The 94,903-nt window shown below is 47.8% G+C and carries 89 protein-coding genes, 1 rRNA gene, 3 pseudogenes and 1 riboswitch; of the genes and pseudogenes, 63 read left to right on the top strand and 30 right to left on the bottom strand.

Annotated features, from left to right (window positions below; genetic code table 11):
* Positions 1–20 precede the first annotated feature (20 nt).
* The gene (locus QD47_RS10915; RefSeq protein WP_044646146.1) at positions 21–2,021 is read right to left on the bottom strand and encodes an oxidoreductase; all 2,001 of its coding nucleotides are present in this window, start codon (positions 2,019–2,021) and stop codon (positions 21–23) included.
* 196 nt (positions 2,022–2,217) lie between these two features.
* Between QD47_RS10915 and QD47_RS10910 the strand changes: the two genes are divergently transcribed.
* Positions 2,218–2,811, top strand: a complete 594-nt coding sequence (locus tag QD47_RS10910) for a TetR/AcrR family transcriptional regulator (RefSeq protein WP_044646145.1) — start codon at positions 2,218–2,220, stop codon at positions 2,809–2,811.
* A 129-nt stretch (positions 2,812–2,940) separates the two neighbouring features.
* Positions 2,941–3,705 carry a MerR family transcriptional regulator gene (locus QD47_RS10905; protein ID WP_044646144.1) on the top strand — a complete coding sequence of 255 codons (765 nt, stop codon included), beginning with the start codon at positions 2,941–2,943 and terminating at the stop codon, positions 3,703–3,705.
* A 103-nt stretch (positions 3,706–3,808) separates the two neighbouring features.
* Here the strand turns inward: QD47_RS10905 and QD47_RS10900 are convergent, their stop codons facing one another.
* Positions 3,809–4,288 carry a hypothetical protein gene (locus QD47_RS10900; RefSeq protein ID WP_044646143.1) on the bottom strand — a complete coding sequence of 160 codons (480 nt, stop codon included), beginning with the start codon at positions 4,286–4,288 and terminating at the stop codon, positions 3,809–3,811.
* 89 nt (positions 4,289–4,377) lie between these two features.
* Positions 4,378–4,857: a GAF domain-containing protein gene (locus tag QD47_RS10895; RefSeq protein ID WP_044646142.1), complete on the bottom strand. Its 480-nt coding sequence runs from the start codon at positions 4,855–4,857 to the stop codon at positions 4,378–4,380.
* A gap of 223 nt (positions 4,858–5,080) precedes the next feature.
* Between QD47_RS10895 and QD47_RS33720 the strand changes: the two genes are divergently transcribed.
* The 8 genes and pseudogenes from QD47_RS33720 to QD47_RS10860 all read left to right on the top strand — a co-directional run bounded on the left by QD47_RS33720 (position 5,081) and on the right by QD47_RS10860 (position 14,594).
* On the top strand, positions 5,081–5,215 hold the full coding sequence (locus tag QD47_RS33720) for a hypothetical protein (RefSeq protein ID WP_268794241.1): 135 nt from the start codon (positions 5,081–5,083) through the stop codon (positions 5,213–5,215).
* A 149-nt stretch (positions 5,216–5,364) separates the two neighbouring features.
* On the top strand, positions 5,365–5,961 hold the full coding sequence (locus QD47_RS10890) for a GNAT family N-acetyltransferase (RefSeq protein WP_044646141.1): 597 nt from the start codon (positions 5,365–5,367) through the stop codon (positions 5,959–5,961).
* Complete coding sequence (locus QD47_RS10885) at positions 5,945–6,703, top strand: energy-coupling factor transporter transmembrane component T family protein (RefSeq protein WP_044646140.1); 759 nt, start codon at positions 5,945–5,947, stop codon at positions 6,701–6,703. The genes QD47_RS10890 and QD47_RS10885 overlap by 17 nt, the downstream gene beginning before the upstream one ends.
* A gap of 125 nt (positions 6,704–6,828) precedes the next feature.
* Positions 6,829–7,419 carry an ECF transporter S component gene (locus QD47_RS10880; protein WP_044646139.1) on the top strand — a complete coding sequence of 197 codons (591 nt, stop codon included), beginning with the start codon at positions 6,829–6,831 and terminating at the stop codon, positions 7,417–7,419.
* Positions 7,420–7,459: 40 nt separating this feature from the next.
* Positions 7,460–8,951: pseudogene (locus QD47_RS33910) on the top strand (ABC transporter ATP-binding protein).
* Positions 8,952–9,122: 171 nt separating this feature from the next.
* Positions 9,123–10,637 (top strand): MDR family MFS transporter, encoded by a 1,515-nt coding sequence (locus QD47_RS10870; RefSeq protein WP_044646155.1) that lies wholly within the window; start codon positions 9,123–9,125, stop codon positions 10,635–10,637.
* 708 nt (positions 10,638–11,345) lie between these two features.
* Positions 11,346–12,845: a glycoside hydrolase family 68 protein gene (locus tag QD47_RS10865; RefSeq protein WP_044646138.1), complete on the top strand. Its 1,500-nt coding sequence runs from the start codon at positions 11,346–11,348 to the stop codon at positions 12,843–12,845.
* Between the two features lie 192 nt (positions 12,846–13,037).
* On the top strand, positions 13,038–14,594 hold the full coding sequence (locus tag QD47_RS10860) for a glycoside hydrolase family 32 protein (protein WP_044646137.1): 1,557 nt from the start codon (positions 13,038–13,040) through the stop codon (positions 14,592–14,594).
* 176 nt (positions 14,595–14,770) lie between these two features.
* Here the strand turns inward: QD47_RS10860 and QD47_RS10855 are convergent, their stop codons facing one another.
* Entirely contained in the window at positions 14,771–15,235 is a 465-nt protein-coding gene (locus tag QD47_RS10855; RefSeq protein ID WP_014279758.1) for a MarR family winged helix-turn-helix transcriptional regulator, read from the bottom strand.
* Between the two features lie 278 nt (positions 15,236–15,513).
* Between QD47_RS10855 and QD47_RS10850 the strand changes: the two genes are divergently transcribed.
* From QD47_RS10850 to QD47_RS10820, 8 genes and pseudogenes are all read left to right on the top strand, one after another.
* On the top strand, positions 15,514–15,948 hold the full coding sequence (locus QD47_RS10850; RefSeq protein WP_044646136.1) for a hypothetical protein: 435 nt from the start codon (positions 15,514–15,516) through the stop codon (positions 15,946–15,948).
* A 244-nt stretch (positions 15,949–16,192) separates the two neighbouring features.
* A complete protein-coding gene (locus tag QD47_RS10845) occupies positions 16,193–17,161 on the top strand; it encodes an SIS domain-containing protein (protein ID WP_044646135.1) in 969 nt (322 codons plus the stop codon).
* Between the two features lie 28 nt (positions 17,162–17,189).
* Positions 17,190–18,002: a fructoselysine 6-kinase gene (locus tag QD47_RS10840; protein ID WP_044646134.1), complete on the top strand. Its 813-nt coding sequence runs from the start codon at positions 17,190–17,192 to the stop codon at positions 18,000–18,002.
* A gap of 92 nt (positions 18,003–18,094) precedes the next feature.
* Entirely contained in the window at positions 18,095–18,808 is a 714-nt protein-coding gene (locus QD47_RS10835) for a GntR family transcriptional regulator (protein WP_044646133.1), read from the top strand.
* A gap of 136 nt (positions 18,809–18,944) precedes the next feature.
* Positions 18,945–20,528 carry an amidohydrolase gene (locus tag QD47_RS10830; RefSeq protein ID WP_044646132.1) on the top strand — a complete coding sequence of 528 codons (1,584 nt, stop codon included), beginning with the start codon at positions 18,945–18,947 and terminating at the stop codon, positions 20,526–20,528.
* Between the two features lie 2 nt (positions 20,529–20,530).
* Positions 20,531–21,265 carry a TRAP transporter large permease subunit gene (locus tag QD47_RS33105; protein ID WP_235332242.1) on the top strand — a complete coding sequence of 245 codons (735 nt, stop codon included), beginning with the start codon at positions 20,531–20,533 and terminating at the stop codon, positions 21,263–21,265.
* Positions 21,216–21,850: pseudogene (locus QD47_RS33100) on the top strand (hypothetical protein). Before QD47_RS33105 ends, QD47_RS33100 begins: the two are co-directional and overlap by 50 nt.
* A 112-nt stretch (positions 21,851–21,962) precedes the next feature.
* Positions 21,963–23,633 (top strand): ribonuclease J, encoded by a 1,671-nt coding sequence (locus tag QD47_RS10820; RefSeq protein WP_044646131.1) that lies wholly within the window; start codon positions 21,963–21,965, stop codon positions 23,631–23,633.
* Positions 23,634–23,858: 225 nt separating this feature from the next.
* Here QD47_RS10820 and QD47_RS10815 read toward each other — a convergent pair whose 3' ends face one another.
* Positions 23,859–25,124 carry a BaiN/RdsA family NAD(P)/FAD-dependent oxidoreductase gene (locus tag QD47_RS10815; protein WP_044646130.1) on the bottom strand — a complete coding sequence of 422 codons (1,266 nt, stop codon included), beginning with the start codon at positions 25,122–25,124 and terminating at the stop codon, positions 23,859–23,861.
* Between the two features lie 392 nt (positions 25,125–25,516).
* Between QD47_RS10815 and QD47_RS10810 the strand changes: the two genes are divergently transcribed.
* The 3 genes from QD47_RS10810 (at position 25,517) to nadE (ending at position 28,744) form a co-directional block, all read left to right on the top strand.
* Positions 25,517–27,256 carry a two-component system sensor histidine kinase NtrB gene (locus QD47_RS10810; RefSeq protein ID WP_044646129.1) on the top strand — a complete coding sequence of 580 codons (1,740 nt, stop codon included), beginning with the start codon at positions 25,517–25,519 and terminating at the stop codon, positions 27,254–27,256.
* Positions 27,257–27,398: 142 nt separating this feature from the next.
* The gene (locus QD47_RS10805) at positions 27,399–27,833 is read left to right on the top strand and encodes a BrxA/BrxB family bacilliredoxin (protein ID WP_044646128.1); all 435 of its coding nucleotides are present in this window, start codon (positions 27,399–27,401) and stop codon (positions 27,831–27,833) included.
* 101 nt (positions 27,834–27,934) lie between these two features.
* A complete protein-coding gene (gene nadE / locus QD47_RS10800) occupies positions 27,935–28,744 on the top strand; it encodes an ammonia-dependent NAD(+) synthetase (RefSeq protein WP_044646127.1) in 810 nt (269 codons plus the stop codon).
* Between the two features lie 84 nt (positions 28,745–28,828).
* Here the strand turns inward: nadE and QD47_RS10795 are convergent, their stop codons facing one another.
* On the bottom strand, positions 28,829–29,656 hold the full coding sequence (locus QD47_RS10795) for an alpha/beta hydrolase family protein (RefSeq protein ID WP_044646126.1): 828 nt from the start codon (positions 29,654–29,656) through the stop codon (positions 28,829–28,831).
* 178 nt (positions 29,657–29,834) lie between these two features.
* On the opposite strand from QD47_RS10795, the gene acpS reads away from it, so the two are divergent.
* Positions 29,835–30,239, top strand: coding sequence for a holo-ACP synthase (gene acpS / locus QD47_RS10790; protein WP_044646125.1), 405 nt, complete (start codon positions 29,835–29,837; stop codon positions 30,237–30,239).
* A 4-nt stretch (positions 30,240–30,243) separates the two neighbouring features.
* Positions 30,244–31,479 (top strand): A/G-specific adenine glycosylase, encoded by a 1,236-nt coding sequence (gene mutY / locus QD47_RS10785; RefSeq protein WP_044646124.1) that lies wholly within the window; start codon positions 30,244–30,246, stop codon positions 31,477–31,479.
* A gap of 139 nt (positions 31,480–31,618) precedes the next feature.
* Here mutY and QD47_RS10780 read toward each other — a convergent pair.
* A pseudogene (locus QD47_RS10780) lies at positions 31,619–32,766 on the bottom strand (iron-containing alcohol dehydrogenase).
* A 285-nt stretch (positions 32,767–33,051) separates the two neighbouring features.
* On the opposite strand from QD47_RS10780, the gene QD47_RS10775 reads away from it, so the two are divergent.
* Positions 33,052–33,930, top strand: a complete 879-nt coding sequence (locus tag QD47_RS10775) for an AraC family transcriptional regulator (protein WP_044646123.1) — start codon at positions 33,052–33,054, stop codon at positions 33,928–33,930.
* 100 nt (positions 33,931–34,030) lie between these two features.
* Here QD47_RS10775 and QD47_RS10770 read toward each other — a convergent pair whose 3' ends face one another.
* Entirely contained in the window at positions 34,031–34,522 is a 492-nt protein-coding gene (locus QD47_RS10770; protein WP_044646122.1) for a DinB family protein, read from the bottom strand.
* 208 nt (positions 34,523–34,730) lie between these two features.
* Positions 34,731–35,345 (bottom strand): superoxide dismutase, encoded by a 615-nt coding sequence (locus QD47_RS10765; protein ID WP_044646121.1) that lies wholly within the window; start codon positions 35,343–35,345, stop codon positions 34,731–34,733.
* 526 nt (positions 35,346–35,871) lie between these two features.
* Here QD47_RS10765 and QD47_RS10760 point away from each other — a divergent pair.
* From QD47_RS10760 to QD47_RS10730, 7 genes are all read left to right on the top strand, one after another.
* A complete protein-coding gene (locus tag QD47_RS10760; protein WP_014279774.1) occupies positions 35,872–36,297 on the top strand; it encodes a GNAT family N-acetyltransferase in 426 nt (141 codons plus the stop codon).
* A 130-nt stretch (positions 36,298–36,427) separates the two neighbouring features.
* Positions 36,428–37,012: a signal peptidase I gene (lepB, locus tag QD47_RS10755; RefSeq protein WP_044646120.1), complete on the top strand. Its 585-nt coding sequence runs from the start codon at positions 36,428–36,430 to the stop codon at positions 37,010–37,012.
* Positions 37,013–37,112: 100 nt separating this feature from the next.
* Complete coding sequence (gene rnhA, locus QD47_RS10750; protein ID WP_025681918.1) at positions 37,113–37,550, top strand: ribonuclease HI; 438 nt, start codon at positions 37,113–37,115, stop codon at positions 37,548–37,550.
* A gap of 89 nt (positions 37,551–37,639) precedes the next feature.
* On the top strand, positions 37,640–39,352 hold the full coding sequence (queG, locus tag QD47_RS10745; RefSeq protein WP_044646119.1) for a tRNA epoxyqueuosine(34) reductase QueG: 1,713 nt from the start codon (positions 37,640–37,642) through the stop codon (positions 39,350–39,352).
* 107 nt (positions 39,353–39,459) lie between these two features.
* Positions 39,460–39,714 (top strand): YneF family protein, encoded by a 255-nt coding sequence (locus QD47_RS10740; protein WP_044646118.1) that lies wholly within the window; start codon positions 39,460–39,462, stop codon positions 39,712–39,714.
* A 51-nt stretch (positions 39,715–39,765) separates the two neighbouring features.
* Complete coding sequence (gene folE / locus QD47_RS10735; RefSeq protein WP_044646117.1) at positions 39,766–40,359, top strand: GTP cyclohydrolase I FolE; 594 nt, start codon at positions 39,766–39,768, stop codon at positions 40,357–40,359.
* A 120-nt stretch (positions 40,360–40,479) separates the two neighbouring features.
* Positions 40,480–41,325, top strand: coding sequence for a lipoate--protein ligase family protein (locus tag QD47_RS10730; protein WP_044646116.1), 846 nt, complete (start codon positions 40,480–40,482; stop codon positions 41,323–41,325).
* A 36-nt stretch (positions 41,326–41,361) separates the two neighbouring features.
* On the opposite strand, the gene QD47_RS10725 is transcribed toward QD47_RS10730, so the two are convergent.
* Both QD47_RS10725 and QD47_RS10720 read right to left on the bottom strand, forming a co-directional pair.
* A complete protein-coding gene (locus QD47_RS10725) occupies positions 41,362–42,762 on the bottom strand; it encodes a Fe-Mn family superoxide dismutase (RefSeq protein WP_044646115.1) in 1,401 nt (466 codons plus the stop codon).
* 256 nt (positions 42,763–43,018) lie between these two features.
* Positions 43,019–44,056, bottom strand: a complete 1,038-nt coding sequence (locus tag QD47_RS10720) for an alpha/beta hydrolase (protein WP_044646114.1) — start codon at positions 44,054–44,056, stop codon at positions 43,019–43,021.
* Positions 44,057–44,355: 299 nt separating this feature from the next.
* Here QD47_RS10720 and QD47_RS10715 point away from each other — a divergent pair, with 299 nt between their 5' ends.
* Positions 44,356–45,099, top strand: coding sequence for an IclR family transcriptional regulator (locus QD47_RS10715; protein WP_044646113.1), 744 nt, complete (start codon positions 44,356–44,358; stop codon positions 45,097–45,099).
* A 107-nt stretch (positions 45,100–45,206) separates the two neighbouring features.
* Positions 45,207–45,319: riboswitch (TPP riboswitch) on the top strand.
* 182 nt (positions 45,320–45,501) lie between these two features.
* Positions 45,502–47,289, top strand: coding sequence for a phosphomethylpyrimidine synthase ThiC (thiC, locus tag QD47_RS10710; RefSeq protein ID WP_044646112.1), 1,788 nt, complete (start codon positions 45,502–45,504; stop codon positions 47,287–47,289).
* Positions 47,290–47,406: 117 nt separating this feature from the next.
* Here the strand turns inward: thiC and QD47_RS32495 are convergent, their stop codons facing one another.
* Positions 47,407–47,559: a hypothetical protein gene (locus QD47_RS32495; protein ID WP_200893412.1), complete on the bottom strand. Its 153-nt coding sequence runs from the start codon at positions 47,557–47,559 to the stop codon at positions 47,407–47,409.
* A 509-nt stretch (positions 47,560–48,068) separates the two neighbouring features.
* Here QD47_RS32495 and QD47_RS10705 point away from each other — a divergent pair.
* A complete protein-coding gene (locus QD47_RS10705) occupies positions 48,069–48,905 on the top strand; it encodes a YitT family protein (protein WP_044646111.1) in 837 nt (278 codons plus the stop codon).
* 143 nt (positions 48,906–49,048) lie between these two features.
* On the opposite strand, the gene acnA is transcribed toward QD47_RS10705, so the two are convergent.
* Positions 49,049–51,760: an aconitate hydratase AcnA gene (acnA, locus tag QD47_RS10700; RefSeq protein WP_044646110.1), complete on the bottom strand. Its 2,712-nt coding sequence runs from the start codon at positions 51,758–51,760 to the stop codon at positions 49,049–49,051.
* A gap of 456 nt (positions 51,761–52,216) precedes the next feature.
* On the opposite strand from acnA, the gene QD47_RS10695 reads away from it, so the two are divergent.
* The 8 genes from QD47_RS10695 to QD47_RS10660 all read left to right on the top strand — a co-directional run bounded on the left by QD47_RS10695 (position 52,217) and on the right by QD47_RS10660 (position 60,683).
* Complete coding sequence (locus QD47_RS10695) at positions 52,217–53,212, top strand: amidase domain-containing protein (RefSeq protein WP_044646109.1); 996 nt, start codon at positions 52,217–52,219, stop codon at positions 53,210–53,212.
* 72 nt (positions 53,213–53,284) lie between these two features.
* Positions 53,285–54,373, top strand: coding sequence for a D-alanine--D-alanine ligase (locus QD47_RS10690; RefSeq protein ID WP_044646108.1), 1,089 nt, complete (start codon positions 53,285–53,287; stop codon positions 54,371–54,373).
* A gap of 100 nt (positions 54,374–54,473) precedes the next feature.
* A complete protein-coding gene (locus QD47_RS10685) occupies positions 54,474–54,788 on the top strand; it encodes a hypothetical protein (protein ID WP_044646107.1) in 315 nt (104 codons plus the stop codon).
* A 132-nt stretch (positions 54,789–54,920) separates the two neighbouring features.
* Positions 54,921–55,922, top strand: a complete 1,002-nt coding sequence (gene uvsE, locus QD47_RS10680) for a UV DNA damage repair endonuclease UvsE (protein ID WP_044646106.1) — start codon at positions 54,921–54,923, stop codon at positions 55,920–55,922.
* A 121-nt stretch (positions 55,923–56,043) separates the two neighbouring features.
* Positions 56,044–56,961: an inositol monophosphatase family protein gene (locus QD47_RS10675; protein WP_200893411.1), complete on the top strand. Its 918-nt coding sequence runs from the start codon at positions 56,044–56,046 to the stop codon at positions 56,959–56,961.
* 37 nt (positions 56,962–56,998) lie between these two features.
* Positions 56,999–57,241 (top strand): hypothetical protein, encoded by a 243-nt coding sequence (locus QD47_RS10670; protein ID WP_044646105.1) that lies wholly within the window; start codon positions 56,999–57,001, stop codon positions 57,239–57,241.
* A gap of 174 nt (positions 57,242–57,415) precedes the next feature.
* A complete protein-coding gene (locus QD47_RS10665; protein WP_235332241.1) occupies positions 57,416–59,146 on the top strand; it encodes a sensor histidine kinase in 1,731 nt (576 codons plus the stop codon).
* Positions 59,124–60,683, top strand: a complete 1,560-nt coding sequence (locus QD47_RS10660) for a response regulator transcription factor (RefSeq protein WP_044646103.1) — start codon at positions 59,124–59,126, stop codon at positions 60,681–60,683. The genes QD47_RS10665 and QD47_RS10660 overlap by 23 nt, the downstream gene beginning before the upstream one ends.
* Before the next feature lie 98 nt (positions 60,684–60,781).
* Here the strand turns inward: QD47_RS10660 and QD47_RS10655 are convergent, their stop codons facing one another.
* The 3 genes from QD47_RS10655 to QD47_RS10645 form a co-directional block, all read right to left on the bottom strand.
* Positions 60,782–61,102 (bottom strand): helix-turn-helix domain-containing protein, encoded by a 321-nt coding sequence (locus tag QD47_RS10655; protein ID WP_044646102.1) that lies wholly within the window; start codon positions 61,100–61,102, stop codon positions 60,782–60,784.
* A gap of 98 nt (positions 61,103–61,200) precedes the next feature.
* Positions 61,201–61,479, bottom strand: coding sequence for a type II toxin-antitoxin system RelE/ParE family toxin (locus tag QD47_RS10650; RefSeq protein WP_044646101.1), 279 nt, complete (start codon positions 61,477–61,479; stop codon positions 61,201–61,203).
* 167 nt (positions 61,480–61,646) lie between these two features.
* Positions 61,647–62,276, bottom strand: a complete 630-nt coding sequence (locus QD47_RS10645) for a hypothetical protein (RefSeq protein ID WP_044646100.1) — start codon at positions 62,274–62,276, stop codon at positions 61,647–61,649.
* A 452-nt stretch (positions 62,277–62,728) separates the two neighbouring features.
* On the opposite strand from QD47_RS10645, the gene QD47_RS10640 reads away from it, so the two are divergent.
* The 6 genes from QD47_RS10640 (at position 62,729) to QD47_RS10615 (ending at position 68,799) form a co-directional block, all read left to right on the top strand.
* The gene (locus QD47_RS10640) at positions 62,729–64,021 is read left to right on the top strand and encodes an ABC transporter substrate-binding protein (RefSeq protein WP_044646099.1); all 1,293 of its coding nucleotides are present in this window, start codon (positions 62,729–62,731) and stop codon (positions 64,019–64,021) included.
* Between the two features lie 223 nt (positions 64,022–64,244).
* Positions 64,245–65,153: a carbohydrate ABC transporter permease gene (locus QD47_RS10635; RefSeq protein WP_044646098.1), complete on the top strand. Its 909-nt coding sequence runs from the start codon at positions 64,245–64,247 to the stop codon at positions 65,151–65,153.
* A 5-nt stretch (positions 65,154–65,158) separates the two neighbouring features.
* The gene (locus tag QD47_RS10630; RefSeq protein WP_044646097.1) at positions 65,159–65,998 is read left to right on the top strand and encodes a carbohydrate ABC transporter permease; all 840 of its coding nucleotides are present in this window, start codon (positions 65,159–65,161) and stop codon (positions 65,996–65,998) included.
* Between the two features lie 36 nt (positions 65,999–66,034).
* Entirely contained in the window at positions 66,035–67,162 is a 1,128-nt protein-coding gene (locus tag QD47_RS10625; RefSeq protein ID WP_044646096.1) for a rhamnogalacturonan acetylesterase, read from the top strand.
* 73 nt (positions 67,163–67,235) lie between these two features.
* Positions 67,236–68,270, top strand: coding sequence for a glycoside hydrolase family 88/105 protein (locus tag QD47_RS10620; protein WP_044646153.1), 1,035 nt, complete (start codon positions 67,236–67,238; stop codon positions 68,268–68,270).
* A gap of 124 nt (positions 68,271–68,394) precedes the next feature.
* Entirely contained in the window at positions 68,395–68,799 is a 405-nt protein-coding gene (locus QD47_RS10615; RefSeq protein WP_044646095.1) for a sensory rhodopsin transducer, read from the top strand.
* A gap of 167 nt (positions 68,800–68,966) precedes the next feature.
* Here the strand turns inward: QD47_RS10615 and QD47_RS10610 are convergent, their stop codons facing one another.
* The 3 genes from QD47_RS10610 to QD47_RS10600 all read right to left on the bottom strand — a co-directional run bounded on the left by QD47_RS10610 (position 68,967) and on the right by QD47_RS10600 (position 72,698).
* Positions 68,967–69,926, bottom strand: coding sequence for a DMT family transporter (locus tag QD47_RS10610; RefSeq protein ID WP_044646094.1), 960 nt, complete (start codon positions 69,924–69,926; stop codon positions 68,967–68,969).
* Between the two features lie 250 nt (positions 69,927–70,176).
* Complete coding sequence (locus tag QD47_RS10605; RefSeq protein WP_200893414.1) at positions 70,177–71,493, bottom strand: glutamate-1-semialdehyde 2,1-aminomutase; 1,317 nt, start codon at positions 71,491–71,493, stop codon at positions 70,177–70,179.
* A gap of 83 nt (positions 71,494–71,576) precedes the next feature.
* On the bottom strand, positions 71,577–72,698 hold the full coding sequence (locus tag QD47_RS10600; protein ID WP_044646092.1) for an LCP family protein: 1,122 nt from the start codon (positions 72,696–72,698) through the stop codon (positions 71,577–71,579).
* A gap of 104 nt (positions 72,699–72,802) precedes the next feature.
* Between QD47_RS10600 and QD47_RS10595 the strand changes: the two genes are divergently transcribed.
* From QD47_RS10595 to bcp, 4 genes are read left to right on the top strand one after another with little or no spacing between them, the layout of a single operon-like run.
* Positions 72,803–73,852, top strand: coding sequence for an ABC transporter ATP-binding protein (locus tag QD47_RS10595; protein WP_044646091.1), 1,050 nt, complete (start codon positions 72,803–72,805; stop codon positions 73,850–73,852).
* Positions 73,845–74,639 (top strand): ABC transporter permease, encoded by a 795-nt coding sequence (locus QD47_RS10590; RefSeq protein ID WP_044646090.1) that lies wholly within the window; start codon positions 73,845–73,847, stop codon positions 74,637–74,639. The genes QD47_RS10595 and QD47_RS10590 overlap by 8 nt, the downstream gene beginning before the upstream one ends.
* Positions 74,640–74,643: 4 nt before the next feature.
* Entirely contained in the window at positions 74,644–75,432 is a 789-nt protein-coding gene (locus QD47_RS10585; RefSeq protein WP_082067160.1) for an ABC transporter permease, read from the top strand.
* Between the two features lie 41 nt (positions 75,433–75,473).
* Entirely contained in the window at positions 75,474–75,950 is a 477-nt protein-coding gene (gene bcp / locus QD47_RS10580) for a thioredoxin-dependent thiol peroxidase (protein WP_044646089.1), read from the top strand.
* A gap of 107 nt (positions 75,951–76,057) precedes the next feature.
* Here bcp and QD47_RS10575 read toward each other — a convergent pair whose 3' ends face one another.
* The 4 genes from QD47_RS10575 to QD47_RS10560 form a co-directional block, all read right to left on the bottom strand.
* A complete protein-coding gene (locus tag QD47_RS10575; protein ID WP_052646757.1) occupies positions 76,058–77,155 on the bottom strand; it encodes a GerAB/ArcD/ProY family transporter in 1,098 nt (365 codons plus the stop codon).
* Positions 77,156–77,174: 19 nt separating this feature from the next.
* Complete coding sequence (locus QD47_RS10570) at positions 77,175–77,411, bottom strand: hypothetical protein (protein WP_044646088.1); 237 nt, start codon at positions 77,409–77,411, stop codon at positions 77,175–77,177.
* Positions 77,412–77,476: 65 nt separating this feature from the next.
* Positions 77,477–78,688 carry a Ger(x)C family spore germination protein gene (locus QD47_RS10565; RefSeq protein ID WP_044646087.1) on the bottom strand — a complete coding sequence of 404 codons (1,212 nt, stop codon included), beginning with the start codon at positions 78,686–78,688 and terminating at the stop codon, positions 77,477–77,479.
* 17 nt (positions 78,689–78,705) lie between these two features.
* Complete coding sequence (locus QD47_RS10560; protein ID WP_044646086.1) at positions 78,706–80,226, bottom strand: spore germination protein; 1,521 nt, start codon at positions 80,224–80,226, stop codon at positions 78,706–78,708.
* 156 nt (positions 80,227–80,382) lie between these two features.
* Between QD47_RS10560 and QD47_RS10555 the strand changes: the two genes are divergently transcribed.
* On the top strand, positions 80,383–81,615 hold the full coding sequence (locus QD47_RS10555; RefSeq protein ID WP_044646085.1) for an MFS transporter: 1,233 nt from the start codon (positions 80,383–80,385) through the stop codon (positions 81,613–81,615).
* Here the strand turns inward: QD47_RS10555 and QD47_RS10550 are convergent, their stop codons facing one another.
* Complete coding sequence (locus QD47_RS10550) at positions 81,616–82,272, bottom strand: DedA family protein (RefSeq protein ID WP_044646084.1); 657 nt, start codon at positions 82,270–82,272, stop codon at positions 81,616–81,618. It abuts the gene before it with no gap.
* 144 nt (positions 82,273–82,416) lie between these two features.
* Here QD47_RS10550 and guaA point away from each other — a divergent pair, with 144 nt between their 5' ends.
* Positions 82,417–83,955: a glutamine-hydrolyzing GMP synthase gene (gene guaA, locus QD47_RS10545; RefSeq protein ID WP_044646083.1), complete on the top strand. Its 1,539-nt coding sequence runs from the start codon at positions 82,417–82,419 to the stop codon at positions 83,953–83,955.
* Between the two features lie 465 nt (positions 83,956–84,420).
* Here guaA and murB read toward each other — a convergent pair whose 3' ends face one another.
* From murB to QD47_RS10520, 5 genes are all read right to left on the bottom strand, one after another.
* Complete coding sequence (gene murB / locus QD47_RS10540) at positions 84,421–85,071, bottom strand: UDP-N-acetylmuramate dehydrogenase (RefSeq protein ID WP_161797170.1); 651 nt, start codon at positions 85,069–85,071, stop codon at positions 84,421–84,423.
* 141 nt (positions 85,072–85,212) lie between these two features.
* Positions 85,213–85,497, bottom strand: coding sequence for a HesB/YadR/YfhF family protein (locus QD47_RS10535; protein WP_044646081.1), 285 nt, complete (start codon positions 85,495–85,497; stop codon positions 85,213–85,215).
* A 29-nt stretch (positions 85,498–85,526) separates the two neighbouring features.
* The gene (locus tag QD47_RS10530; protein WP_044646080.1) at positions 85,527–85,883 is read right to left on the bottom strand and encodes a HesB/IscA family protein; all 357 of its coding nucleotides are present in this window, start codon (positions 85,881–85,883) and stop codon (positions 85,527–85,529) included.
* The gene (locus tag QD47_RS10525) at positions 85,867–86,220 is read right to left on the bottom strand and encodes a winged helix-turn-helix transcriptional regulator (RefSeq protein ID WP_052646755.1); all 354 of its coding nucleotides are present in this window, start codon (positions 86,218–86,220) and stop codon (positions 85,867–85,869) included. The genes QD47_RS10530 and QD47_RS10525 overlap by 17 nt, the downstream gene beginning before the upstream one ends.
* Positions 86,221–86,385: 165 nt before the next feature.
* Entirely contained in the window at positions 86,386–87,744 is a 1,359-nt protein-coding gene (locus QD47_RS10520) for an MFS transporter (protein WP_044646079.1), read from the bottom strand.
* 167 nt (positions 87,745–87,911) lie between these two features.
* Between QD47_RS10520 and QD47_RS10515 the strand changes: the two genes are divergently transcribed.
* On the top strand, positions 87,912–88,577 hold the full coding sequence (locus tag QD47_RS10515) for a helix-turn-helix transcriptional regulator (protein WP_044646078.1): 666 nt from the start codon (positions 87,912–87,914) through the stop codon (positions 88,575–88,577).
* 47 nt (positions 88,578–88,624) lie between these two features.
* On the opposite strand, the gene QD47_RS10510 is transcribed toward QD47_RS10515, so the two are convergent.
* Positions 88,625–89,254, bottom strand: coding sequence for a Gfo/Idh/MocA family protein (locus tag QD47_RS10510; RefSeq protein WP_052646754.1), 630 nt, complete (start codon positions 89,252–89,254; stop codon positions 88,625–88,627).
* Between the two features lie 116 nt (positions 89,255–89,370).
* On the opposite strand from QD47_RS10510, the gene QD47_RS33095 reads away from it, so the two are divergent.
* The 8 genes from QD47_RS33095 to QD47_RS10475 all read left to right on the top strand — a co-directional run.
* Entirely contained in the window at positions 89,371–89,538 is a 168-nt protein-coding gene (locus tag QD47_RS33095) for a LysR family transcriptional regulator (RefSeq protein ID WP_412177968.1), read from the top strand.
* On the top strand, positions 89,535–89,906 hold the full coding sequence (locus QD47_RS10505; RefSeq protein ID WP_052646753.1) for a LysR substrate-binding domain-containing protein: 372 nt from the start codon (positions 89,535–89,537) through the stop codon (positions 89,904–89,906). The genes QD47_RS33095 and QD47_RS10505 overlap by 4 nt, the downstream gene beginning before the upstream one ends.
* A gap of 97 nt (positions 89,907–90,003) precedes the next feature.
* Positions 90,004–90,630 (top strand): SGNH/GDSL hydrolase family protein, encoded by a 627-nt coding sequence (locus tag QD47_RS10500; RefSeq protein ID WP_235332240.1) that lies wholly within the window; start codon positions 90,004–90,006, stop codon positions 90,628–90,630.
* Between the two features lie 301 nt (positions 90,631–90,931).
* Positions 90,932–91,297, top strand: a complete 366-nt coding sequence (locus QD47_RS10495) for a MarR family winged helix-turn-helix transcriptional regulator (protein ID WP_235332239.1) — start codon at positions 90,932–90,934, stop codon at positions 91,295–91,297.
* A 22-nt stretch (positions 91,298–91,319) separates the two neighbouring features.
* The gene (locus tag QD47_RS10490; RefSeq protein ID WP_044646077.1) at positions 91,320–92,258 is read left to right on the top strand and encodes an NADP-dependent oxidoreductase; all 939 of its coding nucleotides are present in this window, start codon (positions 91,320–91,322) and stop codon (positions 92,256–92,258) included.
* A 44-nt stretch (positions 92,259–92,302) separates the two neighbouring features.
* Complete coding sequence (locus tag QD47_RS10485; RefSeq protein ID WP_044646147.1) at positions 92,303–92,692, top strand: hypothetical protein; 390 nt, start codon at positions 92,303–92,305, stop codon at positions 92,690–92,692.
* Positions 92,693–92,913: 221 nt separating this feature from the next.
* Positions 92,914–94,284 carry an NCS2 family permease gene (locus QD47_RS10480; RefSeq protein WP_044646076.1) on the top strand — a complete coding sequence of 457 codons (1,371 nt, stop codon included), beginning with the start codon at positions 92,914–92,916 and terminating at the stop codon, positions 94,282–94,284.
* A gap of 520 nt (positions 94,285–94,804) precedes the next feature.
* Positions 94,805–94,903 (top strand): 16S ribosomal RNA (locus QD47_RS10475); the annotation flags it as partial.

Below are 94,903 nucleotides of genomic sequence, written 5' to 3'. Positions count from 1 at the left end.
TCTTCGGAGGGAGCAGGGCACTATATATTTCTGGTAACCTCATACGCATCCCAGACAGCGTACATAATATTTTGTACTTGCTTGGCATCACCGATTAAGTAGGCTTCGGAAACGTCATTTTGGATGTCTTCATAAAGCGATTGTTGAGGAGTATATCCTACAGCTAGAATCGCTGAATCGGCCTTTAGAATCGTTTCTTCACCATCTTTGTTTTTAAGAACAAATTCTTGATCGTTGGCATCGACAATTTTGGCGTTGGTCAGGAGATGGATATCCTTAAATGCAACAAGGTCACGCAGCATATCTTCATTTGCATGGCACAGGGGTCCGCCTACGGTTAAAATATCTTCTTGCATTTCCACCAAGGTTACTTTTTTACCTTGATCAGCAAGCCAGAGTGCAGTTTCGCATCCCACAAGCCCGCCCCCGACAATTACAGTGGAAGCACCGGGATCTTTTTTCCCAAGCAGAACCTCTTCTGCGGAATACACCTTGGTAGATGTACCGATGGAGAAGGTTTTTGGAGAGGAGCCGGTAGCAAAAATAACGGCATCTGCTGCATATTCCTTTACGGTAGTCCGGTTAACCTCGGTGTTCAATCGGACGTCAACTTTTAAATCCTTTAATTCCCCTTCGTACCAGGTCGCAAGTAAATGATCGTCTTCCTTGAAGTCTGGAATTCCGCCCGGGATTAGATTACCTCCCAATCGGTTATTTTTATCAAATAAGGTAACGTGATGTCCCCGAATAGCAGCTACACGGGCAGCTTCACATCCTGCTGGCCCTCCACCAATCACCAAAACTTTTTTGGACTGGTCTGCTTTTCCGAGTGCGTAGTCTTTTTCTCTGCCGCAAGCCGGATTAACAGCACATGAAATTGTTGCAAAAGATGCCAATCGACCCATACAGCCCTCCTGGCAGGAGAGGCAGGGACGAATCTTTTCTATTTTCCCAGCCTTGATTTTATTGGGGATATCAGCATCAGCTAACAATGGTCGACCAAGTGCAATCATATCGGTTTTTCCTTCACGTATAGCCTTGCTGGCCAAGTCTGGATTATCCAATCTGCCAGCAGTAATCACAGGTACCTTTAGAATGGTTTTTAAAATTTTGTTGTAAGGAAGATAAAGTCCTTTTTCCTGATACATGGGTGGATGTGCCCAATACCAAGAGTCGTAAGAACCGACATCGCCATTGAAAGCATCATACCCGGCTTCCTCTAATATTTTGGCAGCTTCAATCCCCTCTTCAATATCCCGTCCCTGCTCCTTAAACTCTTCGCCTGGCAATCCGCCCTGACGCCAATCTTTAATAAAGCTTTTGATGCTGTATCGAAGAGATACCGGGAAATCCTGACCACATTCGGCTTTGATGGCTTGAACGATCTCTATGGCAAATCTTAAGCGATTCCTCAGACTTCCTCCGTATTCGTCTTTCCGATGGTTAAAGAAAGAAATCGCAAATTGATCCAATAAATAGCCTTCATGAACCGCATGGATTTCAATACCGTCAAAGCCTGCCTTTTTGGCAATAGCTGCGGATTCCGCAAATTTTCTGATATAGGTGTGGATTTCGTCAATGGTCAGCTCACGACAAGTTACATCGGGAAGCCAGCGATGAGGAATGGGAGAAGGGGCGACAGCCGTTTTACCAACAATTGAAGGGATACTTACCCGGCCAAATCCTGCGGATAATTGTAGAAATATTTTTGCGCCGTATGCATGAATCCGCTCCGTCATCATTTTACCCGTTTTAACGAAATTCAAGGGATTTAGAGTAGGACAGGGCATGGACGGCAGGGCACATTTCTCAATTTCATTTTCAACCATCGTTACACCTGTAATGAGTAGACCTGTCCCACCTTTTGCCCGTTCAACATAATATTCGACGCCACGTTCATTAAAGGTACCATCAGCATCACAAAGCCCACCAGGACCCATGGGAGCCATGACAAAGCGGTTTTTAATTTCCAGTTTTCCAATTTTCATAGGCTCGTATAAAATTTGATGTTCTTCTTTCATAAGAATACCTCCTAAGTATGGATCATTCGTTTAACTGAATACATTCACCGAATGGATTCAGTATAGAATAGGAGTAGGTATTATTATGTGATTGTTTTCACAATTAAACAAAATAGCATTTCCTATTATAATTAAGTAATATGAACAAGGCACCTGAGAAAGAGAAATACTTACAATAGAGAGGGAGAGTAAGTGAGTGTCAAAAAAACAATTGAATGGACGCAAGCTGCAAAGTTTGCAGACTAAAAAAAATATATATAACAGTACATTAGAGCTAATGCATGAAAAGAGCCTGGAAAAAATTAAAATTGAGGATATCTGTCGGAAGGCTGGCGTGTCAGTAGGGTCATTTTATAATCATTTCAAGACTAAAAGTGATATTTTGGTGGAGATGTATGCACAGGCGGATGGCTACTTTGAATTGAAATTTAAGAATGAACTACCATCAGAAAGTATTATGCAGGATCTTATTCAGTATTTTGAGGTTTATGCGGAATATAATCAGAATGTTGGTTTAGAGACGGTGCAACAGTTATATACAAGTAATAATAAGCTTTTCATTACTAAGGGTCGTGGTATGCAAAATATACTTCAACAGATTATAGAGAGAGGGCAAGCCGTGGGAGAGTTGGATCAAAGCATGACATCCGAAGAGATAACAGACTACTTATTTATTGCAGCTCGTGGGGTTATGTACAATTGGTGTCTTCATGATGGCGACTCGGATTTAATTGTAAATATGCGTGAATATATGAGTCGTCTGATCTCGATCTTTAAACAAAGGAATTGATTTTATCCTAGTCACAGGGACGGTTCACCACACGCTTAACGGGTAAAAGATAATACCAAGGCAATAATGCTGGGTTGACTCTCACGCCACGTGAGGCTGTAGACTGTGTAACAAGGGAGGTGAAGCGGAATGGCTTACACGGTGAAGGAAGTATCCGGTCTGTCGGGAATCAGCGTACGAACATTGCATTATTATGATGAAATCGGATTGCTGAAACCGCACCATGTCGGGGATAACGGGTATCGCTATTACGAACAGGAGCAACTGTTGAGACTACAGCAGATTATGGTATACAGAGAGCTGGAATTACCATTATCCGACATTGGCGACTTGCTGGAGCAGACGAAGGAAAAAACGGCCGAGGTTTTGTTGGAGCATAGAAGCAAGGTGCAGAACAAAGTCTTCCGCTTGCATACTCTCCTACAGACCATCGACGAAACGGTGGCTCATCTGAAAGGAGAACAGACGATGCAACCTGAGCAATTGTACCAAGGGTTTGACCCGGAAAAGCAGGAAATGTATGAACGTGATCTGGCGGAACGTTATGGTCAAGAGGCTGATGAAAAAATTCAGGAGAGCAAAACAGCAGCGAAGAACTGGTCCAAAGAGGATTATTTGGATTCTCAGGCAGAGGCGGATCAGATTCATCGGCAGTTGGCAGAAGCTATGAATAAGGGATTGAAGCATAGCAGTGAAGAAGTACAGGCTTTGATCCGCCGCCATCTCCAATGGGTAAGCAGATTCTATACACCTACAGCAGAGATTTATAGCGGGCTGGGAGACTTGTATGTGGAGCATGAGGACTTCAGAAAAATGTATGAAGGGTATGAACCCGGATTGGCTGAGTATTTGCGAGACGGGATGAAGGTGCTGGCCGAACGTGAATTAAGCTAGCTCAACAACTGGTGGGAAAGGCTGCGAGAAGAAGTATAAAAAGGGATGAACAGCAAGCTAATTTAATGGCTTGCTGTTCATCCCTTTTGCGTGTAAAGCAGCTTTACATGCTGCTGTGTGTCGCTCTCATGCCTTGCTGGCTGTTGTTACCGTAGTGTTGCATGTTACCGCTGCCTGCATAATGCTGCCCGGTTGCACCCATGTGTTGCGGAAAGCTTTGATTCATGTGGCTTCCCATACCATAGGAGGACGGCTGCATACTACGGGAGGCGTAGTTATCGCCAAAGCCGGGTTGAGTCATTTGGCTGCTGGAGCGGATGGTGTTTTCCAATTGACTACACAATTGAATGACTTGCTGGCATTGCTGCACAGCTTGTTGATGGTGCTGGATTGCAGTTTGGATCATTTGGGCTGCATTACGTTCACGTTGCACCAGGTCCTCTAGATTGGATGCATTTTGTTGCTCCTGTTGTAGCAACTGCTGATACATGGCAGTTCCTTGCTGTGTTTGTTGTACCAATTGCTGCATAATTTGTTCACATTGACGAAGCTGCTGTTGTGGAGCCATGGTGTTGTTGTACATTGTCATCAATCTCCTTCACCGGATGGTTTTGGGTTCCAGACCCTTATATATTGTGGCGAAGTAAGACGATGATTATACGCAGATTTTGGTTACAGACTGGCTACCAGAATAGCCGTAAATTCCTCTAGGAATACGCGATCTTCGTGGTCAAAGCGGGCTTTTAGCGGGCTGTCAATGTCCAGCACTCCCAGCAGTTCCCCGTTCTTGATGAGGGGGAGGACGATTTCGCTGTTGGAAGCCGCGTCACAGGCGATATGGCCCGGGAACGCATGGACATCTTCTACGACAAGGGTCCGTCGCTCCACTGCGGCTGTACCGCATACACCGCGTCCCAGCGGAATCCTTATACACGCAGGCTGGCCCTGAAATGGACCGAGTACAAGCTCGGTTCCATCATAGAGATAGAAGCCGCTCCAGTTAATATCCGGCAGAAAATGACCAAGCAACGCAGAAGCGTTCGCCAGATTTGCAATGGTATTGGGTTCATCATGAATGAGTGCTCGGAGTTGCCCGAGAACCGATTCAAATTGTTCGTGACGTGTGCCTTCGTAAGGGATAGCCTGAAACATGTAGTCCACGCTCCTATCAGTGAATTTTTTACCATTATCTGTTGTATATGTGGGCAGAAAAAGGTAATTCTGCAAGCTACTTTTACCATTGGTTAATTAATTTAAGATATAACGATTGTATATATTCAGTCAAGAGGAAAATACATCTGTAACCTTTTCAGCGACCTCCGTACTCTAATCTTTGTACAGCGTAATTTCAGGAGAAGAACAGGAGTTGTCAGGTATGAAAAAGGTACATAGTGCAATCAGCTCAGCGGTGGTGACCAGTCTGATTCTGACGGCAGTCGTACATTTTATGAAAAGTGGATCGCCTTCGCTGCTTGGTTTCTACAATTCAAAAGGGTGGCCACTTACCTGAAAATGAGCGGCTCAAAACATACCCTCCTTTTCTCATGGATGCCGGATCGGCGCATTTGTGGAGCAGGGGGGTGTTTGCGTTTGTTGGAGGGGTATGCTTAAATGTAGCGTATATTTATTGTCACTTTGATACTGGAAGGATGATTGAACATGTGTGCATATGCATGTAAGGGGCATATACCACCGCTGGAAAGCCCGCGTCTTCAGCTGCGAAAGATGGAAACCGGGGATGCGGCCACGATGTTTGCCTGCTGGTCTGACCCGGAGGTTCACCGTTATATGAACCTTACGGGGATGTCCGGGCGTGAGGATGCAGAGGATATGATCGAGCTGTTGAATGAGCTGGCAAAGACGGAGGATGCGTTGCGCTGGGGCATAGAGCTGAAGGAGAACGGGAAGCTGATCGGCAGCTGTGGCTTTAATTATTGGCAGACCGAGGGAGCTTATAAAGCTGAAATCGGCTACGAGTTGGCTAAGCCCTATTGGAGACTGGGCTACATGTCGGAGGCACTACGGCTGGTGCTGTCTTTCGGGTATGACACGATTCGGCTGAATCGGATGGAAGCGCTGGTGGACCCGCGAAATACGGGATCGCAAGCCCTGTTGTCCTCTATGGGCTGGACGCAGGAAGGGCTGTTACGGCAAGTGCAGCATACGTCTACAGGCTTTAAGGATATGCTGATGTACTCCTTGCTGCATGAAGAATGGCTCAGACTGGAGGCGAAGCGAAATGTTGTTTCAGTATAATGGAGGGTCGTCACCGCTGCACAGGCTGGGGCCATTAAGTAAGTTGATCCTGGTGGGATGCTTTAGCCTGCTGTCGATGGCATGGGATTCAACACTGCATGAAGCTGCGCTGCTGGTTGTACTGATCGCTGCGGCTTGGTTTGGGGCAGGCTTAACGTTGGCACGCCAGCTTCGGGCTATGTCATTTCTGATTGGTCTGGGCATTCCGTATTTTATATTGTCTATTCTGGCGATTCGGGAAGGACATATCGTGGCAGCTTGGGGGCCGATCTGGATTACAGCGGAAGGGCTCGATATCGCAGGGGCGTTGACGCTGCGCATTTTTGTGCTGTTTTTGGCCTCGTATATTTATTTATCGACAACAGATCCCCGAGATTTTGTACAGGTTTTGAATCTGCGTTTGCGTGTCCCTTATCGGTTTGCGTTCGGTATTTCGGTGGCACTGACGTTTCTCCCCTTATTGGAAGAGGAAGGACGTACCATAATGGCGGCACGGCGTGTACGTGGACAGGAACCGCCGCGTGGGCTGCGGAATCGGCTATCATGGTGGGGCGGGTATACGGCTGCTGTGCTGGTGAATGCCGTGAGGCGGGTTCAGCAGACGGCGCTGGCGATGGAGGGCAAAGGCTTTGGAGCATATGCAGACCGGACTTATCTTCACATGCTGGATCGTCGTCGTTCCGGCTATGTATGTGCTGTGGTTGCTGTATTAGGTACTGCTGTTTTATGGTGGAGCTTATAGGGAGCAGCCTCTTTTTTTGATCTTATTGTCAACCATATAAATAAATTTAGGTTGACAATAAGAGCTTGTATGAATACATTTAGAATGTGCTAGTTTATATTTGGAGAGGAGATAGGGAATTACATATGAAGGAATCTCGTATTTTTGCAAAGTTTACGACGCTGGATATCGTATTGATGGCGATGCTGGCAACGCTGAATGGAGTCATGACCGTTTATTTGTCGATGATTAACAAAACATTAAACAGTCTGGGAGGGCCTATCGCGACTTCCTCCATTGTCGGGCTGTACATGATATATGGTTTGCTGGCCTATTATATTATTCGTAAGCCGGGTACGGCGGTAATTGCTTATTCATTCGGTGCAGTGGTGCAGTCCTTTATGGGCTCAGTTTACGGAATCGCTTCTATTATCGCGGCTGCGGTCTGCTATATGGTTGTGGCTGAACTGGTATTTGCTTTACTGCGCTATCGACGCTGGAATGCCGTTTCGTTGATGCTGGCAGGCGGGGCTATGGTTCCGTTGTGGTTTATCGTGGCAGCCAATATGTTCGGCTATATGCATTGGGGCTGGAAGGTACTGACGATTACACTGGTCGTGCGCATCCTGAGCGGCATTGTACTGTGCGGTCTGCTGACCAAGATGTTGGGCGATGCGTTGAATCGGACAGGACTGTTAAAACGTTTTGAGTTGGGACGAGCTTCACGTGCGGAATGAACATAGCGATTATGGCTCTGGATGTAAAATAGCCGTGTCCATGAAGGATTTTGGCTATCGGTATGATGATCAGGCGGAACCCGCGATACAGGGCTTGACGCTGGACATTGCGGTGGGTGAGCATGTTGCGATTGTCGGGGCCAGCGGAAGTGGAAAGTCTACGCTGTGCCAGCTTCTCCACGGCGGATTGTCTCGTTCGGGTGAAGGTGAACGGACTGGGGTGCTAACCGTATACGGGATGGACCCGGACACGGCTGATCTGGCGGCTGTCGCCTCCACCGTCGGCGTCGTGCTTCAGGACCCGGATGCCCAACTGGTGCAGGGAATCGTCGAAGACGAGATTGCCTTCGGGCCGGAGAACCTGCGCGTGCCTCCGGCGGAAATAGCGCAGCGCCTGACGGCTGCGCTGGAGGCCGTCGGCCTTGCCCACGAGCGCGGCTCCTTCGTGCGTCGCCTCTCGGGTGGCCAGCGCCAACGCACCGCTATCGCTGCGGTGCTGGCGCTGGAAGCGCCGCTCGTCGTGTTCGACGACGCAGCGGCGCAACTGGACCCGCCGGCCCAAAGCGACTTCGCCCTGCTATGCCGGCGGCTCCATGCCGCAGGCCGGACGGTGGTCACCGTGTCCGGCCGCATGGACGATGCCGCGCGTGCAGCGCAGCGCGTCATCGTGCTGGAGGGCGGGGCCGTGCAACTGCAAGGCCCGCCTGACAAGCTGCTGCGCGAGCATGGTGCGCAGCTGGGCGCCTTGGGGCTGCTGCCCTCTCCCGCAGGGAGGGGAGGCGTGCCCCAAGGGCCGGGGGCGAAGCCCGGCCTGCCGTTGTTGGAGGTGAAGGGGCTGACCTTCACCTATCCCGGCAGTGGCCGGGCAGCACTGGCAGGCGTGAGCCTTGCCCTTGCGCCCGGCGAACGAGCCGTCCTGCTGGGCGAGAACGGCTCCGGCAAAACAACGCTCGGCAAGCTGCTGATGGGCCTCCTGCCTGCACCTAAGGGGTGCATGTGGTGGGAGGGTCAGGATATGGCGAAGCTGCCGATCCATCAACTGGCCGCCGGGATCGGTTATGTGTTCCAGCAGCCGGAGCATCAGTTTGCGGCTGCAACGGTGTGGGACGAATGCTTGTACAACGTCCGCGTCAAGCTTGGATTACGGGCTGGCGAGCCGATTCCTACTGCGTATGAGGAACGGGCGCAGCGATTGCTGACAGCCGCCCGATTGGATCACAGGCTGAATGCCTCTCCGTACCTGCTGAGTGGCGGTGAAAAAAGGCTCTTAAGCGTAGCTGCGCAGTTCATTCTGCCCAAAAAGCTTTACATTTTGGATGAGCCTACTGCCGGAACGGATTATGAAGGAGCGAACATCCTGCTTCGCATGTGCGTTGAACAAGCGGACCAGGGAGCAGCCTTTCTGATCATCACCCACGATATGCAGTTCGCTGAAAGCTTTTCCAGCCATATTCTGTACATGGAAAAGGGGCAGGTTAAGGAAGCGGAGAGTGCCGGGGATTTATCATACGATTACAGTTGACAAAATTTAAGTATGTGTAGACAATAATATATATACATCGTATAAAACAGGCGGCCTATATAGGCCGCCTGTTTACGATTATGCAGTGCGGGTAATACCAATCCTGTGCAGTCGAATTGCACAGGTGCAACCAGTTTACACAAGGAAAGGATTTGTGATTTGCTTGGGAAAAGATAAACCCATGAAGCGCGGGCTCGTGCTGACCGGTGTTCTATTGGCCACCTTTCTGGCCGCGATTGAGGGAACCGTCATCGGTCCTGCCGGACCGACTATTGTTAGTGAACTGGGCAGCGTGAATTTGCTCAGCTGGATTTTTACGGCCTATTTGCTGACGATGGCTGTAACTACACCTATTTTCGGCAAGCTTAGCGATTTATTTGGTCGCAAACCGATTTTTCTGATCGGCTGTTCATTGTTTGTACTCGGTTCTTTGCTTTGTATGCTGGCTGGTAGTATGGAGCAGCTTATTTTGTACCGGGCTATTCAAGGGATTGGAGCGGGCGGCGTGATTCCCGTTACCTTTACCATTATCGGAGATATATACAAAATGGAGGAACGCGGCAAAGTTCAGGGAATGATCAGCTCGGTATGGGGGATTTCTTCCCTGATCGGGCCTTTGCTGGGCGGTTACGTGGTTACTTATTTTGGCTGGGAATGGATTTTTGGTTTTAACGTCCCTTTTGGACTGCTGGCAATGTTCTTCATCGCTCGTTACCTGCGTGAGCAGGTAGCCAAGCGTACCGCACGCATCGACGTGCCGGGAGCCGTTACCTTTACCATCGGAATGACAGCCCTGTTGCTCGTATTGGCGCTGGGCGGACAGTATATCGGCTGGGCTTCTCCTGAATTGCTGGCCTTGGCTGCTGTTGCTATTTTATTCCTGGTTCTGTTTTTGGTGATTGAAAAGCGCGCTCAGGAACCGATGGTACCGCTGAAGCTGTTTCGGATACGGGATATCGCTTTTTCCTGTGCCGCAGCACTGCTGGTCAGTTCTCTGTTGATCGGCCTGACCAGCTACCTGCCGCTTTGGATTCAGGGCGTACACGGTGGAGATGCCGCTTCATCCGGTCTGGCGCTGGCTCCGATGTCAGTAGGATGGCTGTTCGGCTCCATGATCGGGGGACGCATTTTGCTGACTTTGGGTTCGCGTCGAACCTCATTAGTCGGACTGACCCTGATTGTACTGGGTGCTTTCGTGATGACCCTGATGGGCGAAACGGCGCCAATCTGGCTGCTGTTCCTATCCACATTATTGTATGGATTGGGCTTTGGCTTCTCCATGACCGTGTTTACCATTATTGCCCAGTCTTCGGTCGGGTTCCAGTTGCGTGGTGCATCTACAGCATTGAATACGTTCCTGCGAACATTGGGGCAAACGATTGGTGTGGCAGCCTTCGGTTCATGGCTTAATTATCGCATTGCTGCCCAGACAGCAGATGGACAGCTTACACAGCAGGGGGTTACGCAGGAGGATATTAACGGTTTGCTTGCACCTCATGCCTCACAAAGTTTGAGTGACAAGACCGCTGGCTTGCTCCGTTCCGTGCTGGAAAACAGTCTGCATTCCCTGTTCATCATCATGGTTGTTATTGCGGTTATTAGTTGGTTTGTCGTCCTCGGACTTCGGAACCGTCCACCGGGTACGGAAGAAGAAGCAAGCAAGCCTGCAAAGGCGGCACAGGGAGGTACTGCATAGGAATAAAGGAATCGTAGATCGTTTCCTTGTTACATGTGGTGCTTGCCAACAGAATGTTTATTGCTTGTATAGCCGTATGAAAATACAGAATATATAGGAAAATAGCGGTAGCTTGGGACAGGGAAATAGCGTCCAGAGCTACTGCTATTTTTTTAATCGTCATTTCCTGATAGTTTAATAGGTTTAGTTTTTTTCTCACATAGATAAAGCAGAAAGTTCAGTTTATATAGTTGGGCTAATGAGCATCAGAGGTGTATTTTTTATGTCAGAAATACCGTATGTGAATAATTACATAAGTAAATTAATGGTAGAATAGTCTTATTACACATGTATCTAATATTTTTCTCAAAAATTAAAGGGGCCCTAAAGTACCATTTTTCTGAATTCGTTTGCAAATGGATTTTTTTATGAATGTTTTTGAATGATTTTGAAGGAAAATGAAGCGACCTACCTAGCAAAATTGAATATGCAAAAAAAGCAAGGAACGAACTTATTTAAATGTAAATGAAATGAAAGAAATGGTATTTTCAGAAATTAAATAGGAAAATATGAGGATAGAGTTCGACGTGTCTCCTTCTTTTAGCCTTGAATAAAAGGGGATATCTAGTCTATATCAATCGTTAAGCATTAAATATAGAATGGCCCTACCAACCAAAAAGTTGGGTTTCTAATCTAGAAAGCATAATTAGAATAAGGGAGATGGAGTACTTGAAGTTTAACAACTTGTTCAGAAAAGCAGCTACCGTAACAGTAGCAACTACCTTGCTGTTAGGGGGCGGCTTTCAAGCTTTTGCGAAGGAAAAAGACAGTGGTGATCTTGAGGATGACAGCAGATTTACTCAAATCACGCGTCATGATATGCTGAACATTTTCAAACAGCAGGGCAAAGAAAAATTCGAAGTTCCATCCTTTGATGCATCTACCATCAAAAATATCCCTTCGGCAAAAGGCCGCGACGGGTCGGGCAAGCTCATTGATTTTGATGTGTGGGATACTTGGCCGTTACAAAATGCCGATGGCACGATAGCTAATTACAAGGGGTACAATATTGTGTTTGGATTGGCAGGCGATCCTAAAAGAGCAGAGGATACGTTTATTTATCTGTTCTATCAAAAAGCAGGCAACACCTCGCTGGAAGGCTGGAAAAATGCCGGAAGAGTATTTAAGGATAACGATAAAATCCTATCCAATGAAGCGATCCTGAAAAATCAGGCGGAGGAATGGTCCGGTTCTGCTACTTTAACGTCGGATGGAGAAGTGCGTTTATTTTATACCAGCAGACAGCCTTATGAGCCGGAAAACAAACTGTACGGCAAGCAAACCTTGGCTACGGCCCAAGTCAATCTCTCTCAACCCGATGACGAAACCCTGAAAGTGAATGGTATAGAGGACCTCAAATCGATTTACGATGCTGGAGACGGGAAAATTTACCAGAATGTCCTGCAAAGCGTGGGAGTAAACCTGGATAACCACACATTCAGAGACCCCCATTATATTGAGGATCAAGGGAAGAAATACATCATATTTGAAGCGAACACAGGTACAGAGACGGGCTACCAGGGAGAGGATTCCCTTAATAAATCTGCGTATTATGGCGGAAATAACGAATTTTTCACCAAAGAGCTACAAAATCTGCTGCAAAGTCCTAAAAAAAATGGGGCCGAAGTGGCGAACGGTGCTCTGGGAATCGTGGAATTAAATAATGACTATACGTTGAAAAAAGTTATGGACCCGCTAATTGCATCCAATCTGGTAACGGATGAGATTGAGCGGGCGAATGTTTTCAAAATGAATGGTTTGTGGTATTTGTTTACAAGCACCAGAGGTTCCAAAGTTACCGTTGATGCCATTGGAAGTGACGAGATTTACATGCTGGGTTACGTATCGACTTCTTTGACAGGGCCTTATAAACCCTTGAATGGAACCGGTCTCGTTCTTCACCAAAATCTGGATCGTGATGATATTACTTGGACGTATGCCCATTTTGCTATTCCGCAAGGCAAAGGAAATAACGTTGTGGTAACCAGCTATATGACCAACCGTGGACTGTTCCCGGATCACAAATCCACTTTTGCGCCAAGCTTCCTGCTGAACATTAAAGGCTCCAAAACTTCTGTTGTGATGAAAAGAATTCTGGAGCAAGGGCAAATCACGATTGACCCAACGGACGACAAGGAAGTTCCACCCTATGACTATGGGAAGAAGTAAGCAGGTATTCGCTTAAGCGAGAGAGTGCAGCAAAAAAAGAAAGTCCGGTGGGACGATATCGGGGACCGAGATTTGATTTACCGAGCCGTCCCATACCGGACGATACATATCATGCAGTGAGAGGGTGGGAACCGACCGTTTCCGCATGCTCGTCTGACAATCCAGACAAAGAGAGTTGGGAGGATCGTCATGATGAAAAACATAGCTTCTAAGAGCATTTGGATACGATCCATCGTGGTCATCGTGGGCTTAAGTATTTTATTACCGATAGGCTGGAGTCTTTATCACCCGGCTAAAAGTGAAAGTCTAGAAACACAGAAGAGGCCAACCTACCGGGCTTCCTATCATTTTACCGTTCCGGATAAGTGGAAGAATGATCCTCAACGCCCCATTTATTTCGATGGAAAATATCATTATTACTATTTATATAATCGTGACTATCCCAAAAAGAACGGTACAGAATGGCGACATGCCACATCTACCGACCTGGTTCATTGGAAAGATGAAGGGGTGGCGATTCCCAAATATACGAACCCGAATGGAGATCCTTGGTCCGGTTCAGTCGTGATCGACGATAATAACACCGCAGGTTTTGGAAAAGGCACGCTGGTAGCCATTGTGACACAGCCCTCCGCAGATGGAGGAAAGCAGGAACAATTTTTGTGGTACAGTACGGACAAAGGCAAGACGTTTACTTCTTACCGCAACAAGCCTGTGATGTCCAACCCCGGTACAAAGGACTTCAGAGATCCCAAAATCATCCGAGATATTCAACGTAATCAATGGATGATGGTCATGGCGGAAGGAACGAAGATTGGCTTTTACGAGTCTGATAATTTAAAGGATTGGCGTTATACGAGCGGCTTTCAAACGGAAAATATCGGGCTTGTGGAATGTCCTGACCTTTACCAGATGCGGGCGGATGATGGAAGCTATCAATGGATTCTGGGCGTGAGCGCAAATAGCAAATCGACAGGTGGACCCAACACGTATGCCTACTGGACGGGAGATTTTAATGGAGAAGCATTTCTCCCTGATCGCAGTGAGCCTGAGTGGCTGGATTATGGCTTTGACTGGTATGGTGCAGTTACGTTCGAGGATGGGAAAGACAAAGATAAATACAGTCACCGTTATGCTCTGGCCTGGATGAACAATTGGGATTATGCCCATAACACGCCTACCCTGAAGGAAGGCTTTAATGGAATGGATTCGATTGTTCGTCAAATTCGGTTGAAGCATACAGCAGATGCCGGATATCGCTTGGTTTCACAGCCGATAAAAGCTTTGGAGCAATTCCAAACCTCAACGGAATCATTTGGACAGATCAAGGTAGAGGGTGCTCACCCGCTTCCGGTAGCAGGCGATGCCTATCAGTTAGAGGCGGATGTATCTTGGTCAATGATCAAAAATGCGGGATTCAGGCTTCGAGAGTCAGCGGACGGCAAGCGTCATGTGGATGTGGGTGTTTCGGTGGATGGGCAATACTCCTACGTAAATAGAGCCAACACCGGGCAGCCGGATCAGAGTGGAAAATATATAGAGAACAGGGCGCCTTTTGATGCCACTAAGAAAAACGTTCACCTGAAAATTCTCGTCGATAAAACCAGCATTGAAGTCTTTGTAGATGACGGAGAAGTAGCGTATTCCAGTTTAATATTCCCGCGATTAGAGGATCAGGGAATTACTCTTTTTACCGATGGCGGCCCGGCTATTTTTAACAATGTAGTGATCAAGCATTTTAATCGTTAGCGGGTATTGTGAGCTGCTCGTAAGATTGGGCATATTTCGCTCTATTCAGGTATATAAAAAGTCCACCCATGAATATAAGGGTGGACTTTTCTGGTGTAAATCTAATTTTCGTTTAGCACAGCAATAAGATTGTTCGTTTATTCACAAACGATCATTTGCTAAAACTACTATTCATTCTATTTGTGATAGGGTGACAGGTTGTCAGCGCTACGGCCCAGCTTTTTGAGCAAACCGATAAGCTGATCTCTTTCGGTTTCGCTGATTCCGCTAAAAGCACGTTCAATCTGACGTGTATAGTCAGGGTAAATTTCGTCCATGACGCGTTGTCCTTCGTCCGTCAATTCCGCATATATAATCCGGCGATCCTGGTCGCACGGGTGACGGTGCAAATAACCGCGGCTTTCCAGCTTGTCGATAACATAGGTGACATTTCCGCTTTGCAGTAACAGCTTTGCTCCAATTTGCTGGATTGGCTGCGCTCCCTTGTGATACAAAACTTCCATTACGGCGAAGGCCGTTGGGTTGAAGCCCACCGTTTTGATGCCAGCAACCGCATGCTCATTTACACTTTTGAATGACTTGCCAAACACGCTATACAAATGCATGGATTGCTGTGTCACCAGTGTCCGGTAATCTATCATCTTCATTCCGCCTTTATGTATGGATTTGGGCATCCTTTGACCGCTCGGCTTGGATGACCGGGCAACCATACCCTTGTTACTAGCATAAAGGGATTTACGTAATGAGAACATGCGATTTGTCACAGTAGCTGTTTTTTTAACTATTTAATTTCAAAGCTTTAAAGTAAATTTTTGAAAAATAAAGGTTTTGAATGTAAAAATTCCGTCCCAGATGGTTATATTAAAAAATAACATATATTTTGGACCCAAAATAAGATACATCAGAGGAGATGAGGCACATGGAGACGGGCTCTTTCCGTTTTCAATTTCGTGATCCGCAGCAGGCCGTCCGAGCCTGTGAAACATTAAAAGAAATCGGGTACACTGCCAGCACAAACGGTGACACAGGTCTGAGTGTTCATATTGAGAACCAGGATGTACTATCTGCACTGGAGATTTGCCAAGCCTATGAGGGCAGCATGCTTGAGGCTGGGAACCACACTTCCGAATCGGGTACCATTCCTGGCTTGCAAGGAAGTGTGTGGGTGCCAAATCCGGGCTATCGTTCGGAGGATTGGATTATTCCCGCGCACATCATCAACGAAGATTGGAGCGAAGCGTATAAGAACGGTTCCTCCCAAACGAACAGCAAGAAGACAAGGGAGCACAACGTCAGCTCCGATCATCAACCCGAAGACGATGTAGACGGCTTTTCTGGCAGCGTTCACATCTGACTTTACATGAATGAGCGAAATGACCGACCAAGTGGTTGCTTCTGATTTGTTAATTGTGGCTAAAAGTTGAATCCAAAAAGGAGCTCTAATTCCGTGCACAAAAGGATTAGAGCTTTTTTTAATGACAGGTTATAAAAATAATTTTTTTCACAGAATAATTGGGCTTGACACTTTTTATGAAAGCGCTTATATTTATCTCGTAAACAATACGTTATATAACGTTATATAAAAAGGAGAGATAAAAATGAATGTACATCAGACAGTTCAGACGATTTTTGAACAAATGAGTGGAGAGATTTCCGAGGTTTATTTGGTAGCCTGCGGGGGGTCATTAGTCGATATGTATCCCTCAAAATATTTTCTCGATAGTGAAGCAAAGAAGCTGGTTACAGGGATGTATACGGCGAATGAATTTGTGCATGCGCTGCCAAAACGGCTAGGTCAAAACTCAGTAGTCATCGTTTGCTCTCACGGAGGAAATACACCAGAATCGGTAGCGGCTGCTAAATCAGCTAAAGAGAAAGGTGCTTACACGATCGGCTTAACCCACAACAGTGAAGCGACACTGCTCAACTACTCTGATTATGTTTTCCTCTATGAATGGGGAGAAGAGAGTGATGTGAAAAATAACCCGATGGCCATTATTATGGAGCTTACTGTTGAATTGCTTCATATCACTGAAGGCTACGCACATTACCAATCTTTCCAGAACGGACTGGGGGCAATCAACGGGATTATAAACCGGGCCAAAAAGCAAGTTGAACCACGTGCTAGTGTATTTGCCGACAAGTATCGCAAGGAGGAACTCTTCTATATCCTGACCAGCGGAGCTTCTTATGGACATGCCTACGGATTTGCGATCTGCTCTCTGATGGAAATGCAATGGCTTCATGCGGCCTCAATCCACTCCGGTGAGTTTTTCCACGGCCCGTTTGAAGTTACAGATAAGGAAACTCCATTTATTCTGATGATCAATGAAGGACGCACACGGGCGCTGGATGAGCGGGCGCGGACTTTCCTGAACCAATATGCCGAGAAAGTGGAAGTGATCGATGCGAAGGAGCTTGGAATCGGAACCATTCCTGACGAGGTCGTAGAGTTTTTTAATCCGGTTTTATTTTACAGCATTGTATGTGTGTATCGTGAAGCACTCGCTAATGTACGCAATCATCCACTGGAAACTCGCCGTTATATGGGCAAAGTAGCTTACTAAGCGCACTTACCAACAGGAGGAAACCATCATGAAAGTTCTAGGCATTGGCGATAATGTGGTAGATAAATATGTTCATTTGCGCATGATGTACCCTGGCGGCAATGCGCTTAATTTCAGTGTGTTTGCCAAAAGGGCGGGAGTAGATGCTGCCTTTATAGGAGTATTTGGGGACGATAACGAAGGGCGACATGTAGAACACATCCTCCGTGAGCTAGACATTGACATCTCACGGTGCAGGTATCACAGCGGGGAGAACGGTTGTGCACGTGTAACATTGGAAGAGGGAGACAGAGTCTTTCTGGGTAGCAATGAGGGAGGAGTTACCCGCCTCCATCCACTGGAACTGAGCGAAGAGGATAAGGCTTATCTTCGCGGGTTCGATCTTATTCACACCGGCTTGTACAGTCATACGGGACATTTGCTGCCTGAATTGGAGGCGCTGGAAATTCCTCTTTCCTTTGACTTCTCGGATGATTTTACAGATACACAGGTGGAACAATATATTACGCATGCTAATTTTGCTTTTTTCTCATGCAGCCATATGACAGACGAAGAGACACAAAATTATATCCGCTCTAAACGAAAAAAAGAAGGACAAATACTGGTTGCTACACACGGTGGAGACAGATCTATCGCCTATGATGGAACAAGGTTTTATTTCCAAATGCCTGAATCCGTTGACGCAGTGGATACAATGGGGGCAGGGGACTCGTATATTACTGCCTTTTTACTGAGCTTTTTGAAAAACGGCGCCATTCAGGACGCTATGGCCGAAGGCTCAAGGGTTGCCGCTCAGAGCTGTCTGGTAGAAGGCTCTTTCGGATACGGCGTTCGTTATTAATCATTTTCAAATATCTTCACTTGTAAAAATATGTAACATTTGATACTCTTAGTGGGAGTGATATAACGTTATATGACAAGTGAGGGTATCGTATGCTAAATTCAGAACAGGCAGAGCCATTATATATTCAATTACAAAAAGCGGTCAAAACCGCTATTCATAATGGAACATTCACACAGGGAGGTCGTATACCGACCGAAACGGAGCTAAGCGAGACCTATAATGTAAGTCGAATTACCGTAAGAAAGGCAATTGCCGAATTGGTTCATGAAGGTTATCTGACCAAACGTCAAGGGAAAGGCACCTTTGTTAATGTACCCAAGATCGGTCGGAGGATTGAACATGTAATCAGCTTTACGGCTGCCTGCAAATCCAACGGGCTCTCTTCACACAGTGTGGTCACAGAACGTGAAATCCTGGAAGCAGATGAGGAAATTGCACCTCAGTTGCAGCTGCAGCAAGGAGAAAAAGTGCTATATATTCAGCGCAAAAGATACGCTGGTGATCGCCCGCTCATGCTGGAGAATAATTTTTATCCTTATGACCGATTTGCTTTTCTAATGGACGAGCAGTTGGAGGGGTCTGTGTACGAACTACTGCGTAATAAATACAGCATCGATCCCAATCAACCGGGTGAGACGATATTACAAATCTCTTTGGCAGATGAATACCAGGCAAAGCTGCTGGAGACGGCCATCGGGCAAGCATTGTTCTACATGCATACGATTATTTATGATCAGCATGGAAGCCCCGTTCATGTAGGTAAGCAGTACATCATCGGAGACCGTTATCAATTCTCAATATAAATCCGTCGCCTGTAATGCAAGGCTGTTCAGGTACGACGCAGCTTCTGCTTCCACCCAGTGGGGAGAAGCAGAAGCAATAATATAACGTTATATTACGTTATATTATTGCTGAATAAATAATGAAGGTGGTGAAAATATGCAACGGAAGAATGATGCATTGGCGGACAAGGTCCTGCTGTCAAATGCTATTTTTAATGGCTTGGAAGATGAAGCTTCACCTGGGTTTATTGCACTGCGAGGAGACCGGATTGCAGCAGTGGGACGTCCCGAAGAAGCACAAGCTTGGATAGGAGTGGAAACGGTTGTCTATGATTTGGGTGATGCCTTTGTTATGCCAGGAGTTCATGATAACCATGTATTTTTTACCGGATATATATCGATGCATCGGGGCGTGGATCTAACTCATACAGCCTCGATAGAAGAAGCAATAAAGTTAATGCTACAGGAGGCAAGCAACCTTCCGTCAGGAAAAGATGTAAACGCTTACGGATGGAGCGAGGAAAATTGGGGCAGCCTGCCTGAGCAAAGCTTGTTGGACGAGCTGTTTCCCGAGCGGGCGGTCATCGCTATTAATCTAAATAAAAGCTACTGCTGGATGAACCGATTGGCTCAGGATAAATATCAATTTTCGCCGGATCAATGCAGTGCTGAAGCACGCGCTTTGCTGCTCCAGGCTATGATGCAGGACCACAGCCTGGTTAAGCAAGAGTTTATGGAGTTTAGCCGGATGCTAGCCGCAAGGGGAGTTACTTCTATAAAAGATATTGGCTTTGACAGACATAGCGAGTTGCTACCTATTGTCAAAGAACTGCAAGATGAGGATGAACTGCTGCTCAGATTTCATTTTGCGCTTGAACCAGTCGTTGAACCGCTGGATATTTCCACGGGTACCCAATATAAAGCCCTTTATAATGGAGACCACATTCGCTTCCAAGGATACAAGCTGATGCTTGACGGTGTCGTAGCAGATCATACGGGAGACATGCTGGAACCCTACGCAGATATGCCCGGAGTAACGACGCTGAGGCCCGTTGATTACAACAAGATTGAAGAATCTGTGCTGGAAGCCGACAGTCTAGGGATCAAATGCTGCCTGACTGCGGAAGGCGATGCAGCAATTCGTCAAGCGGTATCCATGATTATTAAATGCCGTGACCGACAAGGTAATAACCATATCAGGCATTCTATTAGTGATATGGAATACCCTCATCCAGATGATCTGATCAGAATGGGTGAGCACGAAATTTTTGCTGAAGTCTACGCCCAAATCCTGCTACTGAATCCTACCTATGAAGAGGCTTATATGTCTGTTGTAGCAGGCAAAGGGAATGAATACCGCTTTTATAATTATAAATCCATGCTGGAAGCTAACGTGCCGATAACCATTGGGACTGATCTGCCCTTATTTATCACCAGTGTTCCCGATTCACTGTACTCAGCTTCTCATCGATTATTTCCGGATGGATCACCTGCTGGAGGTTGGTATCCCGATCGGGGGATGCCGCCATCCGAGGTTTTAAAGGCATGGACCATTAATGGAGCCAGACATTGTTATATGGAAGAAGTCACAGGTACGCTGGAGGCTGGGAAATATGCTGACATCGCCGTTTTTGACCGTAACCTCCTGAATGCATCTGCTGGAGATATCAGGGATGCCCAAGTGATACTGACCATTATGGGAGGGAAGGTTACTTATAACCATTCTTGGAATGAGGGATAAACATGAACACCGAGAAAAAGAAATGGAAATTATCCTTGCCCCATAGCTATACATTAATATTTTTGATTATTATCACAGTCGCCGCATTGACATGGATTGTGCCGAGCGGACAATTTGAGCGTCATGAAGTGACAGTGAACGGTGTGACCAAAACGGCGATTGTTTCGGGAACTTATCATACTGTACCCAAAACTGGTGAAAAGGGTGATTTAAGGCAGGGACTCCCACAAATTCTCGCTGCTCCAATCGAGGGGATTATCAATGCCGCCGATGTCGTCTCCTTTGTGCTTATTGTGGGTGGTGCCTTCGGGATTATTTTGCAGACAGGAGCCATTGATCGTGCCTTGACAGTTCTTGCTGGACGGCTGAAACATAAGGGGATACTGCTTATTCCCATTGCCATGGTCATTTTCAGTCTCGGAGGCTCCACCTTTGGGATGAGTGAAGAAATTATTCCGCTGTATGCAATTTTTATTCCATTGATGTTTGCCCTCGGTTTCGATTCTATGACGGCTATCCTTATTCTATTTTTGGGAACGCAGATTGGATATGTCGGTTCGACTGTAAACCCATTTTCAGTTCTGATTGCTCAGGGGATAGCAGGAGTGGATGGTAATCCTCAGCTCTGGCTGAGATTTATTGAATGGCTTGTATTTACTGCGATTTCTATTGCCTTTACGATGTGGTATGCGCACCGGGTTAAGCGAAATCCGGAAAAATCCTGTGTTTCAGAGTGATATTATAAACCGCGAGCAATTTATAAAAGAAAACACAGGTGAGAACGTCGTCTTCACGTTTCGGGACAAATTAATTATAGGCGGATTTATTGTAACGCTTGGAGCAATTGTCTGGGGAATTTTGGCCAAAGGCTGGTATATGACTGAAATCGGCGCCCTTTTCTTTGCACTCGGTATTTTTGTCGGGATAGTTACCAAAATGAGCCAGAAGGAAATAGCTGAGAATTTTGTAAAAGGGTGTGGAGAATTTATCTACGCTGCAGTGATCATAGGTTTATGTTGGTTGCACATAATATTATTACTTTCCTGGTCCCATCTTCTTCGGGGGAAGCTGCACTAACCATGCCTGTACTTGCACCGCTTGGCGATCTTGTAGGCATTAATCGTGAAGCAGTAGTCACAGCGTACCAATTCGGTAACGGGTTAACCAATCTCATTTCACCGACGGGTGGCGTACTGCTGGCAGGATTGGCCATTGCCCGGATCAGCTTTGGACAGTGGCTAAAGGTAATCCTCAAGCTATTCCCGATTCTGTGGCTAGTTGCTGTTATTTTTGCTGCTATTTCGGCAGCGGTGGGTATTTAATAAATCAAGTGTGAGCCCCTGTCTTTTAGAGACAAGGGTTTCTTTTTGTGCATAAGTTTACGTGGAAAATGAATAATATGGATAGCATTTTCCTAAGGAGGAAATAAAATTGATGCATGCTGATAATAGATTACTCATTGCTGCTCTAGGCGGTGTTAATGAAATCGGGAAAAACATGTATTTCATCCAATACGATCAGGATATTGTCGTTATCGATTGTGGCTCCAAGTTTCCTGATGAGAACTTGCCTGGTATTGACCTCATTGTGCCCGATGTCACCTATCTGCTGGAAAATCAGGATAAAGTCAGAGCGCTCATTGTGACTCATGGACATGAGGATCACATCGGAGGTATTCCTTATTTACTGAAGCAGATCAACATTCCCGTTTATGGGACAAAGCTCACCATCGAATTGATTAAGATTAAGTTAAGGGAACACAACCTTTTACGTGATGCTGAGCTTCATCTTATAGATGCGGATTCAACCGTTCAAGCGGGAACGATTCAGGCATCCTTTTTCACCACCGTGCACAGCATCCCTGATTGCTTGGGCATCTTTTTTCAGACACCGGAAGGAAATGTGGTCCATACTGGAGATTTCAAATTCGATATGTCTCCCGTCAGTGGACCTTTCCCCGATCTTCATCGCATGGCCGAAATTGGAAAACAAGGGGTTAAAGTGCTTCTTTCCGAAAGTACAAATGCCGAAAGACCGGGATTTACTCCTTCAGAGCGTTTGGTTGGCGGACATATTCTGGACGCATTCGCCAGAGCCAAACAGCAAGTATTTATTTCTACGTTTGCTTCCAATGTTAACCGTGTCCAGCAAGTCATTGACGCGGCTGTGGAAACAGGCAGGAAACTCGTTTTACTGGGACGCAGCATGATAAATGTGGTGTCAGTGGCTAAGGAGCTGGGTTTCTTGCACATGCCTGAGGACTTGTTGATTGAGGCGGGAGAAACAGAGCGGTTTCCTGCAGAAGAAATTGCTATTTTATGTACAGGAAGTCAGGGTGAGCCGATGGCTGCACTGTCCCGACTAGCCAATTCCTTGCATCCCAGAATCGAAATTTTGCCTGGTGATACTGTAATCATTGCTGCAGGAGCCATACCCGGGAATGAACGGAATCTTTCCCAAGTCATTGATAACCTGTACGTACTGGGCGCCAACGTTATTTATGGATCAGGCAGCACCACAGGGATGCACGTATCCGGTCATGGCAGCCAGGAAGAGTTAAAATTAATGATGACCCTGATGAAACCCGAGTATTTGATTCCCATACACGGTGAATTCAGGATGTTGTATCAGCATCGTCAGCTAGCGGAGTCTGTGGGGATACCGATGGAGAATGTATTTATCGTCCATAACGGTGACACTATTCAAATTGAAGAGGGAAGGGCATCCCTGGGGCCCAAAGTACCAGCCGGCAATAGCTTGGTAGACGGGTTGGTAACAGGTGACGTGGGTAATATTGTACTGCGAGACCGTAAAAAGCTTTCTTCAGACGGAATGCTGATTATTGTGATGACGTTGAGCAAAAACGAGAAGCAAATGCTCGCAACACCAGAGGTCATTTCAAGAGGCTTTGTATATGTTAAGGATTCCGAAGAGCTCATGCGCCAGATCCACGACACGATTATGTCCACAGTGAACGAGTTAACAGAAATCGAAATGAGTCAGTGGGGACTGATTAAGCAGATGTTAAAAGATGATGTTGGTCGGTTTATTTACGGTCAGACGAAGAGAAGACCCATGATTTTACCTATCATTATTGAGGTTTAAGAAAATGGCATAGATTTTGGTCGTTACGCCTTCAATTAAAAAAAGACTTAAATCAGTAATACGAATGATTTAAGTCTTTTTCATTTCCCTTTCCTACCTCCCCAAAAAACGAGGATGCAGTGGCGGTTTGCAGCGTAGCGGAAGATTTGAATCTGGAGAAGCAACAGCGATCGTAAGATCAAAGCCTACGCGTAGCGTCTCCACACTCCTAAAGCAAGCCCGCTCCTACAGCATTTCGTTTAAAGCCGCCTGTGTTCCCGCCGTATGCCCCGTGGTAAACGCCGCCGTAATATTATAGCCGCCCGTGTACCCGTGAATATCCAAAATCTCGCCGCAGAAAAACAATCCCGGCATCAGCTTGGACTCCATCGTTTTCGGATTGATTTCCTTCAAATTTACACCGCCTCCGGTAACGAACGCCTCCTTCAGAGAGAGCGTACCGTTCACCCGAATCGGAAATGCCTTGATTCGATGGGCTAACTCCTGCCATTGCTGCTTTGGAATATGATCGTACGTCAAATCCTCACGCAGCTCGGTTTGCTGGAGCAGCAGCGGAATCAGGCGTTCCGGTAAATAAGGCTTGAGTACGTTTTTAATTGCTTTTTTGGCATCTGCTGCCGCCAGCTCCAGTGTTTCACGGTAGACTTCATCGGCATGCTTATGAGGCTGCAAATCCAGAGTCAGCAGTACCGTGCTAGTCTTATCCTTTTTCATCCCTTTAACGACAAACTGGCTGCATCGCAAGGCGGAGGGACCAGACAGGCCAAAGTGTGTGAAAATCATGTCTCCCTCGTGGGTGATTACCTTCTTTTGCTTCGCATTCCACACGGTCAGGCTGATATTGCGCAAGGATAGCCCCTGTAGCTCCTTCGTCTGAATAAAGGTCTCACCTGATGTCAGCGGTACCTCCGTTGGATACAGCTCGGTAATCGTATGTCCTGCTTGCTCGGCCCATGCGTAGCCGTCACCTTCCGAGCCTGTATGCGGAACAGATTTGCCGCCGACCGCGACAATAACGTTGCGGCTGCGAAGGGTTTCCCCGGAACGCAGTCTTACCCCCGCAGTATGGCCTTCTTTGTATAGAACCTCCTGTACGGGGCAACCCGTCCGAATGTCGACTCCTTGAGAACGAACCTTGTTGACCAAAGCATCGACAACTGTTTTGGCCTTATCCGTCACCGGAAACATACGCCCGTTGTCTTCTTCCTTTAAGGCTATGCCCAGTTGTTCAAAAAAGGCGATGATATCCCGGTTGCCAAAAGCCGCCAGCGCACTGTGCAGAAAACGGCCATTGCCGGGGATATGCCGGATCAGCTCGTCCAGCTCTTTTGCATTCGTGACGTTGCAGCGCCCTCCACCGGAAATACCCAGCTTTCGTCCGAGTTTATTTCCTTTTTCGAGTAAAAGCACCTTGGCGCCCTCACCGCTGGCTGCCGCAGCGGCCATTAATCCGGCTGAGCCGCCTCCAATCACAATAACGTCGTATGTCATGAACCTCTTCCTTTTTGTTGAAAAATTTTTCGAAAACTCAAAATAGGGTACCAGGATTTTCACCATATCGTAATACCGTTACCTTAGATACACATTATCGCTGTATTTCTGTATAAAGATATACCATATCATAATCTTGGGTATCTGATTGCATTTGCTCTAGAGTACAATATATAGATCAACAAAGGTATCTTAGTCCATATATGGATAGTAGAAGTCATCATCTCGATTTTTCCTGAAAATACGTAAAGACGTTATCTGTATATCTATTTGGTGTTTCGCAGATTTTGTCGTTCTATACCGGGATTTTAACACATATATTGTAATATATTGTAGCCTGTGCTTTAATTCAACTAACGGCGTCAAGGAAAGATGATGAGGGGGAGAAGTCCTTGTTAATTGCGTTGAAGGAAAGTGTGCTTCAAGTTCTCCTTGCCGTGATGTCGGCGGGTTTTTTCTCTATATTAACGGATTATGGGGATAAGAAAAAGGTTTGGGGTGGCAATCTGCTTTCCGGATCTAATCAAGGGATCCTTTTTTGGTGTTGCTTGCCAGCCATATTGCTATGTTCGCTCTTTCAATATCAGTCTCCTTATGGCCTACCTTCCAATCTGGGGATTATCCCCCTCGCTGTTGGCATCATGTACGGCAGACGGCGCACCGCATTTATTCTTGCCGCTTCTGCGCTGGTCAGTGTTCTGATTATAGCCCAGTCTACGGCAATGTCGCCAATGTATGTGGGTACGGGTTTTATTCTTTTTCCTTTTATGCTGCTGCACGTCAAGTTCTTTCAAAGAGGTACATTGTTGGACAAAAAACTTCTTATTTCTGCTTATGTTGCGGCTGATATGCTGTTTAAGGCGTTATTCTCGCTACTGTGGAGCAAACAGGATGTTTGGGTATATGTTCCTGATCTCCTTACGACGCTTTGGAACATTGCAGCAGGTGTGCTGGCAAGCTTTTTGGTCGTCAGTCTGATGCAAAATGCCTTCGAGAAGCTGGCGTTGCGGCGGGATGTGACCGAGTTTACGAGCAAATATTTAATTGAAGCCGATAAGCTGCGTCAAGTTATGGATCTGATGCCGTTAGCTCTGGTCACTCTGGACAGCGAAGAACGGGTTATACATATGAACAAAACGATGCTGGAACTCTATCGGGACGTCGATCCGTTTATTACGCTGCCTGAGGTGGTGGGTCGTCCTTTGACATCGCTGTTGGGTTTTAGCACTGCACCAGTGGTCAATGAGCGGGTTGCGAGGGCTCTTGAAGGAGAGGCGGGTGCTGATTTTATAAATGTGCCTCCCAAAGTGTTTTTCTCAAGCTTCCTTCCCATTCGTGATAAACATGTAAGCAAAACGACTGGTGTCATTATCGCCTTGCAGGACATTACAGAGCTGGAGACACTGCGCAGCGAGCTGGGTAATTTCGAGAGGCTTAGTCTGGTCGGACAGATGGCGGCAGGCATTACTCATGAAATACGCAATCCAATGGCGGTTGTGCGCGGATTTTTACAGCTCATGCGCGAAAAGAGTCCCGACTCCCTCGGTCACTACTACCGTATTGTGATGGAGGAGCTGGATCGGGCGAACGGAATTATTAACGATTTTCTGTCACTTGCCCAGAACCGAATTGTCGAGAAGGAACAATGCCATCTACATGATATTATCCGTGAACTCACTCCTCTGCTGTGGGCAGATGCCAATCTGAGAGGACAGACGATCGAGCTGAAGCTGGAGGATCATGTCGCAATGCTGCATTTGAACTCTAAGGAAATGAAGCAATTGCTGCTCAATCTGTCGCGTAATGCGATGGAGGCTATGGGGGATAAAGGTGTGCTGACGATTTCAACGCATGAAGAGGGCGATTTTGTGGAGCTGGAAGTGAAGGACACGGGTCCCGGTATTCCGCAAAATCAGCTTGAAAAGCTGTTCCAGCCTTTTTACACGACCAAAACGAAAGGTACAGGTCTGGGCCTGGCCTTATGCCAAAGTATTGTAGAGCGTCATCACGGTACGATTACCGTAGATTCGGTGGAGGGAATGGGAACGCAGTTTAAAGTTCGATTGCGCAGAACCATTCCAACTCACAGGGATCATTCTGAATCACCTTCCATGAATTCCATACAGAAATAATTGTACAAATATATGTCTGGATTTTTGCAAATTGCGTGAAAAAGATTGTATAATAAAGATTAGACGTCCATGTCTTTAACACGGCAGAGGCTGAAATTAAGCAACGTAATATACATGATTTTTCGAAAAGGAGTGAACGAATATGTCGATGTCTTTTGATCAATATATGAGAGATTCTGTTCAGCCGATGCGCGAAGAACTGACAAGTCTCGGAATTCAGGAGCTGCGTACTCCGGAAGATGTGGAGGCCAAGCTGCCTGATGCCAAAGGTACAGTGCTGGTCGTTGTGAACTCGGTGTGCGGTTGTGCCGCAGGTCAATGCCGTCCGGGTGTAGCCGAAGCGCTGAAGCATGATATTACACCGGATCACCTGTACACGGTTTTTGCTGGTCAGGATAAGGAAGCAACGGCGAAGGCACGCGAATTTTTCGCACCATATCCGCCATCTTCTCCTTCGATCGCGCTGTTGAAAGACGGCGAACTGGTTCACTTCATCGAGCGTCATCAGGTGGAGGATCGTTCGGCAGATCAAATCGCTGCTGATTTGACCAGTGCATTTGACCGTTTTTGCCGGTAAAACAGCTCAAGCTAGGCCCCGCATTTTTCGCTTGCGAAACTTGCCGGGGCTTTTGCATGTTGGCTTGTGAAGGAAATTCCTAAAAAAGAGGTGCTTATCTGATGAGTTTGCAGGAACAGATTATTGCTGAATTGGGAGTACAACCTACCATTAACGTAGAGGCTGAGGTCCGCAAGCGTGTGGATTTCCTCAAGACGTACGTCACGAAAACCGGAAGTAAGGGTCTGCTGATCGCCATCAGCGGCGGGATCGACAGTGCCGTAGCGGCTGCCTTGTGCAAACAGGCTACGGATGAGCTGACGCAGGAGCAGGGCGAAGAGTACAAAACGCTTGGAGTATTTCAGCCGTATGGCAAGCAGGAAGATATCGAGCATAGCTACGCGGTAGCCAAAGCGTTTGACCTGAAATATGCTGGGGAAACGAACATTCAGGAAGCGGTGGACAAGGTTGCCGTGGAAGTAGAGCATTCGTTGAAGGATATCGGTCTTGAGCGTTCCATTACTCCGCAAGTGAGAGGGAATGTGAAGGCGAGAACACGTATGGTGGTTCAGTACGCGCTTGCGAATGAGCTGAATCTGCTCGTTGTGGGTACGGATCATGCCTCGGAAGCCATCACAGGCTTTTATACCAAATGGGGCGATGGTGCCGTTGATATCACGCCGCTCAGCACGCTGAACAAACGTCAGGTGCGTTTGCTGGCGAGTTACCTGGGAGTTCCGCAGGCCATTTTGGACAAAGCCCCTACAGCGGGATTGTGGGAAGGCCAGACGGATGAAAAAGAACTGGGCATCTCTTACGAAGCGAACAGCGACTATCTGGAAGGCAAGGAAATTGATCCGGCGGCACGTGAAAAGCTGGAAAGCTTCTTCACACGCACAGCGCATAAGCGGACAAGCATTCCAGGCATTTAAGCAGCGAACAATTATGGAATTGTAAAATAATAATGCGGCGATCCGCCCGGCGGATCGCCGTTTATTTTGGCAACAGGTTGTAGCTTAATTAGTAATCCATTCAATAAAGCGGCGGGTTTCGGTAATCGCCTGATCCAGCGGAAGGCTGCTTCCCTGGAACGGGTGAACGGTATTGAAGGTATGATTGCCCCCTTGAATTTGCACCCATTCAATATCAGGACGAACCGAGGTAAGCAGGGCAGAGCCTTCACGCAGGCGTTTGGAATCATCGGTACCCTGAATGAGTACGGCAGGCAGTTGGCTGTCTTTAAGCCTGTCCACGATGGCAAAGCGTTGGCGATTTTGCTCCAGATCTTCCAAAATAACAAGATCCAGCGGAAGCTGCTGCCCGGTTCTGGCGTTTGATACGTAGCTGCGCCCCTTGGTCCGCATTTCTTCTTTTTGCGGCAAGGTGAACAGGTCCAGGTCAGTCACGCCATTCCATGAAATGACGCCTGAAACCTCGTCCGGATGATCCAGCGCATATATGAAGCAGCTTCCCGCACCTCGGCTGTGTCCTAACAGAAACAACGGCAGTTCTCTGAACTCGTGGCGTGCTCGCAGATTTGTCAGCAATACGTCCAAATCCTCTTGTTCCCGGCTGTAGGTGTTCCGTGCGAACTTTTCCAGCTCGGTAAAATTCGTTAGATCCTCACCTATGCCGTTATGTGAAAAGTTGAAGGTTACGACATGGTTGTCTGTGCTCAAGGCTTCTGCTATATAGGGGAACATGCCCCAATCCTTGAAGCCCTTATAGCCATGAGCGATGACGAGCAAGCTTTTGGCTGTATTTTTGGCGGGAAACCAGGAAGCCCGGATTACCGCTTCTGTTCCTGCTTCCGTACCTGCTTCAATAACGAGTGATTCTGACATCCTATCCTTCCTTTCTACGGGAATTTTAAATGGGCATATAAGCTAAATCAACATTCGCAAATAGCCTCTCTTATTTTAACATATTTTGGTGTCGCTTTTACGGCTTTGTGACTCGCCATGATGTGGACACGCTGTTACAATAGGGGCAGTAAAGTATAAAAGGACGGGGAATACCCAAATGATCTACGGAATCGGACATGATGTGCTGGAAATAAGCCGGATGGCTGACATATTGGCAGGCAAGTATGCAGACGCTTTTTTAAATCGGGTGTTGACCCCGGCTGAACGCGACCTTGCTGTGGAGCGAAGGGGCAGGCTGGCGGAGTTTGTAGCAGGGCGCTTTGCCGCGAAGGAAGCGATAACGAAAGCCTTTGGCTGCGGAATCGGGCAGATCATCGGGTTCGGCGATATGGATATTTTACCGGAGCCTGGGGGCAAGCCAGCGGTTTATTTGTCTGCTCCTGCGTGGGACAGACTGGGGCTGCCGGGTGCGGGCAGCTCGGATTACAGCATTCACCTGAGTATTACACATCAACCCAACATTGCCTCTGCTTTTGTGATTGTTGATTATAAGGAGACGTGATGTGATGACTACCCATACATTGGAACAAAAACGTTATTTCAGCTTCGAGCTGCTAAATTGGTATACACGAAGCAAGCGGGATTTGCCGTGGCGCCGCCATAGGAATCCTTTTTACATCTGGATCTCGGAAATTATGCTTCAGCAGACGCGTGTGGATACGGTGATTCCGTATTTTAACCGCTTTATTGCACGCTTTCCTACGATTGAGGCGCTGGCGGAAGCACCTGAGGAGGATGTGCTTAAGCTGTGGGAAGGGCTGGGATATTATTCCCGAGCCCGGAATTTGCAAACGGCGGCGAAACAAGTGGTTGAGCTTCACGGCGGAGAGGTGCCGGATGATACGCAAGCTGTCGCCGCTCTGAAAGGCGTAGGTCCATATACGACGGGAGCGATTATGAGCATCGCCTTCAATCGGCCGGAGCCTGCTGTGGACGGTAATGTGATGCGAGTGCTGTCGCGCTATTTCCTGATTGAAGAGGATATTATGAAGGGCAGCACGCGAGCGCATATGGAAAGTCTGGTAAGGGAGTTGATCCCCGAAGGGAGAGCCTCCGACTTCAATCAGGCACTGATGGAGCTGGGTGCGCTGGTCTGCACGCCGAAGTCGCCCCAGTGCCTGACCTGCCCGGTCATGGAGCATTGCTCGGGCCGATTGGCAGGCCGCGAGGAGACGCTGCCGGTCAAGACGAAGGCGAAGCCGCCGCGGCTGGAGCCGCGTTCCGTCGCCCTCATCGAGGGCAGCGGCGCGAATGCAGGCCGCCTGCTCGTGCGTCAGCGCCCGGCCAAGGGCCTGTTGGCCCGCATGTGGGAGCTGCCGCACGAGCTTGTCGGGCCGGAGGGCTACAACGGCCCGGTGCCGGATGAGCCAGCCATGGATCACCTGGCGGCTCATTTGCTGGCGGAGGGCGTGCTCGCCCGTCCGGTGCGGTTCGTACGTGAGGCGGAGCACACGTTCAGTCACATTCACTGGAACCTGCGTGTGTTCCAGTGTGAAGAGGTCGCCAGCCCTGTCGGAGAGGCGGGCGGACAGTCGCTGGCTGCCGAGCAGCGGGCAGGCTACAGCACCGGCGGTGCGAAGCCGGGTGCGTTGCTCGCGCTGGCGGAGCAGGAGGAGCGCACGGCGCCGCCGGCGGGGTACCGCTGGATCAGCGAGGCCGATATGGACACCTTGGCGTTTCCCAAGGTGTTCCTCGATCTGATCACCGAATATTTTGCAAAGCAAAAAGGGACCTTGGTGTAGGTCCCCAAGCTGTCGGGAGAAGTCCCGGCAGCTTTTTTTTTTGTTCTTTTTTTATTAAGCCCGACATCTCATTTAAATAACGATACGTATAGGCAATACCTATCCATAGTCGTAGCTGAGTGCGCAGCGAAGGGTTTATCTACATCGCCTGTTCAAAAATGTCGATCACTTCCTGCTGTGTAGGCTGGATCGGATTGGTTACACCGCAGGCATCTTTGAGTGCGTTGGCGGCGAGAACAGTGAAGTCTTCACGCTTGACGCCGAGTTCTTCCAGCCCGGAAGGGATGTTGACCCGTTTAGCCAGCTTTTCGATAGCGTGCAGGGCGAGGTTGGCACCTTGCTCCGGTGTAACACCATCCGTTTTTTCGCCAAGTGTACGGGCAATGTCGGTGAGTCGTTCGGCGGAAGCCTTGGCATTATAGCGCTCTACATGCGGCAGCAAAATGGCGTTACAGACCCCATGCGGCAGAAGCCACCCAGTTGATGCGCCATGGCGTGAACAAAGCCTAATCCGGCGTTATTGAACGCCATCCCTGCGAGGAACTCGGCGTAGGCCATTTGGCTACGGGCTTCCACATCGTTTCCGTCATCGACGGCTTTGACCAGATGATCCCGAATCAGCTCAATTGCTTTAAGCGCGCAAGCATCTGTGATCGGTGTGGCATTTGTGGAAACATAAGCTTCAATAGAGTGAGTGAGCGCATCCATCCCTGTTGCGGCAGTTAATGACTTGGGCATAGCCATCATCAGATCAGGATCATTGACGGCAATGAGTGGTGTCGTGTGCTTGTCGACAATCGCCATTTTGATATGACGCTCTTCATCCGTAATAATACAAAACATGGTCATTTCACTAGCTGTTCCTGCCGTGGTGTTAATGGCAATCAGTGGGAAGGAAGGCTTCGCGGATTTATCCACGCCTTCGTAGTCGCCGATCTGTCCGCCGTTGGAGGCCAAAAGCGCGATTCCCTTCGCACAGTCATGCGGTGACCCGCCTCCGAGCGAAATAATAAAATCACACCCGGATTGTTTAAGCAGCGCCAAGCCCTCGTTGACATTGGAAACCGTGGGGTTCGGCTGCGTGCCGCTGTATACGACGGATTTTACGTTATGACTGTCCAACATGGTTGTTACTTTTTTCACAATTCCAATATCAACTAAAGGCTTATCGGTTACGATCAATGCATTTTTAAAGCTCAATTTTCCGATTTCTGTACCTGCATCCGCCAGTGCGCCTGAGCCCATAAGACTCATACCCGGCATCATGAATTTGGAAGTTCCCGTCATAAATATGCATCCACCTTTGTTATTATTTTGAGGTAAATCAAGGTATAATGATGGAATTAAAGGATCTTGCAACCATCCTTATATCCTTATCATACTGCCCTATATTGGCGGGAACTAACGCATTTTATTATAAAATATCGTGATTTTTAAAAGGGAGCATTTTGCATAAATCCAGGGAGCGGCCTTCAATCAGCAATATAAAGATCGGAATGATTCTGTCCGTCTATAAATTGTATCCATGAGCGACTGGAATCGAATTATGCAAACTGCTGAAGGGTGAAACGGATGGAACATTCCAAGACTTTAGGCGACTTTAATCGTTATAGCGAACTGCAATATGGATATGAAACCGATCTGATCAGAATTTTGTATTATGATCTCCCGGAAAATTATTACGAGAAATATGCTTCATATGAATGCCCGAAGCTGTGTACGATTTTGGAGGGGAGAAAAGAAGTCAAAATTAATGAAACGGAGCAGTTTGAATACGATTCTCAGGAGATTATCCTGCTTCCTCCACAGTCCAGCGTTGAAATGAAAATCAAAGAACACACCAAGGCACTGGTCTTTGAATTAAGCGATCAGTTGATGGAACGGTTAAGGAACGTGGTAGAGGAGGAATTTCAGGTCCCGGAGAGTTGCCCGACCCATGCGGTGGTTCGCTGCGAGCTGAACGAAAAGGCGGACTCACTTACCGCATCGATGGAGCGGATCAAGCAATATATGACACATCCCGCTGAAAGAAAAAATTTCCTGATTGATCTGAGCGCTCAGGAAATGGCCTATCATCTGCTACAGATGCAGGTGCTTGAGCAGAATCTGCTTACGAATCATCGGCATCCTGTGTTTCGAGCGATCCGGGATATTCAGGAGCAGTTGCCTGGCATTAGGCATGTGAAGGATTTGGCGGATAACTATAATATGTCACATGCGAATTTCACGAATCAGTTTAAAAAAATAACAGGATTAACCCCGCTTGACTATATAACGAATCAAAAAATGCAGCTTGCCAAGCAATGGCTCCAGCACCGGAACGTGACGGAAGTCGCTTTTGATTTAAATTATGAGAGCGTCTCCTATTTTATCGGTCTTTTTAAAAAGAAGTATGGCATTACGCCCAAGCAGTATCAGATGAGTGTGCAGCGGCAAGCAGTTCTTATCTAATGTGAAACATATCCAGAAAGTAAAAGAGTCCGTCCTCAGCAGTTAAAAACTACTGAGGACGGCCCCGTGTTCACATGGATATACATTTACGCCGTTAAAGCTAATCAACACCACGATCACTCTCAATCAGCCCTTTGCCGATTACATTGGCCGAAACCGGAGGCTTGCCGAGCTCCCGGGACCATATGGACAACTGCCCAATATGGTGGATTTGGTGAGCAATGACATGGCGCATCACCTCGCCCCAGGCATAAATCACAATCCTGCCGTCCGGGAGGTGACCTTCAAACCTTTTTCGTTCCAGACCTTCATGCCAGGAGAGCACGAACGGCTCGACATCGACTCGAAACTTCGCATCCAGCTCGCGGACCTTGTCCAGCGTATCATACCGCGAGAAGTCCTCCTGAAAGTCGGGTTTGCCCTGAATCGTTTGAACCCAGCTCCACTCAACATCGACGACATGAAACAACGTATTCAGAATGCCGCCAACCCCGCCGACGCGTTCTTTCAGAAGTTCCTCCTGCGGCACCTCTTCACACCAGCGGTACCATTGTTCCCGAATCATCCAGTTGTAACGAAAAAAAGTCTGCATCCATGAACCTCCAGCGTTGTATTTGAAAATCGTTGTTATCATCTTACCATGGAATGCCAAACCTTTTTCAGCTTCATTCTGGCGGTTCCAGTTAGGCTAAATGGAGGGGCTTTTGTCCATTCTTTTAAATTGAAACAAGGCTGTCTCACTCGTAGAAATTCTACTTTGGAGACAGCCTTTATTATAGGGTAGTGATGTTGTTACCAGCTTATTTTTTCGCTGCTGCGTAACGTTTGTTCACTTCATCCCAGTTGATAACATTGTAGAATGCTGCAATGTAATCCGGGCGTTTGTTTTGATATTTCAGGTAGTAAGCATGCTCCCAAACGTCCAGTCCAAGTACCGGGGTCAGACCTTCGGAGAGTGGGCTGTCTTGGTTAGGAGTGCTGGTGATTGCCAGTTTGCCGTCTTTGCCGACAACCAGCCAAGCCCAACCGCTACCAAAGCGTGTTGTAGCTGCTTTTGTAAAATCTTCTTTGAATTTGTCATAGCCGCCCAGCTCGTTGCTGATTGCTTCAGCAATAGCGCCAGTTGGTTGTCCGCCGCCGTTAGGGCCAATAACTTCCCAGAACAGGCTGTGGTTGTGGTGTCCGCCACCGTTATTGCGAACCGCAGTGCGGATGCTTTCAGGAACGCTGTCCAGATTGGAGATCAGATCCTCCAGGCTTTTGTTTTGCAGTTCAGGAGCGCTTTCCAGAGCTGCGTTCAGGTTTGTTACATATGTGTTATGGTGACGATCATGGTGAATTTCTACTGTCAGCGCATCAATGTGCGGCTCCAGTGCGTCTTTCGCGTAAGGAAGTTCTGGTAATTGAAATGCCATTGTAAAATCCCTCCTGATTATATGGTTTGGGTAAGGTATTCCTATGTAATAATACCCTCTACAGTTATATTAAACCGCATTCAGACTATTTTATCAACATTTTTGTTTGTAAAATAGCAAACTGGGCAATACGACCTAGTAGCTATCATGTCCAAAAACCCGCTTCGAATACATGTGTATAGGTAATAAGAGGAAAATTATGCAGCTCAAAAATGTAAACGTTTCATATACAGCGCTTACATGAGAAAAAGGGATGTATTCCATCTAAAAGTGTGGTTTAATGGTCAAGGAAGCAGAAATTTCGGTTTTTTTGTCGTCTGCTATATCTCGTCATGTCCGCGAATATGACGAATTTGAGGGAATAAACCCTTTTCCTGTTCTTCAATTCATATATAGCAGATCGTATGCATTTTTATCATAATGCCTTGTGATTAACACCGTGCTAAGAACTTTAAGGATTTATGTAAAAAATGATGGTGCTGTCTCAATTTGTTTTATTAAGCTTACGAAAAGGGAGATATTACTTATGCACGTTCGTTCCTTTCAATTGAGTGATGTGAATCCAGTAATGGAACTCATGCAGATTGCCTTGTCTGAGGAGTGCTACAAAGAGACGGTGGGTGCTTTTGCCCGTCAACTTTCGTGGGATTCCGGCTTGATCGTCGTTGCGGAAGAGGATGAAGAGCTGGTTGGCGCTCTAATCGGCACGATTGATCAGAATCATGGTTGTTATTATCGTATTGCTATTCACCCGGACCATCGTCGGATGGGAATTGGCAAATCGCTTGTAGAGTCCATGGAGCAGCGTTTTCAGCAACGTAAGGTTAGCCGCATCTGGGTAGCCGGAGACAAGCATAACAGCGCGGCCATGCCTTTATATGAAGCGATGGGCTACGGGGCAAGTCAGATTTTACAGACTTTTCAGAAGCTCAGCATTTTAGCTCCTCATTAATCGGCAATGGATATAAAGAGAATCGAATATTTTTAAAGCTAATATTTCCATTTAGAGCATATCTGAGTAACCGTTGCAATCGGGTACGGGATATGCTTTTCTATTTATAACAGGGTTGAGGAGGTTTTTTATGGACGCTTTGGCTCCTTCGTCAGGTCCGCTTCCCTCGCCGGAAACGTCCAAACCTGTAGGTCGTGGGGGATATATACGCGATTGGTTGGTGACTCTTCTGATTGCGATGACCGTCTTGCTGCTGCTGAGCCTGTTCGTGTTTAATTTGTCTACGGTCAGGGGACATTCCATGCAGCCGACACTTATGGAAAGCCAGCACTTGTTCGTTAACAAGCTGATTTACAATTTTCATGATCCGGGCAGGGGGGATATCGTGATATTACAAGATCCCGACTCCAAGCCGTCCAGCCCGAGATTTTTAGTGAAAAGAGTAATAGGTACCCCCGGGGATGTAATCCGGGTTGAGCATAATCATCTATATGTGAACGGCGAGCTGCAAAACGAGCCTTACACCGACTCGGAGATTGAGGACGGTGATTACGGTCCTTTTACAGTGGAGCCGGGGCACTTTTTTGTCATGGGTGATAACCGACACGCCGCGGGCAGCAAGGACAGCCGATATTTTGGAAGCATCAAATCTCAGGATTTGCTGGGGCGTGCGGAGCTTGTATTTTGGCCGTTATCCGAGTGGAAGTGGCTGTAGAGTAGCCATAGTCTGTATGCTGAAAATTAATGGGGAACGTGTGCAAATCGTCAGGATCATGACGGAGCAGGCGGTTACCGATCAGGAAAGGAAGAGAAATATGAAAGAAGTGATGGTATATACCGACGGCGCTTGTTCGGGCAATCCCGGACCTGGGGGCTGGGGCGTCGTTTTGCTATATGGAGAGCATCGCAAGGAGTTGTCCGGGGCAGAAAAAATGACGACAAACAATCGCATGGAGATCAAGGCTGTCATTGAAGCGCTTAAGCTGCTCAAGGAGCCTTGCCATGTAAAGGTACACAGTGACTCCGCCTATGTCGTAAACTGCTTCAAACAGGGCTGGATTAAGAATTGGCTTCGTAACGGCTGGCGTAACAGTAAAAATCAGCCAGTTGAAAACAAGGAGTTATGGGAAGAACTGTGGGAACTGATGAGCAAGCATGAGGTAGAGTATGTGAAGGTCAAGGGTCACAGTGACAACGAGCTGAATAATCACTGTGATTTTCTGGCGACCAGCGCTGTTAAAAATTTACGGTAGCATCTGCTGAACTATTCTGTTGAAATTTGAGATATGAGGATTTTGCAAAAATCCTCATATAAGTGATATGAAAGAGAGGTGAGTATCGGATGCAACGCGGACAGACACCAACGGCTGCCGGAACCGCTTTGACTTGGGCCTCGCTCAAGCAGGAGATTATCGAAGCCGCTCCGGGACTGGGCATCGACTCCATCGGGTTCGCATCCGCCGATCCCTTTCTGTCTCTGAAAGCAATATTGGAAGAGCATCGCGTCAAAGGCTATGAATCGGGTTTTGAGGAGCCGGACATTGATAAACGGATCTACCCGGAGCTGTACGGTTCGCAGCCTGCATCCCTGATTGCCATTGCGGTGGCTTATCCTTCCAAAATGAAGGACCCGCCGAAGTCGGACAAAGGCAAGTACCGTGGTATTTTGGCACGTTCCGCCTGGGGTAAGGACTACCACTTGGTGCTGCGCGAGGCAATGGAAAAGCTGGAGGCTTTTATAGGTGAACGGGTTCCCGACGCGATTATGAAAAACATGGTGGATACCGGGGAGCTATCAGATCGGGCTGTTGCGGAACGGGCGGGTATTGGGTTTAGCGGAAAAAACACGATGATGATTTCACCGACACTGGGGTCATGGATTTATCTCGGTGAGCTGCTGACGAATATCCCTTTTCAGCCAGATGAGCCGGTTACGGACGGTTGTGGGGAGTGTACCAAATGCTTGGATGCGTGCCCTACGGGCGCGCTTGTCGGGCCGGGGCAGCTCAATGCCCAGCGGTGTGTGTCCTTTTTGACGCAAACGAAAGGCTTTCTGGATGAGGAATTTATGCTGAAAATCGGGAATCGGTTGTACGGATGTGATACCTGCCAAATCGTATGCCCGAAAAATCGGGGCCTCAACTGGGATCATCATCCTGAGCTTACACCTGATCCTGAGATTGTGAAGCCATTGCTGCTGCCGTTACTGGATTTGAGCAATCGTGAATTCAAAGAGAGATTTGGTCAAAGTGCGGCAGCCTGGCGAGGAAAGAAGCCGATTCAGCGCAATGCGGTTATTGCGCTCGGCAATTTCAAGGATATTAGCGCCGTGCCCAAGCTGACGGAGGTTCTGTTGGATGATCCGCGTCCTGAGCTTCGGGGTACGGCAGCATGGGCTTTGAGCCGAATTGGAGGAAAACACGCAATGACAGCGATCAAGCAAGCATCTGAGAAGGAACAACATGAGCAAGTACGCGAAATGGTCGCGCAGGCGCATTCCAAACTTGAGGAACGAGAACAGGCTGAACAGCAAAAGGTCTCAGAAGGACCGACTACGATTTATTATGATGAAATGGAGACACCCATTGGCATTTTGACGCTGTGTGCGACGGACCTGGGGCTATGCCGGATTGATTTTGGCATTTTTCATGCGAAGGAGGCACTGCTCCAGCAATGGGCCCGTACATGGATCGGGGAATATGTTTATGTGCAGGAGCCGGAAAAGCTGCGCGAGGCTGCGGACCAACTGCGTGAATATTTTGCCGGGAAACGACGTGATTTCACTGTGGCCTATGATTTGAGGGGTACTCCTTTTCAGGAGCAGGTATGGCGTGCGCTGCAAAATATTCCGTATGGTCAAAGCGTGTCCTACAAGGATATCGCGGAGTCAATTGGCAGAGCCAAGGCGGTACGTGCGGTCGGCGGAGCGAACAACAAAAATCCGTTGCCCATTCTGATTCCATGTCACCGGGTATCAGGTGCAAACGGGAGCTTGGTCGGGTATGCCGGGGGCCTGCCAACCAAGATGAAGCTGCTGGATTTGGAGAAGCAATGAGGACATACGTTTGCAAATTGTGATTTGCTAGCTGTCCCATGTTTTGCTATGATAGGTTCGTGTATAATTCAAGAGGTTTCATATAAATATACAGAGGTGACGACTTCGTGGTGTGGAATATTGTCATTCCGATCATTACCCTGATTGTTGGTTTGGTCGGGGGATTTTTCATCGGTGCTTATTATCTTCGCAAACAGCTTGAAAAGATGCAAAACGATCCTGAGACGCTGCAAAAGATGGCCAAGCAGATGGGTTATAACCTGAATGGGAAGCAAATGCAGAAAGCCCAGCAGATGATGAAGAACCAGCAGTTCTCCAAAAATCAGCCAGGTCAGCGTAAAAATCAGGGCAATCGTAAATAATGAGCAACATAAGCACGAATGCCGCATGAGGTTGCACAGAGGAGGATTACTGTGGCTGGCGTAAAAGATTATATTAACCGCAAAGCTGCGGATAACCGGGATAAAATCGAGTATCATGTGGAGCAAATTCTACAACTGATCGGTGAGGACCCCAAGCGTGAAGGCTTGCTGGAAACACCGACACGCGTAGCGCGCATGTATGAGGAGATATTTGCAGGTTATGAGGTTGATCCCCGGGATGCGCTGGGTGTAACATTCGACGAAAATCACGAAGAGCTTGTGATTGTGAAGGACATCGTCTATTACAGCCAGTGTGAGCACCATATGGCTCCTTTCTTCGGAAAAGTGCATATCGGCTATGTACCCAGCGGCAAAATTGTAGGACTAAGCAAGCTTGCCCGTCTGGTTGAGGCTGTGACGCGCCGTTTGCAGGTTCAGGAGCGCATTACGGCACAGATCGCAGATATTTTGAATGAAGCGGTCTCCGCTCACGGGGTTATGGTGGTCGTGGAAGGCGAGCACTTGTGTATGTGCGCAAGAGGCGTCAAAAAGCCTGGCAGCAAAACGGTAACATCTGCGGTACGCGGAACGTTTCGTGATGATGCTGCACAGCGTGCAGAGTTCCTCTCGCTGCTCAAGGATTAACCGAACAGGCGTGACGATGATGGGATGAATAAAAAAGGGTGGTTTACGCATAGGCGTAGCCACTCTTTTTTGCTAACATGAGAATAGGTGGACGTTAGCTGCTTTGAAGGAGGATACAGTATGGAGAATGTACATATGTCAGCAGACAAAACAACGGTTTTGCCGGATCTGCAATGGTTTGAAGCGCCACTCGTGACCACTCAGACGGATGTTTTGTCTCCACTGGCGTGGGAGGAACTGGCCTGTCGGCAAGTAGGGCAAGGAGCTGCGCCTGTTTTGCATCTGTGGCGGCACCCGGCTGCGCTGGTGATCGGCCACCGGGACCGCAGGCTTCCGTACGCGCCGCAGGCGATGGAGCGTGTGCGGAACGCCGGAACCTCGGTATGCGTGCGTCCCTCGGGCGGAGCGGCCGTCATGCTGGACAGGGGGGTACTGAACCTGTCCCTGATCCTGCCGAATCCGCAGCGAGCGATCAGCCTGCATGAAGATTTTCGGCTTATGGCGGGGCTGATTGCCGATGCGCTGGCCCCGTGGTCCGCCGAGGCGCAGACCGGGGAAATCGCCGGGTCCTTCTGTCCCGGCGATTACGATGTCAGCGTCCGAGGCCGCAAGTTTTGCGGCATTGCGCAGCGGCGGCAGGCCAAGGCCTATATCATCACGGCTTTTGTGATGATTGAGGGCAGTGGCGCGGAGCGCGCACAGGCGGTGCAGCAGTTCTATGCGGAGGCAGCCGGAGCTGCGTCGCCGGGCGTTGCGCAACCGGATTATCCGCAGGTGAATCCGGCAACGATGGGCAGCCTGGCGGAGCTGGCCGGGGTGCCGTCTGTTGAGGCGTATACGGCATCGCTGCGCCGGGTAGTCGAAAGTCGGGCGGCGATTTTGCCTGCCGATGGCTCACTGGTGCAGCCGCAGGGACTGACGGAGCAAATGAGAGCGCTCAGAGAGCGATACGATTCGCAGGTGTAGTGGGAAGTATGTTCCTGGCTACAGATGAGTCTTAGCTTAGAACGGCTGCCATCTCAGCTTCGAGGCTTGGGTGTAGCGCTTTTCGACCTCAGGCCAGTTCACGACATGCCACCAGTCCTCAATGTATTTGTTGCGCTCGTTCTGATGCTTTAAGTAATAGGCATGCTCCCATACATCTATCGCCAGCAACGGAATGGACTCCCATTGAGTCAGGTTCTGGTGCTTTTCGGCCTGCAAAATTTCAAGCCGTCCTGCACGTGGACTCCACGTCAGGATAGCCCAGCCGCCGCCCTCGACCTTCTCAGCTGCTGAGCTGAATTGCTTCTTGAATGCCTCATAGCTGCCAAAGTCCTTTTTGATCTGCTCCGCCAGCGGCCCGCTTGGTGTTCCACCGCCTTGAGGACTCATGATCGTCCAGAAAAGAGTGTGCAGATAATGGCCTGCACCGTTAAACGCCAGCTCGCGTTCCCAATGCTTCACAAGGTCAAAATCACCCGTTTTCCGGGCTTCCTCCAGCTTTTTCTCCGCTTTGTTTAAATCATTCACATAGCTTAGATGATGCTTGTCATGGTGGATACGCATCGTTTTCTCATCAATGTACGGTTCAAGCGCATTATAGGGATATGGGAGCGGCGGCAAACGATGTCCCCCGATAGGAACAGGTCTGCCGGGGGAAGTTTTTTCCGTAGCCGAAGGCTCTGTCTGGCTTGACTGGACGCCTTTGTCTTTGTTCGCCCACGGTCCTTCCCACCTCGTGCCGCCTGTCTGCCCTGTCTGCCGCTCTCGCAGCGCATCCTCGGGGTAATCCTCACCCTCTGCCGCCACATGAAACAACGCAGTGGCCCGCGCAATGGAGCCGGGCTCCTGAAAGGGATTGGTGGAGATCAGGAAATACTGACTCTCATGGGCTGCGTGCAGCACAACTCCGGTGGATTTCGGCTGCTGTCGTAACGCATGGCTGTGCTCGGTCAGCAGACTGAGCTGCCGTACATACTCCTGTGACTGGCGGTTTGCGGTTTGCAGCAATTCGTCCAGACGACGATTCAGCTCTTGTGAGACAGGCTGTGAATCTGATGTCACTCCTGCTGTTGCCTCAGTCGATTGTAGCTCTTCTGGTGCCGATCCTGACCCCGATTCTCTCGATTGCCCCGGTTGCCTGGCTTGTGCTTGTGCAGCAGCCGACGACCGCTCCCATTGACGATGCCACGCCTGATCTGCCGGATCGAGGGCGCTTCGCTGCTCTTCTAGCAGCTCTATAGCGGTGCGTTCCGTCTGTTCGAATACCGTCCTCCAGTCATCCAGCAGCCGCACGTAGGCAGGCTCCAGCCCCTCTGTAGCGGACTTAATTACTTCCACATGCCAGCTTTCCTGCTGCTTCCAATGCCGGATTTCCTCCAGCACACGCAAGGGCAGGAAAGACCCGTAAGTACTCAGCATCGTTTTTACCTCCCGTATCCCACTATGGCTATCCGGGTTGGTCCCAAGAACCTGACCCGGATGCATACGTACCCAGTATATTCGCCGTCTCATCGGGAATATGTCTATAAACTCCCCGATCCGGCGCAGACATGTAATGTGGGACAATGAATACATAGTTGGACGCAAAAAAAAGAAGCCTCGCTGCAGCACGGGCTAAGTGTCCACAGACGGGCTTCTCCATATTAAAAGGAGTATGGCTTCTAAAATAGAAGCGTTACTTCGTAGTCGTTTGTTTATTGGTATTAGCGATAGTTTTCTTGTCCTGCAGTTCTTGTACACCGCTTAAAAACGTCGATACCCGCCGCAAATACTCACGTGGATGCTCTCTGAAAATAAGCTCATGCAACCCGTTTTTGACAATCCATACACTGGAAAGCGGGTTGGTTTGATTGGCAGCGAGCTTTTCCGCAATCGGGTAAGGAGCCTTTTCATCCTGCGTCCCATGCACGAACATGATCGGGAACGGATAGTTTTCCGCTTTGACCTCTTGATATGGAATCTGATGCAGGCTGGTACCGTTCAAGACCGGAAACAGCAGCTCCAGAATTTCCAGAGACGGATGGCGAGGCAGATCAATTTGATTATGAATGTTATGGTACAGCGTATCCGGCTCCAGCAGGAAGGTACTGTCCAAAATCATGGCGTCCACATCTTTGGTTTGCAAGCCCGCCTGAAGGGCGGTTCCTGCCCCCATCGAGAAGCCCCATACGATAATCTCCGAGGAGCCACGTTGCTTCGCAAGCTGGATCGCCCCGAGAAGCTGCTGGGATTCCGCTTTGCCTCCGGTTGCGACGGCTTTGCTATTTTGTGATGCGAATCCGTAATCGAACATGACAACGTTAAAATTCAAACGGTGGGCATAATGCGCCAGATCATACATCGGAATCCAGCTTTCTTCGCGGTTGGCCCCATAACCGTGGCTGAAAATAATCGTTTTCTTCGATTGATCTGCGGGGATATACCAGCCCTGCACCATCCGGCTGCCGTCCTTGGCGGGGAAGCTGACTTCCTCGTAGGGCATGCCTTTGGCCTGCATCGGGTTCGAGTACAGTGGCGCGACGGTTGGATTCGTCAGTACCCATGCGATATAGGCGTGCAGGGTAATAAAGCAAAACAACAGAAAAAATACGACCGACAGCAGCAAGGCAATGACAACATGCTTGATCCGCAGCAGCCGGGGGTTGATCAGTGGGGTGGACGGCTCCTGGACAGCATGCTGTAGCTGAGAGCTGCGCTGGGATGTCGAAATCATGTAAGAGCCTCCTTTTATAAAAATGAACTTCGTTTCATAGAATTCTAGGTACAATTCCACTTGAAAATGATAGTTTACGTCCGTATAGATACCTATTATCGTATGATGCGTGTTATCCAAAGTCAACGGCTGAACCGGAAAAGTAAAAATGATGCAAAGATTTGTCGATGTTTGTTCTCGTTCTGTAATATGGCTGTCACAAAAACATTGGTTTACAGTAGCCGCGACTATTCTATATAATTTATGTAACCATGTTTCATGGTGTGAAACGAATATGGAACAAAGAGGAGCGGTTCACAATGGAAGACCGTAAATTAACGGTTCGCGCCGTGGAGCGTGCGCTTGATATACTGATGTGTTTTACCGGAGATTCCGATCTGGGCCTAACAGAGATTGCTTCCAAAATTGGTTTACATAAAAGTACCGTTCATCGGCTGCTGACCACGCTGGAGGATCGGGGCTTTGTCGTTCGGAATCCCGCAACGGAAAAATACCGACTCGGCATCCGGATATGGGAGCTATCCACCCATCTGTCGCAAAGCGACGAGCCGGCGATCCTATTACAGCCAGCGATGGAAGGATTGCGTGACCGTCTGGGCGAAACGGTCAGCCTATACCTGCGCGATGGCAGCATGCGTATCCGCATTCAGGCTGTGCAGAGCAATCAGGCGATCCGCCGCGTTGCGCCAGTAGGTGCAAGCATGCCGCTGGCTGTAGGAGCCTCCAGCAAGGTGCTGGCGGCCTTTATGCCGCCGCAGGAGCTGGAAGCCCTGCTAAGCGGGGATGAATGGCCGCCCTCGGTAGACCCGGAGGTCTATAAGGCTCAATTGCAGGATATTCGTGAGAAGGGCTATGCGACCAGCTATGAGGAGCGGGAGCCGGGCGCTGCTGCTGTGGCTGCGCCTATCGTGAATCGGAAGGGACAGGTCGCTGCGGCCTTATCTGTATCCGGTCCGGTCAGCCGACTAGCGCCCGAGACGCTGCATGATTTTGCACCGATTTTGATCGAGGCGGCAAAGGAAATGGGGCTTATGCTTCCATAATCTCTGGAAAAGGGGACCAGGGAAGGGTTGCCAAAGCCGCAAATTTGAAGTAATCTGATGGGGATGGCGGGTTGTCCTATATAGCCGCCTCATACGAATAGAATTAACAGAGTTACTGGGGGAGCCTGTAATGCCGGGCTGAGATGGAATCGCACTAGATTCCGGACCCTTTGCACCTGATCTGGATCATACCAGCGTAGGGAAGTAATCGGCCATTGAAATGTATACGCAGCCGCTGTCTACAGCAACGCATCGGAGTATGTTTCCGCGTGCATAGCTGTCTGGATAGCTGTTTCGTTAGATTAGCCGGTTCCCTGGGGAACCGGCTTTTTTGCATAGATAGCCAGCCTGGGGATGGTTCCGGATCGGTGTGTCATTTCATCGAAACGGGAGGAATGGACAATGAAACCGACAGAAACAGAAGGAACAGTAGGGAACGTTGTGGATGAACAGACAGGAGGGGTTAAGCCCTTTCCAGGGAGCCGCAAGGTGTATATTCAAGGCTCGCGGCCGGACATTGCCGTGCCGGAGCGCGAAATCGCCCTGCATTCCACGCATACGCCACAGGGCACGGAGCATCATGAGCCGTTACGTGTGTACGATACGAGCGGTCCCATGACCGACGAAGCCTATCAGGTTGATATCCGTGAGGGCTTGCCTCCATTACGGCGAGCCTGGGCACTGGAACGGGGCGATGTGGAGGCTTACGAGGGGCGCGCCGTCAAGCCGGAGGATAACGGGTTGAAGCTTGGCTCCAAACGGGAGACGGCTGAATTTCCCGGCGTCACCAACCGTCCGCTCCGTGCGCGGCAAGGGCGTAGTGTAACGCAAATGCATTATGCGCGGCAAGGGACCATTACGCCCGAAATGGAATTTGCGGCCATCCGCGAAGGAGTGGAGCCTGAGTTTGTTCGACAGGAGTTGGCGGCTGGACGAGCCATTTTGCCTTCGAATATCAATCACCCGGAAAGTGAGCCGATGGTGATCGGGCGTCATTTTCACGTGAAGATTAATGCGAACATTGGTAATTCTGCGGTTACGTCCTCCATCGAGGAGGAAGTGGAGAAAATGACCTGGGCAGTACGCTGGGGCTCGGATACGGTCATGGACCTGTCCACAGGCCGTAACATCCATACGACGCGTGAATGGATCATCCGTAACTCCCCTGTGCCGATCGGGACTGTACCGCTGTATCAGGCGCTTGAAAAGGTGAACGGCGAAGCTGAGGCGCTAACGTGGGAGCTGTATCGTGACACGCTGATTGAGCAGGCGGAGCAGGGCGTGGACTATTTTACCATTCATGCGGGTGTGCTGCTGCGGTATATTCCGATGACGGCAAGCAGAATGACAGGAATTGTGTCCCGTGGAGGGTCGATTATGGCGGCTTGGTGCCTTGCGCACCATCAGGAGAACTTTTTGTACACGCATTTTGAGGAAATATGCGAAATCATGAAAGCCTACGATGTGGCCTTTTCCCTCGGGGATGGCCTGCGTCCGGGTAGTATCTATGATGCGAATGATGAGGCACAGTTTGCTGAGCTGGATACGTTGGGCGAGTTAACGCAGATTGCCTGGAAGCATGATGTTCAGGTCATGATAGAAGGACCGGGACATGTCCCGATGCACAAAATCAAGGAGAATGTGGATCTGCAAATGGAAATTTGCAAGGAAGCGCCGTTTTATACATTGGGACCGCTCACGACGGATATTGCGCCCGGCTATGATCATATTACCTCGGCTATCGGGGCGGCAATGATCGGTTGGTTCGGGACGTCCATGCTGTGCTATGTTACGCCGAAGGAGCATTTGGGCCTGCCGAACAAGGATGACGTTCGTGAAGGTGTTATTACGTACAAAATTGCGGCACATGCTGCCGATCTGGCAAAAGGCCATCCACGGGCGCAGCAGCGGGACGATGCTCTGTCCAAGGCACGTTTTGAATTCCGCTGGCGCGACCAGTTCAATCTTTCGCTCGACCCTGAGCGGGCCTTGTCCTACCATGATGAGACGCTGCCAGCAGAGGGAGCCAAGGAAGCACACTTTTGCTCGATGTGCGGTCCCAAGTTTTGCAGTATGCGTATCACGCAGGATATTCGCGCCTATGCGGCGGATAAGGGGCTGAACACCGAAGAAGCGGTAGCCGCCGGGATGCGTGAGAAGGCTGAGCAGTATCGGGATGCCGGGCAGTAAATCCTTGAACTTATAAACGTATGAATAACAAAAGCCGTGGTTCTCTACAGATGATGTAGGGGCCACGGCTTTTTAGCTTATGTAAAGCGAGATCATGCAACCGGATAAACGGCTGCTTTATTTTTTACCCATTTTCTCATTCAAAATGTCCTGAAAGCTGAGCTTCTTCTCCGAGCTGTCTTCTTTCTTCTGCATACTCACTGCGTTGGCACGTTGGTTTTGGTGATGAAAGGGCATCAAGGTGTGTACAGTTAAATTCATTGTATTCATGTAGGTAGTTCCTCCAATTCCATTTTGTCAAATTCAGATTGAGTTGCTTAGGACGTCTGTATAGGACTATTCGTATGTACTTGATGTCGTAATACCGGGTAGACTGCTTGGTAATGTTTCAATCATTATAAACGCATTTTTTCAAATTAAAACGCTTTTGACATAAAACAGGAAGATGGTCATATGTGTCCAAAATGAGGATTAGGTGTATGGTCATTCTGAGGGAAAATGTGCCTAGGTTCAGAACAAGGGCCAGAGGCCTGTTTTCTTAGTTTAGTAGTCGGGATCGTGTTTTTTTGTCGAATATCCTTATATAGGTGAGGATTTTGCAAAATCCTGAAGTCAATATGAAGTCAGTCTGGTGGCGAATTAAAGTGTCAAAGTTGTATTGACTTTATGTTTGGGAGTGGATACCATGAACTGGTTGTAAGCGTGTTTTAGCTACTAGAATCAGCCAATCCATCTGGCGATTCATCCGTTGAAATGTTTAAGAAAGGACCAGGACATATATGAAAAAAAGAATTGCAGACATCGCATTTATTATTCTGGGTGCGTTTTTTTTCGCGCTGGCTGTTAATCTGTTTGTTATCCCGAATGAGTTTGGCGAGGGGGGCGTTACAGGGGTCACGATCATTTTGTACTACCTGTTTCAGTGGTCTCCCTCGATCGTCAATCTGGTGATCAATGGATTGCTGCTGATTGTCGGATATAAATTTTTGGACAAGAGAACGACCCTGTATACCGTGATTGCGGTTGCTTTTAACTCGCTGTTTTTACATTTAACGGCCAACTGGCGGATTGATTCGCATGAGCCGACGATTAACGCCGTATTTGCCGGGGTTTTGGTGGGTATCGGAATTGGTTTAATCGTGCGGGTGGGCGGCACAACAGCAGGAACGGTCATTTTGGCCCGGATCGCCAACAAGTATCTGGATTGGAACATCAGCTATGGCTTGCTGTTTTTTGATCTGATTGTTGCGTTTTCGTCCTATTTTATTATTGGCCCGGAAAAGCTCATGCTGACCATCGTTATTTTGTACGTCGGTACGAAGGTTATGGATTTCATGATCGAAGGTCTGAACCCGAAGAAAGCGGTCATGATCATTTCGGAGCATCAAAATAAAATTGCAGAAATGGTCATTACCCAAATGGATCGGGGAGTTACAGTCCTGTCAGGCCACGGGTACTACACGAAAAATCCGAAAGAAGTTCTATATATCGTCATCAGCAAGCAAGAGGTGTCAGCGCTTAAAAAGATTGTGAAAGCTATCGACACAGCAGCATTTATCACCATTCATGATGTGCGGGACGTGTTCGGAGAGGGTTTTTTGGATATTTCGAAGTAATTGGCGAGTACGAAGGTTATAGGGTAACATGGTTGGAAGTCGGTCCTGAGGGATCGGCTTTTTTGTTTTATATAGATAAAAAATACCCCCGATTCGCAGATAGAGCTGCAATCGGGGGTTCTTCACATTTGACGTTCAAAAACTTAGTCTGCGATCATTTGACGCAATACGGTTTGCAGAATACCACCGTTGTGGTAGTAGTCAATATCGACGGTGCTGTCCAGACGGGCAGTTACCGGGAACTCGAACTTCGTGCCATCCTCGCGTTTGGCTACAACGGTAAGCTCTTGACCCGGCTTCACGTCATTGTCGATGCCGAGAATGTCAAACGTTTCACGACCGTTCAGACCCAGGCTGGACCAGCCGTTGCCTTCCTGGAATTGCAGTGGAAGCACACCCATACCGACCAGGTTACTGCGGTGAATCCGCTCGAAGCTTTCTGCAATGACGGCTTTGACTCCCAGCAGAAGTGTACCTTTGGCTGCCCAGTCACGGGAGCTGCCTGTGCCGTATTCCTTGCCTGCAATAACGATCAGGCTTTGATCGGCTGCCTGATATTTCATAGATGCATCGTAGATGGACATTTCCTCATCCGTCGGCAAGTATTTGGTCACGCCGCCCTCGGTGCCGGGAGCTACGTTGTTGCGGATACGGATGTTAGCGAACGTACCGCGCATCATGACCTCGTGGTTACCGCGACGGGAGCCGTAGGAGTTGAAGTCCTTGCGTTCCACGCCATGCTCCTTCAAGTACAGTCCTGCCGGGCTGGAAGGGGCGATGTTGCCTGCTGGCGAGATATGGTCCGTCGTGACCGAATCATTCAGCAGGGCAAGCACACGGGCATTACGGATTTCCTTGATATCCTGCACACCATCTTGAAGTTTTTCAAAGAATGGTGGATTTTGAATATAAGTTGATTTTTCATCCCATTCGTACAGTTCGCCTTCAGGAACCGGAATGGAGTTCCATTTTTCGTTGGCAGTAAATACATTCTCATATTTACGACGGAACATATCCGGGCTGAGAGACAGGCTGATCGCTTCCTTGATTTCCTCGGAGGTTGGCCAGATGTCTTTCAGGTAGACCGGCTGATTGTCCTGATCGTAACCGAGCGGATCATTCACCAAATCAATGTTCACCGTACCTGCCAGCGCATAAGCAACAACCAGTGGCGGTGAGCCGAGATAGTTGGCTTTGACTTGCGCATGCACGCGGCCCTCAAAGTTCCGGTTACCGGAAATGACCGCACCAACCGTCAGATCATTGTCTGTGATAGCCTGACTAACTTCGTCAGGAAGCGGACCGGAGTTACCGATGCAGGTCGCGCAGCCGTAGCCAGCCACGTGGAAGCCGAGTGCTTCCAGCGGACCGATTAGCCCTGCTTTTTGCAGGTATTCCGTCACGACAAGGGAGCCCGGCGTCAAGCTGGTTTTCACATAGCCCGGCTTTTTGAGCCCGCGTTGTACTGCCTTTTTGGCGAGCAAGCCTGCGCCCAGCATAACGCTTGGGTTGGAGGTGTTCGTGCAGCTTGTGATAGCCGCAATCACGACAGCGCCAGTACCCAGCTCGCTGGTGGAGCCGTCCGGATGGGTCAGCGGAATTTTCTGTGCGATCTTTTCATCACTCAGTCCGTAGCCGCCTTTGTCCACAGGGGTACGGATAATGCCTTCAAAGGTTTCCTTCATGCGGCTAAGCTCAACACGGTCCTGCGGACGTTTGGGACCCGCGAGACTCGGTACAACCGAAGCCAGATCCAGTTCAATCGTATCGCTGAACACAGGGTCCGGCGTATCGGATGTGCGGAACATGCCTTGCGCTTTGTAATATTCCTCTACAAGACTCACTTGCTCATCAGAACGTCCGGTGCTGCGCAGGTAGGCCAGCGTTTCCGCATCAACCGGGAAGAAGCCAACCGTTGCGCCGTATTCCGGTGCCATATTGGCAACCGTTGCACGGTCAGCCAAGCTGATGTTAGCCAGGCCGGGTCCGTAAAATTCCACGAATTTGCCGACTACGCCTTTTTTACGCAGCATTTGGGTTACAGTGAGTGCCAGATCGGTGGCGGTAGAGCCTTCCGTCAGACTGCCTGTCAGCTTGAAGCCGATAACATCCGGTGTGACAAAATACAGCGGTTGCCCCAGCATACCCGCCTCTGCCTCAATCCCGCCGACGCCCCAGCCGACGACACCCAAACCGTTAATCATCGTCGTATGGGAATCCGTTCCGACGAGGGAATCCGGGAAAACGACGGTTTCGCCGTCAATGGTTTTGGTGGCGGCCACGGATGCCAGATACTCCAGATTGACCTGATGGACGATACCGGTGGACGGTGGCACGGCACGGAAGTTGTTGAACGCCGTTTGCGCCCAGCGCAGAAAACGGTACCGTTCCTCGTTACGCTCAAATTCTACATTAATATTATAGTCCAGCGCATCGCTGGTACCAAAGGCATCGACCATAACCGAGTGGTCGATAACGAGATCGACGGGTACAAGCGGGTTGATTTGTTTCGGGTCGCCGCCCGCTTTTTTCACAGTATCGCGCATGGCTGCCAAATCGACAACCACCGGAACGCCGGTAAAATCCTGAAGCACGATGCGTGCAGGGATGAATGGAATTTCCTTGTTGGTGTCACGATCCTCAGCCCAGCCTGTAAGCTGCTGCACATGCTCCTCAGTAATTGCGCGTCCATCGAATTGGCGCACAGCGGCTTCCAGCAACACTTTAATGGAGAAAGGCAGCTTGGCGATACCGCTTTTTCCTTGTTCCTCCAGTGCCTTGAGACTGTAATAACGGTAAGGCTTGCCGTTAACTTCGAGACTGCGGGCAATGGAGAATTGATCTTTTCCTGACATAAGTATTACCTCCTTGAAGTGGATGCTTGGGGAAAATAGGGATGTCGTTTTTTCGACGTCTTGCACAGTTGGTTTAATTTGGTTACGCTCTCATGAAAGCAGCATGGCTGATTTGAAGAATAACCGATTAACCTATGGATAACCGTTATTTTCATAATAGAGGAGAAGATGATTTTAATTAGTTTCATTAGATGAAACCTAATTTCAAAATATTGTTTCTGCATTAAGTATACCGTTTTCAATCGATTACGTAAAGTTTTTTTGGCCTAATTTGTACACCGAAGCTTGGAAAATAAAACGTTCCTTCTTTCTCGTGTTTCTGTGTTCATACCAAGCTTTAGAGATTCATACTTATAGATAGAGAGCCATATCAGGCTATAGAGGGAAGTAAGAAAGTTATTCAGTATCCTGGCTATTCCCAAACAGGGATGGCGGGACGGAAATGGAGGGACAGGGATGGGGGAGCGGGAATGGAAGCAGGCCCTTTTTGCTTATGTGAACCAATATAACCGGAGTGAGGTGAACAGCGCTCCACAGCCGGATGAATATCTGGAGGTAGGTCAGCGGATGGAGCGTGCGGCCCGTACGGCCAGATTGGAACAGTGGTATAACGAGCGGAACGCCGTTCCATTACGTAGCGAAACACGCGCCAAGCCGCTGCGAATTGTGCAGGATACGTCGGAAGAGGCTGTGGTGGATGTACAACTGCATGTCCGGCTCTTTTATGAAAAAGGCGGAATGACCCACCGGGAGGATCGGGTTGAACGGGAACGTCTGACGTTCACGCGTGAGGGGGAAGCCTGGCAGGTAGCAAGAATCGAGCGTGATCCGGCAGAAAGGAAGCCGACGGGGGGAGAGGTTCCTTTTGAACAGGCTTCGTTTAATCAGGGAGGGAATCTGCCGCTGCTGAATCAAGGTGTACTGGGCTTTGGCTCATCAGCACGGCCCAGCCGATATCGCCGGGAAGAGGCGGCAGCCTATGCGGATCAGTGGTGGGATAGCTTCAACCCGGAGTTTGAAGGTTTTGATGTGGATTGCACCAATTATATCTCGCAATGCCTCTTTGCAGGGGGAGCACCGATCCACTATACTGGTAAAAGAGAATCGGGCTGGTGGTACAAAGGACGGGTCGCCGGACGTGAGCTGTGGAGCTACAGTTGGGCAGTTTCCAACAGTCTGGAGCGGTATTTGGGCTCCAGCTCGTGGGGGTTGACCGCCGAGCAGGTGAGTCGTCCGGAGCAGCTAATGCTGGGAGACGTCATTTTTTATGATTGGGATGGTGACGGCATCTTTCAGCACAGCACGGTGGTAACGGCCTTTGATGCGGGCGGGATGCCGCTTGTCAATGCGCATACGGTAAGCTCCAGGCACCGTTATTGGGACTACAAAAATTCGTATGCGTGGACGGACAACACGGTGTATCGCTTTTATCACATCGCCGACTATTTTTAAATGAAATGTATATAACAGGTACAGTGACGCAAATCAGGCACAATGACGAAAGCAGGAAAGCGGAGGATAGGCATGGCAAAACAAAAATTGACCGTAGGGCTGGTGTACGGCGGCAAATCGGGTGAACATGAGGTTTCGCTGCAAACGGCGTATGCGGTACTGAACGCTTTTGATTATGAGAAATACGAGATTATTCTTTTTTATATTACAAAGGCTGGCGATTGGCGCAGAGGGTCGCTGCTTGACGCACCTTTGGCTTCCGTAGAGCAATTGAAGCTGGAGCGCGCAGAGGGCGGTACGAAGGCGGCATTAGATACGTTGTTCGGCAAGCTGTACGGAGAGCAGACGCTGGATGTGCTGTTCCCGCTGCTGCATGGCACCTTTGGTGAGGACGGAACGATTCAGGGCTTGTTCGAAATGGCAGATATGCCTTATGTCGGTGCAGGTGTGCTGGCTTCTGCCGCAGGGATGGACAAAGGCGTTATGAAGAAGCTGTTCGAGCATGCAGGATTGCCGCAAGTGAAATACTGTTATTTTAACAGTACACAGTGGTCACAAACCAGTCATGACCTGGTGCGCAAGATGGAAACCGAGTTAGGGTACCCGTGCTTCGTCAAGCCGGCGAATCTGGGATCAAGTGTCGGCATTTCCAAAGCCACTAACCGGGAAGAGCTGGAAAAGGCAGTCGAGCTGGCTTTGCAATTTGATTTGAAGGTCATTGTGGAGGAGTATGTCGATGCCCGCGAGGTCGAGGTCAGCGTACTCGGTAACGACGAGCCGATTGCTTCCGTACCGGGCGAAATTGTATCGTCCAGCGACTATTACGATTATGCTGCCAAATACACGGACGGCCAATCAGAAATGCTCATTCCGGCACCGTTGGACGAGGAAGTAGCAGATCGTATCCGTGAAGCTGCATTGCAGGCATTCCGCGCTCTGGAGGGCTGCGGGATTTCCCGTGCCGATTTCTTCGTCAGACGTTCGGACGGACATATTTTTATTAATGAAGTAAACACGATGCCGGGCTTTACGCCGTTCAGTATGTATCCATTGCTGTGGAGAGAAACGGGCGTATCCTATCAAAGCCTGCTGGACCGCATGATTGCACTCGCACTGGAGCGTTATGAGCGCAGGTCTGCGCTGCATTACGAGAATTCATAAAACGAACCAGGGGGAGCTGATCACTCCCCTTTTTGTTCATATACATGGTATACAATTAGGATTTGCAAGAATCCTTAATCACGAAAGGTGGCGGCTAAACATGGGCTTTCAAACCGAATTTAACTCTGTGTGCAAATTCAAGAGCGAACAGGAATTGTACGAACTGCTGGAATACGGACGCGGCAAAATGGTTAAATCCGGCCTGCGTGTGTTCCCCACAGGTCAGAAGGTCATCGCTTACAGCGTGGACAATGTGGCAGTAGCCATCGTGCAGATTGTCGGCTGTATTGCCGAAATCAATTTTCAGGGCGACGAAGTGACCGAGGTTGAAATGATCCTCATTCGCAAGCTGAATGAAGAGGAAGCAAGAGTTCAGACCGCATTGGCGGATGAAATGTTTTTTGGAGCGCAATAGACAGGTGAAGGACAGATTAACGCCGAATCAGAGGGGGCTTTTCCGGGTATGATTCAGTAGAAAAGGGATTGAGGTCACAGAACGAAAGTGGCCTCGCCATCTACTGCGATCTGTTGAAAGGAAGGACACCCTATGATAGTAAGGTTCGGCTATGTAGCCATGTCAGTCACCGTACAAAATGCATCGCCCTCCAAAACGATGACGATGGCCAGCTTTAACAAAATTGGAGATCGAGAGGCCGCGATCCGCAAGCTGGAACGAATTGCAACCGAAAACCTGCATAATACATTGCGGCTGCTGCGTCATAATCGGGCAAGCGATATCAAGGTTTACCGTTTTTCATCCAAGCTGATTCCGCTGGCGACTCATCAGGATTTGCGTGGCTGGGACCCCTTTCAGGCACTTGCCGCTGATTTTTCAGAGGTCGGGAATGTTGTCAAAGCGAACGGGATGAGAGTCTCGTTTCACCCGGATCATTTTACAGTGCTGAGCACTCCCCGCCCGGAAGTACTGCAAAGCTCCATTAACGATCTCAAGCATCATAAAGCGATGCTGGAAGCGATGGGACTCGGTGCGGATGCCAAGAACAACATTCATATCGGCGGCGCGTATGGAGACAAGGTGACGTCGAGTCAGCGCTTTGTAGAGCAAGTGGGTGCGCTGGAGCTTTCGTTAAGGGAACGAATGACGCTGGAAAATGATGATAAAACGTTTAATGCGATGGAAACGCTGGAAGCGTGCAAGCGGACGGGGCTGCCAATGGTTCTCGACATTCATCATCAATGGGTAAATAACGAGGGCGAGAAGCCGTGGGAGCTGTGGCCTGGCATTTTGGATACATGGAAAGGGGAATTGGCTCAAACGGGTTCTTCTCCCGATGATCCACTGCCACCCAAAATCCATGCGTCCAGTCCCAAAAGTGAAAAAGACCCCCGCGGTCATGCGGACGGTGTTCAGGTGGAGCCGCTGCTTACTTTTTTGCGTAACATTGCCGGATATACGGATCGGATTGACATCATGCTGGAAGCCAAACGCAAGGATGAAGCGCTGTTCGGGCTGATGAAGGAACTGCGTGTACGAGAAGGTGACGGAGTAAAGGTGCTAGATGGGGCTTCGGTAGAAATTACGCCTTAAAGAATATTGTTCTGCGGATAAGTTCCCAAATAGAGAAACTTTATGGAATATATTGTGTATAATAGATTGCGTAACTAGAAAAGTTGTACTTTAACAGAGATGGTTAAGAGACTGTGCTGTAATGCAGCTTCGTAAACCACGTAACAATGATATAGAAAGTAGAGTGAACACGTTGAACGAACATGAAAACGAAAAGGTTCCCTATATTGTATCAGGAAAAAGTTATACCGCTGTGGCCATTAACGCGGCATCCAAAGCAGGGGAATGGATCAAAAGCAGACTAGGCACCGTCGAGCAGTTAGGCACCAAGCAGTCCCCGACGGACCTTGTGACCGAAGTGGATAAAGGTGCGGAGCAGATGATCCGCAGACTGATTCTCACGCATTTTCCCGACCATGCCATTTTGGGCGAAGAGGGGGTAGAGCCGGGTGCCGAGGCTTCGGCCCGTGCATTGGAGGCTGCTCGTGAAGAGGAATATTTGTGGATTATTGATCCAGTAGACGGTACAACCAATTTTGTACACAGCCTGCCGTACTACAGTGTATCTATCGCTTTGGCCCACCGTGGAGAGGTGATTGTTGGTGTCATTTATGATCCGTCCCGCGACGAAATGTTTGTGGCTGAAAAAGGTAAAGGCGCGTATGTACATGGCAATCTGATGAGGGCATCCAGAGAAGAAACACTGGGAGACAGTCTGGTGTGCATCGGCTTCCCGCCGGACCGCACTTTTGCACAGCCGCTGAATATGAAGATTGCACAGGCACTTACACCGCAGGTACGAGGCATTCGGGCACTCGGCTCGGCAGCCCTGCATCTGGCTTATGTGGCATCGGGAAGGCTGTCAGCCTATTGTGAAATCGGTTTGAATGCCTGGGATGTAGCAGCGGGCGCTTTGCTGGTACAGGAATCGGGAGGAACGATCACAGATACGCTGGGCAGGCCTTATGACCTTAGCGTGCGACATATTGCAGCGACTAATACGGCTATTCATTCTCAACTCATTCAAGTACTGAAAGAAGCAGACGCAACCGGGTTATAATACACCTATATCGCTTATCGCTGAAGGAGGAAGGATGATGGGCCAATCCGAGGATTTGGAGCGCGAGCTCAGTGAATTGCTGACGGAAGGCGAAATTCGTGAGAATGAGGCCAAAAAACGCGAACGGCTCACTCCTAAATATGAGGTGCGGATTCAAACCCATATCGACCCTATTGTGGAGGAGACGCGTAAATACCGCAGCATGGCACGGGAACTGGATGACCGATACGATGAATATATGAGCAAGGCGGACAAATCGGAACCAACCGACAAACGCTGAGCGAACACAAATACCTCTTGCCGAATGACCAAGGCATGGGGTATTTTGTATGATGTATAGCTTTATCGTGCAATCTCCATTCCATGCTGGAACGCGCAGGACGAGCGAAGGAGGCGACATCCACTGATCACTTATTTTAAAAGCGCTTTCAAAAATGCCGGAATCCATCATAAAATGGTACTGCTGATTACGGTGCTCATGCTGGTTAATTTTGCGGTTGTTGCAGTCATACTTAAATACGTATTTCATATTTATGATAATCAAATGTATAAAAAGACATCCGAAGTACTCAACATTTCTTCAATCGGTATTGAAAATGAGCTGAAGGATGTTGAAAAAGTTACTTTCAAGGTGACAACAGACGAACAGCTTCAGCGTTATTTGCTACAATTGGAAAGAGAAACCTCTCCTTATACCAAAATGGTGCTGCGTAAAAAAATAACGAATAGGCTTGTCGCCTTCGCAGGCTCTGAAACCTATATCTATTCTATGATGGTGATCGACAAAGAGGGGCAGGTCATGAGTGCGGGCAACCGTGAGGGTATTCCCTCAGAGCTTCGATCCACCCTGTCGGAGCTGGCAGCCGAATATGACGGTTCCAACGCATGGTATGCGGCAGGTCACTCCTCCTTACTGGCAGCGCGGGAATTCAAATCCTTTACAGATACCAATTTTACGTTAAATGGGCTCGGAACGCTTGCGATTCGTGTGCGGATTGACCGAATTGTAGCGGATCGTGTGCAGACCTCCGGTCGTGACGGACAGCTGATGATTACAGATGGCAAGCAGATGATTTATCCCGAAACACCGCCTTTGAGTGAGAGTGATATGCAGGCCGAGCTTGCGCGGAAGCAGCCTTACGGAATTGCGACCTACACAGGCGGGACCTTTTTCGCAGCCCAGATCAAATCCTCTTATACGGGCTGGACGTATTTGCATATGACCCCCTTTGATGATATGTTTCGGAGTATTACTATAATCAAAGAAATTGTAAGCGCTATTTTTGTCATTATGCTTCTGATCGCGCTGGCACTGGGAGCCCGATTATCTGGCAGTATTACGAAGCCGATCGTTCAACTAATCCAGAACATGCGTAAAATTGAAAAAGGAGATCTCGACCGTCTGGAGGAGGAAGCACTCGGCGCAGTTCCGCTTTCCACACAGGATGAGGTGGGCTTGCTGCACCGGACTTATAAGAAGATGGTCCGCCGTATCCGTGAGCTGATTAATGAGAATGTTGCGAAGCAGCTATTGCTGCGGGAGACGGAATTAAAGGCGCTTCAGGCTCAAATTAATCCGCATTTTTTGTATAACACGCTGGAGTCTGTGAACTGGCTCGCCAAGGCGAATAAGCAGGACCGTATCTCAGAAATGGTAGAGGCGCTTGCATTTCTGTTGCGCAGTGCGGTCAGTTTTGAGGAACAGCTCATTCCACTTCGGAAAGAATTGGACATTGTGCGAAGTTATGTAACGATCCAAAAAACACGCTTCGATGAACGCCTTGTTTTCCATCTGGATGTGCCAGAGGAGCTGATGGATGCGCAGATTCCGAAGCTGACGCTTCAACCCTTGGTAGAGAATGCGATTCATTACGCGCTGGAGCCGCGAATTGAGCCATGTCGGATTACTATCATTGCCCGGGAGCAAGAAGGTGCGTTGTTGCTGCGGGTCGAGGATGACGGGCCGGGAATGACACGGGATTTTCTGGAAAAGCTGCGAAGCGGGCAGGTCGCTACACGGGGGCAGGGTATTGGGCTTGCGAACATTCAGGAGCGGATTGACCTGACGTTTGGTACACCGTGGGGGATAGAGCTGCACAGTGAGTCAGGAACAGGAACGTCGATTCATGTCTGTATTCCATATGTGAAAGGGGAACAGGGTCATGTACAAGGTGCTGCTGGTTGATGATGAGCGTATGATTTTGGAAGGAATATCACAGGTGGTAGATTGGAGCAAAGCAGGGACAAAGCTGGTGGGTACAGCACGCAATGGGATTGAGGCCTACGATCAGATTCAGGCCAGTCCGCCTGATTTTGTGATCAGCGACATCTCTATGCCTGGATTGGATGGCATCGGCCTGGTTGCCAAAACGACGGAGCATTTTCCAGATGTTCGTTTCATTCTGTTGTCCGGCTATAAAGATTTCGACTATGCTTGTCGGGCCATGCAATACGGGGTAAAGCACTACTTGTTGAAGCCCTGCAATGAGCGGCAAATTCATGAGGCGTTGACCGAGCTGGGGCAGGAGCGGGAGGAACAGGAGGAGCGCAAGCAGTTTGTGAACCGGATGAAGCTTGATTTTCAGCGTATGCTGCCGCATGTAAAGGAGCATTTTTTGAAGGAGTTTATTTCCTATAAAACTTACGGCAGTCGGGATATCGCTTTTTATGAGCGGTTATTCGGTCTGGAGCTGCAAGATAAGCAGGTTCGAATGCTACTGCTGCGAGTCGAGGAATCCCATGAGCCGGAGCATCTGTTTGCGCTGCAAAATATTGCGGCAGATTTAATGGATAATGTCCTGCTTGGTACGACCATGCAAGGCCAACTGCTCATCGTGCTGGAAAGCGGGAACGATACGTCCAGGCTTATGGAGCAGCTTGACGCGGTACGTGCGACGTTTCGCCGTTTTTACAAGCTGGAGGTGACGGTTGCGGTTAGCGAATCTGACAGTATGGAGCACTCGAGGGGGATGTACCGGGAGACACTGCATTGTATGAATCACCGTTTTTATACCGGGGAGGGCAGTCTGATTACGAAGGAAGATCTGGCGACCGAGGACCCACGGGAGATGGCCGATTTGGAGCTGGACGAGGAAAAGTTTGGTCTGCTGATCAAGGCTGGAAATACGGAGGAGGTTGTACAGGAAGTGGATCGACTGTTTGGCATTCTGTCCCGTATGAAGCTGGAAATTTCGGTGACCCGTTCCTATGTGCTTCAGCTGTATGCCGCCATGATCCGTATATGCCCTGAAGAGGAGCGCTCCGAGTTTACGAGCCGAATGGCCGTGCTGGCAGAGCAAAAAACGCTTGCTTGTCTCAAATCCTTTGTGCAGGAGGCTGCCGGACGAATGACCGCAATCTACTATAAGAGCAATGTGAGCCGTCAATCCTCCACGGTTGATAAAATGATCACCATTATTGAGCAAAACTATCGAAAATCCGATTTGTCCCTGAACGCAGTGGCCGGGCAAATGCTGTACATGAATTCCGACTACCTGGGGAAAATTTTCAAAAAGGTAACGGGTGAAAACTTTTCACATTACGTTAATCGCTATCGGATCGAACGTGCGGCTGAGCATATTCGGGAGACGGGAGATGTAAAGGTGTTTGAGCTGGCGGAATGGTTCGGCTTCGGCGGAAACGCCCAATATTTCAGCCAGGTGTTCAAAAAATGGGCGGGTATGACCCCATCGGAGTATATTAAATCACAGGAACGGGGATGAGTGGGTAAGTAAGGCTCTAATTCCCTTCCTCAAAAGAAAAAAGGAGCCTCACGGCTCCTTTAAAGTTTCATGGCATACATCATATTACATGTTAAAGTTTATTCGTACGTCAATTTAGATGCAGCTTGTTCATTAGTTGATTCTTCAAACCCAAGTTTGAAGCCCAAAGCAAGAGCTACTTTCATTACAGTCTCCATAGAGGGCACAGACGTTGAAGTCTCCAATCTCGCCACTTGGGCTTGAGTAATACCAGTTCTCTCAGCTACATCACGTTGTGTAAGCCCAAGTTCTTTACGTCTGCGGACGATATCATTTACTACCCGAGCCATTTCAGTGATCACTTGTTTTTCATAATCAGTTTTATAGTTTAACTGTTTGCGTCTATCGGACCAAGTTTTAAGTTCTGGCTTCTCATTCATTGTGTTATCACCTCCGGTATCAAGGGGATTTACTTTCCGAAACGCTTCATCCAATCCTTAATCCTATTTTCGGCTCGTTCAATTTCATGATTTGGGGTTTATTGAGTGCTTTTCTGAAAGACGGTTAACAGCACGAGCTTACCTTGCCAGCGAAAGTATAGGATTCGAAGGCGTCCAGGCCGTAATTCGTACAACCCGCCTCGTAAAGGGCGTGAGTGTGGCATTCCATCCTCTACTCTCTGAAAAGTGTAATCAATATCTTCTAGATGTTTCTCAGCTTTCATATCACCGCATACAGCCTTATCATCCAGTAATTGCAGGAAGTCATCCACTTCAGAGTTCCCTTTAACCGTATAATAAAAAATAATTTCTGCCATGAAACAACCTCGTTTCTCTGTAATCAGACTTTGATATCGTCCTTGATATAAATATATCAAGGACGATATCAAATGGCAAGAGGATCTTCATGTTGTTGGCTTTTTTATTTTTATTTACAAGAAATATAGTTATGGCGTGAAAACGTTAGTTCTACTTCCTAAAACATTTAGTTAATCAAGTGTGTATCTTTGCGACTTTGTAACTCCTTCTCTCTTCGTTCCTTCTTCTTTTCAAGTAGTTCCTTTTTTTCTTCAAATGCTTCATTAACGCATTGCTCGACACAATACAGCCACTTATTTCTATAAATTAATGTTGAAAATATGAGCATTATAGGAACTATAACCAAAGAAATCGCCCTAATATGAACCCTTTGTAATTTGCTTAATTCCGTAATGTAACTTGTTCTCTCATTCTCCAATGCATCTTTTAAGTAATCCTCTTTTCCAGTAATACTTTCAATTTCCTGTAGTTTTTCTTTATGAATTAAAACTAAATACTCATGAGTCCAATCATTTGTTTTTGAGGATTGCTGTAGGTAAAAAGTCATTGGTGATATTGCGAATGTAATTATAAAAGAAGTGATTGCTATAATCATGGTAAGTTGTAGAGAAAATTTCACCTGTGATGAGATCCCCGCTCTTAAATCTCTTAAATCCTTAAAAGTAGTATTACGGACCAGCTTTTTTCTAACCTTACGAAATGTTTCAAGTGAAATGCTTCCCAGAGCCATAAAATGTCCGTTTGCACCATACACTAATCTGATATGTCTTCCGGCAGCACCAGCTTTGAGTTTCATGTAATTCATCCTCCTTTCTTATATATCGGTAGATTGCTTAAGGAAGACAGAATGCCTAAAGTATAATATCCCCATTTCCACTAATGGTTCGCAGTGACGGTGGCTTATAAACGGAGTAGGTGGAATAGTGCTGTACAAGCGAAGCGGTCGCTTTTGTCCCCGGATTTCTACCTTGATCATAGGCTTAATTTCAGAAATCCGGGGGCGGTGGCGATGGGAAGCACCATCCAACTGCGTAGTGGCACGATAAGAAACTTTTAAGTTCGGCTTATTTAGGTACAAGTAATCCTCTCTGTTTTTTAAACCCAGGAAATCTGATTTGTGTATTCCAATGCTTCTCTGCTTTTGGGAAAATAACAACAGGAGCAAATGTAAACGCTATCAATTTTGCGTAAATACGTTGTCACTTGTAACATGGCTCCTTTCTAGAACAGCGAAAAGGGGAGAGATAAGTGGGCAAAAAGGGATGGTTTCTGGTCATGGCTATGCTGCTCGTGCTGACGACGGCATGCAGCGGAGCGAACAGCGGTGGCAATTCGGGCACAAGTGCAGACGGGAAGGTAAAGTTGCGGATCGCTTGGTGGGGATCGGATACGCGTCATGAATATACGCAGAAGGTCGTTGACCTGTATAAGCAGAAAAATCCAAATGTGACGATTGATGTGGAATATGCCTCTTTTGATGACTATTGGAAAAAGCTCGCCCCGCAGGCTGCGGCAAACCAGCTGCCGGATATCGTACAAATGGACATTTCGTACATTAGCCAATATGCGAAAAACGGTCAACTGGAGGATTTGGCGCCTTACCTGAATCAGAAAATTCAGGTCGCTGACGTGAACGAAAATGTACTCAAAACCGGTGTAATTGCCGGAAAGCAATATGGTATTCCAACAGGTGTCAATGTGCTGGGTTTCCAATATGATCCGGCGTTGCTCAAAAAGGCGGGTATAGACAAAATTCCTGACAACTGGACATGGGATCAATACAAAGAACTGGCTTTGAAGGCAGCATCCAATAAAGTACACTTTGACAGCTCCATGGTTGCCGATATTTTCTTCCACTACTATTTGCGTACACATGGAAAGTCTCTCTACAATGCGGAAGGAACAGGATTGGGGTATGACGACGATAAGCTGTTTGTCGATTTCTTCAGCAGTATGGCTGATCTGATTAAGAAGGAGGCAACCCCGTCTCCTGAAGTCATGAACCAGACCAAGGGGATTATTGAAGAATCCGATATTGTAAAAGAAAAGGGCATCGGCGTTTGGCAATGGTCCAATCAGTATGTAGGCTTACAGCAGGTTGTTAACCGCCCGATGGCGTTGGCTCCAATGTTTGGACCGAATATGGAAAAAGGCATATACATGCAGCCTACGATGTACTGGGCGGTCGCTTCCCATTCACAGGTGAAGGATGAAGCCGCTAAGTTTATTGATTTCTGGATGAATGATGTAGAAGCGAATAAATTGATTAAAGGTGAGCGGGGCGTACCGATTTCCGCCAAAATCAAGGAAGCTGTAGCGGCAGAGCTGAGCGAGCCTACGAAGCAGGTGTTTGATTTTGTGGCTTCCATGGAACCGAAGGCTTCTCCAATGAGCCCACCGCCGCCCGTTGGATCACCGGAAGTGATTGCGACCCTGACCGATTATATTGAGCAGGTCAATTTCGGGCAGATGACGGCAGAGGATGCAGCGGTTAAATTCCGGGCTGATGCGAATACCATCCTTGCGAATAACAAGCAGTAATTAGCGTAATGGATTCCTTAGGAGTCTGACACCGTTTTGACATAGGGGCAAAGGTCGGTTTCGTTAAGTTAACCGTGCGTAGTGATAGCATGATTGCGCACGGTTAATACGACGAACAAACCGCAGAAGCTGCTTCTATATATCATGATGAAATACATGTAACAACGAATTATAAATATAATAAGTTTGGCTAATCAACAAAATGCAACAGAAGGGAGGCTTGATGAGCTTGCGAAATCATCAGAACTTGAGAGCCAATATGACCGGATATGCGTTTATCAGCCCGTTTATTGTGGGCTTTCTGGCATTTACATTAATTCCGATGTTTATTTCGTTGTATCTGTCCTTTACATCCTACAACCTGTTCACCCCGCCCAAATGGATTGGTCTGGGGAACTTTGAAAAAATGTTCACAGCCGACCCGAAATATTGGAATTCGATCAGGGTTACGTTTACGTATGTATTGGTCGGTGTTCCGCTGCGACTGATTTTCGCACTGTTTGTGGCTATGATTTTGAATACCAAATCGCGTATGGTCGGGACCTATCGGACAATGTACTATCTGCCGTCCATTATCGGGGGCAGCGTTGCGGTGTCCATCATGTGGCGCAACATTTTCAGCAATGAAGGCATTGTAAACAGCTTGCTTGTGGCCTTGGGGGCAACTCCGGTGAAATGGTTTGGTGATCCGAATGCTTCGCTTGCGATGCTGATCACCTTGTCCGTATGGCAATTCGGCTCCTCCATGCTTATTTTTCTGGCCGGCTTGAAGAATATTTCGGTTGAAATGTACGAGGCGTCCAGCGTGGACGGCGCTTCGCCAGTGCGAAAATTCTTCAGTATTACGCTGCCTCTGCTCAGTCCGATTATTTTATTTAACCTGATTATGCAGACGATCAGCGCCTTTATGACCTTTGTTCCGGCCTACGTTATTTCCAAGGGCGAGGGCGGTCCGATGGATGGAACGATGTTGCATTCGCTGTATTTGTTCCGACAGGCGTTTATGTTTAGCAACATGGGATATGCGGCGGCTATGGCTTGGGTCATGCTCATTATGATCGCGATACTGACAGCAATTTTATTTATAACCTCCAAATACTGGGTATTCTATGAAACGGAAAAGGGGCGCTGATACCGATGGCATGGAAAACGTTCAAATGGCCAATCTATCACATTCTGGTCGCTGCGCTGGCGCTCCTGATGCTGTATCCCGTATTCTGGATGCTGTTCAGCTCGTTCAAGGAGAGTCGGACGATATTCGTCACGGCAGGTTCCTTGTTCCCTACAGAATGGATTTGGCAAAACTATGTGACAGGCTGGAAGGGCACAAGTGGATACAACTTCGGCACGTACATCTTGAATTCGTTCACGATTGTCTTGATTGCAACGATAGGAGCGGTGCTCTCCTCCTCATTAATCGCATTTGGCTTCGCACGTATGAAATTCAAGGGGCGTAACTTTTGGTTTGCCCTGATGATGATGACGCTTATGCTGCCAGGGGATGTGGTACTGGTACCGCAATACATTATTTTCACCAAGCTCGGCTGGGTCAATACGATTTTGCCACTGGTCGTGCCATCGTTTTTCGGGATGCCGTTCTTCATCTTCCTGATGGTCCAGTTTATCCGAACGATTCCGATAGAGCTGGATGAAGCAGCGACGATTGACGGATGCGGCAAATTCCGGCTATATTTCCGAATTATTTTGCCATTGCTCAAATCCTCGCTGGCTACGGCGGCCATCTTCTCTTTCTACTGGAAGTGGGAGGATCTTCTGGGTCCGGTGCTGTATCTGAATTCGCCGGAGAAATATACCGTATCTATGGCACTTAAAATGTTCCTTGATAGCGAATCGGCCTCCAACTGGGGGGGGATGTTCGCGATGTCCATTTTGAGCCTGGTTCCGGTTATCGCTGTATTCTTCGCCTTCCAGAAGCAAATTGTCCAAGGAATGAGCTCAAGCGGCTTGAAGGGATAAAGTGGGGCTAAGGGTTATAGCGGAGAGGTGAGTGGAATGTGGAAGTTTGATTTTGGTCCGGGCGAGCCTGCGGATAGCTACACAGGAGTACCCCCGGATTGCTCGTATACTGCTGAGCAGGGCTACGGGTTTGAGGACGTGGATCATGTGTATGGTCGGGAAAGGCGATTATCCGGCGTAACCGCACCCAAGGATACGCTCGCACGACTGCGAGGCCGCTTTTGCATCCCGCTGGGAACTGCGTTTGTCGCCGATGTACCGGAGGACGGGATGTATCTCGTCACCGTGCTGCTCGGCGATCCGCTCGCGGAGACGCTCACGCGGCTCAAAGCCGGCGAGGGCAAGCATGTGCTGCCCCCGTTACACACGCTGCCGGGCCAGTTCACAGAGGCCCGGTTTACGGTGCCCGTCAGGGGCGGCAAGCTGCGCCTCGCCGTATCGGGCACCGCGCCGCGGCTCAATGCGCTGGAGATTGCGCCAGCGCCACAGACCCTCCGGCTGTTCCTGGCCGGAGATTCCACGGTTACGGATCAGGACGCGTCCGGCTATCCGTATACAGGCTGGGGCCAGGCTTTGCCAGCCCTGTTCAAGCATGATGTCTGCGTGGATAATCACGCCGTATCGGGAAGAAGCTCCAAAAGCTTCGTGGACGAAGGACGGCTGGACGTTATTTTGACTGAAATGAAAGCAGGAGACTTCCTGTTCATCCAGTTCGGCCATAATGATCAGAAGTCGGACCCGGAACGGGCTACAGAGCCTTTTACGACCTACAAGGAGCACCTGCGCCTCTACATTGACGGAGCCAGAAGTCATGAGGCTACTCCAGTGCTGGTCACACCTGTACACCGCCGTTATTTTAACGGGGATGGTACGCTATCCGACACGCATGGAGACTATGTGACAGCGGTTCGCGAGCTGGCGGAAGAAGCAGATGTTCCGCTGATTGACTTGGCTGCCTGCACGCAGGAGTTATATGAGCGGTTGGGTCCTGAGGAAAGCAAAGAGCTTTTTATGTGGCTGCTGCCTGGTGAATACATGAACTTTTCCAGTGGCTTGGAGGATAATACACATTTTCATGAGAACGGCGCGGTCTGTATTGCAGATATGGTGGCGGATGCTGTGAAGGGGCTGGATTTACAGCCCTTACGCATGTATTTACGTTAGACGGACGGGTTTTTCTCGAACAGGTGTCAAGGAGGAAATTAACGTGAAAATTACCAAAGGGGGAGACGAGGAAATGCCAGCATTGATTTTTGATGAGGAACAAATTAAACAGGTGATCGACCGGGTGGTGGAACGCACATTTCAAATGGACTATAGCTGGGATTGGCCGGGTGGTGTGGCCTTTTACGGTGTGTGTGAAGCCTATGAAGCAACAGGGAACGAGGAGTATTTGACCAAATTAAAGGAATGGGTCGATGAAAATATTGCAGATGGACTTCCACCGCTCTCGGTGAACGGTGTGTCTGTGGGACACTGTTTGCTGACGCTGTATCAAGCTACAGGAGAGCAAAAGTACCTTGATATCGCCACCGAAATGGCGGAATTTCTGGCGAAGAAAGCCGAGCGGTTCGCCGACGGCATTTTCCAGCATACGGTGAATTCACTTCATGACGTATTTCCGCAGCAAGCGTGGGTGGATACGATGTTTATGGCAGGCTATTATTTGCTGCGCATCGGTCATCTGCTGGGTAACAAGGAATATTGGGAGGACGGTATCCGGCAATATCACGGGCATGAGGAATTTTTGCAGGACCCGGATACGAATTTGTATTACCACGGTTGGGATCATGCGAACCAAAGCCGGATGTCAGGTATTTACTGGGCGCGGGGAAATTCGTGGGCTGCACTCACAATGGCAAAAGCGCTGAAATTCGTGGAGGTGCAGCATCCATCCTACATGATCATCGACGGTTCGCTGCGTGACCAGCTCAGTGCGCTGGTACGGCTGCAATCCCCGGAAGGGCTGTGGCATACGGTGCTGAATGATGAAACCTCCTATCTGGAAACCTCAGGCTCCGCAGGTATTGCGACGGCTTTGCTTATGCAGGGGCGACTTTTTAACAAATACACGCAAAAGGCGATCGACGGTATTCTTTCCCGAATCAAGGAGGACGGCACCGTGACGGGTGTATCCGCTGGCACTGCCGTGATGAACGATATTGATGGCTACCGCAACGTACCATACAAACGTATTCAGGGCTGGGGACAGGGACTGGCGCTCGCCTTTCTGGCTCAACTGCTGCGTACCAAGGAGAATCCATTCGCGTAGAAAGATAGGTTGCTTGCGGCTGACTCGTCAGGATCATTCACTGTGACAGATTCACTGCCAGCGATTTATTTTTGAGGACAGCATAGGGATGCGCAAGTATTTTAGGTGAAAGGAGTCGGATAGCATGGGAAATACTGAGCTTCCTCAGGAAAAAGTAAACCAGCCGCGGGGCAGCTTATTCTGGGTCATCCCCGATGGATATATTCCACCCGAAAGCCGGGGAGAACTGCTTAGTCATGAGAGTATATGTGTGCTGAACTGTGGAACTCAAGCGGCCAAGCTGAGTATAGACATCTATTTTGAAGACCGTGAGCCGCTGGAAGGATTGGTCGAGGTGGTAGAAGGAAGAAGAACCCGCCATATCCGCACGGCCTCGCTGGAGAGGGATGGCGAACGGATTCCGGCAGGCATTCCCTATGCGATTACGGTCACCAGCGACGTACCGGTGATTGTACAATATAGCAGACTAGACACGACACAGCCAGAACTGGCGCTAATGAGTGTCATGGCGTACCCGGTTGAAGGCTGAAATATGGGTTTGAATCATTCTAATGAAATAGATGAACTAAAAAAGATATCCCCGAGCCGGAGTAAACGACAGCCCGGGGATATCTTTTTTGCGAGGAAAAAATCGTTCAAGAGAAGCGTCAAAGATCAAAATTATACAGATTCCACAAGTGAAATGTACATCTATTTTCAGTCCACTTTTAGTGGCTTTGCAGCAGACGCTTTTCGCGGCTCGAAGCTTCTCCGACCTCCAAAATTGGTGCCCAATACCCCGATAATGATAATAACTGCCCCGACAATATGATAGTATGCGAGCTGCTCCTTCAAAATATAAGCACCTGCTATCATGGAAATGAGAGTGGATAAATTACCGATAACACTCATTTTCGAGGCTTCGATCCACTTCAAGGCAAAGCTTGATAAAAGCGAGGTGACGAGGGTAGACAGAATGCCCAGATAAGCCAGTGCCAGCCAGTAATCAGGCTTTACCAGGGGAGCGATATAAGTGCTCATGGAGCCGTCTATGGCATGATATCCCAGGGCCACCAAGTTAAAAACGATACATCCCAAAATGGAGGTAGCATAGGTCAACTCCATCGGACTGTATTTTTGTGTTAATGGACGAGCCAGCACGTTATAGCCGGATAGGCAAACAGCAGAGAGCACGAGCAAAAGAATGCCACCAAAGCTATTGGAGGCCATGGACGCTCCGCTTTTCATCACGAATATAAAAATAACGCCTGCTACAGAGAGCAGCAAGGAAAGCTTTTGGACAACCGTAGTCCGCTCTTTAATAAAATAGGACGCCAGCAGCAGCGTGAAGATGGGAACGGTTGCTTGAATAATGCCGCCTTCCGATGAAGAGGTGCTCATCAGCCCGAAGGCTTGCAATGGAAAATACACTAAAGGCGAGAGCAGCGCCAGCGGTAAAATACGCAGGATATCGCGCCGCGTGATGTTAATCTTGATCCAGCCCAACACTACCGGAACCGTCAAAGCGATAAAAGACAAAGCAAAGCGGTGGGCGATTACATCCAGCGGGCTGGCTTCCGTGACCGTCAGCTTCACAAACAAAAATGAAAAACCGAGTATAGCGGCATAGCTGAGAGCAGCCAAATAGGCGGCTCCAGTTTTGGAACGACTGTGCATGATAAACCTCCGTAATGAATGGCTCAGGCATTTTTTTTAATTAGCCTGCGCTGAATGATTTCAACATGTTGCTCCTCCCAATATACCCGGATGGTGTCATTTGATACAATCCATAAAATGTACAACTGTACGGGTACAGTTTGCAAATTAAAAAAAGCCGGAAGGCAGTCTCAAAGGTGGGATATCCCAGTCCTTAAAGCTGCTTCCGGCCCTTATCCTATCAAGATTCCATCATGTCGTACCGATCTGCTTACTTGCCCTGTGCCATCGCACGGAAAGAATCGTCCGCTGCTTCCAGCGTAGCATCCACGTCTTCATCTGTGTGTGCCGTTGTGAGGAACCATGCTTCGTACTTCGATGGGGCCAGATGAATACCGCGATCCAGCATATGGCGGAAGAAGGAAGCGAACGCTTCGCCGTCTGTATCCTGCGCCTCATCGTAGTTCGTGATCGGATGATCGCAAAAATGGGTGGAGAATGCTCCACGGATGCGGTTAATCGTCAACGGCACGCCATGGCGCTCGGCTGAGGAAGCGATGCCGTCCGTCAGTCTCACAGCGAGACGTTCCATCTCTTCATACACGCCTTCGCCTTGAAGGACTTCAAGGCATGCAATGCCTGACGAGATGGAAGCCGGGTTGCCCGCCATGGTGCCCGCCTGATAAGCCGGGCCGAGTGGAGCAACCTGCTCCATCACATGCTTGCTGCCGCCGTAGGCACCGATCGGCAGGCCGCCGCCCATGATTTTACCCAGCGCGGTCAAATCCGGCTGAATCGCATCATGATTGTCCAACCCGGCGTACGTTTGGGTGGAGCCGTAGTGGAAGCGGAACGCAGTAATGACCTCGTCATAGATGACGAGTGAACCGTTCGCCCGTGCCATCGAGCATAGCCCTTCCAGAAAACCGGGCTGCGGCATTACCATGCCGAAATTGCCGACAATCGGCTCGACCATGACTGCTGCCACATCATCGCTCCAACGCTCCAAGGCTTGGCGCAACGCGTCCAGATCATTGAAAGGCACGGTAATAACCTCGCTCGCAATGTTGGTCGTAATTCCTGCGCTGTCCGGTATGCCCAGCGTGGACGGGCCGGAGCCTGCGGCTACGAGCACCAGATCCGAGTGACCGTGGTAGCAGCCTGCAAATTTGATGATCTTGTTTCGCTTCGTATAGGCCCGTGCAACACGGATCGTCGTCATGACCGCTTCTGTGCCGGAATTCACAAACCGGACCTTGTCCATGGAAGGAATGGCTTCCTTTAGCATCTTGGCGAGCTTGATTTCCAATACCGTTGAGGTTCCGTACAATACCCCGTTCGCTGCCGCCTCACTAATGGCCTTGGTAATATGAGGGTGGGCATGTCCGGTAATAATAGGGCCGTAAGCCGCTAAATAATCAATGTACCGATTATCATCCTCGTCCCAGAAATGAGCGCCTTTGGCGCGTTTCATAAATACCGGAGCGCCGCCGCCCACAGCCTTGAAAGAGCGTGAAGGACTGTTTACGCCCCCGACAATATGCTCCAGTGCTTCTTTATATAATGCTTCGGAGGTTTCCCGTTTCATCATCCAAAACTTCCTTTCCGTTCATTAAAATAGGATATACACACGCCAAAGGGCAGCGTTCACGGCTGCCCCTGCATACATCATTATAGCTCTTTTTGTCCTGTCTTTGTTGTCGATTGTGTGGCAGCAGCATCACTACTGGTTTTGCTGCCACCCGTGAAAGAAGCCTTATCCGTCTTGGACGATGATGCACTGTCCGGTTGCTTCGTTTTGTTTTGATCCTTATTTTGTTCCTGTGTCTGTACAGGAGGATTGTTGAATATATCCTGCACGTACTTTTTCAATTCTTCCGGATCGCGGACGGTAAGAACCTGCGCGCCGCCTACATTTTCTTCCCCGAGCAGCTTCATCGGCGGAACCTGCTCGCTGCCAGCAAAGTTGCTTTGGTAGCCAACGTTTGCCAGCCTCCACATATCGTTGACACTAAGATTCGTATCAATAAACGGGTTTACCTGCTGCAAAATGCTCGGCAAATTGGCAATGGAGGTCGTGCTCTGCATTTTCTGTGCTATAGCCTCCAAAAATGCACGCTGACGTCCCGACCGGGAGAAGTCCGACATGGCGTCGTGGCGAAACCGCACGTATTGAAGCGCCTCTTTGCCGCCCAGATGCTGCATGCCTTTTTTCAGATTAATATCGTATTCATGCTTATCGGCATTACTTGTATAATGCATATCCTTCTCCACTTCAAGATCAATGCCGCCCACGGCGTCCACCAGCTTAATAAATCCTTGAAAATCGGTATACACATAATATTGCACCGGAATCCCCAGCAGGTCGCCAGCCGCCTTCATGGCCGTGTTGGGGCCGTGAGTAATGGCGGTGTTAATCCGATTTTTATCGTAGCCGGGAATATCTACGTACGTATCACGCAAAATAGAGAAGAGGTGAATCTTTTTCTTGACGGGATCAAGCGATACGACCATCATGCTGTCCGACCGGGGGACTTCCCCTTTTTGGATACCACGACCATCGACACCCATCAGCAAAATGTTGACCGGATCCGTACCTTCCCACTTGGGCGGGTCTGGTGTGCGCACCTGATCGACCTGCTTTACATTTTTGAATGGGGAGTTTGCACCCTCTTTATGCAGATTGTCCAGTTGATTATAAATGGATGAAAAATAATACACGGCAAAGCCGACAATCGCGACGATAATCACGGCTAGAACCGACCATATCGTCCTTTTGGTTCTGCTTGTCATGGATGCTCTCCCTTTCGCTTTTCAATTCATTACATTATAATTTCTTTTTGGAGCACAATCAATTTAACTATGGATTTTTCAAAATCCCGAATGTGAGGTATGACATGCTGGCAATTGATGTGCAGGATCTGCGCAAAACATTTAAAGTGCAAAAAAACCGCGAAGGCCTGAAAGGAGCATTCCTTGATTTATTCGCCCGCGAATACAACGAGGTGGCCGCGGTCAAAGATATTTCCTTTGGTATTCCTCAGGGAGAAATATGTGGCTATATTGGTGAAAACGGAGCTGGAAAGTCTACTACGATCAAGATGCTGACCGGCATTCTCGTGCCGACCTCGGGACATCTCAAAGTGGGCGGCTATGTTCCTTACGAGGAACGCGAGAAATTCGTAAGTAATATCGGCGTTGTTTTTGGACAGCGCAGCCAGCTATGGTGGGATATCGGCGTGATTGAGTCCTTTCAGCTGCTGCGCAAAGTATATCAGGTTCCGGCTACAGACTTCAAACGCAGGCTGGATGAGCTGGTAGAGCGGCTCCAATTACAGGACCTGCTAAGCCGTCCGGTGCGCAAGCTTAGTCTTGGGCAGCGGATGCGCTGTGAATTGGTGGCCGCGTTGCTTCACAATCCGTCCATCGTTTTTCTGGACGAACCGACCATTGGACTCGATATTATGGTGAAGTCTGAAATCCGTGAGTTCCTAAAGGACATGAACCGGGATTACGGGACGACGATTTTGCTGACGACCCATGATTTGCAGGATATTGAAGCGCTGTGCTCGCGCGTCATTATGCTGGATGACGGGAACATCATCTATGACGGTGGTCTGGAGGATTTGAAAGCACGTTGGGGTACAGGACGGGAAGTACAGTTTCAGTTCGGCGTGCCCACCCAGCTTGAGCAATTACAAGCGTGGACAGCGGACATGCCGCTGGCTTGGACGGCGGATAATGATTTGGCTGCCAAGGTGTGGATTCCGCTTCATATTAACGTATCGGATGTCTTGGCCAGCGTAGTCGGGCGTACGGACATTACGGATATCAAAATCATTGAAACGAACACCGATGATATCGTGCGTAGCATCTACCAATCAGGCTCGGCGGAACGCAAGGGCAATCCCGTGCTTCCGGCAGTGGAGGCCAAAGTCCATGCTTAGCGTATATACCGATTTTATTCGTATCCGGTTTCTCACCATGCTCGCTTATCGTGTGAACTATTATACGGGCATATTAATTTATTCCATGAATATTGGTGTATATTATTTCACGTATAAAGCGATTTATGGAGATGCGGGCAGCATCGGTGGCTTTTCCGCAGCCCAAATGACGACCTATGTAGCGGTATCGTGGATGGCGAGGGCCTTTTATTTCAACAATCTGGACCGTGAAATTTCGACGGAGATTCGTGATGGCAGCATTGCCATCCAGATGATCCGGCCGTATAACTATGTGCTGGTCAAAGTCATGCAGGGGCTTGGCGAGGGGATGTTCCGTTTCCTGCTGTTTATGATCCCTGGCATGGCGATTGCGATGCTGCTGTTCCCAGTGACGTTGCCGACGGACCCTGTAGCATGGATCAGTTTCCTCGTGATGCTGTTTTTCAGCTTTCTGATCAATACCCAAATCAATATTATTACGGGGCTGACGGCCTTTTTTGTTGAAAATAACGAGGGTATGATGCGCATGAAGCGGGTGGTGGTAGACCTGTTCTCCGGCTTGATTCTGCCCATCAGCCTGTTTCCGGGCTGGCTGGCGACCTTCGCCCAGTGGCTGCCATTTCAGGCGATTACGTATTTGCCCGGCTCCGTATTTACCGGACGAGTAAAAGGCGTTGGTATTTGGAATGTGCTGGGTATCCAAATCATTTGGCTGGTCGTTCTGCTCGTGCCGATGATCATCATTTGGCGACTGGCGCGCAGACGTCTGTTCGTGCAGGGAGGGTAGGCCGATGATGTACTATTTGGGACTCATTAGCGAATATTTAAAGAATTATATGAAATCGCGGCTAACCTACCGCGCTGATTTTTGGGTGGAGGTCGTTTCGGACCTGCTATTTCAGGCCACCAATCTCATTTTTATTTTGGTCATTTTTATGCACACGGACAGTTTGGGCGGCTGGAGCGAAAATGAAGTCGTATTTGTCTATGGCTTTTTCATGGTTCCTTACGGGCTATTCAGCTGTTTCGTCAATCTGTGGAACTTTAGCGAGCGCTATATTGTAAAAGGAGAGCTGGATCGGGTCATGACCCGTCCTGCGCATAATCTATTCCAGATTTTCCTTGAAAACGTGGACCCGCCCGCGTTGGTCGGATCGGCGATTGGTCTGGTTATTATGGGAATCAGCGGGGCGCAAATGGACTTGTATATGGCGTGGTGGTTCATCCCGGCTCTAATCATCATGAGCCTAAGTGCCGTAGCGATTTATACGGGAATCTATACCATCTTGACTTCTATTTCGTTCTTTTCGGACGCGCCAACAGGAATTATTCCACTCATGTACAATATGCAGAGCTATGGACGTTATCCAGTGACGATTTATAACCGTGCGATTCAAGTCGTGCTGACCTGGATTCTGCCGTTTGCTTTTGTTGGCGTATATCCGGCATCCCTGTTCCTTCATCGTGAGGATATGCAGCATATGGCGCTTTTGACTCCGGTCATGGGAGCTGTATTTCTAACCTTGGGCTTACTGGCATGGAATTTTGGTATTCGGCGTTACAGAGGTGCAGGTTCTTAGGTCGGATCACATGAGAACCCCACAAGATAGGAGATGATGAGATGTCCACGACATCTACCGCTATTGGACAACCCGCGCCGGACTTTGAATTGCCGGGAAGTGAAGGGAAAAACGTCAAGTTGTCTGATTTTAGAGGCAGCAGGGTTTTACTGTATTTCTATCCGAAGGATTTGACTTCCAGTTGCTCGACACAGGCTTGTGATTTTCGGGATAAGCATACGGAGTTTGAAGGCTTGAATACCGTCATTCTGGGAGTAAGCCCTGATCCACTCAAGCAGCATGACAAGTTTATTGCCAAGTACGGACTACCTTTTCAGCTTTTGGCGGATGAGGAACATGAAGTGGCGGAAGCTTACGGCGTGTGGCAGCAAAAGCAGATGTACGGCAAGCAATATATGGGGATCGTACGCTCCACCTTCCTCATTGACGAGAATGGTATTCTGATTCATGAATGGCGTGGTTTGAGAGTCAAAGGGCATATCGATGCTGCGCTGGAGTACATTCGGGAGCAGGCGTAAATCATAAACATTCTTACACCCTTGGGGACGCTGGTTGTATTTCAGTCCCAGAGGGTGTTTTTGCTATGTAATCTCCAACTTTTTTACCTCAGGATGTTGTATAACCCTCATTTTGATTGTTTTCTTTTCTGCCTGATTGTGTAAATGCCCCACAAGCTCAAGGGAATGATGACCGAGTTGGTCAAATCCCAATCTACCCAGAAGGGGACAAGGGTATCAAAATAGTAGATGATATTGGGTGCAACCATCATGCTCAAGCCGTAAATGAGCATTGCCGCAGGCATGCTGAGAGGGCGGTAATCTTTTAGACGAAATGTCTGTGCTGTCCCCAATATGAACGCGTAAAAATAAAGGAAGCTCTTAAAAAAGAGCGATAATCCCCATATAGCTGCTATAAAGGCCTCCATACGTTGGAAAAAATTGAACACGTTTATTTTGGCAGTGAGCATATACGAAGGATACACGCTAGATTCAGTTAGAAAAGGGCCGAGAACAAACAGAGACATGATTACAAACAGACTGAGCAGAATTCCGCCTATTAGGCTTCCTAAAAGGATGCTTCTTTTAAAATGTGCTGAATGCTTCACATAGGGAAAAAGCATGAGAAATACGACTAATTCTCCAAATGGATAACTAACCCCAAGAAGCGTACCATGAATAGTAGGAAGAACCCCGTTTTCCATAATTGGCTTTACTTTAGAAAAATCAATCTCGGGAATAAGGCAAGCCACTACAGTAATAGTCACAATTACAAAGAAAGGAAAACATAGCTCGCTGGCACGGGCAAGGGCTTCAATTCCGGTAAAAAAAGCAAAGACCAGCATGAGTATTGCCAGCAGCATTAATATCCTTAACGGGGTTTGCACATAAGTCTGTGTAGTATAAAAGTCACCAAATTCCCTAATATATATGGCATCGGACATCAAGAAATAGAAAAGATACCATATCGAGACGACAGGGGCCAACCATTTCCCTAGAATTTTCCTTATAGCTTCAATCAAAGTAAGGCTGGGATACAGCTCATGTACACGCAGCAAAAGCCATACAAGCGCCATGCCTGCCGGTATACTCAGCAGGGTACTGATCCATGCATCCTGTTTAGCGATATGGGTGCAGATGCTGGGGATGATCAGTATCATATCACCCATTGTGCAAAAAATAATGAGAACCGTTACTTGCCCAACACTAATACGGCCTTTTTCCAACGCTGGCGGCCCCCTTTATTTACAAATTGAATAGATGTGAAAACAGGCTATTTACCGGCTTATATATCATCTCAATCAAGATTAGTGGGCTCGATGTTTCCTTTGCCTGAGCAGCGATCGTGCTGAACCACGCCCCGAATGCGAGCATCACGATGTATACAACCATGTCCTTAAAGCGATGCTTGCGGTATAAGCCGGGCAAATCCTTGATTGCAATCAATAGAGCAATGCACAAAACCGCAATGACGGCCTTCATAGGGATGTTCCTTCCGTAATCGTACTCGTTTTGGGATGCTATGAAGCCTCGAACCGTTATTTGGCTTACTCCTTCATTTTCTTTTGAAAGGACTGGAAAATAGCTCCCATTTTCTGAATTTCCGTATTTGCCTTATATTCAATCTGTAAATTCATAAATGTGTGGTTCCAATCTTTTTTAAGTTCTTTCCAGACCTTGGGATCAGTTTGATGAATTAATTGCCCAAACCCAAAAATGTCTACTTTGAAGTTGCGACGTACAGTTTCTACGGAATGCTTCATAATCTCGATCAATTTGGCATTACTCTCCATCTCGATTTCTTTAATATCCTCCAGACTTTTAAGCTCCATTTTTTTACAGCTATTCTCTCTAATCGTACTTTTGTTCTCTACGGATATCTGGATTATAGGCTCACCGTTGTGTATTAACACTTTAGTCTTCGTGTGACTGCTCAAAGCCAGCAGAGCGATTTTACCGCCTTCCGGGCAGTCCGTATGTCCTGTTGTTGTATCCACGCTATCCCGGATATAGTTGTATCCTTTGCTATCGTCTTCATCAAGCCAGCCGATCAACCGGTCTTTTTTAAATACGCCTAAGCTGGAAAAAGCCAGATCTGCTATGGGTTCAATCGTTCTGACATTGTCCATACCTTCCTCCACACTCTTGGGTAAATCTCCTTTAGCTTCGAGGGCAGGTAGAGCAGCATGTATTTCGGAACTGACGAGATCCTCCATCAGCTGATCTATAGTCACTTTGCTGACAGGAGCCCAGGTTTTAGTTAATACATCCATGGAAGCAAACATTTTGTTCGCCGGAATTTTCTCCAATGTCGTAGTTACCTGAAGCATTTTGGAGGCAGACGTACCTTTCGCAATACAGATATAAAAGTCAGTTCTGGCAAAAGGCTCTCTCATCAGGGATTCCACAACATCGGCGATGCCCTGTCTGGCGAATTCCTCGCCAAATACCAGCATACGGATATGAGATAAGTAGATGATTCGCGGACTGATTTCCGTCATTTTTTGGATAGCCTCATACAGAGTAGGCGCTGTTGCAACATAGGTAGTTACCGCAGGAGATCCTTTACTGGATCTTGATTTGGAGGCCACCTCCGAAGGTACAACCACCTGTGCCGACACACGAATTTGATCGCCGTCCTTATCCACACCCAGTCCTACGGTAATTCCGATCTCGTTAAGCTCTTTGCGATCCCAGCAGCCGGTCAGAAGGGAAGCAAGTAGACTGAGTATGAGAATCATGCTGGTTACACCTTTCATGTACGGTCACTTCCCAATTATTTTTTCTTACCCACCCGCTTTTTCTGGTGTATTTGCCGGATCGTATTCTGAACTTGATTCGTATTCGGACGTGTAGTCATCCATGGCCAAGGCAAGCGAAAGATCGTATCCTTCATATCACTTTGCACATAAGGGCCGAACGGGCTCATGTAAGACACTCCAAAAGATCTTAAACTGGTCAGATGAAGCAACAGGGCCATCAAGCCCATTAATATACCCAGAAATCCGAAGGCGGCGGCCAGCATCATGAGGGCGAACCGGATAATCCGTACCGCAATGGACAGCCCATTTTCAGGGATGACATAGCTGGAGATCGCGGTGATGGATACGATAATAACCATGGCGGCCGACACGACGCCTGCATCCACAGCAGCTTGCCCAATGACCAGCGTACCTACAATGGATACCGCTTGTCCGACCGTCTTTGGAATACGCACCCCGGCCTCACGCAAAATTTCATAGGTAATTTCCATCAGCATCGCTTCCACAAAGGCCGGAAACGGAACACCCTCCCGTTGCGCTGCCAAACTGATCAGCAGATTTGTAGGAAGCATTTCTTGGTGAAAGGTAGATATCGCTATATAGAAGGCTGGTGCCAGCAGAGCGATGAAAAAAGCCAAAAATCGCAGCATTCTCAACAAAGTACTGATATCCGCGCGTTGATAATAATCCTCGGCCGACTGGAAAAATTGGATAAACAACGCAGGAATAAGAAGTACAAACGGAGTCCCGTCCACTAATATGGCCACTTTTCCCTCCAGCAAACTGGCTGCTACCGCATCCGGGCGTTCACTGTTGTATATCGTAGGGAAGGGGGTAAAGGTGGCGTCTTGAATTTCCTCCTCGATGTAGCCACCTTCCATAATCCCGTCAATATCAATTCGGTCCAGGCGTTCTCTCAACTCCTGAATGACGCCTTCGTCCGCGACTCCTTTGATAAACATCACGGCCACGTTGGTATGCGTGACTTTTCCGATCTGCCTTGTTTCCATCCAAAGACGCGGGTCGCGGATTCGCTTGCGAACCAGAGCTGTATTGGTACGCAGATTCTCAGTGAAACCCTCCATCGGTCCGCGTACAACCGTCTGGGATTGGGGCTCGCTGACGTTGCGATCCTCCCAACCAACGGCATCAATCCAAATGCTTTTCGCGTAACCCTCCAGCAAAATGATAATTCCGCCGGATAGCATCCGGTTGAATAACGCATCCATTTCATCCAAAGTGCCTGAATGCCCTGCGATCAACACCTGATCCTTTAAATAATCGAACGGTTCAGCACCTTCCGGAACATGATGAATTTCCATCCGCATAAATGAGCGCAGTACAGAATCATGCAGCAATTGAGTGTTAATCAGACCATCAATATAAAACACGGCTGCTGGCCATTTCTGCATCCACAGTAGCTCTTTGACAATCAAATCCCCGCTGTTTCCAATCGAGCTTTGTATATGATTCACATTATCCCGCAGGCAAGAGGATACGTGAGTGAGTGGACAGCTTTTATTCTCATTTTGCATACGTAAAATCCTCCGATATTGGAGTTAGTTGGTTTAGTGTGCTCTGAATATATAAATTTATGCTTGACGTTTGTATAATCACCCCTTTAAATTAGTCGTATAGCTAATTAGATTTATATATAATTAGTGGATCATTTGGATTTGGAGCTGAAGTACATGGTATACAAGCAATACAGAAAGTTATTCGTAGCTGGCATCATTAACGGAATTGGAGACCGCTTCTGCCAAATCGCTTTGTTGGCCCTGATTTATCAGCTTACTGGCTCGGGACTCAGCGTGGGGATTATGCTGGGATTAAGGGTGATTCCTTTTTTAATTCTGTCACCCGTGTCAGGTGTGCTTATCACCCGCATATCCAGACGCACACTTATGATGACCACGGATCTGCTCAGAGGTGGAGCAGCCCTTGCCTTTTTAAGTGTTCACAGCAATGAGGATATGTGGATTGTTTATGGAGTCAGTACCCTGTTAGCCTGTGGGGAAGCGCTGTACGCTCCAGCCCGTAAGTCGTCCATCCCGCTGCTGGTCCGACCGTCGGATTTGTTGCGGGTGAACAGTCTGGAGCAGGTGATGAGCGGACTGGTATTGGTGATTGGCGCCGCTGCTGGAGGCATCGTATCCGCGCTTTTTGGACCACAGGTCGCATTTATGCTCAATTCCGCCAGCTTTTTCGTTGCAGGTCTGATCGTCTGCAATATTGCATTCCCGCCCGTCACCAAGGAGGAAGTAAATAGGGAGGATGCTCATACTGAATCACGTGGAAGTCAGACGTCTTTCGATGATCGAATCCTCGGTAGGTCACAAATACTGCAATGCATCCGCATTTCGCTTCCGCTCCAAGTCGTAATTGCATTCGAGCTACTGGTTCCGTTCATCAATGGAATTGATAATGTGCTGATCAGTGTATATGCCGTGCAGGAGTTTAAGCTGGGGGATGCCGGGATTAGACTGTTTTACGCCGCTTTGGGTGCGGGTCTGGTTGCCAGCTATGCACTGGGGCGTCTATTCAGCCGTTCTTTATTGAGTGGAGGACTGGTATGTCTGCTATTGGAGGGAATTTTGCTCATGGGGTTAAGTGGAATTGATCATGCATGGGCGGCGGTCGCCATTTACTTTTTCATTTCGTTGGCTGGCGGGGTGGGGGCAATCTGTTTGGATACACTATTAATGCGGGAGACCCCGCTGCATTTACAGGGGCCATTGCTGGGCATGCTGACAGCGTGGAGTCAAGGGATTATAGGCTTATCCATGTTTGGAGCCGGGGTTGCAGTGGAAATCATAGAGCCGCGTATGTTAGGTTTGATTGGCGGAGCAGGATTTGTCATGATATCTATCGTGATAACGATTTACTATACAAGGGCTCGCAGCCGTAAGGCGGCGAATGTCTAATTATTCCGGATCGTTTTTGCCACTGGTTTTCACCGATTTGTCGGACTTGCGGAAAGAACTAAACAGGAAGGATCTCCAGCGATAAACGATATATAGCAGAAGGATAATGCCGATGATGACGACGATTCGCAGCGCATACAGCTCTACCAAATGGAACATGGCATCCCATTGCGGACCGAACACCTTACCGATGCCAAGAAACAGGATGACCCAGAACAGAGCGCCGCTGTACGCATACAAGGCAAATTTACGCAGGGGAAGAGCGATAATTCCCGCAAAATAACCCGTAAAATGCCGGACACCAGGAATGAAATATCCGAGAAAAATAAGCCAGTACCCGTAACGTTGAAACCATTTTTGCGTTTTTTGAAGCTTGTCCGGCGATAATAAAACCCATTTACCGTATTTCTGGATAAAGGGGAGTCCGGCCCATTTTCCGATAAAGTAGGTAATGGTCATTCCGATGGTTGTGCCTAAAAAGGCCAGCAGCACCAGCTTTCCAAAATCCAGCGTACCCGAATAGGAGAGATATCCCGCATAAGCCATTGTGGTTTCCCCGGGAAAAGGTAAAGCAATAAATTCCAGCAGCAAGCCGAAAAAAAGGACGCTGTATCCGTATTCTTCGAACAATTGCGCGATCCATTTCAGCACATCCATCGTTTACACTCCTACGAACAGATTCATAATTTAGAATTAATTCATTTTAACAATCTTTTCATGTCCGCTCAACTCCGGTTGATTTCTTGACGTCTTGTTTTATCGTTGCGTATAATGAAACGAACAATTGAGGGAGGCACGGTAATGAATAAGCCTAATGAAATAGTTGTAGTTCTCGACTTTGGAGGACAATACAACCAGTTAATCGCAAGAAGAATACGGGACCTCGGCGTGTACAGCGAGCTCCTTCCATACAATACGCCTGCGGAGAAGCTGAGAGAACTGGCACCGAAAGGGATTGTTTTCTCAGGTGGGCCTTCCAGCGTATATGCAGAAAATGCCCCTCAAGTCGACCGGGCAATCTACGATCTGGGAATTCCTATTTTCGGTATTTGCTATGGTATGCAGCTGATGGCTCACCAACTGGACGGTAAGGTAGAACGTGCAGGCAAGCGTGAGTACGGCAAAGCAGACGTGCAATTCAATGAGGATACGAGATTGGCCAAAGGTCTGGAATCCCGTCAGACCGTATGGATGAGCCACGGAGACCATGTTACGGATCTGCCATCCGGCTTTAAACTGGATGCAGGAACGGAAAGCGCGCCGATTGCAGCGATGAGTCATCCGGAGCGGAATCTGTACGCGGTACAATTCCATCCAGAGGTGCGTCATTCCATTCATGGTAATGAGATGATTAGCAACTTCCTGTATGAAGTGTGCGGTTGTGATGGTAAATGGACGATGGAGTCGTTCATCGAGGACCAGATCCGTGAAATCCGCCAGCAGGTAGGCGACAAAAAAGTATTGTGCGCTTTAAGTGGCGGTGTGGATTCTTCCGTTGTAGCGATGCTCATTCATAAAGCGATTGGCGATCAACTGACATGTATGTTCATCGACCATGGACTGCTGCGCAAGGGTGAAGCCGAAAGCGTAATGGAAACATTCGTTGGCAAATTTGATATGAAGGTTGTCAAAATTGACGCGCGTGAGCGTTTCCTGTCCAAGCTGGCAGGAGTCGATGATCCAGAACAAAAACGTAAAATCATCGGTAACGAGTTCATCTATGTGTTCGAGGAAGAATCTGCTCAATTCGACGATTTTACTTTCTTGGCACAAGGTACGTTGTATACGGATATTGTAGAGAGTGGAACAGCCACGGCACAGACGATCAAATCGCACCATAACGTAGGTGGCTTGCCGGAAGACATGAAGTTCAAGTTGATCGAGCCGCTGAATGCACTGTTCAAAGATGAAGTGCGTAAAGTTGGGGAAGAATGCGGACTGCCACCTGAGATTGTATGGCGTCAGCCATTCCCGGGTCCGGGTCTTGCCATTCGCGTGCTGGGTGAAGTCACAGAGGACAAGCTTACGATTGTTCGTGAATCAGATTATATTTTGCGCGAGGAGATTGCCAAAGCCGGTCTGGACCGGGAAATCTGGCAATACTTCACCGCTTTGCCGAATATGAAGAGTGTTGGCGTTATGGGCGATGCCCGTACGTATTCTTACACTGTGGGTATTCGTGCAGTAACCTCTATCGACGGTATGACTGCCGATTGGGCGCGTATCCCTTGGGATGTGCTGGAGAAAATTTCAGTACGTATCGTTAACGAAGTGGATAACGTCAACCGAATTGTCTACGATATCACCTCCAAACCACCAGCTACGATTGAGTGGGAATAGGACGGGAATATTCATACTGTTAGTTAGCCGTAAACCCTTGATACACAAGGGTTTGTGGCATTAATGGCATTAATGATGCTCCTACACCTGCAACAATAGAGTGCAAAAAATTACTCTCTTTTATCTGCGTTATTTTGCAAATAGAAGGGAGTATTTTTTATGATCAAAATCAATGAGATAATCGAGGATTTCAGGCTTACTCAAGAATTCTAGGTCGGGAAGGGTGTCTGAAACTGAGGATGTGACACCACTTCATATCAAAAAATATATTCAGGAGTTTTATTAGATATTCATATAATCAGCTATGCAGTGTACTTAGTCAGTTACCTTTGTCTACTCTTCAATATTTGATGCTTTTTAAGCATAATAAAGTGAACTACTAATTTAAAATGCCTAATAAACAGAAATTATTCTCCCAAAATAATTATTTCCGCCTCCAAATAAATATTAAATTTATCGTGTACTCTATTTTTTATTAAATACACTTCCGCAAGAGGGATACTGGAGAGGTTGTTTAGCTTCTCTTTTCAAAGTTAATTCCTTCATCTTACTGGAAATTACATCCTTGTTCCCTTTTTCGAGTTTAAACTCGACCTCAAGTATTATATATTTATCCGTTTTGAAGATACTATTTCTATAACCAAGTTTCATTTCTTCTCGGGTTATATTCATAATTTCTCCATCTTTAGTAATAACACTCGCACTTTGGACAACATCGGCAATCTGACCGCCATAAGCACCCGCATTCATATATAAGGCGCCTCCTGTACTACCTGGTATTCCACATGCAAACTCTAGACCAGTTAAGGTGTTATCCAAAGCGATCCTTGAGACATCTATAATATTTGCACCGCTTTGCGCAATAATCTTGTGCTCGCTGACTTTAATTTGATGGAAATGGCTCAGAGAAAGAGTAACTCCTCTTATTCCACTATCTTTAATAATTATATTTGATCCTTTTCCAATGACAGTCAGAGGTATTTGATGTATTTTGGCAATTTCCAAGATTTTTATAATTTCTTCTTTCACTGTTGGATGGATAAGCATGTCTGCTTTACCACCTATCCTTACATAAGTGTAGTTTTTTAATGGCTCATTTAATTTTAACTTTTCCAAAGGTATTTAATTCTCAAAAATGTTCATGAAATTCTCTCCCTAAGTTACTCACATGTAAGATTTAAAAGAAAAGCTTCTTCTGAAAGTAGTTTTATTGGGTCTGGAAAATAGAAAAGCTAGAAAAGTTCGTCCTATATAGTCTCAACATGAGATTTTATTTAAAAATATACCTTCTTCATTACTATCAATTTTAAGAAATTCGTCCTTCAAAATCCAAGCATCAGTTTTTTCAATAAAGAAATAAAATCCACCAATAGATTTAACTAAAGCTGGATCAATTGGTGTAGCGCTTGAATTTATACCAATAGAGAATGCTTCTGAGCCTCCACCTGCATACTTCGCATAAATTCTTATATATTGACCCTCTTCTAAATCCCAGTCATTTTTAAAAGAATGGATAGCTTTTTCAGATACTACAAATGACATAAATAATCTATTCCCCTTTCCAATTTTTTTCAATCACATTTTTTAACTTCGCCACGATAATTTGCCATTCTGAAACTAGCTCCACATCCACATGAAGCTCTTGCATTAGGGTTATTCAAGGTGAAACCGCCTAACATACCGCTTTCTTCATAGTCAATTTGAAGACCTTCAATATATTTAATACTATTAGTGTGAACCAAGATACTAAATTCACCTTTATTTAATAAGATATCACCTTCTGTTTTCTGCTCATCCACGATAAGAGAATAGGATAAACCACTGCATCCCCCCTCATCAACGCCTACTCTAAGGAAAGAATTTCGGGCATTAGCACTTGATAAGATTTCGACGATTTTTTCGAATGCTGCTTCACTGACCTGTATCATCGTAGTAATTCCTCCTTGGAACGTCATTTTTTTTAGCTGCATTGTTAACCCAGTCTATTAAACAGGGTATGAATGTAGCAAGAGCAGATCCTTTTGGTGTTAATTCATAAATGGTTTGTATGGGGCGTGTCAAACTTACAGTTCTTTTAACCAAATTATCGTTTTGAAGCTCTTTTAAACGCTTAGAGAGGATGCATTCCGAAATGGAAGGAACATTTTCGGAAATTTCGCTAAATTGCTTTGGACCTTGAGAAAGGGCAAATAGTATATGAATAATCCATTTAGTCCCGATTATACGATAAGCTGTAAAAAGTTTCTCAGTATCTGTAGTCAACATATTATTGATATACCCTCCTTCTCATGATCAGCTTAGATAGACAGGAGACTGATTCCTTTTGTTCTAATTACGTAGCCGTTCCATGTCTTAAAGGACAAGGAACGGTTCCGTCAATACTCGCTTTTAAAGTGGTAAACATTGTGAATTCCTCATCTGTTTATTAGTTCAGTTTGCTGGTGTAATCCGAGTGCTAGCGAATAAACTCATTACGATTAACAAAAGATGAAAACCCATCGTTACAATTAATCCTGATTGCAGTGACATCCCTGCAGATTGACAAACAACAAGGATGGAACCGCCTATTCCGATAACCACGCCCGGTGTAAAAGAATCCGCAAATTGCAAATTTGCCGAAGTTTTTCCAACACCTTCTTCCCCTGTTTGGGAAAATGCCACAACGCCGCTAATAGGATGCGCCAATCCGATTCCAATTCCAGCTATGATTTGTCCAATAACCGCAACGGCAACAGTTACAACTGGTACCCAAAATACGAAGGCAATCCCAAATGCAAGCAATAGCACACCCAGAATAATTCTTGTATGACGTCCACGACCTTGGTCTGCCGAATCCCAACGTCCTTGCAGATAAGCAATGACGCACCAACTCAGCGCAGCACTCGCTACAATTAATCCGGCCTGAGAAGGAGTAATACCTTTCACATCTATTAAAGCCAATACCAAGAAATTCTGTGTGCTGGTATAGGCAGCGAAGAACAGCCCACGTGTTGCTAGAATAGCTGGCATGCCTTTTCGGAAAGCAAGAGTTCCCTTGGGTAGCAGTTTGCGCAGCGGATATACCATTAGCACTAAGCCAATAATGACTAAAACAAACCCTGTAATTATCGGCAGCATGCTAAGACCAACTAAGAAAATCCCTGTACCTATCGTTAATAGTAACGCCAACCATGTAGCTGTAGCTCCGTTGTCCCCTTGTGTTCTCTCTGTCTTTAATTTCCTAAAAGCAGGTAAACTTAGCAATGCTGAAACAATCAGGATCGGTAATATTCCCCAGAAAACAAACCGCCAGGACCACTGGTCTGCGATAAGACCGGCAACGTATGGACCAAGCATGGACGGAAGAACGTAGGCAGTACCGAATGCTCCGAGTATTTTGGCACGTAATTCATCGGGATAACTTAAGGATATTGCAGTGTACACGCAAGTCATCATAGCGCCGGCACCTAAACCCTGCATGGCCCGTGACGCTATCATGGTATACATATCGCCTGCTGTTGCGGCAGCGATCAGCCCGACGATAAACAAAAGAAGTGCGAAAGTGAACGGTGCTGCAGGTCCTCTTCTATCAATGATTCGACCGACGACCAGGGTCCCGATAATCTGCGCAAGCAGATATGTGCTGAATATCCAGCCAAATAGGTCAAGGCCGTTCAAGTCGCCAGCAATGGAAGGGGCAATTGTAGTTACCGATAAGCCCTCGAATCCAACTGCCATCACCGACAGGATAATTCCTATGGACAGTGCAAAATAACGCGGGCTGAAAATACTTTGAGGATTAGAAGACATGAAATGTGACCTCCAAGAAATTTTTTATGTATACTTCATATCCGGATACTTAGTAAACATTTTTGTTTATAAAGTTTAAACTACAGTTTGACTTTGACTTTGTCAACATTTTTATTTAAAATGTAGAGAGTGATGTAGATCCAGTCGCTTTCAAAAGGAGGTTCACCATGAGCCGCAATCAAACGAATAAGGATTCATCAACTGGTACCCGGAGAGGGATCATTGATCTGCTAAAGCAGCAAGGTGGAATGGATGTTGCGACACTATCCTCCAAATTTTCGCTATCTGGTATGGCTATTCGTCAACATTTAAATGCTCTGAAAGAAGAAGGGTTGGTTACTTACGAAGAAGAGGCCCGTCCCATGGGTCGACCCACAAAGCTATGGAGATTAACGCCTGGGGCTGATCGGTTTTTTCCAAACGGATATTCTGAGTTATCAGTCAGTCTGATCAATTCGATGAGAGAGGCTTTCGGAAACGAGGGGCTAGAAAAGCTGCTGTCTGTCCGGAATAAGAATATGCAAGAGCAATATCTTCAGCATCTTGGTGACGCATCGGGCGTAAGAGAGAAACTGGAGAAACTAGCCGATATTCGAACAAACGAAGGCTATATGGCCGAGGTCAAGGATCAAGGCGATGGGAGTCTCTTGTTTATCGAGAAGCATTGTCCGATCTGTGAAGCTGCTGCTGCCTGTACCGGGTTATGTAAGAATGAGTTACATTTATTTGAAACCATTCTTGGAGATAATGTTCATATCGAACGGGTAGAGTATATTTTGGCGGGGGGAAGAAACTGTGTATACAGGGTTAGGGAAGGCGAACAAGCACATTGATGCTTGCTTGAATGACATCGGTAACAAGACAACAAAACCTTTCTGAGTCAAACGCAAAACGCCCTTTTTCCCTGAATCTCCAGCTCGAATTTTGGATTCACTCCCCCCTGAATGTGGACGGATACGTTTGCCCCCTTCTCCAATGACCCCTGAATCAGAATCTGATCCGCAGTATCCTTGGGAATGACTTCACCCGTTTCCTGAATAGTGGCTTCGTTATAGCGAGATGATGTGATGGCCGATAGCTCACGGAATTCGCCAACGATGTATTGCAGCGCGTCCAGAGAATGTCCCCCGTTAATCGTCAGCAGATTGGCGCCATTGGCTCTATTCAGCAGATAAGCCGTATCCTGATCTGTTCGTCCTCCTTTACCTCGAGTAGATACTTGCATATGACAGGACACAATTTCACCAATCGTTCCGTCTTCCACCAGCTTTTTCATCGTTTGCACTTCAAGATCCTGCCGTGCCTGCAAGCCGACGGTATGATGAATGCCCGCCTGTTCTGCCGCCCCTACTTCTTCTGCGCTTTGCCGCGCACTCTCCATACGGGAAGTGCCGACGGCAGTGATAACAAGGTTCGGATGCTTTAGCAAAGCGGGAATGTGCGTTTGACTGGCCCATTTGTTATTCATCGAACCTCCTACAACACCTGCACGAATCTTCTTTTTCATCATGTTGCGGAACCCTCCTGAATTTTAAATGTGGCTGGAAAATAGTGCCCAAGGCCAATATAATACACTAAACTCATAAATAATAATGTTTGTTTATAATGTAGCTATCATTTTATTTGATGGGAGGTGAAGGGATGGACATTGAGAACATGCAGGCATTCGTTTCAGTAGCAGAATTGAGGAGCCTTACGGAAGCAGCCCAAAAGCTGAATCACCTGCAATCGAATATGACGGCCAAAATAAAGCGCTTACGAAGGTATATGAGCTGTACCCACAGGCTTCTGTGACATTAAAAACGGGCACTACCACGGAAATAGAGCAGTTGATCCTCGAAGGTGAACTCGATATTGCCTTCGTCACAGGTTATTCCACCAGCCCGTATATTCATTATCAAAAATGTTGTCGTGAAGATCTGGTACTGGTGGGGAAGGGCATCCATGAAGGCTCAGAGCTCAGACAGGTGCTGCAAGGAGCCACTATTATCGTGCTATCGGATGGTTGCCTGTATCTTACGCAATTGGAGAAGATGTATCAGGACATGCAATTGACTCATGGCGAGGTTGTGGAGGTAGGGGTGTTTGATACGATGGTGCAGTTTGTTTTGATGGGAATGGGAATCACCTTGATGTCCAAAAAGCTGGCACGGCAATTTTGAACATAAATTTATCGAAATCAATAATACGATCTAAGGGATAGGAGAGGATCAAATGACTACTGATCAGAACAAGTACTAGGGAAGCCATGCAGTATTTTTGGGAGATAGCATTACTTTTGGATATGAATTAAAGGATGGGGAAAAGCCTTACTCACACATCGTCAGCGACGCCTTGGGCTTTCAAAGCTTTGAGAATCACGGCATATCCGGCAGCAGTGTAGCCAGCGGGGGCTTTGAGCCGATGTGTGAGCGATATGAGAAAATGAATCCTCACGCGGATGTGATCTTTTTTATGGGTGGAAGAAATGACTTTTCCATGGGAGAAACGCCGTTCGGTCATTTAGGCACACCATCGACAGAAACGCGAACATTTTATGGTGCGCTCAAGCATATTGCCGAGGGATTAATTAACCGTTACCCGGACAAGCCGATCATCTTTTTGACACCGCCCCACGGATCAAGTGATGCGGTTCCCGAACATTTGCCCAATGCAGTCACGGGACAAGTGTATAGCGCGTATGCGCAGGCCGTGAGAGATGTGGCTTCGCTGTATTCTTTTCCGTGCTGCGACCTGTGGAATATCGCCGGAATTCAACCGCTGCTGCCTGTTCACAGACAGATGTATTTTACTGGGGAAAATGGTATTCCTGACGGTCTGCATCCAAATCAGGCAGGTCATGAGCGGCTGGCAGTTCGTATTATTGGATTTATGAACACGCTATAACCTATAGATCATTGCCAGCTGTGAACAGATATACCACGACTCTTTTTCAATTGCATTACTCCGAACTATAGCAGGACACCGAAGTGAAAATACTCAGGCAGGTCGTTTAGCTTGAGTGTTTTCTATAAACCACCTGTCACAGAAAACCACTTATCACAAAGCTTGAATATTTTCAATAGAGGTGTATAATACTTGATATATCAATTGATACGTCAATTAATTATAGAAAGGAGGAGCTATCATCGAACATTGCTCTGAAAAAAGCCAATTGTTTTACCGCATGCATCTTTTGTGTAAAGAAATGAATACAGCTTTTGAAGCGCAGTTAAAAACGAGCTTTACCAAGGTCGAAATTTTGTATCACATTGATCAACGGCAGGAATTGAGTCAGTTGGAGCTTCAGCATTTGCTGGTTCTGGACGGAGCGGCGGTAACCCGGCATCTGAAAAGGCTGGAGGAGGAAGGTCTGATTATCCGCACCAAAAAAGAGCAGGATAAGCGTGTGACCTATATTCGTCTAACAGAATCAGGGGTGCGAGAGCTGCAAGTTTTGTCTGAGCAAAGACAAGCCTTTCAGGACAAGATGCTACGTGAGTTTGCTGATGAGGAGATTGTTTCTTTGACAAATGCATTACAGCGCATGTCCACCAATGTGAAGAATATGTAAAATACGCGAGGAGGAACTGAATATGAAGGCTATCGTCATTGAACGCTACGGAAGCAAGGATGAACTGAAGGAAAGAAATGTACCCAATCCTAAGCCACAGGCCCATCAGGTCGTTGTGAAAGTAGCAGCTACCTCCATTAACCCGATTGACTGGAAACTGCGTGAAGGTTATTTGAAGCAAATGATGGATTGGGAGTTTCCGATTATCCTGGGCTGGGATGTTGCCGGGACCATCTCGGAAGTAGGTAGCGAGGTAACTGATTGGAAAGTAGGAGACGAGGTGTTTGCCCGTCCGGACACGACCCGTTTTGGTACTTATGCCGAGTATACCTTGGTGGATGACCAACTACTGGCGCGTAAACCTGCCTCGATCTCATGGGAGGAAGCTGCATCTGTTCCGTTGGCGGGACTGACAGCCTGGCAGGCACTCTTTACACATGGTCAACTGGCCAAAGGTGAAAAGGTATTGATCCACGCAGGCGCAGGCGGTGTCGGCATGTTCGCTATCCAGTTTGCCAAACAAGCTGGCGCCTATGTCATTACGACAGCCAGCGAGCGCAATCATGAGCTGCTTGCTTCATTAGGAGCCGATCAAATTATTGACTACCGCACGACCCGTTTCGAGGATGTATTGTCCGATGTGGACGTTGTGTTCGATACGATGGGTGGAGATGTTCAGAAAAACAGCTTTAAAGTTCTGAAAAGGCACACTGGACGGATCATATCCATCGTTAGCAATTTTGACGAAGAGCTGGTCAGGGAGCACGACGTAATGGCCAAAAATATATGGCTGGAGCCCAACGGACAGCAGCTACAGGAAATTGCCGACCTATTGGAGCAGAAAAAAGTAAGATCGGTGGTAGGAGCTACGTTCCCTTTTTCACAAAAAGGTCTGTATGATGCACATGCTCTAAGCGAAACCCACCATGCTGTCGGTAAAATTGCCATTACCTTTTCATAAGAACACATATAACGAGGCGCAACACGAAAGGAATTATATATATGATGAAGAACTTAGAAGATTATTTTCACTATTATGATTTGGCAAAAGATGATGAGAAAAGCAGAGAACGATTAATCAGCCTGTTCTCCAACGAAATTGAGTTCGTATTGAATGGTGACCGAAAACAAGGCATGAACAGTTGGAAAAGCTTCTTGAACATGTTCTTTGAAGGAACACTCGAAATCAAGCATATGTATGAAGGCTGGAGTCCTGTGCCCGGGGAACCTGCTTCTTATGAAACCAAATGGGCGGTATGCGGCAAAAGAGCAACAGGCGAAGTGTATACACTTACAGGAGTGGACAAAGCCCGGCTGGATGCAGAAGGTAAGATCGTTTATTTGGAAAATATACCGGATACCGCGAATGCTTTTGATAAGTACAAAAATATCTGATTCGCCTAATTGATAACCCGTCAGCTGTATAACAGCTTGGCGGACTTTCTATTTTCCGAACAATACATATGTGATCAAATTACAACATTCGCTTTTTGTGTTGACAAGCAGTAGGGGACGGCCTAAAATAACGGATGTAATATAGCACTTGTGAATGCGAATATTACAGTAAATGAACGATAACAATACGAGTATGCTTTGCGTAGGAGGAATTACGACTCATGGAGCGTTTCTTTAAATTAAAGGAACATGGAACGAACGTCCGCACAGAAATTATTGCGGGGATTACTACTTTTATGACCATGGCTTACATTTTGGTGGTCAACAATACCTTTTTGGGGCCGACTGGAGCAGGGATGCCCAGCGAAGCCGTTTTTTTTGCCACTGCGGTAGGTGCAGGACTGGTCACTATTCTAATGGGGTTGTTCGTTAATGTGCCCATCGGCATGGCTCCGGGTATGGGCTTGAATGCTTATTTTATGACCGTAGTCTTGAGTTCCAACGGTATGATCACTTGGCAAGCGGCACTTGGCGCTGTATTTATATCTGGTATCGTCTTTCTGATTTTAACCGTGACACGAGTGAGACAGATGTTGCTTGTTGCGGTTCCGGAAAATCTAAAGACAGCTATTACCGTAGGGATCGGCTTGTTTATTACCATTGTTGGTTTTAAGCTGTGTAATCTGGTTATGGTAAGTATCGTTCCAGGGACGGATGTAGGTCAGCCGGTTCCGGGTCATGCTTTTAATCTGATTCTGGGTAGTCTGGTTCATCAAAAGGATGCGCTGCTGGCGCTGATCGGTTTGCTCATTATCGCAGCGCTGATGGTTGTTCGGGTCAAAGGTGCTTTGCTGATTGGTATCGTAGCTACTACATTGATTGGTATTCCGATGGGCGTAACGAATTTGAGCAGTTTGACAACAGGTCACTGGATTCCTGATTTTAGTAATCTGGCAGTGGGCCAGTTGGATTTGAAGGCTGCTTTGCATATCGGTCTGTTTGATATCATTTTCATTTTCACATTTGTAGAGTTATTTGATACGTTTGGTACACTGGTAGGTACGGCTACCCGTGCAGGTATAATGAAGGATAAGAAAAAAGGTGAGAAAATCATCGGTAAAGCTATGCTGGTGGATGCCGTTGGTGTAAGTACCGGCGCAGTATTGGGAACAAGCACAATTACAGCATTCGTAGAAAGCTCGGCAGGGGTAGAAGAAGGCGGACGTACGGGTCTGACTGCTGTAACGACAGGCGTTCTGTTCCTGTTGGCTCTCTTTATCGCACCGTTGGCATTGGTTGTGCCTTCCGCGGCTACTGCTCCAGCTTTGATTATCGTTGGCGTGCTAATGATGAGTCAGGTTCGCAACATTGACTGGGATAACTTCCTGCTGGCGTTCCCGGCGTTCCTGACCATCGTTCTGATGCCTTTTACTGGCGGAATCGCCAATGGTATTTCTGCTGGCATTTTGTCTTACGTTGTTCTGGCTGTATTCAGTAACCTGTTTACCAGCAACAAAGTTAAAGTTCACTGGCTTATGTGGGTGCTTGCTGTTATTGTAGTGATCCGCTTTGCCTTTATGGGTTCGGAATAACAACTTGATGTAACTTGAAAAAGCTCTTTGTATACAGAACCTCCTTTCCTGTTGTTTCAGGGAGCGGGGTTCTTTTTTTGTTCTAGTTATTTACTGTCCCGAAGAGACTGGGTAATATTAATAGAAGAAGAATGAATAACAAATAGAGCTTTTCGAAAATTAATGCAATAAATGCTTGCAAACTTATTTCGTCTATGATATATTCTAATTCCGGCCAAGAAATACAATATTGCGAGCGAGTGTTACAAAAAAAGATTTTAAAAAAATGCTTGCAAAGTTGGTTCGGACATGATAAGATATAAGAGTTGATAAGGCGACGAGCTGAGTCAGTGAAAAAGAAATGTTTGATCTTTGAAAACTGAACAACGAGTGAGTACGGATTTTGCTTGCAAAATCCAACGCTGAGATTTTGGTACATGCCGTCAGGCTGTATAAAATGGAAGCGAATAATGAGATATTTTATCTCGTCAGTTTCAAAATGAGCATATCGCTCTTTCTATAAACCAGCTTCGGTTGGTCTTTAATGGAGAGTTTGATCCTGGCTCAGGACGAACGCTGGCGGCGTGCCTAATACATGCAAGTCGAGCGGGGTTATATTAGAAGCTTGCTTTTAACATAA

The sequence above is a fragment of the Paenibacillus terrae genome (genome assembly GCF_000943545.1).
GTDB classification, from domain to species: Bacteria; Bacillota; Bacilli; order Paenibacillales; family Paenibacillaceae; genus Paenibacillus; species Paenibacillus terrae_A.
Note: the sequence above shows the minus strand (reverse complement) of the source record. Positions and strands in the feature narration are given on the sequence as shown.

Coding starts and splice junctions, on each gene's coding strand:
- QD47_RS10915 (WP_044646146.1), bottom strand. CDS start 2,021: ATGAAAGAAGAACATCAAATTTTATACGAGCCTATGAAAATTGGAAAA.
- QD47_RS10905 (WP_044646144.1), top strand. CDS start 2,941: ATGGCTTACACGGTGAAGGAAGTATCCGGTCTGTCGGGAATCAGCGTA.
- QD47_RS10900 (WP_044646143.1), bottom strand. CDS start 4,288: ATGTACAACAACACCATGGCTCCACAACAGCAGCTTCGTCAATGTGAA.
- QD47_RS10895 (WP_044646142.1), bottom strand. CDS start 4,857: ATGTTTCAGGCTATCCCTTACGAAGGCACACGTCACGAACAATTTGAA.
- QD47_RS33720 (WP_268794241.1), top strand. CDS start 5,081: ATGAAAAAGGTACATAGTGCAATCAGCTCAGCGGTGGTGACCAGTCTG.
- QD47_RS10890 (WP_044646141.1), top strand. CDS start 5,365: ATGTGTGCATATGCATGTAAGGGGCATATACCACCGCTGGAAAGCCCG.
- QD47_RS10885 (WP_044646140.1), top strand. CDS start 5,945: ATGTTGTTTCAGTATAATGGAGGGTCGTCACCGCTGCACAGGCTGGGG.
- QD47_RS10880 (WP_044646139.1), top strand. CDS start 6,829: ATGAAGGAATCTCGTATTTTTGCAAAGTTTACGACGCTGGATATCGTA.
- QD47_RS10870 (WP_044646155.1), top strand. CDS start 9,123: ATGAAGCGCGGGCTCGTGCTGACCGGTGTTCTATTGGCCACCTTTCTG.
- QD47_RS10860 (WP_044646137.1), top strand. CDS start 13,038: ATGAAAAACATAGCTTCTAAGAGCATTTGGATACGATCCATCGTGGTC.
- QD47_RS10855 (WP_014279758.1), bottom strand. CDS start 15,235: ATGATAGATTACCGGACACTGGTGACACAGCAATCCATGCATTTGTAT.
- QD47_RS10850 (WP_044646136.1), top strand. CDS start 15,514: ATGGAGACGGGCTCTTTCCGTTTTCAATTTCGTGATCCGCAGCAGGCC.
- QD47_RS10845 (WP_044646135.1), top strand. CDS start 16,193: ATGAATGTACATCAGACAGTTCAGACGATTTTTGAACAAATGAGTGGA.
- QD47_RS10840 (WP_044646134.1), top strand. CDS start 17,190: ATGAAAGTTCTAGGCATTGGCGATAATGTGGTAGATAAATATGTTCAT.
- QD47_RS10835 (WP_044646133.1), top strand. CDS start 18,095: ATGCTAAATTCAGAACAGGCAGAGCCATTATATATTCAATTACAAAAA.
- QD47_RS10830 (WP_044646132.1), top strand. CDS start 18,945: ATGCAACGGAAGAATGATGCATTGGCGGACAAGGTCCTGCTGTCAAAT.
- QD47_RS33105 (WP_235332242.1), top strand. CDS start 20,531: ATGAACACCGAGAAAAAGAAATGGAAATTATCCTTGCCCCATAGCTAT.
- QD47_RS10820 (WP_044646131.1), top strand. CDS start 21,963: ATGCATGCTGATAATAGATTACTCATTGCTGCTCTAGGCGGTGTTAAT.
- QD47_RS10815 (WP_044646130.1), bottom strand. CDS start 25,124: ATGACATACGACGTTATTGTGATTGGAGGCGGCTCAGCCGGATTAATG.
- QD47_RS10805 (WP_044646128.1), top strand. CDS start 27,399: ATGTCGATGTCTTTTGATCAATATATGAGAGATTCTGTTCAGCCGATG.
- nadE (WP_044646127.1), top strand. CDS start 27,935: ATGAGTTTGCAGGAACAGATTATTGCTGAATTGGGAGTACAACCTACC.
- QD47_RS10795 (WP_044646126.1), bottom strand. CDS start 29,656: ATGTCAGAATCACTCGTTATTGAAGCAGGTACGGAAGCAGGAACAGAA.
- acpS (WP_044646125.1), top strand. CDS start 29,835: ATGATCTACGGAATCGGACATGATGTGCTGGAAATAAGCCGGATGGCT.
- mutY (WP_044646124.1), top strand. CDS start 30,244: ATGACTACCCATACATTGGAACAAAAACGTTATTTCAGCTTCGAGCTG.
- QD47_RS10775 (WP_044646123.1), top strand. CDS start 33,052: ATGGAACATTCCAAGACTTTAGGCGACTTTAATCGTTATAGCGAACTG.
- QD47_RS10770 (WP_044646122.1), bottom strand. CDS start 34,522: ATGCAGACTTTTTTTCGTTACAACTGGATGATTCGGGAACAATGGTAC.
- QD47_RS10765 (WP_044646121.1), bottom strand. CDS start 35,345: ATGGCATTTCAATTACCAGAACTTCCTTACGCGAAAGACGCACTGGAG.
- QD47_RS10760 (WP_014279774.1), top strand. CDS start 35,872: ATGCACGTTCGTTCCTTTCAATTGAGTGATGTGAATCCAGTAATGGAA.
- lepB (WP_044646120.1), top strand. CDS start 36,428: ATGGACGCTTTGGCTCCTTCGTCAGGTCCGCTTCCCTCGCCGGAAACG.
- rnhA (WP_025681918.1), top strand. CDS start 37,113: ATGAAAGAAGTGATGGTATATACCGACGGCGCTTGTTCGGGCAATCCC.
- queG (WP_044646119.1), top strand. CDS start 37,640: ATGCAACGCGGACAGACACCAACGGCTGCCGGAACCGCTTTGACTTGG.
- QD47_RS10730 (WP_044646116.1), top strand. CDS start 40,480: ATGGAGAATGTACATATGTCAGCAGACAAAACAACGGTTTTGCCGGAT.
- QD47_RS10725 (WP_044646115.1), bottom strand. CDS start 42,762: ATGCTGAGTACTTACGGGTCTTTCCTGCCCTTGCGTGTGCTGGAGGAA.
- QD47_RS10720 (WP_044646114.1), bottom strand. CDS start 44,056: ATGATTTCGACATCCCAGCGCAGCTCTCAGCTACAGCATGCTGTCCAG.
- QD47_RS10715 (WP_044646113.1), top strand. CDS start 44,356: ATGGAAGACCGTAAATTAACGGTTCGCGCCGTGGAGCGTGCGCTTGAT.
- thiC (WP_044646112.1), top strand. CDS start 45,502: ATGAAACCGACAGAAACAGAAGGAACAGTAGGGAACGTTGTGGATGAA.
- QD47_RS32495 (WP_200893412.1), bottom strand. CDS start 47,559: ATGAATACAATGAATTTAACTGTACACACCTTGATGCCCTTTCATCAC.
- QD47_RS10705 (WP_044646111.1), top strand. CDS start 48,069: ATGAAAAAAAGAATTGCAGACATCGCATTTATTATTCTGGGTGCGTTT.
- acnA (WP_044646110.1), bottom strand. CDS start 51,760: ATGTCAGGAAAAGATCAATTCTCCATTGCCCGCAGTCTCGAAGTTAAC.
- QD47_RS10695 (WP_044646109.1), top strand. CDS start 52,217: ATGGGGGAGCGGGAATGGAAGCAGGCCCTTTTTGCTTATGTGAACCAA.
- QD47_RS10690 (WP_044646108.1), top strand. CDS start 53,285: ATGGCAAAACAAAAATTGACCGTAGGGCTGGTGTACGGCGGCAAATCG.
- QD47_RS10685 (WP_044646107.1), top strand. CDS start 54,474: ATGGGCTTTCAAACCGAATTTAACTCTGTGTGCAAATTCAAGAGCGAA.
- uvsE (WP_044646106.1), top strand. CDS start 54,921: ATGATAGTAAGGTTCGGCTATGTAGCCATGTCAGTCACCGTACAAAAT.
- QD47_RS10675 (WP_200893411.1), top strand. CDS start 56,044: ATGCAGCTTCGTAAACCACGTAACAATGATATAGAAAGTAGAGTGAAC.
- QD47_RS10670 (WP_044646105.1), top strand. CDS start 56,999: ATGGGCCAATCCGAGGATTTGGAGCGCGAGCTCAGTGAATTGCTGACG.
- QD47_RS10665 (WP_235332241.1), top strand. CDS start 57,416: ATGGTACTGCTGATTACGGTGCTCATGCTGGTTAATTTTGCGGTTGTT.
- QD47_RS10660 (WP_044646103.1), top strand. CDS start 59,124: ATGTACAAGGTGCTGCTGGTTGATGATGAGCGTATGATTTTGGAAGGA.
- QD47_RS10655 (WP_044646102.1), bottom strand. CDS start 61,102: ATGAATGAGAAGCCAGAACTTAAAACTTGGTCCGATAGACGCAAACAG.
- QD47_RS10650 (WP_044646101.1), bottom strand. CDS start 61,479: ATGGCAGAAATTATTTTTTATTATACGGTTAAAGGGAACTCTGAAGTG.
- QD47_RS10645 (WP_044646100.1), bottom strand. CDS start 62,276: ATGAAACTCAAAGCTGGTGCTGCCGGAAGACATATCAGATTAGTGTAT.
- QD47_RS10635 (WP_044646098.1), top strand. CDS start 64,245: ATGAGCTTGCGAAATCATCAGAACTTGAGAGCCAATATGACCGGATAT.
- QD47_RS10630 (WP_044646097.1), top strand. CDS start 65,159: ATGGCATGGAAAACGTTCAAATGGCCAATCTATCACATTCTGGTCGCT.
- QD47_RS10625 (WP_044646096.1), top strand. CDS start 66,035: ATGTGGAAGTTTGATTTTGGTCCGGGCGAGCCTGCGGATAGCTACACA.
- QD47_RS10620 (WP_044646153.1), top strand. CDS start 67,236: ATGCCAGCATTGATTTTTGATGAGGAACAAATTAAACAGGTGATCGAC.
- QD47_RS10615 (WP_044646095.1), top strand. CDS start 68,395: ATGGGAAATACTGAGCTTCCTCAGGAAAAAGTAAACCAGCCGCGGGGC.
- QD47_RS10610 (WP_044646094.1), bottom strand. CDS start 69,926: ATGCACAGTCGTTCCAAAACTGGAGCCGCCTATTTGGCTGCTCTCAGC.
- QD47_RS10605 (WP_200893414.1), bottom strand. CDS start 71,493: ATGAAACGGGAAACCTCCGAAGCATTATATAAAGAAGCACTGGAGCAT.
- QD47_RS10600 (WP_044646092.1), bottom strand. CDS start 72,698: ATGACAAGCAGAACCAAAAGGACGATATGGTCGGTTCTAGCCGTGATT.
- QD47_RS10595 (WP_044646091.1), top strand. CDS start 72,803: ATGCTGGCAATTGATGTGCAGGATCTGCGCAAAACATTTAAAGTGCAA.
- QD47_RS10590 (WP_044646090.1), top strand. CDS start 73,845: ATGCTTAGCGTATATACCGATTTTATTCGTATCCGGTTTCTCACCATG.
- QD47_RS10585 (WP_082067160.1), top strand. CDS start 74,644: ATGATGTACTATTTGGGACTCATTAGCGAATATTTAAAGAATTATATG.
- bcp (WP_044646089.1), top strand. CDS start 75,474: ATGTCCACGACATCTACCGCTATTGGACAACCCGCGCCGGACTTTGAA.
- QD47_RS10570 (WP_044646088.1), bottom strand. CDS start 77,411: ATGAAGGCCGTCATTGCGGTTTTGTGCATTGCTCTATTGATTGCAATC.
- QD47_RS10565 (WP_044646087.1), bottom strand. CDS start 78,688: ATGAAAGGTGTAACCAGCATGATTCTCATACTCAGTCTACTTGCTTCC.
- QD47_RS10560 (WP_044646086.1), bottom strand. CDS start 80,226: ATGCAAAATGAGAATAAAAGCTGTCCACTCACTCACGTATCCTCTTGC.
- QD47_RS10555 (WP_044646085.1), top strand. CDS start 80,383: ATGGTATACAAGCAATACAGAAAGTTATTCGTAGCTGGCATCATTAAC.
- QD47_RS10550 (WP_044646084.1), bottom strand. CDS start 82,272: ATGGATGTGCTGAAATGGATCGCGCAATTGTTCGAAGAATACGGATAC.
- guaA (WP_044646083.1), top strand. CDS start 82,417: ATGAATAAGCCTAATGAAATAGTTGTAGTTCTCGACTTTGGAGGACAA.
- QD47_RS10535 (WP_044646081.1), bottom strand. CDS start 85,497: ATGTCATTTGTAGTATCTGAAAAAGCTATCCATTCTTTTAAAAATGAC.
- QD47_RS10530 (WP_044646080.1), bottom strand. CDS start 85,883: ATGATACAGGTCAGTGAAGCAGCATTCGAAAAAATCGTCGAAATCTTA.
- QD47_RS10525 (WP_052646755.1), bottom strand. CDS start 86,220: ATGTTGACTACAGATACTGAGAAACTTTTTACAGCTTATCGTATAATC.
- QD47_RS10520 (WP_044646079.1), bottom strand. CDS start 87,744: ATGTCTTCTAATCCTCAAAGTATTTTCAGCCCGCGTTATTTTGCACTG.
- QD47_RS10515 (WP_044646078.1), top strand. CDS start 87,912: ATGAGCCGCAATCAAACGAATAAGGATTCATCAACTGGTACCCGGAGA.
- QD47_RS10510 (WP_052646754.1), bottom strand. CDS start 89,254: ATGATGAAAAAGAAGATTCGTGCAGGTGTTGTAGGAGGTTCGATGAAT.
- QD47_RS33095 (WP_412177968.1), top strand. CDS start 89,371: ATGGGAGGTGAAGGGATGGACATTGAGAACATGCAGGCATTCGTTTCA.
- QD47_RS10495 (WP_235332239.1), top strand. CDS start 90,932: ATGAATACAGCTTTTGAAGCGCAGTTAAAAACGAGCTTTACCAAGGTC.
- QD47_RS10490 (WP_044646077.1), top strand. CDS start 91,320: ATGAAGGCTATCGTCATTGAACGCTACGGAAGCAAGGATGAACTGAAG.
- QD47_RS10485 (WP_044646147.1), top strand. CDS start 92,303: ATGAAGAACTTAGAAGATTATTTTCACTATTATGATTTGGCAAAAGAT.
- QD47_RS10480 (WP_044646076.1), top strand. CDS start 92,914: ATGGAGCGTTTCTTTAAATTAAAGGAACATGGAACGAACGTCCGCACA.